The 115,343-nt window shown below is 40.5% G+C and carries 92 protein-coding genes, 3 tRNA genes and 1 other RNA gene (2 of these 96 only partly in view); 55 read left to right on the forward strand and 41 right to left on the reverse strand.

Going from position 1 to position 115,343, the window contains the following annotated elements:
* Both cydB and KJA62_RS01230 read left to right on the forward strand, forming a co-directional pair.
* Positions 1-794 carry the 3' portion of a cytochrome d ubiquinol oxidase subunit II gene (gene cydB / locus KJA62_RS01225; RefSeq protein WP_213318231.1) on the forward strand. It extends 268 nt beyond the left edge of the window, so only the last 794 of its 1,062 coding nucleotides appear in the window; its start codon lies beyond the left edge, outside the window; the stop codon is at positions 792-794.
* A 100-nt stretch (positions 795-894) separates the two neighbouring features.
* A complete protein-coding gene (locus KJA62_RS01230) occupies positions 895-1,986 on the forward strand; it encodes an exo-alpha-sialidase (protein ID WP_213318232.1) in 1,092 nt (363 codons plus the stop codon).
* Between the two features lie 6 nt (positions 1,987-1,992).
* Here KJA62_RS01230 and KJA62_RS01235 read toward each other — a convergent pair whose 3' ends face one another.
* Entirely contained in the window at positions 1,993-3,210 is a 1,218-nt protein-coding gene (locus KJA62_RS01235; RefSeq protein WP_213318233.1) for an SH3 domain-containing protein, read from the reverse strand.
* 169 nt (positions 3,211-3,379) lie between these two features.
* Complete coding sequence (locus tag KJA62_RS01240) at positions 3,380-4,108, reverse strand: hypothetical protein (protein ID WP_213318234.1); 729 nt, start codon at positions 4,106-4,108, stop codon at positions 3,380-3,382.
* Between the two features lie 225 nt (positions 4,109-4,333).
* On the opposite strand from KJA62_RS01240, the gene KJA62_RS01245 reads away from it, so the two are divergent.
* On the forward strand, positions 4,334-5,638 hold the full coding sequence (locus KJA62_RS01245) for a PhoH family protein (protein WP_213318235.1): 1,305 nt from the start codon (positions 4,334-4,336) through the stop codon (positions 5,636-5,638).
* An 18-nt stretch (positions 5,639-5,656) separates the two neighbouring features.
* Here KJA62_RS01245 and KJA62_RS01250 read toward each other — a convergent pair whose 3' ends face one another.
* The 4 genes from KJA62_RS01250 to ssrA form a co-directional block, all read right to left on the reverse strand.
* Positions 5,657-5,914: a hypothetical protein gene (locus KJA62_RS01250; RefSeq protein WP_213318236.1), complete on the reverse strand. Its 258-nt coding sequence runs from the start codon at positions 5,912-5,914 to the stop codon at positions 5,657-5,659.
* A 391-nt stretch (positions 5,915-6,305) separates the two neighbouring features.
* A complete protein-coding gene (locus KJA62_RS01255; protein ID WP_213318237.1) occupies positions 6,306-6,776 on the reverse strand; it encodes a hypothetical protein in 471 nt (156 codons plus the stop codon).
* A gap of 148 nt (positions 6,777-6,924) precedes the next feature.
* Complete coding sequence (locus KJA62_RS01260; RefSeq protein WP_213318238.1) at positions 6,925-7,404, reverse strand: hypothetical protein; 480 nt, start codon at positions 7,402-7,404, stop codon at positions 6,925-6,927.
* 45 nt (positions 7,405-7,449) lie between these two features.
* Positions 7,450-7,875: a transfer-messenger RNA gene (gene ssrA / locus KJA62_RS01265) on the reverse strand.
* Between the two features lie 317 nt (positions 7,876-8,192).
* Here ssrA and ileS point away from each other — a divergent pair.
* Positions 8,193-11,312 carry an isoleucine--tRNA ligase gene (gene ileS / locus KJA62_RS01270; RefSeq protein ID WP_213318239.1) on the forward strand — a complete coding sequence of 1,040 codons (3,120 nt, stop codon included), beginning with the start codon at positions 8,193-8,195 and terminating at the stop codon, positions 11,310-11,312.
* A gap of 14 nt (positions 11,313-11,326) precedes the next feature.
* Here ileS and lepB read toward each other — a convergent pair whose 3' ends face one another.
* Together lepB and KJA62_RS01280 are read right to left on the reverse strand one after the other, a co-directional pair.
* The gene (gene lepB, locus KJA62_RS01275; protein ID WP_213318240.1) at positions 11,327-13,246 is read right to left on the reverse strand and encodes a signal peptidase I; all 1,920 of its coding nucleotides are present in this window, start codon (positions 13,244-13,246) and stop codon (positions 11,327-11,329) included.
* A gap of 133 nt (positions 13,247-13,379) precedes the next feature.
* Positions 13,380-14,072, reverse strand: coding sequence for a hypothetical protein (locus KJA62_RS01280; RefSeq protein ID WP_213318241.1), 693 nt, complete (start codon positions 14,070-14,072; stop codon positions 13,380-13,382).
* Between the two features lie 65 nt (positions 14,073-14,137).
* Here KJA62_RS01280 and KJA62_RS01285 point away from each other — a divergent pair, with 65 nt between their 5' ends.
* From KJA62_RS01285 to KJA62_RS01345, 13 genes are all read left to right on the forward strand, one after another.
* The gene (locus KJA62_RS01285; protein ID WP_213318242.1) at positions 14,138-14,485 is read left to right on the forward strand and encodes a type B 50S ribosomal protein L31; all 348 of its coding nucleotides are present in this window, start codon (positions 14,138-14,140) and stop codon (positions 14,483-14,485) included.
* Between the two features lie 113 nt (positions 14,486-14,598).
* The gene (gene prfA, locus KJA62_RS01290; protein ID WP_213318243.1) at positions 14,599-15,660 is read left to right on the forward strand and encodes a peptide chain release factor 1; all 1,062 of its coding nucleotides are present in this window, start codon (positions 14,599-14,601) and stop codon (positions 15,658-15,660) included.
* Positions 15,657-16,499, forward strand: a complete 843-nt coding sequence (gene prmC, locus KJA62_RS01295) for a peptide chain release factor N(5)-glutamine methyltransferase (RefSeq protein ID WP_213318244.1) — start codon at positions 15,657-15,659, stop codon at positions 16,497-16,499. The genes prfA and prmC overlap by 4 nt, the downstream gene beginning before the upstream one ends.
* Before the next feature lie 65 nt (positions 16,500-16,564).
* The gene (gene ffh, locus KJA62_RS01300; protein ID WP_213318245.1) at positions 16,565-17,908 is read left to right on the forward strand and encodes a signal recognition particle protein; all 1,344 of its coding nucleotides are present in this window, start codon (positions 16,565-16,567) and stop codon (positions 17,906-17,908) included.
* The gene (rpsP, locus tag KJA62_RS01305; RefSeq protein ID WP_213318246.1) at positions 17,899-18,261 is read left to right on the forward strand and encodes a 30S ribosomal protein S16; all 363 of its coding nucleotides are present in this window, start codon (positions 17,899-17,901) and stop codon (positions 18,259-18,261) included. The genes ffh and rpsP overlap by 10 nt, the downstream gene beginning before the upstream one ends.
* A gap of 12 nt (positions 18,262-18,273) precedes the next feature.
* Positions 18,274-19,368 carry a tRNA (guanosine(37)-N1)-methyltransferase TrmD gene (trmD, locus tag KJA62_RS01310; RefSeq protein ID WP_213318247.1) on the forward strand — a complete coding sequence of 365 codons (1,095 nt, stop codon included), beginning with the start codon at positions 18,274-18,276 and terminating at the stop codon, positions 19,366-19,368.
* A 4-nt stretch (positions 19,369-19,372) separates the two neighbouring features.
* Positions 19,373-19,741 (forward strand): 50S ribosomal protein L19, encoded by a 369-nt coding sequence (gene rplS / locus KJA62_RS01315; RefSeq protein WP_213318248.1) that lies wholly within the window; start codon positions 19,373-19,375, stop codon positions 19,739-19,741.
* Positions 19,742-19,765: 24 nt separating this feature from the next.
* Positions 19,766-20,440, forward strand: coding sequence for a ribonuclease HII (locus tag KJA62_RS01320; RefSeq protein ID WP_281412400.1), 675 nt, complete (start codon positions 19,766-19,768; stop codon positions 20,438-20,440).
* On the forward strand, positions 20,437-21,075 hold the full coding sequence (gmk, locus tag KJA62_RS01325) for a guanylate kinase (RefSeq protein ID WP_425513834.1): 639 nt from the start codon (positions 20,437-20,439) through the stop codon (positions 21,073-21,075). The genes KJA62_RS01320 and gmk overlap by 4 nt, the downstream gene beginning before the upstream one ends.
* Positions 21,050-21,340, forward strand: coding sequence for a hypothetical protein (locus KJA62_RS01330; RefSeq protein WP_213318251.1), 291 nt, complete (start codon positions 21,050-21,052; stop codon positions 21,338-21,340). The genes gmk and KJA62_RS01330 overlap by 26 nt, the downstream gene beginning before the upstream one ends.
* Before the next feature lie 8 nt (positions 21,341-21,348).
* Complete coding sequence (gene metG, locus KJA62_RS01335; RefSeq protein ID WP_213318252.1) at positions 21,349-22,971, forward strand: methionine--tRNA ligase; 1,623 nt, start codon at positions 21,349-21,351, stop codon at positions 22,969-22,971.
* A gap of 78 nt (positions 22,972-23,049) precedes the next feature.
* Complete coding sequence (locus KJA62_RS01340) at positions 23,050-23,493, forward strand: hypothetical protein (RefSeq protein ID WP_213318253.1); 444 nt, start codon at positions 23,050-23,052, stop codon at positions 23,491-23,493.
* A gap of 148 nt (positions 23,494-23,641) precedes the next feature.
* A complete protein-coding gene (locus KJA62_RS01345; RefSeq protein WP_213318254.1) occupies positions 23,642-24,202 on the forward strand; it encodes a hypothetical protein in 561 nt (186 codons plus the stop codon).
* On the opposite strand, the gene recD2 is transcribed toward KJA62_RS01345, so the two are convergent.
* Both recD2 and KJA62_RS01355 read right to left on the reverse strand, forming a co-directional pair.
* Positions 24,184-26,382: an SF1B family DNA helicase RecD2 gene (gene recD2, locus KJA62_RS01350; RefSeq protein ID WP_213318931.1), complete on the reverse strand. Its 2,199-nt coding sequence runs from the start codon at positions 26,380-26,382 to the stop codon at positions 24,184-24,186. The two genes, KJA62_RS01345 and recD2, sit on opposite strands and share 19 nt — an antisense overlap.
* 84 nt (positions 26,383-26,466) lie before the next feature.
* Complete coding sequence (locus KJA62_RS01355; protein WP_213318255.1) at positions 26,467-27,504, reverse strand: DMT family transporter; 1,038 nt, start codon at positions 27,502-27,504, stop codon at positions 26,467-26,469.
* Between the two features lie 118 nt (positions 27,505-27,622).
* Between KJA62_RS01355 and KJA62_RS01360 the strand changes: the two genes are divergently transcribed.
* Positions 27,623-28,423: a BPL-N domain-containing protein gene (locus tag KJA62_RS01360; protein ID WP_213318256.1), complete on the forward strand. Its 801-nt coding sequence runs from the start codon at positions 27,623-27,625 to the stop codon at positions 28,421-28,423.
* A 26-nt stretch (positions 28,424-28,449) separates the two neighbouring features.
* Here KJA62_RS01360 and KJA62_RS01365 read toward each other — a convergent pair.
* The 6 genes from KJA62_RS01365 to KJA62_RS01390 all read right to left on the reverse strand — a co-directional run bounded on the left by KJA62_RS01365 (position 28,450) and on the right by KJA62_RS01390 (position 34,360).
* Positions 28,450-28,521, reverse strand: a tRNA-Asn gene (locus KJA62_RS01365).
* Between the two features lie 89 nt (positions 28,522-28,610).
* On the reverse strand, positions 28,611-29,423 hold the full coding sequence (locus tag KJA62_RS01370; RefSeq protein WP_213318257.1) for a hypothetical protein: 813 nt from the start codon (positions 29,421-29,423) through the stop codon (positions 28,611-28,613).
* 123 nt (positions 29,424-29,546) lie between these two features.
* The gene (gene groL / locus KJA62_RS01375) at positions 29,547-31,175 is read right to left on the reverse strand and encodes a chaperonin GroEL (protein ID WP_213318258.1); all 1,629 of its coding nucleotides are present in this window, start codon (positions 31,173-31,175) and stop codon (positions 29,547-29,549) included.
* 40 nt (positions 31,176-31,215) lie between these two features.
* Entirely contained in the window at positions 31,216-31,524 is a 309-nt protein-coding gene (locus KJA62_RS01380) for a co-chaperone GroES (protein ID WP_213318259.1), read from the reverse strand.
* Positions 31,525-31,758: 234 nt separating this feature from the next.
* Complete coding sequence (pepF, locus tag KJA62_RS01385) at positions 31,759-33,585, reverse strand: oligoendopeptidase F (protein ID WP_213318260.1); 1,827 nt, start codon at positions 33,583-33,585, stop codon at positions 31,759-31,761.
* 22 nt (positions 33,586-33,607) lie between these two features.
* Positions 33,608-34,360, reverse strand: a complete 753-nt coding sequence (locus KJA62_RS01390; RefSeq protein ID WP_213318261.1) for a Nif3-like dinuclear metal center hexameric protein — start codon at positions 34,358-34,360, stop codon at positions 33,608-33,610.
* 280 nt (positions 34,361-34,640) lie between these two features.
* On the opposite strand from KJA62_RS01390, the gene rpiA reads away from it, so the two are divergent.
* The 17 genes from rpiA to KJA62_RS01475 all read left to right on the forward strand — a co-directional run bounded on the left by rpiA (position 34,641) and on the right by KJA62_RS01475 (position 57,607).
* On the forward strand, positions 34,641-35,348 hold the full coding sequence (gene rpiA / locus KJA62_RS01395) for a ribose-5-phosphate isomerase RpiA (protein WP_213318262.1): 708 nt from the start codon (positions 34,641-34,643) through the stop codon (positions 35,346-35,348).
* A gap of 3 nt (positions 35,349-35,351) precedes the next feature.
* On the forward strand, positions 35,352-35,789 hold the full coding sequence (locus KJA62_RS01400; RefSeq protein WP_213318263.1) for a bifunctional nuclease family protein: 438 nt from the start codon (positions 35,352-35,354) through the stop codon (positions 35,787-35,789).
* Between the two features lie 25 nt (positions 35,790-35,814).
* On the forward strand, positions 35,815-36,384 hold the full coding sequence (locus tag KJA62_RS01405; RefSeq protein ID WP_213318264.1) for a YqgE/AlgH family protein: 570 nt from the start codon (positions 35,815-35,817) through the stop codon (positions 36,382-36,384).
* Positions 36,385-36,487: 103 nt separating this feature from the next.
* Complete coding sequence (locus tag KJA62_RS01410) at positions 36,488-37,816, forward strand: aspartate aminotransferase family protein (protein WP_213318265.1); 1,329 nt, start codon at positions 36,488-36,490, stop codon at positions 37,814-37,816.
* On the forward strand, positions 37,813-38,604 hold the full coding sequence (locus tag KJA62_RS01415; RefSeq protein WP_213318266.1) for an MlaE family ABC transporter permease: 792 nt from the start codon (positions 37,813-37,815) through the stop codon (positions 38,602-38,604). The genes KJA62_RS01410 and KJA62_RS01415 overlap by 4 nt, the downstream gene beginning before the upstream one ends.
* Before the next feature lie 27 nt (positions 38,605-38,631).
* Positions 38,632-39,438 carry an ABC transporter ATP-binding protein gene (locus KJA62_RS01420; RefSeq protein ID WP_425513835.1) on the forward strand — a complete coding sequence of 269 codons (807 nt, stop codon included), beginning with the start codon at positions 38,632-38,634 and terminating at the stop codon, positions 39,436-39,438.
* Between the two features lie 11 nt (positions 39,439-39,449).
* Positions 39,450-40,262: an MlaD family protein gene (locus KJA62_RS01425; RefSeq protein ID WP_213318267.1), complete on the forward strand. Its 813-nt coding sequence runs from the start codon at positions 39,450-39,452 to the stop codon at positions 40,260-40,262.
* Between the two features lie 76 nt (positions 40,263-40,338).
* Positions 40,339-42,948 carry an ATP-dependent Clp protease ATP-binding subunit gene (locus KJA62_RS01430; protein WP_213318268.1) on the forward strand — a complete coding sequence of 870 codons (2,610 nt, stop codon included), beginning with the start codon at positions 40,339-40,341 and terminating at the stop codon, positions 42,946-42,948.
* A gap of 138 nt (positions 42,949-43,086) precedes the next feature.
* On the forward strand, positions 43,087-44,577 hold the full coding sequence (locus tag KJA62_RS01435; RefSeq protein ID WP_213318269.1) for a transglutaminase family protein: 1,491 nt from the start codon (positions 43,087-43,089) through the stop codon (positions 44,575-44,577).
* A 258-nt stretch (positions 44,578-44,835) separates the two neighbouring features.
* On the forward strand, positions 44,836-45,174 hold the full coding sequence (locus tag KJA62_RS01440) for a hypothetical protein (protein ID WP_213318270.1): 339 nt from the start codon (positions 44,836-44,838) through the stop codon (positions 45,172-45,174).
* A gap of 611 nt (positions 45,175-45,785) precedes the next feature.
* Positions 45,786-46,511, forward strand: a complete 726-nt coding sequence (locus KJA62_RS01445; RefSeq protein WP_213318271.1) for a hypothetical protein — start codon at positions 45,786-45,788, stop codon at positions 46,509-46,511.
* Positions 46,512-46,940: 429 nt separating this feature from the next.
* Positions 46,941-47,336, forward strand: coding sequence for a hypothetical protein (locus tag KJA62_RS01450; RefSeq protein ID WP_213318272.1), 396 nt, complete (start codon positions 46,941-46,943; stop codon positions 47,334-47,336).
* A 245-nt stretch (positions 47,337-47,581) separates the two neighbouring features.
* Complete coding sequence (locus KJA62_RS01455; RefSeq protein ID WP_213318273.1) at positions 47,582-47,896, forward strand: hypothetical protein; 315 nt, start codon at positions 47,582-47,584, stop codon at positions 47,894-47,896.
* A 65-nt stretch (positions 47,897-47,961) separates the two neighbouring features.
* Positions 47,962-48,954: a hypothetical protein gene (locus tag KJA62_RS01460; RefSeq protein WP_213318274.1), complete on the forward strand. Its 993-nt coding sequence runs from the start codon at positions 47,962-47,964 to the stop codon at positions 48,952-48,954.
* 176 nt (positions 48,955-49,130) lie between these two features.
* Positions 49,131-51,017 carry an SUMF1/EgtB/PvdO family nonheme iron enzyme gene (locus KJA62_RS01465; RefSeq protein ID WP_213318275.1) on the forward strand — a complete coding sequence of 629 codons (1,887 nt, stop codon included), beginning with the start codon at positions 49,131-49,133 and terminating at the stop codon, positions 51,015-51,017.
* Between the two features lie 3 nt (positions 51,018-51,020).
* The gene (ligA, locus tag KJA62_RS01470) at positions 51,021-53,036 is read left to right on the forward strand and encodes an NAD-dependent DNA ligase LigA (RefSeq protein WP_213318276.1); all 2,016 of its coding nucleotides are present in this window, start codon (positions 51,021-51,023) and stop codon (positions 53,034-53,036) included.
* Between the two features lie 128 nt (positions 53,037-53,164).
* Complete coding sequence (locus KJA62_RS01475) at positions 53,165-57,607, forward strand: hypothetical protein (protein ID WP_213318277.1); 4,443 nt, start codon at positions 53,165-53,167, stop codon at positions 57,605-57,607.
* A gap of 9 nt (positions 57,608-57,616) precedes the next feature.
* On the opposite strand, the gene KJA62_RS01480 is transcribed toward KJA62_RS01475, so the two are convergent.
* Together KJA62_RS01480 and KJA62_RS01485 are read right to left on the reverse strand one after the other, a co-directional pair.
* The gene (locus tag KJA62_RS01480; RefSeq protein ID WP_213318278.1) at positions 57,617-59,131 is read right to left on the reverse strand and encodes an FAD-dependent monooxygenase; all 1,515 of its coding nucleotides are present in this window, start codon (positions 59,129-59,131) and stop codon (positions 57,617-57,619) included.
* A 155-nt stretch (positions 59,132-59,286) separates the two neighbouring features.
* The gene (locus tag KJA62_RS01485) at positions 59,287-60,264 is read right to left on the reverse strand and encodes an alpha/beta hydrolase family protein (RefSeq protein ID WP_213318279.1); all 978 of its coding nucleotides are present in this window, start codon (positions 60,262-60,264) and stop codon (positions 59,287-59,289) included.
* A gap of 326 nt (positions 60,265-60,590) precedes the next feature.
* Here KJA62_RS01485 and leuS point away from each other — a divergent pair, with 326 nt between their 5' ends.
* The 4 genes from leuS (at position 60,591) to KJA62_RS01505 (ending at position 64,558) form a co-directional block, all read left to right on the forward strand.
* Positions 60,591-63,062 carry a leucine--tRNA ligase gene (gene leuS / locus KJA62_RS01490; protein ID WP_213318280.1) on the forward strand — a complete coding sequence of 824 codons (2,472 nt, stop codon included), beginning with the start codon at positions 60,591-60,593 and terminating at the stop codon, positions 63,060-63,062.
* Entirely contained in the window at positions 63,059-64,372 is a 1,314-nt protein-coding gene (locus tag KJA62_RS01495; protein ID WP_213318281.1) for a 3-deoxy-D-manno-octulosonic acid transferase, read from the forward strand. Before leuS ends, KJA62_RS01495 begins: the two co-directional genes overlap by 4 nt.
* Before the next feature lie 27 nt (positions 64,373-64,399).
* A tRNA-Met gene (locus KJA62_RS01500) sits at positions 64,400-64,472 on the forward strand.
* A 12-nt stretch (positions 64,473-64,484) separates the two neighbouring features.
* Positions 64,485-64,558: transfer RNA gene (locus KJA62_RS01505), tRNA-Met, on the forward strand.
* Here the strand turns inward: KJA62_RS01505 and KJA62_RS01510 are convergent.
* From KJA62_RS01510 to KJA62_RS01520, 3 genes are all read right to left on the reverse strand, one after another.
* Positions 64,556-66,217 carry a diphosphate--fructose-6-phosphate 1-phosphotransferase gene (locus KJA62_RS01510; RefSeq protein ID WP_213318282.1) on the reverse strand — a complete coding sequence of 554 codons (1,662 nt, stop codon included), beginning with the start codon at positions 66,215-66,217 and terminating at the stop codon, positions 64,556-64,558. The genes KJA62_RS01505 and KJA62_RS01510 overlap by 3 nt on opposite strands.
* Before the next feature lie 38 nt (positions 66,218-66,255).
* Positions 66,256-67,104 carry an alpha/beta hydrolase family protein gene (locus KJA62_RS01515; protein ID WP_213318283.1) on the reverse strand — a complete coding sequence of 283 codons (849 nt, stop codon included), beginning with the start codon at positions 67,102-67,104 and terminating at the stop codon, positions 66,256-66,258.
* 83 nt (positions 67,105-67,187) lie between these two features.
* Positions 67,188-68,879 carry a diphosphate--fructose-6-phosphate 1-phosphotransferase gene (locus KJA62_RS01520; RefSeq protein WP_213318284.1) on the reverse strand — a complete coding sequence of 564 codons (1,692 nt, stop codon included), beginning with the start codon at positions 68,877-68,879 and terminating at the stop codon, positions 67,188-67,190.
* Between the two features lie 145 nt (positions 68,880-69,024).
* On the opposite strand from KJA62_RS01520, the gene KJA62_RS01525 reads away from it, so the two are divergent.
* On the forward strand, positions 69,025-69,948 hold the full coding sequence (locus tag KJA62_RS01525; protein WP_213318285.1) for a hypothetical protein: 924 nt from the start codon (positions 69,025-69,027) through the stop codon (positions 69,946-69,948).
* Positions 69,949-69,959: 11 nt separating this feature from the next.
* On the opposite strand, the gene KJA62_RS01530 is transcribed toward KJA62_RS01525, so the two are convergent.
* The 10 genes from KJA62_RS01530 to tsaD form a co-directional block, all read right to left on the reverse strand.
* Positions 69,960-71,372: an anion permease gene (locus KJA62_RS01530; RefSeq protein ID WP_213318286.1), complete on the reverse strand. Its 1,413-nt coding sequence runs from the start codon at positions 71,370-71,372 to the stop codon at positions 69,960-69,962.
* A 49-nt stretch (positions 71,373-71,421) separates the two neighbouring features.
* Complete coding sequence (locus KJA62_RS01535; protein ID WP_213318933.1) at positions 71,422-72,165, reverse strand: DUF1186 domain-containing protein; 744 nt, start codon at positions 72,163-72,165, stop codon at positions 71,422-71,424.
* A 159-nt stretch (positions 72,166-72,324) separates the two neighbouring features.
* Positions 72,325-73,080 carry an ABC transporter ATP-binding protein gene (locus KJA62_RS01540; RefSeq protein ID WP_213318287.1) on the reverse strand — a complete coding sequence of 252 codons (756 nt, stop codon included), beginning with the start codon at positions 73,078-73,080 and terminating at the stop codon, positions 72,325-72,327.
* Between the two features lies 1 nt (position 73,081).
* The gene (locus KJA62_RS01545; protein WP_246481875.1) at positions 73,082-73,999 is read right to left on the reverse strand and encodes an ABC transporter ATP-binding protein; all 918 of its coding nucleotides are present in this window, start codon (positions 73,997-73,999) and stop codon (positions 73,082-73,084) included.
* On the reverse strand, positions 73,992-74,846 hold the full coding sequence (locus KJA62_RS01550) for an ABC transporter permease (protein WP_246481876.1): 855 nt from the start codon (positions 74,844-74,846) through the stop codon (positions 73,992-73,994). The genes KJA62_RS01545 and KJA62_RS01550 overlap by 8 nt, the downstream gene beginning before the upstream one ends.
* Positions 74,846-76,522: a peptide ABC transporter substrate-binding protein gene (locus tag KJA62_RS01555; protein ID WP_213318288.1), complete on the reverse strand. Its 1,677-nt coding sequence runs from the start codon at positions 76,520-76,522 to the stop codon at positions 74,846-74,848. Before KJA62_RS01555 ends, KJA62_RS01550 begins: the two co-directional genes overlap by 1 nt.
* On the reverse strand, positions 76,506-77,441 hold the full coding sequence (locus KJA62_RS01560) for an ABC transporter permease (RefSeq protein WP_213318289.1): 936 nt from the start codon (positions 77,439-77,441) through the stop codon (positions 76,506-76,508). The genes KJA62_RS01555 and KJA62_RS01560 overlap by 17 nt, the downstream gene beginning before the upstream one ends.
* 231 nt (positions 77,442-77,672) lie before the next feature.
* Complete coding sequence (locus KJA62_RS01565; protein ID WP_213318290.1) at positions 77,673-79,208, reverse strand: ABC transporter substrate-binding protein; 1,536 nt, start codon at positions 79,206-79,208, stop codon at positions 77,673-77,675.
* A 60-nt stretch (positions 79,209-79,268) separates the two neighbouring features.
* The gene (locus KJA62_RS01570; RefSeq protein WP_213318291.1) at positions 79,269-80,852 is read right to left on the reverse strand and encodes a peptide ABC transporter substrate-binding protein; all 1,584 of its coding nucleotides are present in this window, start codon (positions 80,850-80,852) and stop codon (positions 79,269-79,271) included.
* Between the two features lie 71 nt (positions 80,853-80,923).
* On the reverse strand, positions 80,924-81,949 hold the full coding sequence (tsaD, locus tag KJA62_RS01575) for a tRNA (adenosine(37)-N6)-threonylcarbamoyltransferase complex transferase subunit TsaD (protein ID WP_213318936.1): 1,026 nt from the start codon (positions 81,947-81,949) through the stop codon (positions 80,924-80,926).
* 422 nt (positions 81,950-82,371) lie between these two features.
* Between tsaD and KJA62_RS01580 the strand changes: the two genes are divergently transcribed.
* Both KJA62_RS01580 and KJA62_RS01585 read left to right on the forward strand, forming a co-directional pair.
* Positions 82,372-83,019, forward strand: coding sequence for an amino acid ABC transporter permease (locus tag KJA62_RS01580; RefSeq protein WP_213318292.1), 648 nt, complete (start codon positions 82,372-82,374; stop codon positions 83,017-83,019).
* Entirely contained in the window at positions 83,009-83,698 is a 690-nt protein-coding gene (locus KJA62_RS01585) for an amino acid ABC transporter ATP-binding protein (protein ID WP_213318293.1), read from the forward strand. Before KJA62_RS01580 ends, KJA62_RS01585 begins: the two co-directional genes overlap by 11 nt.
* 80 nt (positions 83,699-83,778) lie before the next feature.
* Here the strand turns inward: KJA62_RS01585 and KJA62_RS01590 are convergent, their stop codons facing one another.
* From KJA62_RS01590 to KJA62_RS01610, 5 genes are all read right to left on the reverse strand, one after another.
* Positions 83,779-85,167, reverse strand: a complete 1,389-nt coding sequence (locus KJA62_RS01590; RefSeq protein WP_213318294.1) for a hypothetical protein — start codon at positions 85,165-85,167, stop codon at positions 83,779-83,781.
* A gap of 74 nt (positions 85,168-85,241) precedes the next feature.
* On the reverse strand, positions 85,242-88,703 hold the full coding sequence (locus tag KJA62_RS01595; RefSeq protein WP_213318295.1) for a hypothetical protein: 3,462 nt from the start codon (positions 88,701-88,703) through the stop codon (positions 85,242-85,244).
* Between the two features lie 15 nt (positions 88,704-88,718).
* Positions 88,719-90,050: a YihY/virulence factor BrkB family protein gene (locus tag KJA62_RS01600; protein ID WP_213318296.1), complete on the reverse strand. Its 1,332-nt coding sequence runs from the start codon at positions 90,048-90,050 to the stop codon at positions 88,719-88,721.
* Positions 90,051-90,129: 79 nt separating this feature from the next.
* Positions 90,130-91,017, reverse strand: coding sequence for a class I SAM-dependent methyltransferase (locus tag KJA62_RS01605; protein ID WP_246481878.1), 888 nt, complete (start codon positions 91,015-91,017; stop codon positions 90,130-90,132).
* 50 nt (positions 91,018-91,067) lie between these two features.
* A complete protein-coding gene (locus KJA62_RS01610) occupies positions 91,068-92,537 on the reverse strand; it encodes a coiled-coil domain-containing protein (RefSeq protein WP_213318297.1) in 1,470 nt (489 codons plus the stop codon).
* A 338-nt stretch (positions 92,538-92,875) separates the two neighbouring features.
* Between KJA62_RS01610 and rpe the strand changes: the two genes are divergently transcribed.
* From rpe to accC, 4 genes are read left to right on the forward strand one after another with little or no spacing between them, the layout of a single operon-like run.
* Positions 92,876-93,556: a ribulose-phosphate 3-epimerase gene (gene rpe, locus KJA62_RS01615; protein WP_246481879.1), complete on the forward strand. Its 681-nt coding sequence runs from the start codon at positions 92,876-92,878 to the stop codon at positions 93,554-93,556.
* A gap of 7 nt (positions 93,557-93,563) precedes the next feature.
* The gene (locus KJA62_RS01620) at positions 93,564-94,121 is read left to right on the forward strand and encodes an elongation factor P (RefSeq protein ID WP_213318299.1); all 558 of its coding nucleotides are present in this window, start codon (positions 93,564-93,566) and stop codon (positions 94,119-94,121) included.
* 18 nt (positions 94,122-94,139) lie between these two features.
* Positions 94,140-94,634 (forward strand): acetyl-CoA carboxylase biotin carboxyl carrier protein, encoded by a 495-nt coding sequence (gene accB, locus KJA62_RS01625; protein ID WP_213318300.1) that lies wholly within the window; start codon positions 94,140-94,142, stop codon positions 94,632-94,634.
* The gene (gene accC, locus KJA62_RS01630) at positions 94,634-95,989 is read left to right on the forward strand and encodes an acetyl-CoA carboxylase biotin carboxylase subunit (protein WP_213318301.1); all 1,356 of its coding nucleotides are present in this window, start codon (positions 94,634-94,636) and stop codon (positions 95,987-95,989) included. Before accB ends, accC begins: the two co-directional genes overlap by 1 nt.
* Before the next feature lie 54 nt (positions 95,990-96,043).
* On the opposite strand, the gene KJA62_RS01635 is transcribed toward accC, so the two are convergent.
* The 5 genes from KJA62_RS01635 to bioB form a co-directional block, all read right to left on the reverse strand.
* Positions 96,044-96,703, reverse strand: a complete 660-nt coding sequence (locus KJA62_RS01635) for a hypothetical protein (protein WP_213318302.1) — start codon at positions 96,701-96,703, stop codon at positions 96,044-96,046.
* Positions 96,685-97,959 (reverse strand): adenosylmethionine--8-amino-7-oxononanoate transaminase, encoded by a 1,275-nt coding sequence (gene bioA / locus KJA62_RS01640; RefSeq protein WP_213318303.1) that lies wholly within the window; start codon positions 97,957-97,959, stop codon positions 96,685-96,687. Before bioA ends, KJA62_RS01635 begins: the two co-directional genes overlap by 19 nt.
* Positions 97,941-98,546 carry a dethiobiotin synthase gene (gene bioD, locus KJA62_RS01645; RefSeq protein ID WP_213318304.1) on the reverse strand — a complete coding sequence of 202 codons (606 nt, stop codon included), beginning with the start codon at positions 98,544-98,546 and terminating at the stop codon, positions 97,941-97,943. Before bioD ends, bioA begins: the two co-directional genes overlap by 19 nt.
* Before the next feature lie 119 nt (positions 98,547-98,665).
* On the reverse strand, positions 98,666-99,799 hold the full coding sequence (locus KJA62_RS01650) for an aminotransferase class I/II-fold pyridoxal phosphate-dependent enzyme (RefSeq protein WP_213318305.1): 1,134 nt from the start codon (positions 99,797-99,799) through the stop codon (positions 98,666-98,668).
* Positions 99,778-100,782 (reverse strand): biotin synthase BioB, encoded by a 1,005-nt coding sequence (gene bioB, locus KJA62_RS01655; protein ID WP_213318306.1) that lies wholly within the window; start codon positions 100,780-100,782, stop codon positions 99,778-99,780. The genes KJA62_RS01650 and bioB overlap by 22 nt, the downstream gene beginning before the upstream one ends.
* A gap of 176 nt (positions 100,783-100,958) precedes the next feature.
* On the opposite strand from bioB, the gene KJA62_RS01660 reads away from it, so the two are divergent.
* The 9 genes from KJA62_RS01660 to KJA62_RS01700 form a co-directional block, all read left to right on the forward strand.
* Entirely contained in the window at positions 100,959-101,609 is a 651-nt protein-coding gene (locus tag KJA62_RS01660; RefSeq protein ID WP_213318307.1) for a hypothetical protein, read from the forward strand.
* Between the two features lie 82 nt (positions 101,610-101,691).
* A complete protein-coding gene (locus KJA62_RS01665) occupies positions 101,692-102,024 on the forward strand; it encodes a hypothetical protein (RefSeq protein ID WP_213318308.1) in 333 nt (110 codons plus the stop codon).
* Positions 102,025-102,160: 136 nt separating this feature from the next.
* Complete coding sequence (locus KJA62_RS01670) at positions 102,161-102,940, forward strand: hypothetical protein (protein ID WP_213318309.1); 780 nt, start codon at positions 102,161-102,163, stop codon at positions 102,938-102,940.
* A gap of 33 nt (positions 102,941-102,973) precedes the next feature.
* Positions 102,974-103,378, forward strand: coding sequence for a hypothetical protein (locus tag KJA62_RS01675; protein ID WP_213318310.1), 405 nt, complete (start codon positions 102,974-102,976; stop codon positions 103,376-103,378).
* A gap of 123 nt (positions 103,379-103,501) precedes the next feature.
* Positions 103,502-104,932 (forward strand): DUF1389 domain-containing protein, encoded by a 1,431-nt coding sequence (locus tag KJA62_RS01680; protein WP_213318311.1) that lies wholly within the window; start codon positions 103,502-103,504, stop codon positions 104,930-104,932.
* Between the two features lie 205 nt (positions 104,933-105,137).
* A complete protein-coding gene (locus KJA62_RS01685; RefSeq protein ID WP_213318312.1) occupies positions 105,138-105,512 on the forward strand; it encodes a hypothetical protein in 375 nt (124 codons plus the stop codon).
* 968 nt (positions 105,513-106,480) lie between these two features.
* Positions 106,481-108,079, forward strand: a complete 1,599-nt coding sequence (locus KJA62_RS01690) for a DUF1389 domain-containing protein (protein ID WP_213318313.1) — start codon at positions 106,481-106,483, stop codon at positions 108,077-108,079.
* Positions 108,080-108,854: 775 nt separating this feature from the next.
* Entirely contained in the window at positions 108,855-109,055 is a 201-nt protein-coding gene (locus KJA62_RS01695; protein WP_213318314.1) for a hypothetical protein, read from the forward strand.
* A 92-nt stretch (positions 109,056-109,147) separates the two neighbouring features.
* Positions 109,148-115,343 carry the 5' portion of a LifA/Efa1-related large cytotoxin gene (locus KJA62_RS01700; RefSeq protein ID WP_213318315.1) on the forward strand. It continues 3,680 nt past the right edge of the window, so the window shows 6,196 of its 9,876 coding nt (coding positions 1-6,196); the start codon lies at positions 109,148-109,150; its stop codon lies off the right edge, out of view.

Here is a 115,343-nt window from a genome sequence, read left to right on the forward strand (position 1 = left end):
ATGCTCTTTTGCTATCGATATTTTACATGCCTATTTGGAGTTTCGTCACGATGTTAATCCTTAGAGGTGTATCCTTAGAATTTCGTAGCAAAAGTGAGTCAAAAAGATGGAAGTTATTTTGGGACGTATCTTTTTCTATTTCAGGGACCCTAATAGCTTTTTTCTTAGGAGCCTTGTTAGGGAATCTGCTAATGGGACTTCCTATAGCCCTAGATATCTCTTACGCTCAGGTCTCTTGGGCTCTCTTTTTTAGACCTTATGCGGTGTTGTGTGGCTTGCTCGTAGTTTTTGCTTATTCGGTTCATGGAGCTTGTTTCTCGTTGATTAAGGTTGATGGGGATCTAGAGAACCGCATTGCTCAGAGATTTTCCCGGCTTGTCTCTGTATTCTTAGCACTTTTGTTGACAGCGGTTGTAGTTACCACCCTAAAGTTGAGGGATATCCTCTCCGGTTCTGGTTACCCAGTTATGATCGGTTGTGCTTTAATTAGTTGTTTGTCTGTAATATCTTCTGTTAAAAAGGTGAAACAAACTAGGTATTGCAAAGCTTTTCTTTTTTCGACTGTTAATCTCATTAGCTTAGTTATTTCCAGCGGTGTTATGCTTTTTCCTAATTTGTTGCGTTCCACAGTGTCTTCAGATTTTTCTCTCAACATTTATAACAGTGCAGTAGAAGCGAAAACTCTTAAAGTTCTTTTGCTTATTGTACTGTTGGGGCTGCCTTTTGTTATTGCATATGCTGTTTATGTATACCGTGTATTTCGAGGGAAGACAGATTTCAAATCCATATATTAATTATGGATTGTAGACAGAAACTATTTATATAGATTCGTTTGGTGTTCTACTTAAAGCCCCTTGAGTGTAAAATCTTTTGTTGATTTTCATAGAGGGTTTTATGCTTCTTAGGTGCTCTGCGTTTTTCTTTGTATTAGTAACATTCTTTTTTTGTGAAGTTAAAGGGAATGAGTTTTTAAACGAAGATACTAGAGAGTATGAAGAGTGTATTTTATCCTCTCCGTGTTCAAATAGCGATCGAGCTAGCCTTCTAGATTTAGGGGGAAGGTTGTTGGTCGTGTGGGAAGAAGATAGTTCTTTCGGGAAGAAATTGTCTTCAAAAGAGTATTCCGGGGGAGCGTGGAGGGAAGTTAATATTCCTCAGGAAGATGATGGAACTTCATATAGCAATCCTGTATTAGCTAAAATTTCTCCTAAGGAGATTATTTTGTTTTATGAAAAATGTAAGGGAGAGTTGGCATATTCTTGCGCTAAAATGTCATCTACAGGGGGAAGATTATGGAGTGATGAAAAGATCTTACCTCCAGGTATCTTAGGTGTTACTAGAAATGCTCCATTAGTAAAGAGATCCTTAGGAGTTTTGTATTTACCCGTATACAGCTGCTATCCCTACTCTAAAAAGTTAACTAGTTCCTCTGCAATTTGGTTGGAGGTAGTAGATATCAAACTACGAAAATGGAAGTCCAAAAGAGGCATTATCTATTCAACGGCCTTCGATAAACAGCCTAAAGAACCTGCTTTAGTAGCTCTCAGTGACGGCAGCTTGCTATTGATTTGCCGTAATCATGCGGGTTCCTCCTACGATACTGGGGCTAGTATTTTGTTTTCTCGTTCCTTTGATGATGGCAAAAGTTGGTCAGAAATAGAAGCTTATCCATGGCCAAATCCAGACACTGCCGTAACGGCTGTTTATGGAATGGAGACTCTGTTTATTTTTGCCAATGACTCCCTCATCGGTCCCCAGAATCTATCTTGTTTTTCCATTTCTAGTTTAGAAACAGAATGGAACGGCGTGAAGCAAATAGAAAGTGGATACTCAGAACATCCTTGTGCTTGCTTAGACAAAGATGGATACATGCATATAGTGTATACAGTTAGGATCAAAAAGACCAAGCAGATTAAGTACAAAAAAATATCTGCACAAACACTAATCGCTGGCGACGCCGTTTTTTCTAGCGAGCTTTTTGATTAAAAAGGATTAAGGTTTGTCTTCTCTAATCGACATAACGAAGTAAGCTGGGAAGGCAAAATGATTGTTAGGCCTAGAAACGACCTGTACGACCACTTTCTTTCCGACCCATGCCTCCATATTGAACCTTGTTGTATACAAAAAGGCTAAGGTATTTTCTTGGTCTTTTAGCAAATAATCCCCAGGATTATTTCGGACTACGTGGGTATATTGCTCTATGGTTCCTCTTAGAGTCGAAGCCTTAGACAACTCTGACTTATAAAAGTCTTCCAAGGTAACTGTCTTTGAGTCTTGCATATTGGCCCATACAGAAAACAGGGAATTCTCCATAGTTACCCGCCCTTTCGTTTGAGGGGAACACTTTATTGTAGTTTGCTTGCGAATATGCTGGGAGAGAAGGGATTTTCCCATGTAGTTCTCTAGTGGTTTAGGGAGGTAGGAAAGCGGAGCTTTGGATGAAGGAGTCTTGGAGCAGACGACGCTTTCTTCGGAAGAAGTTTTTTCGAGGTAACGATCCTGTATTTTTTCCAAAACTTCTTGAATCTTTTTTTGTAATTCAGGGACATCAGAGAACTCCTCTGTTTGAACAAGATTAACTTTGCTATATATAGCTTCCAAGTCAACAGCTTTTAGAGGTTTCTCTAACTCCCTGAAGGCAAATGAAGAAGCGGATTCCAAAAGATCAAATGCTATTTTTCTGTTATGTTCTAAGGTTTCATAGACTTCTGGAGCACCAATATTGTTAATATAACTCTTGGCTACATAAAATACACAGTGTTCAGGCAAAGCAATTTCCAGCCATTTGCCCTGGGAGGAATTGGCTACAGTATTGATCTCCGTACCTTTCGATAAACGGGTAACGACGGGAGCTGAAGTAGAAGGCTCAAGCCGAACGTTAACTTGTTCTCCTTCTACCACACCGTCGAGAACGAATGTTTTGAAGACGTATCCGGTTACGGAAGCAGGAGACTTTACGACGTAGTACTCAGAATGAGTTCCAATAACTAACAGCTTCTCGCCCTTCGATAACTCTTTGATGACGGTACTATCAGTATTAGGTGCCTGCCGCAGTCTAACCTTCGAGCCTTTAACCTCTCCTGTGAAAGGCGAGAATTCTTTAGATGAAATCTCTTTGACTTCGAGGTTTTTGTTGGACGAAGAGGCGAAAGACTGCTGCAACAGTAGCTGGGATCCCAAGATCAACAGTAGAACGGGTAATTGACGCATGCCTTCTCCTTATTCATTCGTCTCATTTGCCAGTAAATAGGCGTTGCTTAAATTAGACGGGGCAGCAAAAGAAGCAGCAACTCGTCACGAGTGAGGATTATATCGACGATTTTGAAAAAGTCAATGACGATGCGAGTTTAATTAAGAAGAAGAGTATTTTCTTTACACTTCACGTGTACAAAACAGCCTCAATATGTTCACATGCTGTTTGTCCACATGTGCAACCTATGGGCGTCCCCAAATATACGCTAAACTGCTCTTTGGGATTTAAGGGGTTGGTAACTACGTACATATTTTCGCCGTTCTGAACTATATCCCAAGACCGGAAAGAAAGATCTGACTCAGAGACTGTTGAGTCATTCTCTTCCTCTATAAAGCGTCCGACTTGGCAATGTAAACAATTACAATGGGGTTCTGGAGTTGGTAAGGTGCCGGGGATATTACTAGCTAAATTCTTCGTAAGATCAGCCATTTTTTCCAGAACGTCCGTTGGAGCATCAGAGTGATCTTTGTGTTCTGGAATGTGTTGTAGGATCATCTCTAAAGGATAGGTTCCAGGCAGAGGAAGCAGAGACTTCGCAGACAAAATTTGTACATCCGTACTTTTTGTTATTTGCTGAATCAGAGAAAGAAGAGGAAAAACTTTCTCGTCTTCTTTTTTCTCTACTTCCTTCCTGGCTTGAGAGTTTTCTAAAAAGCGCAGGTGCTCATTAAAAACGACGTCAACGACAGACTTGTCTAGATTGGGAATTTCGACAACAGTGCCATCTGTTAAGTGTAAATGCAAAGTTGCCAAGCTCTCATTACTGTCCTTGGCTTCGATAAAAGCAATTTGGTTCCATTTTGCTGAAATATAAGGAGGGATACAGATAATATGCTCGTTAACCTTCACTCTCATGTGTCCTCCCTTGAAAACAAAAGCACCAGAAGTCTATTCGAAAACCAGATTGTATAAAATTACGGTAATTTTTGCAAAACAACTAGCGCTCCAAAGTTGAGAGTGCTAGTTGTTTCCCTCGGAAAAGACTTGGGATATATCAATAATTGCTTGAAATAATAATACAGGAAGAGATACGAAAAAGTTTGAATTTATTTGAGATTGCACCTTGTAAGCTTTTGTTTGATGTCGAAAAATCGATTAAAGAAAGTTTTTGTCTTAGACACCAGTGTTTTAATCTATGATCCAGAAGCTATTTCTTCGTTCGAAGGATGTAAGGTTATACTTCCTTTTACAGTTTTGGAAGAGCTAGAATCTGTAGGAAAATTTCGAGATGAATCGGCAAAGAATGCCTCTAGGGCGTTGTTAAATATTAGACATCTTTTAGAAAATTCTTCCAAAAATTGTTCGGAAGGGGTGTGTCTAGACAATGGAACCTTTCTGAGCGTAGCAGTCCTTCCTCAGCACGAAACAGTCAAAACTTCTAAGCTTTTAGTTCTGGATGTATTGCAAATGTTGGTTGATAAGGGGGAAGAATTTGTTTACGTAACAAAGAGTCTTGGAAGGCGAGTCCGTGCTGAAAGCATGGGCATAGAATCTAGAGACTATGAAAATCAACGTTTTGCTTTTAGGTCTTTATATAGAGGATTTCGGCGTATTGACGTAGACGCAGGAGTTGTCCAAGTTATATACAAGGATGGAGAAGTTGATATTCCTGTTGATTTAGATCCATCTCCTAATGAATATTTTTTACTTCAGGAAGGAGAAAGATCTTCTGTTTTAGCTCGCTATGATGTTTCTGTAAGTAAATTAGTTTCCTTGAAGGCTCTTCCAGATTCTGTTTGGGGGATAAAGCCACTCAACGTAGAACAAAAATGTGCTTTAGATTTATTGCTCAGAGATGAAGTGAAATTAGTAACTCTTATTGGTCAAGCCGGATCAGGAAAAACCTTGCTGGCATTGGCTGCTGCTATGCATAAGGTTTTTGACAAAGGAATATATAACAAGCTTCTTATAAGCCGACCCATTGTCCCCATGGGTAAGGATATCGGTTTCTTACCGGGTATTAAGGAAGATAAATTAGCACACTGGATGCAACCAATATATGACAATATGGAGTTTCTGTGTCATCTTAATGGAATGGAAGATTTTGGAGAGACCTTGCCTTCGTTAATATCCGCTAAGAAAATTGAAATGGAAGCTTTAACATACATCAGAGGGCGGTCTTTGCCTAAGGTGTTCATGATTATCGATGAAGCGCAAAATTTGACTCCTCATGAAATTAAGACCATTGTGTCTCGAGCAGGTCAAGGTACAAAAATCATTCTCACAGGGGATCCCACACAAATAGACAGCCCTTACTTTGACGAAAATTCCAACGGGCTAACTTACTTGGTAGGAAAGTTTCGCAATCTCGCCCTCTATGGCCATATGTTCATGGCTAGAACAGAACGTTCGGAGCTTGCAGCAGCAGCAGCAAAAATGTTGTAGAGCGACTTCGTCCTTCATTTATCTAGGACCGGATTTTAGTAGGCTTTGTCTTTTTGCAATATAACTCCTAACTTTAGCATCTAATTTTTTAGTTGCTAGCACGATGGAGAGTATAACCACGATAACTGGAGCCAGAGCCAGTAGAGAAAGAACGACAGGAAGAGAAATTCCTAAAACGCAAAGAATGCCTAGTTGTTTTAGTTGCGCGGATCCGAAACAGTACGCGCTCATCCATAATTTCGTCTGTCCCAGATTCTCTAAGCACAGCCTCTTCATTCTACAAGCGGCGTAGAAAGCATGGGTTCTCGTTACCATATCCTATGACAAGGATCAGCTGCAACAAGAAGTGGAGTACAGACATTCTGTCCATAAGCCCTTTTTTCCAACACTATGTATTGATGGGTTGCATGATAGCTTCTGACTTCCACGACGTACTTCTTATCACGCGAGTCTTAGGGAAATCAGGTGGTCCGATTCTAACAAGTATCTCTGTTGTCATACCCCCTCGTTTGCTTGAAGTCCTCCTCCAAGAAGTAGGAAACAAAGAGCTTCTCTATTTTATTATAAACAGGGGAGAAGCCAATCGGAAGAGGCTAATGGTAAAGCCTATATGAGCAAGGCGAAATGCATACAGTTACAGAAAGTATGTCATAGCACTTAACGTTCTTTACCCTTCAGTTGGTAGAAAGGTTTTATGACTATTTTTCATTTGAACAATTTTGCTCACTAAAAACGCCGAACCTATTGTCAAAAGAAGTATAGTCGCAATCACAAGGGCTATAGCCAAGACGATAGCAAAAATAGGTAATGATAAACCTAAGATGGAGAAAATTCCCCATGCTTGAGCACAGCGGATTGCGAACAAAGAGTTGGTGTCGAGACCAGGCAAGCCTGTCGCATCCCGTATGGCTCGTTCGTTTCTACAGGCGGCTCGAAAAGTTATTGTTCCTGCTACGATCCCTACCACAGGAATTAATTGTAGTATAAACAGGCTTGTGGGAACAAAAGCGAGAAATCCCCTGGGGTCGAGATCCTTTATAAGCAAACGAACTTTGTTGTCGACAACTTTTGCCCCTGGGGGAACTAAATACATGCTATACCCTGGTTCTACATACCCGATATCAACATACATATCCATAAAATCACCTAAATAACATGGGATTAGTAAGAGCTATTTAATTTGGAAACTGAAAAACTTTCGTCTACACACTACTGCCTGATTCGGGGCACAAGGAACTGTTTATAACCCAAGCTTAAAGAAGTTCTAGAGAGTTTTTTCATTTTTATCACACTTGGATACTATTGCCCGACTCTATATTGAAACTAGATCTTAATGAGGCAGAGATCGTGGTCACTGTCGTTCGCATAGTGAATAGCGCGGCGGAGAAGAGAGTAGATAGGAGGAGGAGTACAAGAGTTAGAAGAGAGATTGGTAAGGCAAGTCCTAGGATAGCAAGTACGCCAAAGACCTGAGTTAACCGGATTTCTGTTCTGGAAGAGCTTTCGAATGTTTTCAGAGAGGTTGAGTTAATAATGAGCTGCTTGTTTTTATTAGCCGCAGCAACGGCTACGATACCCGCCCCGATACCCACTAGAGGAATTAGCTGCAGCAGGAAGAACCATCCCGGCATAAAAGTCCAGTATCCCTTGGGATCAATGCCTTCTACAGACTTGAAATATCTACCGTTACAGCTTGCGACACTCGGATCAATTCCCAGTGCGCCTGGCGGCAGTTCCGACTGGCTAATTTCTACAAGCAAGCTCATAGAGACCTAGAACACACCCTAATCAAGTTTCTACTGTTCCTCTGTTTGGAGGTGGAGAGAATCGAACTCTCGTCCTTAGTAAACTCCCCGGTAACATCTACATGCTTAGTCTAAGAACAAGTAACGCCCGCCCTCTGAGTCTCAGACAGCTAAAAAGAACAGGCGACTCCTTTTTATCTCGGAAAGCGACCAAAGGAGTACCAGTGAAGCTTCCTTGCCAGATGGATGACGGCGTCCCAACGATCTCTGGCGGAATCGTTGGGCGCCGGGTCGCTAGCTTTCGCTACACGACAACAACACTACGTTATCAACTAAGCAGCCATTTGCCCTTGAGCTAAGTCAGCAAAGCTAATAATTTCGCATTCGGCCTTAGGTTCGGCACTTATTGTTTTGTCGGCTTTTTAGGAGGCCAGCCAACGCCCTCCGCATGCAGTTAACGCTTCATTTCCAAGTCGAAACCTTTACACCCCCAGACGGATATTCTATCCGAATGATGTCAAAAACGTAAATAAAAATACGTAAAAAGAAAAAAACTAGACTTTTTCGAATGTTACTCGAGGGTTTTATTAAGATTTATTGATAAGTAATAGAAATTTAATTTTTTATCTAAGTTGTTCTTTATTTCTTTACGTGGTATGTTTCGCCCTTGCAGCAATCTGGGGGCTTCTCGGAATCCGTTTTTGACGGTTTCTCAAGGTTCTTTTGAGTCTAGTCTGGAGGAGATGGCCTGGTTGCTTCGTATAAACTGATCTTGAACGCTTTATACTTGTGTACAGTAAGAAGTCCTGATGTCTGAGAAGTCTGATAGAAGAGAAGTTTCTATTCCTGAAAGAGAATTAGAAATTTTGGTTTTTTGGGAAAAGGAAGAGATATTTTCAAAGAGCTTGCAACAGCGTCAAAATTGTCCTTTATTTTCTTTTTATGACGGGCCACCTTTTGCAACCGGGTTGCCTCATTATGGGCATCTGTTAACAGGGACTATCAAAGATGTCGTAGGTAGATATGCTTCGATGAAAGGTTTTTTTGTCCCCAGAAGGTTTGGATGGGATTGTCATGGGGTCCCTGTTGAGTACGAAGTAGAAAAAAAATTCAGGTTCGATTCTTCGGATTCGATTGAGAAGTTCGGGATAGCAGATTTTAATGAGGAATGTCGAAAGATAGTTTTAAAATATGTTGATGAGTGGAGAAGTTTCACAGAACGCATAGGAAGATGGGTAGATTTTTCCAAAACCTGGAAAACTATGGACAGCTCGTTCATGGAAAGTGTTTGGTGGGTGTTTGGTCAGTTGTACGAAAGAGGTCTTGTTTATGAAGGTACTAAAGTTGTCCCATTTTCCACAAAATTGGGCACACCTTTATCCAACTTTGAAGCTGGGCAAAATTACAAAGACGTAGAAGACCCTTCAGTAGTTGTAAAGTTTCCTTTGAAGGATTGTAGGACTAATCTTTTGGTTTGGACTACGACCCCTTGGACACTGGTTTCAAATATGGGAGTTGCGGTTGGGGAGAATATTACCTATTTGAAGATTCGGCGAAGGGAAAATGGCGAGGAATTTATTCTGGGGCAAGGGTGCCTGGAGCGTTGGTTTAAAGACAGGTCTGACATAGATATTCTAGAAAAGATTCCAGGAAAATCCCTAGAAGGGTTAGCTTATGAGCCGCCTTTTTCGGTTTTTGAACAAAAAAGGTCAGAAGGAGCTTTCCGTATTCTTTTAGGCGACTTTGTTGAAGAAACAGATGGGACCGGAATTGTTCATTTGGCCCCTGCTTTTGGGGAAGCTGACCATTTTCTTTGCAAGGAGAGGGGAGTTCCCTCCGTTTGTCCTATAGATGATTTTGGTTTGTTCACCGATGAAGTGCCTGATTATCACAAACTGGGTTTTAAGGAAGTATCCAAAAGGACCTTAAAAGATCTTCGGGATCAGGACAAGTTGTTCTATAGGGGGACCATTAAGCATAGGTACCCGTTTTGTTGGCGTACTGACGAGCCTTTGATTTACAAGGAAGTAAGATCTTGGTTTATTGCTGTAGAGAAGATTAAGCGCGAGCTGCTCTCTTCTAACGATGAAATACTTTGGGTCCCTGAGCATATCAAGAATGGCCGCTTTGGTAAATGGCTTGAGGGGGCGAGGGATTGGGCTATTAGCCGGAACCGCTATTGGGGGACTCCTATCCCAATTTGGAGGAACTCTGAAGGTGATATTATTGTCGTAGATTCTGTTGACAAATTGCGACGCCTTTCAGGGGTGCTTTTAGAAGATTTGCATAGGCATTTTGTCGATTCTGTAGAAATTATAACCGATGGGAAAGTTTACCGTAGGATTCCAGAGGTTTTTGATTGTTGGTTTGATTCTGGGGCTATGCCCTATGCACAAAACCATTACCCTTTTGAAAATGCTGAGGATACAAAAAGGGCTTTTCCCGCAGACTTTATCGCTGAAGGGTTGGATCAAACAAGAGGCTGGTTTTACACGCTAACTGTCATATCTACGGCTTTGTTTGACACTCCAGCTTTCAAGAATGCTATAGTTAATGGACTGGTTCTTGCTGAGGATGGAAACAAAATGTCTAAAAGACTTAGTAATTATCCAAGTCCTAAGAGTATTTTGAATAAATATGGAGCAGATGCCCTCCGTCTGTACCTGCTTAGCAGTGTTGTCGTAAAAGGAGAAGATTTGAAATTTTCTGAAAAAGGGGTTGAGGGAGTCCTCAAACAAATTCTCATTCCTTTGAGGAGTTCTCTATCATTTTTCCAAACGTATGCAAGGATCTACGATTTTGAATCGATGGATTTTTCTAAAGAAATGTCTTTGCAACAAACGGATTTGTGGCTTAAATCGGCTTTCCAGGGGCTTGTAGATAAAGTTAGGGAAGGATTAGATTCCTACGACCTTAACTCGGCCGTCCATCCACTGGTTGATTTTATAGACTCGTTGACAAATTGGTATATTCGAAGATCGAGAAGGCGGTTTTGGGAATCAGAAGATACCGCAGACCGTAGGGCGGCCTTTCACACGTTGTATAATGTGCTCTTAAATTTTTCTAAGCTTTTAGCTCCTTTCACACCATTTGCTGCAGAAGATATCTATTTGCAGCTTAGAAAAAGTTCTATGCCCGAATCTGTACATCTTTGTGATTACCCTGAAGTGGACTTCTCTGCAGTGGACGCCCGACTGGATATTTTAATGAATGATATTCGAGAGGTAGTTAGCATAGGACATTCTATCAGAAAGCAACACAAACTAAAAGTAAGACAGCCGCTTCCTGTTCTTCATATTGTTGGAGACAAGGCAAAAATGGCGGATCTTCTTGAATGCAGACAACTAATTCTGGAGGAACTTAACCTCAAGGAAGTCGTTTTTTATGACAAACTGCCGGAGTTTGTGCAGGTCTCAGCGAAGCCTAATTATCGGGAGTTGGGTAAAAAGGTGGGATCGGCAATACATTTCGTGAAAGAGTTTTTGAGCGCTGTTTCTTCAGAAGATATAGAGGCTTTGGAAAAAGGTGGAGAGCTTATTTGTCTTTTACCTGATGGAGGGAATATTGCTCTGTCGTCAGAAGATGTCATTATTCAAAGACATGCTCTGCCAGGGTATGTTGCACAAAGTTCTGACAATTTCACTTTAGTTTTGGATACTCGTTTAACCCAAGAGCTGATTTTTGAGGGTACGGCTAGGGAGCTCGTTAACAAAATAAATACTGCTAGAAAAAATTTGGGCCTTGATGTAACAGACAGAATAAAATTATCTATCAAAGCTCCCCCTGAAGTTTCTTCTGCCTTCGAAGCTTTCCGGGACTATATCTGTAACGAAACTCTAACCACGGGTTATGTTTTTGGGTCTTTCGAAAACTCCGAAATTTACGATATCAACGGGTACGACACATGGATAGAGATTCAAAAAGTTTAAGCGGATGCATTTCGCTATTGTTTAAATAGGCGACGATGCTTCCTGTACCTAACGGACACGCTTAGCCAAATAGCAACGATTGCCGCCGTTCCGTTTACAATCAGAAAACTAGGAGATTTGGGAATTGGAGGTTGCGGTAGCTTGCCGAAACTTTCTCCAAAAGGCCAAAACTTCCAGACGGGTGATCCTAACAAATTATCTATGGGGACAAATCCAAATTCTCGGCTATCTGCACTAATGGGGTAATTATCACCTAAAACCATCACGTGATTTTCTGGAACCCTAATGCCGAAATTTGTAATGAATTGAACAAAAGCTTCTTTATCTGTTTTGAAAGAAGGTGGTTGTCCATGATCTATGAAAGGTACATAAGGATGCTCCTCTGAGGATACAGAAGCTTTTTCTTTTTCCTCCTCAACAAATTTTATTAAAGAAGGATCATTTTTGAGAAATACAGGAGCATCCATGAGGTAGAGATTGCCCTTATTGTAGAAAGCGTACCTATATGGTAGTTGGTGTAAGGATCTGTTTTCTGGGGAATAGAAGGAACTGAAAACAATCCCAAAATTAAATAACTGGATAACTTTCTTATGGTTCAAATCCATAAGAGGGTGTGAGCTGGGGAGGCGTTTTCTGATTCCTCCCCAGTTAATTTTGTATGCCTGCCCTTTTTCGTACTCATAGCATCCGTCGGGTATACCAGGAAGATCGATGGCAAAGGTAGGATTAGTAACGCTCTCATAACGACTGCTATACCGAAACGCCTTCTCAGAAGAGACAATAAAGCGAGATGTCGTTAAGTTATTTTTTATTAAATGGAGATGCTCTTTTCTAAGAGGAAGAATAGTGCTGAAGGGGTGGATAGTAGGGAGCAAAGGGAAAGTTGCTGTGGAGTATATCCAGGGGGAGGGGTAGCTAGTATTTGGTGTATGGTATATTTCCAAATATGCCACAGGACGGGGGGATGCTAATTTATACTCCGGATAGTGCTCCAGAACTTGACTTTGCGTAAGAATTCGAACCATTCCATAATTTCCTATGCCAAACAAATCGGCATAACTAACGGGTTGGCTTCTGGGGTAACGAAGTAAGTCTGGCCGATCTTTTTTCCAGCCCTTATCGAAGAAAAAACCTTGGCTCTTGTTATTGGAAAAATCTATCTTTCCCAGCTTTTGGCTCATTTGTTTATAATAGACCACTAGGTCTCTGGGCGAACGTTTCTCTACTTCCGTTGCACCTCCAAAAGAAAGAAATGGGCAGTGGTAAATCGAAGATATGGAATGCTTTTCCAAAAGTTCATCGGAGAATAAGTCGGAGACTGGATTAAGGTTTTTATCCACCACGTATATCCTGCCGCCATAGAAGTACACATAATCGCCAGGTTTTCCAATACAGCGTTTGACATAACGTTTCTTTCCTGGGATAAGCCCGAAATACTTAGTATCGGAATCTGGAACATTCATTCCAGAGACAGTAAATATTACTAAACTGCCTCTTGTTAAAGAAGACTCCCTAAAGGCTAGAGGTTTTTTTACAAATGGAACATGCAATCCAAAGGTAGTTTTAGAAACCAACATTTGGTCCTGTTCTCTTATCGTAGGTCTCATGGATCCTGTAGGAACTTCGTAAAGCTCGAACCAAAATTGACGAATAACTAGAGCGAGGCTAACGGCCAAGAACAGATTCTTAGCAAGGTCAAAAATTCTCATGAAAAGGGAATGAGGGGGGATTTCTGCTGCTATCGAAAGCACTTGTTGTGCGCAATGAGAAGCTTGTTCTGAATCCTTGCGAAAAATAGCATCTTCCAAGCAACGCAAAGTCCCCTCCAGAAGGGTTCTCTTTTCAGGAAGCTTTCGCAATCGTTTTTGCTTCAGAAGCTTGTAACATGAGTGAAGGATCCGTCGACTTTTATTCAAAGAAAAAGTTTTTTTCATGCAAAAAGGTGGGTACGGTGTTGGTTTCTTAATTTTACTAACGCACAACCTGGCGAAGACTACGTCCGGAGGGAGGGTAAAGGTAAATTTTTTTTAATTCAAGTTTCTTAAGAACAGAGCCAAGGGCAGAGAGTTAGTTTCTTTTTCCTAGACTCACACATCTGATGGTTATGCGCCCTCTGGGAGAATCTATGACAATTCTGGTTGGAAATGGAGAGATTTTTGGGTCCGTGAGATAGATTAAAATTTTTTTTCCGCTCAGTAGGGAATGATCTTCCGGCCAAAGAGATTCAAAAATAGTCACAGGTACTTTAGGATCTTGTTCTCCTTCGATGGTCAAGGGTAGGAAAGAATTTTCTTCAGAGGTACTATGGTCAGAAATGGGAGAGAACGTTAATCCAAGTAAAGTATTCAAAAAGCAGATCATATTAATCTCAGCGCCTTCGCCTTCCACTGCGGAAAGGTTGTCTTCAGACAGAGTCAAAAGGGTTCTGGTGTTTGGGAACTGCTTTGTTAACGACTCTTTGTTAGCAGATGTTAACAGTTTTGGATTCAATGTTTTGGGTAGGTGAGGAAAGAATATTTCTTCTACAAAGACTTTTTTTGGAGAAATTTTTTGGAGGGACAAGCAGCTAAAGCTTCTACCTTTTGCTAATACAATATAGTCTCCAGAGGCTCCAGATAGTAGTTGCTCCTTAAGGAGGAAAGGGACGGGGTCCGCGGCAGCCTCAAGGAGGGAAAGAGAAACAAAAAGTAGTGCCAAGAATTTTATTTTTATGCCATTTATCACTTGCAATTTCTCCGACATTTTTTCTTGCTTTTTCACTGAATGATTCAGTAGAATCTTCCTTTGACCTTGTCTTATAAGGTGTCGTTTTGGGAGTTGTCAATATGAAAAAGAACACTCATCCTGAGTATCGTCAAGTGTTGTTTGTAGATTCTTCGACTGGCTATAAGTTTGTTTGTGGTTCTACCTTTTCTTCAGATAAAACGGAAGTTTTTGAGGGGAAGGAGTATCCCGTCTGTTATGTCAGCGTTTCTTCTTCATCGCATCCGTTCTTCACTGGTAGTAAGCAGTTTATTGATAGTGAGGGTCGGGTTGAGAAGTTTATGAAGCGGTATGGGAAAGAGGCTGTAAAGCCCCCGGTAGTGGCTAGTGAGGCAGAAAAACCAGCTGTAGTGGAGAAGAAAAAGACTTCTTCCGCAGCTAAAAAGACGGCTGCAAAAAAGAAGAAGTAATGTTTTTCTATTAGTTTTAGTCTTTGCAGAAACTCGTTCCAGGTATTCTTGGAATGAGTTTTTTTTTGACTTTAGTGATAATTTAAATTTTTTCTAGAAAGGACTGTTTGGTTATGGAAGGAAGGGTCTCTATTTGTATAAATCGATTGCGAGAAGTAGAGAATTTGCTTGCAGATCCAAATGTGTTCGGGGATCCCAAAGAGTACGAAAAATTAACAAAAGAACATGCTTATTTATCTGGAATCAAGAATGTTGTGGATGAAATAGAACGCCTAAAAAAGATAGCTCAAGATGACCGCGATGCGTTGCTATTAGAGAAGGATCAAGAAATAATAGATCTTTTGGAAGGCGGGCTTTTGTCTATAGAGGCTCAATTAGTGACATTGTTTGCAAAATTAGAAAGTCTTCTAGTTCCCCCAGATCCAGACGATGACCTAAATGTAATTATGGAATTAAGGGCCGGTACAGGAGGAGATGAAGCAGCTCTTTTTGTTGGAGATTGCGTGAGAATGTATCTGCTATATGCTTCTGCTAAAGGATGGAAAACGGAGATATTGTCTGTGTCAGAATCTTCGGTAGGGGGATATAAAGAGTATGTAATGGGAGTTTCTGGAGTGGGAGTTAAGCGGTTGCTTCAGTATGAGGCTGGTACTCACAGAGTGCAAAGGGTTCCTGAAACAGAGACTCAGGGGAGAGTTCATACATCAGCTATTACCGTAGCGGTTCTTCCAGAGCCTTTAGAGACGGATATCGTGATCGATGAAAAAGATTTAAAAATCGATACATTTAGGGCTTCCGGAGCTGGAGGCCAGCATGTTAACGTGACAGATTCTGCTGTTCGTATCACACATATACCGACAGGGACGGTGGTTACATGTCAAGACGAGAGGAGTCAGCATAAAAACAAAGATAAGGCTATGAGAATCTTAAATGCAAAGGTACGAGAGGCTGAAGCCAGAAAAAGGATGGAAGCAGAGTCTGCTTTAAGATTATCTCAGGTTGGTAGTGGGGATAGATCTGAAAGAATTAGAACATACAATTTTCCTCAAAATAGAATCACGGATCATAGAATCAATTTAACGCTGTATAACTTGGATAGGGTGATGGAAGGGGATCTAGACTGTGTTACTGAAGCTCTGGTTAGATTCTTTTATCAAAAGAAGATAGAAGCATGAATAGGAAGGTGCAAGAAATTTTGGACCAAGGTTCTGCTATTCTCCGAAATAATGGGGTTTCTTACCCAGAAAAGGAGGCTAGGTGGCTTTTATTACGCCTAAAGAAGTTATCTAAGCTTTCTGATCTGGACGGTATTATTGAGTTGCAGGCAGAAGAAGTAGAGGAATACTTTCTCTGTATCAGGAGTCGTAGCCAAAGGGTGCCTTTGGAATATATTGTGGGGAGCACGTTTTTTGATAATCTGGAGTTGATAGTTTCTCCCAAGGTTCTAATTCCTCGTCAAGAAACAGAGTTGTTGGCTAGCAAAATTTGTGCCTACCTGCGCGATCATAGATCTAGTATCAGAGAGTTTAGGGATGTTTGTTGTGGGAGCGGTTGCTTAGGGTTAACTGTTAAAAAAAAATTTCCAGAGATTCATGTAGTGTTGTCTGATGTTTGTCCTGAAGCTTTGGAGGTGGCAAGGAAAAACGCAAAGCAGAATAACTTGGATGTGGAGGTTCTTAAGGGGGATCTTTTTTCTCCTTTTCGTTCCACCTGCGATGCTTTTGTCTGTAATCCTCCTTATTTGTCTTATGAGGAGGTTGTGAATGCGGAGCCAGAAGTTCGCTGTCAAGAGCCCTGGCTAGCTCTAGTAGCTCCGAAGAATGGGTATGGGTTTTATTATCAAATAGCAGAAGGCTTGAATGAGTTTTTGGCTATAGGTGGTGTGGGATGGCTAGAGATAGGAAGTTCTCAAGGCGAGAAGCTTAGAGAATTATTTTCCACCTCTGGTTGCTCGTCCGTGACCGTAGATAAGGATTTGTTTGGTAGAGATCGTTTTATTCAAATTTTTCGATGATTTTTTCTTGAATAAGAAGTTTTTTTCTAGTATCCTGTGGTGTCTTTTCTTTATTCTCGTAGCCAATGTTTGGGGATCTGTCTCAGAAGTTATCTAAGGTTTTTTCTTCTTTTGCGGGGGCTAAACGTGTCACCGACGAGAGCCTTTCAGAGGCTGTCAGGGAGATCAGGTTGGCGCTTTTGGAAGCTGATGTCGGCTATTCTTCAGTTAAAAATTTGATAGCTACTATAAGAGCTAGGGTTTCTGGGGGAGAGTTGGTCAAGAGCGGGGATCCCGGGGCGGTCTTTCTGTCTCACGTTAGGGAGGAGGTTGTCTCTCTGTTGTCTAGTTCGGATCAAGAGCTTTTCTTAACAGGAAAGCCCGGGGTGATTCTTCTTTGCGGTCTCCAGGGAGTAGGTAAGACTACAACGGCCGCAAAGCTGGCTTTGTTTTTATCTAAAAAAAAGTTGAAGAAAGTTTTTTTGGTGCCTTGCGACCTGAAGAGGCCTGCAGCAGTTGAACAACTTAAAATTTTGGGTTCCCAGGCAGGGGTTAATGTTTTTGACCCTGAGGGAGATAGTAGCCCATTATCTGTGGTAGAAAAGTCCATGGAGGAAGCCAAAAGAGAAGGTTACGACATCGTTATCTTAGATACTGCGGGTAGGCAGAGCATTGATGATGAATTAATGGGAGAGCTAGAATTGCTGCACAAAAAAGTTCCTCAAGGGGAAAGGTTGTTTGTGATGAATCCTGCCATGGGGCAAGATGCTGTTAAAGTTGCTAAAGCTTTCGATGATAAGATTGGTATTACCGGAATTATTTTATCAATGACCGATGGTAATGCCAAGGGAGGGAGTGTTCTTTCCATTAAAGAGTTTCTTGGTAAAGCTATTAAATTTGAGGGTTGTGGGGAGAGAATACAGGATCTTAGAGAGTTTGATGCTGAATCTATGGCCGATCGTATCGTTGGCATAGGAGATATGCGGGGATTCATGAAGGAAATGAGAGAGCTTGTTTCCGAAGAAGAAGATCAAGAGTTTGAGAAAAAGCTTGTTAAAGCGACCTTTACTTACGAAGATTATTATAAGCAAATGAAAGTTTTTCGACGGATGGGTCCCTTGAGAAAAATTGTAAAAATGTTTTCAGGTTTTGGGGGGAATCCGAAAGAAAAAGAGTTAGAGGCTTCGGAAAAAGAGTTTACGAAAACAGAAGCCATGATATTATCGATGACTCCTGAAGAAAGGAAGGAGTTGGTCGCCCTTGATATGAGGCGCATGAAGAGGATAGCTCTTGGTGCTGGCGTTACCCTAGGTGATGTCAATCAGTTTCGAAAGAAGATGGCTCAATCTAAAAAGTTTTTTAAAGGGATGACCAAGGAGAAAATTGAGCAAATGAAAAAGAAAATGAGCGGAGGAAACAAGTGGCGCTAAAAATCCGTTTACGACAACAAGGTCGGAGAAATGGCGTAGTATATAGACTCGTTCTTACGGAGACTAGTTCTCCTAGAGATGGTAAGTATGTCGAAATGTTAGGATGGTATGATCCTAGAGGGCAAGTAAATTATAAGTTGCACGGTGAGCGTATTTTTTACTGGTTGTCTCAAGGGGCAGAACTTACTGAGAAAGCTTCCGTTTTGGTCAAAAGAGGAGCTCCCGGGGTTTATCAAGAGTATCTCGCCAGGAAACTGGAGCGTAGAGCTGTTTTGTGTAAGAAACGAAGAGCCTACCGCAAGCGATTGTCTGAAAAGAGAGAGAGTCGCGTTCAAGAGCCTGCAAGCAAGTAGATTTTTTGGGAAATGAGGATTGATGTTTTATCTTTGTTTCCCGAGTTCTTCGAGAGCCCGCTTCGATTGGGGATTCTTTCCAAGGCTATCTCCAAGGGGGTGCTTTCTTTCTATGCTCATAATATTCGGGACTTTGGTCTTGGGAGATGGAAGCAAGTTGATGATGTCCCTTTTGGTGGAGAAGGAGGGATGCTCCTTATGGCGGAACCTGTGGTTTCTTCGATTCGACGAGTTCGGACTCAGGACAGTAAAGTGATATATCTTTCTCCTCAGGGGGAGGTGTTAACTGCAAAGAAAAGTAGAGAGCTCTCTCAATGCTCTCATCTCGTGGTTCTCTGCGGGCACTATGAGGGAGTCGACCAACGGGCTTTGGATTTAGAAGTGGATGAGGAGATTAGTATTGGGGATTATGTGCTGATGAGTGGCATGGCTCCAGCACTGGTTTTGGTAGAGTCTGTGGTTAGGTTTGTCCCCGGTGTTTTGGGTAATGCGGAAAGCGCAGACAATGACTCTTTGGAAAACAATCTTCTGGAAGGTCCTCAGTACACTAGGCCTCGGGAGTTTTTAGGAGAAAGAGTTCCTGAAGTTCTTCTCAACGGGGATCGTTGTAGGATTGAAAAATGGAGACGAGAGCAACAGGTTGCTGCAACAAAAAGTAAAAGACCCGATTTGTATGCTAGGTATCTCAGATCTACAAATCTTTCCAAGAAGGAGAATGAGACTCCGGTTGGGCTGTTAAGTGAGTCGGAAGATGCTATACTTGCTGGTTCAGTAATAGTTGAGGTTTCGGATATTGTTGTTGCTGGGAAATTTTACTCGAAGGTGTTTGGTAAGGAGAGAGTAGTTTTTAGTTCTGATTTTGAAGTGATAATTTCTTTAAAAAGAGGGTTTAGTGTAATCTTGAAGCTTGCCACTTCCCCTCTGGAAGTTTCAAAATTAAGTTTGATCTTCGGTGACGAAGGTAGTTTTTTGCGCTGTGCGAATAGATGGAGAAGCTATTCGCAAGCTTTTATAGAGTGGGATGCTAGTTGTGGGTGTTTTATGGCTAGAGATCCGGAGGGTAATTGTTGGACGTTGGTTTTGGACCAGGGAAAGCTTAGAGGTTAGTCTTATGAACATATTGGAAGAGTTACAAAAAGAACAATGCAAAAGCGACATTCCAGACTTTTCTGTGGGTGATACGATACGAGTAGCTACAAAGATTTCTGAAGGAGGAAAAGAAAGAGTTCAAGTATTTCAAGGGACTGTCATGGCTAGAAAAGGCGGGGGTGCAGGAGAGTTTGTGTCTTTGCATAGAGTAGCTTATGGTGAAGGTATGGAGAAAAGTTTTTTGCTCCATAGTCCTAAGGTCGTAGGGATTGAAGTTGTAAAGAAAGGAAAGGTTTGTCGCTCTCGTCTCTACTACCTAAGAGGAAAAACTGGTAAAGCTGCTAAGATTCGTGAATACGTCGGCTCTAAGGGAGCGAAAAGCAAAGCTTAGGTTTGCTATTTTAGGAGAAGTTTCTTGGGTCTTCAAAGAACTAGTTTAGAGGTCTTAAGAGAAAAGTTTTTTGCTATGACTTCTCTGGAAAGGGAGGCCTTGCTATCAGGGTTTTCTGTTGTGATGGGGGTCGATGAGGTTGGACGAGGACCTCTGGCTGGTCCTGTGGTCGCTGCGTCGTGTGTCTTGCCTTTAGGGAAGGAATTCCTCGGCTTGGATGATAGTAAAAAGTTGACTCGAGACAAGCGTAGAAGGCTTAGGGATCTTTTGCAAAGTGATCCTGACGTTTGTTTTTCTTTGGGAGTGGTTGATGTCCGAGTTATCGATGAAGTTAATATTTTAGAGGCAACTAAGCTTGCAATGCTTCAGGCTATACGGTCATCTAGAGTTGTTCCTGACTGTATTCTTATCGATGGATTGGCTCTCTCTATTCCAGGGAGGAGCGATGTCTTGGTCCGCAAAATTGTGAAGGGGGATTCCCTCTCGGCTTCTATAGCAGCGGCTTCTATCATAGCTAAAGAATATCGAGATGATCTTATGACGGAGTTGCACGGAAAGTGTCCTGAGTATGGTTTTAAAGATCACAAGGGGTATGGAACAGCTAAACATTTGGAAGCTTTAAAAAAATACGGACCGAGCCCTTTTCATAGACGTAGTTTTTCTCCCGTTAGGAAAGCTTTGGAAGGCGGAGTTGTATAGTGGAGTATATCTTAAAGCATCCTGTTTCTTCGACTGAAGCGCTTTGTGAACCGAGGCTTTTCATCATCAGCGCTCCGGCTGGAGCTGGAAAGACGACTTTGGTTCGAATGCTCGAAACCTCCTATCCCAATTCTTTAGAAAAGGTTGTGACATCAACAAGCAGGTCTCCTAGGGAAAACGAAAAGGAAGGAAGAGATTATTATTTTCTTTCTAAAGGGGGATTTGAAGCTGGAGTTAAGAGCGGAGAGTTTTTAGAATGGGTGTTCCTTTTTGGCAATTACTATGGCATAGGGAAAGGAGAGATTTCTAGGATATTTTCTTCTGGTCGGCATGCTGTAGCTGTTATAGATGTTCAGGGGGCCGTAAAAATTAAGATGGTGATGCCGGCTGTGTCCGTATTTATAGCTCCGCCCTCGGTAGATGAGCTTCGTCGTCGGCTTAGGGAGAGGGGTAGTGAAGAAGAGTGGCAGATTTCCGAACGTCTTCTGAGGAGCTCGGAGGAGCTTAAGGCCGCAAGCCAGTTTGATTATATTATAGTTAATGATAACTTGAGTGAAGCTTATCAAGCTTTAGTAGGTGTTTTTATAGAGGAAGAAAATAGGAGTGGTCATGGGCAAAGGAACTTTAACAAATGAGAAACTAAATAAAAAGTTTGAAAGTCCTTTTGTTTTAGTTAATTGCGCAATCAAACAAGCTAAAATTAGAATGCAGAGAGGAGATGTTAGGACTTCAAATGCTGCAATCGAAATTTTAGAATTGCTAGGCAGAGATGACTTCGTTTTAGGAGGTGAAGAAATTCTCGAAAATAAAAGTAATGAGAATTGTAGTAAAGGAATCTCTACCGGATCTTCCTACAGAAAAAAGGATCCTTCTGCGTACGCTTGGAGTGATGTCAAATAATCGTAATCATGGAAAATTCTGGATCCCGAGTTCTAATTACCGCAGCGCTTCCGTATGCTAACGGGCCGCTTCATTTTGGGCACATTTCAGGAGCATATCTGCCTAGCGATTGTTACGCTAGATTTCGTAGACTGCTTGGGGATGATGTTTTGTTTATTTGTGGATCAGATGAATATGGTATTGCTATCACGCTTAATGCTGAAAAAGAAAAAATTCCCTTTCAGCAATATGTGGATCATTATCACCAATTGCACAGGAACACTTTCCGGCGATTGAATATATCTTTTGATTTTTTTTCTAGGACAACAAATCCCTATCACCAAGAGTTTGTTAGTCAGTTTTATACTGATTTAAAAAACAATGGATTTATTACAAAAAAGAAAACTCAACAGCTTTATAGCGAACAGGAGCAAAGGTTTTTAGCAGACAGATACGTAGAAGGGGAATGTCCTTTTTGTCATTTCAGGGCTGCCCGAGGTGACGAGTGTCAGCAGTGCGGAGCTTCTTATGAAGCTACGGAGCTTATAGCGCCTCGCTCTAAGTTAACTGGGGCTACGTTGTCTTTTAAAGAAACAGAACATTCTTTTTTGCAGTTAGAGAAGTTTAAGGATTCTTTGCTGGAATTCTTGGGTAATTTGCGAACCAAAAATCATATAAAGAATTTTGTTGTTAGTTATGTGAACTCTTTGAGAGAAAGGGCGATTACTAGGGATCTAGAGTGGGGGATTCCTGTTCCGGGAGAAGGTAAGGGTAAAGTTTTTTATGTATGGTTTGACGCTCCTATTGGGTACATAAGCGCCTCCAAAGATTGGGCAGAACGTATAGGTAATGGAGATGCGTGGAAGAAGTATTGGTTAGATCCCAATGTGGAGTATGTTCAATTTGTTGGGAAAGACAATGTTCCTTTCCACGCAGTTATTTTTCCTTCGATGGAGATGGGGCAAAACCAGCCTTACAAAAAAGTTGATGCATTAGTAGCATCTGAATTTTACCTTCTTGAAGGCAAGCAGTTTAGCAAGTCTGATGGTAATTATGTCGATATGGAGGAGTTTCTTAATGAACACCCTGTGGATAAATTAAGGTATGTGTTGGCTGCCACTGCTCCAGAAAGTGCTGACAGCGAATTTTCTTTTGCAGACTTTAAACAACGCTGTAATTCGGATCTTGTTGGCAAGTTTGGCAACTTTTGCAATCGGGTATTATCGTTTGCGTACAAAAATGGGTTTACAGAACTTCACAAAATAAAGAGAGATGTTAGGTTTAGTGTTAACTGTTTAGATGTGGTGAAAAGAACAGAAGAAGCATACAGAGAGTTTTCTCTTAGAAGAGCGACGTCCCTCATTATGGAGTTAGCTTCTCTGGGCAATATTTATTTTAATGATAGGGCTCCTTGGAAATTACTCAAGGAAGGTAATAGAAACGAAGTAGAAGAAGTTTTATTTAATGCTTGCTTTTGTATGAAATTGTTAGCACTGATAGCCTACCCCATTATGCCTGACACTTCCGAACGGATATTGAAAATGCTGGGTATCTCTCATACTTACCATGGGTTGTGGACGCAAGATTTCTTAGGAAACTGTCTGGAGCATTTCAAAATAGGTTGTCCAGAGCACCTGTTCTCTTGTCTCTAGCATGGATTTGGCTGGAAATTTTTTGCTTTTTTATTTTGATAATCCTAGAATCGCGCCTTTTTTCAAAGGAGGATCATCATGGGATTGAAAAATGTTGATGCTGCTACAGGTACTTCTAGTGCTTCTGGTAATGGTTCTGAGGAATCGGCTAGGAAGTCGAGGTGTTGGATAAGGTCTGGCTTAGGAGGAATCGTTAATGGATACAAGTCTTTGTATGCTAATTTGACTCGTTCTCCTGATGAGCAGGGACGAATAACGAAGACACAACGATTAGTTGCTTACCTTATAGCTACGGTTACGTTAGCTCTTCTAAGTGTCGCGTCTATTAGTTTAGTCGGTGTTACCTCTGCAGTTGTGTTGACTGCTTTTTTTGTTCTTGAAATGACTGCTTCGTTGTTCTCCTTGCTGTTGCTGATGACGGCTTTTTCTGGTAGGGACTGTGTATTCTTTTCTGGTAGAGTCGCTTCTGGAGTTGGGAGTTATTCTACCGTACTTTTGGAAAAGTCAGAAGCATCGCATTAGGTGGTTTCTCAAAAAGTTAGTACTCAGTAGTGTAAGCAGAAAAGTCTGAGTTTTCTGGCCTCTGGGTTCTTTCAGGGGTCTTTTCTTTAGAAAAAGGTGGTTAATTCCTGTTAGTCACGAAACTTTCCACGGTTACTTGGAGGTTTTTATGTCTTTAGTTCAGGGTATGGCAGCTCTTTCTGGGGAAGTGCTTTCCTCTTTAAATACGTCTGAAAAAACCCTTTTAGATAGGGTGGAAAAGTTGGAAAAAGGTGGTAGGAAGACTTTAGTTATCGTTGCATTGTTGACCATTAATTTTGCCGTTTTGGTAGCTAATTCCGCAACCTTAGTTCTGTCTGTGCCGACTTTTCTTGGTTTTGCTTTAAATTTGACTCTAGTTGTACTTTGCGCCTATTTTCTCATTAAAATGGTATTGAAGAAAAAGCTTATTGGTTCCAAGCCTGGCCAGTTGGCAGGTGTGTTTACGAAAATCGTAGGGTTTGTGGGACCTTTTTTCAAAGGTTCCAAAGGCGAATCAGTTTCTCAAATTGTCGAGACGATTATAGATCACGTGAAGCCTCTTTGGGAAGAAGAGAAAAATGAGACTTTAGAGGAGAGTAAAGCAGAAGAAGGAGAGCGAAGCCAGAAAGTCTCCGAAGAAGGGGAGACTAAGTCTGTAAATGATGACAAAGCATCTCAGAGCTCTAAGGATCAAGAGGAAGCTACCTGAGTGTTGGTAGCTTCCAGAATTCGTCCTAACCCTGTACAGCGCTGGTTGCCTTTGTTTGTGGATACAGAGATTGCAATGGCCTTAGGTGTCCCGGCGAGTATCACGAGTTTTTTTCCTCTTGTGATGGCCGTGTAGAGGAGGTTTCGGTAAAGCATGACGAAGTGTGATGTGTGTATGGGAACGATGACGCAAGGACTTTCGCTTCCTTGGTATTTGTGAACAGACACGGCATATGCTAAAGTTAGTTCGTCTAGGTCCGAGTAGGAGTAGGAGACGGCCCGGTTGTCATAGTTTACAGACATCTCTTTACTCTGAAAGTCGATATGGGTGATGTATCCTATGTCACCGTTGAAGACTTCCTTGAGGTAATTGTTGCGTATTTGCATTACCTTGTCTCCCACAGAATAATTCTCAAGTTTCTTAGAGATGAATTGTGTGCTTGGGTTTAAGGCTTGTTTAATAGATTTGTTGAGGTTCATAATCCCTAAAACACCTTTTTTCATGGGAGAGAGAACTTGGATATCTCTGGGGTATATGTGATATTTTTCTGGAATAGTTTTTGTGATCAGGTCGACAATGAGGTCAGCTATCTCCTGAGGATCCTTTTTGTAATAGAAGAGAAAATCCTTCTTGGCATTTTTGCTATAGAGTTCTGGGAGTAGGCCCTCGTTCACTCTGTGAGCGTTGGTTACTATTCCAGAGTCTTGCAGTTGCCTAAAGATCTCGTTAAGTGTGGTCACCTGTATAAAAGAAGAATCAATAAGATCTTTTAAGACGTTACCGGGACCTATACTAGGAAGTTGGTAAACATCTCCGATTAAAATGAGAATAACGTGATCGGGCAAGGCCTTAAGAAACTGGCACATGAGCATAGTATCGATCATTCCAGATTCATCGACGATTACAAGATCGCAATCTACGGGGTTATTGCGATTTTTTTTAAAGGATTTTGTTTGGAAGTCATACTGAAGTAGACTATGAATAGTAACCGAGTGTTTTCCTGTAATTTCTGCCATGCGCTTGGCAGCCTTACCTGTTGGAGCTGCTAGGATAATTTTATTGGTAATTCTTTCAAAAATTTGAAGTATAGCCTTAGTGATAGTGCTTTTCCCTGTTCCAGGTCCTCCGGTAATGATGTGCAACTTCTCTTTGAAGGAGAAAGAAATCGCCTCTCGTTGTTTAGTAGCCAGTTTTAGATTTAGTTTATTTTCAACCCATTCCAAAGCTTTTAAGGAATTAATTTCTCTTAGGTTTTTCGGAGAGGATAATATTCTACGAATGTCTTGGGCAATCATTTGTTCTGATTGATATAGGTACTTAGACCACACGGTCTCTGTTTCTCCCGCCCTTTGCACAAAAAGCTTCTTCTGTTCTTCGAGAAGAGCTATATTCCTCAGGACCATTTCTGAAGAAACAATCTTTTCTGGAAAGTTCCCATTGAGTAGAGACAAAGACCTTTCTACCAATACTTCGGATGGGGCGCAAGTATGACCTTCTTCTTGAATTTCTTCCAATGCGTGCAGGATTCCAGAAGCGATGCGCTTATCAGAAGTGGGTGGGTAACCCAGTTTGGTCGCTACCAGATCGGCCGTTTTGAAACCTATTCCGTCAATTTCTCTCGCTAGGATGAAAGGATCGCTACGAATTTTCTCTATAGAAGTTTCCTTATATTTGTTGTAAATTTTTCGCCCATAGTGGATGGGAATATCATAGCGTTGAAGGAAAAGAAGAGTAGACCGAAGAGGTTTTTGTTCGTTAAGTTGTTTGCAGATGGCAGCGTGTTTGGAGATACTTATACCTGGAATTTGTAAGAGTCTCTCTGGCGCTTCATCTAGGATAAAGGCTGCTTTCTCTTGAAACTTTTCAACAATTTTTTCGGCAATTTTTGGTCCAATGCCTTTTACCATTCTAGAGGTGAGATAATTAAAAACGCCTCTGGCTTCAGAAGCGATTGATTTTTCCACAGCATGTACATGGAACTCTACCTTGCTGTCTCCGGAAACTTTCCAGATGCCAGAGAGAATTAGTTCTTTCCCCAGCAAATCTGATGTCAGGGGAGACCCTATAATGGTGACGGGAGAAGATTGGTAGGGAGTATAAAAGAGAGCCGTAGGAGGTCGGTTTGAAATGTCTTCCTCACTGGAAACGAATTGTTTAAGAGAACCAAAAATCTTCTCCATATGCCATATCGATTGTTTGCGAAGATACGGAAGGCAAAAAGACCCCACAACCCAGACTGGGATACGGTAAAGGTTAGTGATTTTTTAATCTACTAATTCTTCTGAGAACTCTTTATTTTCAAGAGCCTCCTTTGGAGGAACAGAGAGTGTTGTGCCATGTTCTGACAGGAGAGTGCCCGCCAGGCTGCCTGTCAACATGAGAAGTATGCCAACGCTTTCCATTAAAGAAGGAAATGTTTTTGATACGAGAAGAAACGACAAAATAAGTCCAAACAGGGGCTCTAAAACAAGCATAGATCCTAAAACAGAAGAGGGTAAAGAAAGGGAAGCTTTGTTCCACAAGTTGATGGCTTGTCCAGAAGAGAAGATGCCTAATATTGTTGTAAGGATCAAAAATAGGTATACATCTTTAGTGCTTGCTGTCGCAAAAGAATGTAGAGTGGAGGCGAATCCCAACCAGTTACAGAGAGCTAAAAGAGGGACACAAACGATTAATGCGCAAATTCCAAACATTCGTCCCCAAATTTCCGGAGTCATATCTTCATGACTTTTGACTAAACTCTCGTTAGAGATAACGTATGCCACCCATATGGCCGTCGAGGTCAGAACGCAAGCAATACCCACAATTTTTTGCAATACGCCTTCAGTAACTTCACCACGGAATTCAGAGACATTGGAGAGGATAACTCCTAAGGTAGTGATCAACACTATCCCAAGCAATAGACTGAGAGGAAGCTCTCTTTTTCGAATATTCGCACAGATAAGAACTCCGACCGGTGTTAACCCTGCTATTATGACCGTAATAGCTGAGCCAGCTAACCGAATAGCGGCAACTATTCCCAAGTAATAGATAGGATTGATGACAGTAGACCAAATAAAAGCTTTAACCCAAACCTTTTTAGGGAAGGAGTAAAAAATTTTTTTAGAGTAAATAATAGAAGTTATGAGGGAAAAAATTCCGTAAGTAAGGTATCTAAACAGAACGATTTCTGTGTCATGAAAGTGACTGAGGAAGGAAGGGATAACAAAAACTATACCCCAGTAGAAACAAGCAGTTACGGCAGAAAAACATCCCCCTAGGGAGAACGCTTTGCCAGAGGATTTAGGTAGGTTTGTGGACATGTCTCTCCTGCGTGGATGCTAATGTTTTTCTTCTAAAGAGATATAAGACATTCTATCATATATGCTGTTTAGAAGAGTAGAAAACTGTGTCACGGACGGTATTGGACAATAGATTAGCATGAAAAATATTCTTGTTTATTCGGGAGAAGGCGTTTCGGCTTATTTTTTAAGGCATGTGGTTAGATATCTAAACCGTAATATTTCCCACTTTTCAGAGGAGATCTCTGTGAATCGAGTGAATGACTCCTATCTCAAAGATAATCCATTTTGGGAGGAGAGTGCGGTGCTTTTAGTTATGCCTGGAGGAGCTGATCGTCCTTATCATCGCAGGTTATCTGGGAGAGGGACTAGTAGGATACGAGGTTTCGTTGAAGGTGGTGGTAGTTATTTGGGTATTTGCGCTGGAGCTTACTTTGCATCGGCTTTTGTATATTTCGAAGAAACAGAACCGAAGAAAAATATTATCGACGAAGCCAGAGACTTGCGGTTTTTCCCTGGAACAGCGGTTGGGCCTGCCTATGGTGGGGGATTTTCTTACCACGATTTTCGAGGGGTAAGGCCGGCGTTCTTAGAGTTACAAACAACTTTGGCTGGGACCAAAACTGTTTTTTCGTCTTTGTTTCACGGAGGGTGTTATTTTGATAAAGCAGATAAATTCCCTGGGATTGTTGTAGAGGGTCGTTATTCGGATATAGAAGGATCCCCAGCTGCTATCATTTCTGCTAAAATTGGGGCTGGATCAGTAGTTCTTTCAGGAGTGCACTTCGAATACCAGCCCGATCTGTGTAGGATACGAGACCCCCACGTTCAGAAAACTAAGGAACAGATTGCGACGCCGGGAAATCAAGGAGTGCTAGAAACCTTTGATAGAGGACTATTCTCGAAACTACTAGAGAGAGAAGGCGCCCCAGCCCTGTAGTCAAACGCAGAGGGATTCAAGAGGAACTCCGGAGGATGGGTTCGAACCAACGACCAATGGATTAACAGTCCACTGCTCTACCGCTGAGCTACTCCGGAACAAGAAGCCCGAATTTTATGAAAATACAAAAAAAAAGTAAACCCTGAAGCACGTATTTTTTTTGATTAACGACTTTTTGTCCAAGAGGTTATCGAGTTAACAATTCTCGTAGAAAGTTGGGAATATCTTTTGGAGTGGAGAGCAAAGATCGAGAATCTCTATTGTTGGCGATAGTTCCTAGCAATGGAGAGTTAGAATTGAAAAATGCAAGAGATTGGTTTAGTAAATTTTGTGAGGGATTGAGCTTTACACCCAGATGGAGGCAACTTTCTTCTATGGATAAACACAGTAATGCCTTCACGGCCTGTTGGGGCGTGGGGATAGAATCTATTTTTCCAAGAAATTCCATGGAAGGGACGGCACTTATAGAGAATTCTTTGTTAGGGTTTACCGTGGAGTAGCAACGAGTATTAAAAAATAAGCAGCGTTTGATAAATACAGGGAGGTATCTTTGGTTAATGAAGCTAAAGTCATGTGCGGGTTCGTAAGTAGAAGAAGGTCGTTTGCTTTGGGCAGTATGTCCGCCTTCCAAATTCATTAAAAATAAGGATAAGTTATTTGCCCTTGGGTCTTGAGAATATGAGAACAAAGAAATAGTAGAACCTTTAACAGTAATTTCGGCTATTTCGATTTTTTTAGAAAGTAACATAGTGGGAAGGGAGAACTTCACGATTATTTGTTCGCTTTCCAGCATATATGGAAACCTTTCGTCTGATACTGAATTATGAATGCGAAGGTTCCGAATTTTTAAGGTAGACATTCCTAAAGAGACTCTGCCGACGGTGACTGTAGTCTTAAGATTTGAAGACAGCCATTGTTCCGTCATCTTTTCTTTTTTCATCCAAAAGTAGAAGAAAACACACAGAAAAATAAAGAGAAGATTTTTTAAAAACCTAAACATAGTTACGGAACTAGAAACTTTTCTATAAGATAGATTAAGAGAAGAAATTAGGAAATAAAAAAAGCTCCCGTCTTTTTAAAGAAGGGAGCCCTTTCGCCGTAGATTTTGCTACTAATTATTAGATTAGTAGTCCATACCTGCTGGCATTGCTGGAGTTGCTGATTTCTCTTCAGGGAGATTCGCAATCAAGGCTTCTGTTGTTAATAGCATTCCAGCAATAGATGCTGCACTTTCCAAAGCAGAACGAGTTACCTTGGTTGGATCTAAAATTCCAGCTTGGAACATGTCTACATACTGATCATTGAGGGCATCGTACCCTTCATTCATTGACAGAGAAAGAACATGTTGGCATATCACTGCTCCTTCTTTTCCTGCATTGGCAGAAATTTGCTTTAGGGGAGCTGACAAACATTTCAGCACAATTGAGGCGCCGATCTTCTCGTCTTCGTTATTGATGGTCTGAATAAACTTCTCCAAAGCTGGGTAGCAGCGCAGAAGAGCTGTTCCACCACCGGGAAGGACTCCTTCCTCAACGGCAGCTACCGTTGCTTGTTGAGCATCTTCCACTCTGTCTTTTTTCTCTTTCATTTCAATCTCTGTCGCAGCGCCCACTCTGATAACAGCGACACCCCCAGCCAACTTAGCTAGACGCTCTTGTAATTTTTCTTTGTCATAGTCGGAAGTGCTATCTTCGATTTGTTTTTTAATGGTCTCGCATCTAGCGTTAAGATCATCTTTAGATCCCAATCCTTCGACAATGGTAGTATCTTCTTTCTTAATGATAACCTTTTTCGCTTTGCCAAGAGTTTGGATGTTAGTGTTTTCCAGTTTCATGCCCAACTCTTCGCTAACGACTTGACCACCAGTTAGTATAGCGATATCCTCTAGCATCGCCTTTCTTCTGTCTCCAAAGCCGGGGGCTTTAACTGCACAGACTTTGAACCCAGCTCGTAATCTGTTGACAACTAGAGTAGCTAAAGCTTCACCCTCGATATCCTCGGCGATAATGAGAAGAGGACGGCCACTTTCGGCAACAGCTTGCAGTACTGGTAAGAACTCTTTAATTCCAGAAATTTTCTTTTCGTAGAGAAGTATAAAAGCATCCTCTAAGATACATTCCTGCGTCTCTGGATTCGTCACAAAGTAACTAGAAAGGTACCCTCTGTTGAAGCTCATACCTTCTACAACGTCCAAAACTGTCTCGAAACCTTTAGCTTCTTCAACTGTGATAGACCCGTTTTTCCCAACCTTCTCCATGGCTTCAGCTATCATTTTTCCAACTTCTGGATCATTGTTAGCTGAGATGGTAGCTACCTGGGCTATCTCTGTATGATTTTGGACAGGGCGACTGATGGATTTTAGCTCTGAAACGACAGTTTTGACTGCTTTTTCTATCCCTCTTTTGATGTCCATAGGATTGGCGCCAGCTGTTACGTTTCTGAGTCCTTCAGAATAAATAGCCTCGGCCAAGACGGTTGCTGTGGTTGTACCATCGCCCGCATTATCTGCTGTTTTGCTGGCGACTTCCTTAACCATTTGCGCGCCCATATTTTCATGTTTGTCTTCCAGCTCAATTTCTTTTGCTACGGTGACACCATCCTTAGTAACTTGAGGGGATCCAAAAGACTTGTCAATAACGACATGTCGCCCTTTAGGCCCCATAGTAACCTTAACAGCATCAGCGAGGGTTTTAACCCCTTTTAACATTTTTGATCTGGCTTCTTCATGGTATTTAATATTTTTTGCTGCCATCGCACGTGCTCCTTAAAAGATAATCTTATCCAATTTTTAATTAATTGATTATGGCCATAATTTCGCTGGCTTGCAAAATAACGAATTCTTCGCCTTCAACAGAAACTTCTTGTCCTGCGTACTTGTCCATAAGGACTACGTCTCCGACTTGAACTTCGAAAGGAACAGTTTCTCCGTTATCATTACGTTTGCCTGTTCCCAAAGCCACTACGACAGCTTTATCTTGCTTTTTCTTTGCTGTATCAGGGAGTATAATACCACCTCTAACAGTATCCTCTTCTCCTTCTCGTTTTACTAAAACTCTATCTCCAAGAGGCTTTAATTTGAGAGTTGTCAATTGATCGGACATACTTACCTCTCCTTCGTAAACAGTGTTTTTGTCCTTCTTTTTTAGGGAGTCACGATAGCAAAAGTAGAAATTTTTAGGCAACACTATTAGCACTAAAACTTGACAATTGCTAAAAATCAAAAAAACACTTGAAAATTCAAGAAAGAAGAATTTTCTTTTGAAAAAAACTCACCCAAATAAAGGCGTGGAATTTTGAAAAAGGTGTCGACTCTTGGCCGACACTTCAAGAGAATGTTAAGCTAAAAGCTGTTCTAGTTCATTCAATAATTTAGTAATAAATGAAAAGGCCTTTTCCGAAGGTTTTATACTAGACATGTCTAAACCTGAATTTTTTAGAATATCTAGAGGAAAATTAGAACCACCGCTTTTTAGGAAAGTTAGGTAATCATCTAAAGACCCTTCTTCACCAGATAAAATTCTTTCTGCAAAAGAAAGGGAGGCTATGATGCCTGTAGCGTATTGATATACATAGAAATTATAATAAAAGTGGGGGATTCTAGCCCATTCAATAGCAATGTCTTCTGGCCAGCAAATGCTATCTCCATAGTATCCTTTAAGCAAGTTTCCGTAGGTGAGACTTAAGAAGTCCGGAGTTAAAGGAATACCTTTCTCCACGGCAGAATGTATTTGATACTCGAAATCCGCAAACATTGTTTGACGAACTAGCGTAGCAAAAATGGTATCCAATGTTCTTGTTATTAGAGAAATTTTCTCGTCTTTACTTTCAGCCATCTTAATTAGATGCTGCATCAAAAGCATTTCGTTCAAAGTAGAGGCTATTTCTGCAAGAAATATCGGGTATTGAGCATTTTGGTATGATTGGTTAAGCACGCTGTATAGGGTATGCATACTGTGACCAGCCTCATGAGCTAAGACAGAGACATCATAAACGGTTCCTGTGTAGTTCAGAAGAATGTAAGGCATACTGTCATAGCATCCGGAGGAGTAAGCGCCGGACCTCTTGTTGAGGTTTTCGTATCTGTCTACCCAACGATCTGTCGTGATCCCTTGATGAAGTTTATTTAAGTAATCTTTGCCTAAAGGTTGCAATGCTTCTAAGGTCAAGGCCACGGCTTCTTCGTAACTATACTTTTTTTGGGTGGACTCGGAGATAGGCGCGTAGATGTCATAAGCAAAGAAAGTATCCAAGCCCAGGGCTTTTTTCTTGATCCTATAGTATCTGCTAGTAGTGTTGATGTTTGATTTTACTGATTCTATTAGGTTCGTGTAGACATCAACAGGGATGTTGTTTGTAAAGAGCGCTGCTTCTATGCAGGAAGAAAATTTAGATGCTTTAGCCAAAAACCAGTGTGCGTTAACACGCCCGAACAACAGATTGGAGAAGGTGTGTTTGTAATTTAAATAACGTTCTCTCTGAGAGAAGTAAGTTGATTTTCTTAATTCCCTATCTGTAGATTGCATGTATAAAGAAGCGAGGGCATGAGAAACTGGATGAGATTCCCCTTTGGAATCCGTTGCTTGACCAAAAGGAATTTCAGAGTCATTGAGGGAAGAGAACGCTTTCATTGTGGCATCTAAAGCAGACATTGAAGAAGCTATGATCGCTTCCTCCCTCTCCGTTCCTGTGTGTTCTGCTGCTCGGAAAATTTTTTCTAAGTAGAACTTGTAGTTTGATAACTGAGGAGCCGACCGTAGTACTTCAATTGTTTCCAAGGGAAGGTGTACAAGGGCCGGGCGTATCCAAGAAATTTCTTCACTGAATTGTGTATAGAACAGTGTTATAGCTTTATAATTTTCCCCAGATTCCTTGTTCGTAATGTCTTGGTCATAAGCTAGGTGTGCATACACGTAGAGCTTCTCTACGGCTCGTTGTCTTGTAAACAGGTTTTCTAGAAGTTGCTTGACTGAGTTAGGGTCAGAAAGGGTGTATTTTTTTTGTGAAATGGTAGAGGATTGGTCCTGAGATAAGGAAGAGAAGGCTTCTCTCCATGCCTCAACATTGGGGAACATTTGAGTGATGTCCCACGTGTCTTTTTCTTCTATGGAAGATCTGGGCAACACCTTTTCTTTTTTGCCTTTTAGGTTTGTGGTTGCTGTCATGTGTCTGTCCTCGCCTGGTGGGTTAGAATGGGTTGTCTGTATCGAGAAATACTGCTGGTAGGGAAAACTCTTTTTGAATGTAGGTTGCCAATAGCTTCACCCCTATCCGTTCTGTATTTGTATGTCCGAAAGCAAAGAAGTTGATACGTTCTTCGTGAGCAAGGGACCACGCAGGTTCATCGAAATTCCCTGTAATGAAACAGTCGAAGCCTTCTTTTGCTGCCAAAGAAATTTCTTTATAAGCCCCTCCCGAAATGAGGGCTGCAGAAGAAACAACAGATTTTCCAGCCTGGACACAGGCTAAAGCTTTACTTCCGTAATAATCGGAGAGGAGGTTTTGAAATTTCTCTACGGGCATTGGGGGGAACTGACCTGAAACACCGATATTTAAAGAGGGAGGGCCAAAAGGGGATATTTGACTCCATCCCAAAGCTTTAGCAGCCCCGGCATTATTGCCCAAAATAGGGTGTGCGTCCAGGGGTAAGTGATACGCTATCAGGTTGATATTTCGAGATATCAACGCTTGTGCTCTGACAAACAGATGTCCCGTAAGAGTGCGCAGTCCAGGCCAGAAAATTCCGTGATGCACTATTAGAGTTTGAATTCCAGTTTTTGCGGCAAGCTCTATGGTTCTTAGATCGGCTGTCACGGCTGTAGCGACTTGACCTACCGGGGCCTGCTCTTTGCCTACCTGCAATCCATTGGGGCAACAGTCTTTGAACAGGTGAGGGGTAAGCAACGAGTCCAAAGCGTCAAGGAGTTCTTTAACCAGCATATGTACAGGAATCTTTTGAAAAACCAAGAGCTGCTGATTAAACGACATTTTCAGTTTTTTTGAAATAAAAAACACTTTCTTAATTCCTTGTCTAGAAAGACCTTATTTTGCTTGAAATTCTTAGAATTTAGTAAAAGATTTTTCTTTCTTTTGGTTGTTGATTTTGCGAAACATTTTTCTTGTTTTAGTGTTGCTAGAAGAAAGTTTTTTTTCATTGAGATTCTCTACTTCTTCTCCTATGCTTTCGTTATGCCTTCAATTTTAATGAATATTTTTGTCTATGGTTCTTGATTCTAATAAACAGTCAGAGCTAAAAAGGGTTTTAGCTAAAAAGGCTGCACAGGAAGTTGCTTCTGGGATGTTTATCGGTCTGGGGACTGGCTCTACGGCTTCGTTGTTTATCAATGAGTTAGCGGTAAGGGTAAGGGAGGAAAAGCTTGTCGTAGAGGCTGTGGCTTCTTCACTTTCCTCGGAGCGTCTAGCAACTCAGCTGGGGATTAGGCTGTTGTCAAACTTTGATTATCCACAGCTGGATTTGACGATTGATGGTGCAGATGAGGTGGATCCTTTTTGTCGATTGATCAAAGGTGGAGGAGGAGCCATGACTCGAGAGAAGATAGTTATGTCTTCCTCTTCTCGGACGATTATTTTGGTTGATGAAACTAAAGAGGTAGATGTTTTAGGAGCTTTTGGGGTTCCCGTGGAAATTTTACGTTTTGGAGCCAATGCAACCATTCGCCAGTTGAGCGAAATAGGATACTCTGGGGATTTTCGTAGAAAAAATAACGAGATTGTTTTTAGCGATAATGGAAATCCTATATTTGACATTAGTTTCCCAAGGCAATTTGTTAATCCACAAGAAGATATAAACAAGATGTTAGCGGTTCCCGGTGTCATCGAAGTGGGTTTGGTTATTGGTGAATACGAGGTTTGGGTTGGTGCTATGGATGGAAGTATTCGGAAAAAGATTTCGCAAAAAAAAGGGTAAGGAATGAATCTGAGTAAGGCTACGCCTTTTGTACCTTTGACTTTTCAAAAGCTTGTAAGTTTTCGTAACTACGCAGGAATTATTTTGGGGAACAGTGAGAAAAAATTTGCTATATACGGCCATCCCTCTATGGCGGAATCTTTTTGTTTTCGGTCTAGTGTAGAAAGAGAAGAAGATCCTTCCAGACCTCTTTCTCATGATTTGCTAAATTTTATACTTTCTGGATTAGACGTTAGAGTGCTTTACGTTTTGATTAATGACTACAGAGATAATGTTTTTTATAGTCGGATCTTTCTTGAGCCTTGTTTTACGGAAGGGATATCGAGGATTGTAGAGATCGATGCTCGTCCTAGTGATAGCATCCCTTTAGCACTAGCGAATAAAGCTCCGGTGTTTTGTTTGCAAAGTGTTTTTGAAAATGTCGTACGCTATGAAGAATAGATTCTATTGATAGATGGAAAAGAATATGCTTAAAAAATCTTATGTATCTCTGAAAAAAGGTGTTTTTCTTGTAGCCTCTCCAGATATGGATAAAAGCGTTTTTTCTCGTAGTGTAATTTTGCTTTGCGAGCATAGTGTTGCTGGATCTTTCGGACTGATGTTGAACAGAACGTTAGCGTTGGATTTATCTGATGAAATTTTTTCTCTGGAAAATGTAACTAATGAGAATGCGCGCTTTTGTATGGGTGGCCCTATTCAAGCTAACCAGATGATGTTGTTGCATACCCGTGGGCATATACCAGACCAGACACTAGAAATCTGCCCTTCCGTCTATTTGGGTGGAGATGTTAATTTTTTGCAAGAAATAGCCTCTGATCCGACAAGTCCTTCTCTATGTCTTTGCTTCGGTTATTCAGGATGGCAGGGAGGGCAATTAGAAAAAGAGTTTTTGGAAGGATTATGGTTTACTTGTCCCGCATCTTCTCAAAAGATTTTTGAATCCAATCCGGGGTCTTTGTGGGAAGATCTTTTGAGGGAAATGGGTGCTAGATATGCATCTTTGGCGACTGTTCCGGAAAATCTATCGTTAAACTAAATTTTTATTGCTTAAAACAGCTCTTGTTTAAGGCTATTGCTTGCATTATTCTTTTTTCACTTCTAAAATTTGTTTTTCTTTTCATAAAAAGTGGTTAGAGAAAATGCCTAGTCTTTGTCTCCCCCAAGAAAAAGAAATTTGTCAATACTCCTTTTCTCGAGCTCAAAGGGTTTTCCCTGGAGGAGTGAACTCTCCTGTACGAGCCTGTAAAGCTGTTGGGATTACGCCTCCAGTCGTCGCCAGTGCTCAGGGGTACACCATTGTTTCGGCTGATGGAAGAGAGTTTGTAGATTTTTGCTGCTCCTGGGGATCTTTAATTCATGGCCATGCGCATCCTAATACGGTCTCTGCTGTTTCAGCAGCTTTGGGGCTAGGGACTTCGTACGGATTAACTTCTTGCCAGGAAATTCGTTTTGCGGAGCTCTTGTTGTCCATTCCAGAGTGCTCTGACTGCCAGGTGCGGTTTGTTTCTTCTGGGACAGAGGCTGCCATGACGGCAGTCAGACTAGCCAGAGGTATTACTAGAAGGCAGATAATAGTGAAATTTGTCGGTGGGTATCATGGTCATGCGGATGTGTTGATGAAGGACTCTTTCATAGAGGACATCGTTGAAGGTCGAGTGGATAAGTCTTTCTTATGGGGGGATTTTCCTTTGTTATCGGTACACTACAACGACGTGAATGGGTTGCGAACTTGCATGGAGCTTTTTAAAGATCAAATAGCAGCCATCATTGTGGAACCCATAGCTGCCAATATGGGGCTTATTGCTCCGACTGAAGAGTTTGTTAAGGAGATAAATACTAGTTGCCGTAAATATGGGTGCCTCTTAGTCACTGATGAGGTCGTCACTGGGTATCGATTGAAGGCAGGAGGGATTGCCGAAATTTTAGGTTGGAGCCCTGATATTCGTGTTTTTGGAAAAATTATCGGGGGAGGCTTCCCTGTTGCAGCCATCATGGCAAGAAAAGAGCTTATGGAATATTTATCTCCCCAGGGGCAAGTTTTTCAAGCGGGGACATTGTCGGGAAATCCTATAGCCATGGTGGCAGGATATGTTTCTGTACAAGCTTGTTTAGGACCTTCTTTTTACTCTAATCTTTCGGTTGCGTCAGAGACTCTTCTTGAGCCGATACGTTCCTTAATTCTCCGTCGTTCTTTACCGGTTCAACTTGTCAGTGAAGGATCTATGTTTGGGTTTTTCTTTTTGGACTCTCCTGTGACTAATCTTGAAATGGCTAGTTCTTGTGACATTAATAAATTTTCTCTTTTCTACAGGAATGTATTCGATTTAGGAATTTATCTTTCCCCATCGCCTTTTGAAGTGAATTTTATTTCAGCTGCGCATGATCTTCCCGCGTTGGAAATGGCTTCAGAAAAGATTTGTCGTGCCCTTTTACAGACTTTTGATACGAATAGTATGGACATTGCATGAAAGAAAGATCAAAAGGGGTTTTTTTGAAGTGTTTAGCTTTTCTTTGTTATCTACCTGAAGGTATTGGGAGATGGGTGTATTTCGTTTATTCTGTAGCGAAAGCTTTCTCTTTGAGGAGACACACGGTAAGTGCCTTTCTTCATCAGTGTTATGAAATTGGGGTCTCTTCCCTCCCTGTTGCGATGCTAACGGGAGGATTTACTGGAGTAGTTCTGTCGTTTCAGTCGTATTATCAGTTAGGAGTTCATGGGTTGTCCTGCGCCATAGGTTTTTTTGTTGTCAAAAGTATGCTTGTAGAAGTAGGACCTGTTCTCACTGCGTTGATATTAGCTGGTCGTGTTGGGGGGGCGATAGCTGCTTTTATCGGCACCATACAAATGACGGAGCAAGCATGTGCTATGAGGACAATGGGAGTCAATCCCCTTGAATACTTCGCTCTTCCGAGGATTTTGGCTGGTATACTGGTGACTCCTATAGTATCCATTGTTTCTTCTTGGGCGGGGATTTTGTCTGGGTGGCTTCTTTGTGTGGCGGGATTTCACATGGGAAGTTCTGAGTACTGGAGTATGGTCTTAGGAAATATTGGGCATGATGATGTAGTTATAATATTAGTAAAATCCTTGATTTTTGGTTTTGTAATCACTTCAACAGGTTGTTATAGGGGGTTTCAAGTCAACAAAGCTGCCAATGAGGTTTGCGCAGTGACGACTTCTGCTGTGGTGTCTTCATATATGGCTTTAATTTTTCTAAATAGCTTGGTCACAGTCATCTTTAACATGATAGTTTAGGGCGGGGGTATGTTTCGCATTATTAAAATGCCACATCAGAAATCGTCATCAGTATTTCCTGGGGTATTTCATAATCGATTGATTATTATGGATAGTATCAGCAAAAGGTATCCAGATGCTCGAAAAGGTCACAAGCTTATATTGGATAAAGTCAGTTTGGAGTTATCTTCAGGGGAACTTTTGGTGATTTTAGGGAAGTCGGGGACAGGTAAAAGTGTCCTTTTAAGGCACATAGTAGGGCTGGAAAAGCCTGATTCAGGGAAAGTGTACTATGCTCCTGATCTAAGGAATGATAAGGGAGGGCTAAAAAAAAACGCCATAGGCCTGGTCTTCCAAGGAGGGGCGCTGTTTGATTTTCTCTCTGTTAAGGAAAATATTGCTTTCCCCTTGCGTTTTCACAAAGACTCTTTACCTAAAGAAAAAGATTTGCGAGAAGAAGTTATTAGAAATAAGGTGTCTCAGGCATTATCTGAGGTGGGATTGGAAGGAATAGAAGATTGTATGCCTTCGGAGCTTTCCGGAGGGATGAGAAAAAGAGTTTCTCTGGCTCGATCGATGGTGTATTCTCCTAAAGTTCTCCTTTATGACGAACCCACCTCTGGATTGGATCCAATTACGAGCAGGGAAATAGCTCAGTTGATCATAAGATTGCGTAATGAAAAAGGGGTTTGTGGAATAGTGGTGACTCATGACATGACCTTAGCGAGGGATGTTGCGGATCGGATAGCTATACACCATGAGGGGCGTTTGGAGTACGTAAGTCGCGATATATCGAATAATTATGGCAGTCATCCCCTGTTGAGTCAGTTTTTTCAACGTAATGTTTATTTGTAACGGATTTTAGTATGGAGTCTTTGGAAAGAAAAACTATGTTTTCCCTTGGAATCTTTGTTTTACTAGGGATCTTAGGATTTTCGTCGATAATTTGGTTTTTCTCTAAGAGAAGTATTTCTGGAAACCAAGAATTTCGTGTTGCTTTCACAGATATTGGAGGTGTTTCTAAGGGAGCGGAAGTTTTATTTGCGGGTAAACATATAGGCAGTGTTGTTGGCATTCGCAGCATAGTAGATAGTGGTTTGTCTGATTCTTTGGGGCACTTGTATGCCTATGAGCTGATACTTCGTCTAGACGATTCCGTAAAAGTTTACAAGGAAGACGCTTTCACTATTACTTCTCCGAGAATTATAGGGGAGCGGGTAATACATATAATTCCAAAGACCAAGGAGAGAATTCCTGAGAATTTGTTGTTACCTCAATCATTATCTTTCGGTGTTAACAAGGATCCTGTTAAACAAATAGGAGACTTCACTAAGCTTGTTCAGGATTTAGTGGATATAGCCTCAGAAGAAATTGTTAACGTGTCACATTCCATAATTTCCGTCTCAGAAATTATTAAGAAATCTTTAGTAAATAATGATAATGAGTTTTTGACTAGCAAGCTTGTAGCTACAGCCAATTCTGTGAAAAAAAGTGCAGACAGAATGGCTGATTGTTTAGAAAATGTGCATTCAAACAGTGTGAAAGACGTTTTGGAAAACATAGAAGAAATTTCGAGTGATATTCGTTCTTATGGGATTTTTTATCGGTACAACAGAGATTGGAAACGATTTGATAAACAGAGAAAATTGAAAAGGCAAGAAGTGGTTTCTAAGGAATAAGGATGGGGTTTTTTCTCTTTTCTTTTATTTCCTTTAAAGATTATGAACGACTTCTGGTTTAACGATTAGGGAGTACATGGACAAGTTTTCGGAAGCAGTACAGGAAGCATTAGAGAAATCTGTTAAAGGGGCCAAAAAAGCTCAAGCACCCACTGTTAGTGAGAATCGATTTATCTTGGCTCTTTTAGATAACAAAGAATCGTTGTTTTATCTGACGTTGAAAAGCATTAACGACAACATCTCGTTGCTGGAAACGGCTCTCAATGAAGCTTTGTCTAGGGAACCTATTTTGGAGAGCGATTCCTCAGATGCTTTGCCAAAGTTTGCTCAGGGCCTGCATGCTATCATGTTGGATGCAAATTTAGAAGCAGAAGAAATGGGAGATGAATACGTTTCTGGGGATCATTTAGTATTGGCATTTTGGAAATCTTCTAAGGAGCCGTTTGCTTCTTGGAAAAAAGTTACTAAGGTTTCTATTGACGAGGTTAGAGAGTTAATTAAAAGAAATAGGAAAGGAAGTCGCATGGATTCCCCTGGGGCAGAGTCTAATATGCAAGGGTTGGAAAAGTATTGCAAAAACCTTACAGCTTTAGCTAGAGACGGGAAATTAGATCCAGTCATAGGTAGGGACGAAGAAATTCGCAGGACTATACAAGTCTTATCTCGAAGAACAAAAAATAACCCTATGTTAATTGGAGAACCTGGGGTGGGAAAAACTGCCATAGCGGAAGGATTGGCCTTACGCATAGTGCAAGGAGATGTTCCTGAAAGTCTTAAGGATAAGAACTTATTTGTGTTGGATATGGGGGGATTGATAGCCGGGGCAAAGTATAGAGGAGAGTTTGAAGAGCGGTTAAAAAGCGTATTGCAGGAGGTAGAAGCTTCCGAGGGAGTGCACATTTTATTTATTGATGAAGTCCATACGCTTGTAGGAGCGGGTGCTACGGAAGGAGCTATGGATGCGGCGAACTTGCTAAAACCAGCTTTGGCCAGAGGCACACTGCATTGTATCGGAGCAACCACTTTGAACGAGTACCAAAAATATATTGAGAAAGACGCAGCTTTAGAGCGCCGTTTTCAACCGGTATTTATTGCTGAGCCTTCTTTGGAGGATGCTGTCTTTATTTTGCGTGGGCTCAGGGAGAAGTATGAAATTTTTCATGGAGTGAGGATCACTGAGGGAGCCTTAAACGCTGCAGTTCATCTGTCTTATAGGTACGTCACGGATAGGTTTTTACCTGATAAAGCCATTGATTTGATTGATGAAGCCGCAAGCTTGATTCGTATGCAGATAGGAAGTCTTCCTTTGCCTATAGATGAGAAAGAAAGAGAGTTATCGGCTTTAATTATTAAGCAGGAGGCTGTGAAGAGAGAAAAAAGTCATTCTTACCAAGATGAGGCAGAAATTTTACAAAAAGCTATAGATGGAGTTAAAGAGGAGTTAGCTTCTTTGAGACTACGTTGGGAGGAAGAACGAAATCTTATTACGGGATTAAAAGAGAAGAAGAACTCTTTAGAGAGTATGAAGTTTGCCGAGGAAGAGGCTGAACGTGTTGCAGATTATAATAGGGTAGCAGAGCTGCGGTATAGCTTAATTCCAGCATTAGAAGAAGAAATCCGAAAAGATGAAACAGCTCTCAGCAATCGGGATAATCGATTGCTTCAGGAGGAGGTTGATGAAAGGTTAATTGCTCAGGTTGTTGCTAATTGGACGGGCATTCCTGTTCAAAAAATGCTCGAAGGAGAAGCGAATAAACTCCTCGTTTTGGAAGAATCTATAGAAGAGAGGGTTGTTGGGCAGCCTTTGGCTGTTGCTGCCGTTAGTGATTCTATTAGGGCTGCTCGTGTTGGGCTAAGTGATCCACAAAGACCTCTAGGAGTGTTTTTATTTCTTGGTCCCACAGGTGTTGGTAAGACAGAACTGGCGAAGGCTTTAGCATATCTTTTATTTAACAAAGAGGATGCTATGGTTAGGTTTAATATGTCGGAGTATATGGAGAAGCACTCTGTCTCCAAATTTATAGGAGCAGCCCCAGGTTATGTAGGCTATGAGGAGGGGGGGAGTTTGTCTGAGGCCTTGCGTCGAAGGCCTTATTCCGTCGTGTTGTTTGACGAAATAGAGAAAGCAGACAAAGAGGTATTTAATATATTGCTCCAAGTGTTTGACGACGGGGAACTAACAGACAATAAAAAACGGAAAGTTAATTGCCGCAATGCGCTGTTTATCATGACTTCTAACATAGGTTCTCAAGAGTTAGCGGACTATTGCAACAAAAAAGGACACGAAATAAGTAAAGAGAAGATTCTTTCTATAGTTTCTCCTATTCTTAGGAAGTATTTTAATCCAGAGTTTATTAACAGAATTGACGAAATTCTTCCCTTCATGCCATTGAGCAAGGAAGATTTAGTAAAAATAGTGTCTATTCAAATGAAGAGAGTTGCTCAACGAATGGCTGAAAGACATGTCAAACTAATTTGGGATGATTCTCTTATTTTGTATCTTAGTGAGCAAGGGTATGATTACTCTTTCGGAGCTCGACCGCTAAAACGGTTAATCCAACAGAGAGTTGTTACAATGCTTTCCAAAGCTTTTCTAAAGGGGGATATCAAACCTAATACAACGATCAAACTGTTTGTTTCCAGTGATATTGTGCTTTTTAAGCAATGCGTAGACGAGGAGGCTTGATGCTGGTTAAAAAAGTTTTATTTAGATGTAGCCTAATTTTGTTTGAATAAGGATGTAAAACCATTTGCAAGTTCTTTAAAAGACCATTATAGGTAGTACTACCTCTAGATTAATTCTAGCTACTAAATAAGAAGGTTTATGAATAGAAGAGTGGTTTCCTTTGTTCTGCTTTGTGGTTTTATATTATCTAATCAAGGAGTTTTAGCCAGAGATTCTTCTTTGGTTGGGTGGTTGTCGCCGAAGGTTGGGCAAAGAATCTGGGGATTGAATCCGAGTTCCTTGGAGTCATATTGTGTTTATCAAACTCTTTGTCGAGACAGAGACAGCGCTGCGTGGATACAACAACTAACAGGTTGCCCCGCTCATCTGGTTCTGTTATTGGCAAATTTAGTCGCTCGAGCTGGCCTGGAATCTGGAGATGATGTTTTTTTAGGTTCACATGAGAATCATGAAGCAGTTTGTTGGCTCCATGATCAGTTTTCCAGTGGTATCAAGGACGAGATAGATTTAGGTAGAGAGTTAATTTCTAGTGAATTCAACGAAAACTCTGATGTTGAACAGAAGATTGCTTGGTACTCATTATTTTTAGATGTATTGGCTTTGCGTGCTCGTGCAATCTATTTCTTAAAAACCCAAAGGGGTGATCAGTGTAGAGATAAAGAGGAGCAACATATTTCGTTGATCTCAGCTATTAATACACTGCTATTTGAGGAAATGGGTATCCGTTATCCTTCAAAGAAAGAAATGTTTGAAGAGAAATTTTCTCTTTTGTCTTCGGTGGTTAGTGGTAAATTTGGAGTATGTCTAGGGGTTTCTTCTTTGTACTTATGTATAGCCCAAAGACTTGGAGTTCCACTAGAAATTATTACTCCCCCTGGGCACATATATTTGAGGTATCTGAAATCTTCAGGTGAGTATCTCAATATTGAGACCACAGCTGGAGGGTGTCACTATGAAACAGAGCGATACGAGAGTATTGATATTGAGGGGCTGACGCAACGCTCTATGAAGGAAGTTGTAGGATTAACTTTCATGAACCAGGGGTCTTTTTTTCTGTATGCCAAAAATTATAGGCAGGCAGCGCATTTCTATGAAAAAGCCGCATCCATTTTGCAGGATTCTTTACTAAAAGAATTGCTGGCTATATCTCTTATATTGTCTGGGAAAGAAACCGAAGGAGAAAAGTTATTGAAAAGTGTGTTAGACAAAAGTTCGAATAAGAATTCTATAGCAAGTCAATACTTAAGTGGTAAAATTGGGAAGGGTGCTTTGGAAATCGTTTTTTCTGAACCAAGAGATTCTTACGAAGATTTGTTGAGCTATGGTAAGCAGCTCCAATGGGTTAGTGATCAATATCCTGATTTTCTAGATGCTCGCCGCAAATTGGCCTCTATTTTCCTTCAGTTAGGGAAGACTAGAGAAGCTCTAAATACTTTGGAATATTGTTATTCCAGGGATTCGGACAACTTATCGTTAGTTCTTTCTTTGTGCCAGTTGTATTTGGAAAGAATGGATTATCTAAAGGCCAAGATAATGCTGACGAAAGGCGAGGAGCTTTCTTTGAAAAAACACTCGGGTTGGTATGCTGTGCGTAAAATGCGGACCCGGGTCGCTAGGGTTGCTCCGTAATCATTTGTTTTGAAAATATTTTCATGTAAAAATTTTTCCACTAAAATGTTCCGCGAGTTTTTTTAGGATCGTTTGTCTTCCTTATTCTGTAATCGTGTTACTTCTGCAATTTTTGCTTACATGGGAACTAGTTAAGCTTTCAGAAATGTTACTAATAGATTTTTGGGAAAATAAAGCTTGGATGCATTTTGGCCTTTGTTGTTTAAAAATGTGAATTGATGGTGTCTTTCGGGAAGAGAAATAGAAGGAGAGGTTGTGATGTCCAGTAAAGTAGAGAGTTTTTGTTTTAACGTTTTAAATGATACTTCAGATTTTTTCGGAGAGACTTCGGGATCGACTATTACTACCAAAATCAAGGTGATGACAGTGGTTATTGCCTCCGTCATAGGGGTTATCGTAGCGCATGTGGGTTTGAGTTTGCTTTCAGGAAATGTAGTAATTTGTGCGGTTGCTGGTCTCAGTTTGGCTGCGGCCGGGGTCATGCTATCAGCCGTGTCTTTGATACTTTTAATTAAATTTTCTCGATTTTACGTTCAGAGAGGGATTGGCAAGGGTATGTTACGTAATGAAGAAATGGTGAAAGACCCTGCGAACTAGAAAATGAGACCTTACATGACAGCGATTGATTAGTCTTGAATGTAAAAGTTAGTGATATGAACGAAGAAACACATCGTAGTACTTTTTCTGGAGGATAATTTTTTTGTATTTAGGAGTTGATCCTAACAAATTGGTAGTTATTCTCTTGAGCTCCTCATTGGAGTTTTTTTTTTTGCAAAAGGTTTTTATAGAACTGAGAGCATATCATAAGTTGTTTTCATATAAACGCTGTTTCACTAGAATGCATTGTCAAAAATTTTTTTGAAAAGAGAGTTTTGATTGATATGGTTTTTCTGTGGGAAAACTAAGGGGTGTTTCCGCGCTCAGGGAAAGAAGTTTCATCTGGTAAGGGAGATCCTCCCTAGGTTTTTCGTAGTCAAGGCCATCCTCTTTTTCCTTAAGGGTTTTCTTTTGGGTCGAGAGGGTTCTTTTCAAAATTGTAGTCCTTTGATTGTTCGGTTAGTGGGTTAGTGGGTCGGCTTGAAAAGCTTCCAGTGGGCTTTGGGCTAGCGTTTTGGTGTATAGCCCTATAGCTAGTTTCATCTTACCTACAGGCTATAAATCTTGGATGCAAACTATAGTTTAGAGTCTTTATTGAAAGGGAGAGAGCCATGGCAGGTGACGGAATAAAATTATTATGTTCTGGATCGTGGGGTAATTTTTCAATTTCTTTGGGTGGACAACCTTCTAAAAGATCTTCTGAAGGATCCTATGAATGCAAAAATTCTTCAGGAGTGTCTAAAACAACAACGATTGCAGCATCAATCTTGGCTGCTATGGGTGGGTTATTAACTCATTTTGGTGCGGAGTTACTATTTGGGTTGATAGCTTCGTCACCTGTGACGGTCATTTCTTTATCGGTTATAGGATTAATTATAGCTTTAGCAATTGCCGTCATAGTGATTAGGAGTTATTGGATCCGGCATAAACTCGATTTGTCCGAATCTAAGGATCCAAATATTAGAAAATCTCTTGGAATAAGAGAGACAGATCGTCCTATGAAAGCAGACAGTTGTGCTAAAAAACGAAAGAAAAGAAGACGAATCATATTTCGTACCCGAAGTAGTAGTGTTCGTGGGGGAGGGAAAAAAGGTTCTACTGAGCAAATTAGTCTACGTCCTCGAAGTAGCAGTTATTATGGGTATTATGGCGTGGAAACAAGTGGATCATCGAGTGACGATGATTCTGGAGAAGAAAGTGCAGTAGTAGGGGTCACAGAGAGCTATGACAGAAAAGAACCAGAGAGTGTGTATGAAAAGGAAAAGGCAGTAGGGTTGGACTTAGAGAAAAAATATATTCGATTGAAAGAGCTTTTCTTGCAGAATTTCCCTGACTGAGAAAGAGTCTATCTTCAAGGAATTTGTGATTATAGGTTGATAGCCGGACGCCTTGCTTTTAACCTTGTCAGTCAGAATGTTATAGAAATTATTTTCATATAAACCTTTTTTTAATAAAATGCCCCGCTAAGCTTTTCCGGATGGGTTGTTTTAGGGCTTTTCGTGGATCCTTTCTTCTGCGCTGTTGGAAGGTTTCTTATCAGTGTGGTGGGGGCGTCCGCGGCGATCGTTTCTTCGGTTGCTTCATGACTTCTGACTCATTTCTAGAGAGCTTAGTGCACGAAACTTTTCTGCAATGTTTTCTATTGCATAGGTCTTTCTGAGGAGCTTTTTGTGAAGTGACTAGGGCCATTTTCGCTTTAGAGGACAGGTTTTTTGTGGTAAAAGCAGTGCTTTGTTGATTTTGCAAGATAAGAAAAAGAGGATTTTATGTCAGTTGAAGGTAGTACATCGGTACAAAGTCAAAGTTTATGTTCTTTTGAGAAGCTCATGTCTCCTGTAAAGGGTATTTATGGTGGATTATTTGGTGCAGTGGATAGTGCATCGAAAGCTAAATATGCAGTTGTGGCTGTTGTAGCTGCTGTAGCAGCCTTTTTTGCTCTGGCAGCGTCTACTACAGCTGCTAGTGCTTTGGGGCTTTTTGTCTCTGCAAATGTTGGTGCGGCACTAATTGTAACAGGGGCTGCCTTGGCTGTGGTCTCCGTTCTGATGCTTATTAAGCTTTGCAGGGCTTTTAAGGTGGACGGTCAAGCGGAAGGGAAAGATGCTTCATCGACTCCTCAAGCATCTGGTGGTGGAGATAAAGTAAAATCTAAGAAGAAGTAGTTTTAGGCTTCTCTAGCGGTGGAGGACCTCTGTTGTCTTATTTATAGAGATGACAGGGGTTCTTTGGTTTTTAAAATCTTTTTCTCACTGTTTATTTTTGAGCTTTTAGATTCAATATTTTGAATAATGGTTTTTTTTGAGTGTTTAGAAGTTAGGTTTTTGGTTTACAGTGTTATATAAATTATTTTCATATAAATCAGTTTGTATTAGAATGTCCCGCTAAGCTTTTTCTTGGAGTAACTCTTATGAAGCTTTTCTGCAAAAATGTCATGACCCGATTGGGGTGTAAAGATGTCGGTCTTGGTCACGTGTCTAGAATGCGGCCTGGAGTTTGTGTGGACAGAGTTCGGGCTGCGATCGTTGGAATCGTATTTTTTCTGGGAGTGACGTCTCTCCTCTCTGGTGGGGCTTGTTTTCGAGGAGCTGTCTCCGGTGGGGCTTTAGTTGTGTCTGGGGCTATTTGCATAGCACTTGGCATAGTTCTGTTGGCTCTTTCGATTGCATGGATTGTGAAGATGTCGGGGATAAGTATTTGCAGTTGTTTAGGCGGTAAAAAGTAGATGTTTTTTGTTTCTCTAGGGGAAACGGTTTAAGAATTTATTTAACAAATAAAAAAGAGGATTTTATGTCAGTTGAAGCTAATAGTACTGGTGTTTCTTGTGCAGATAGATGGGCGAACTACTCTTCTAAGGTTAAGGAAGCTTGCTCTGGTTTTGTCAACACGATTAAAGATTCGGATCAGCTAACCAAAGCTAAGGGGGTTGCTATCCTCGTTGCGGCCATTGTTGGTGCTCTCTTGACGGGAGTTGGAGCGACTCTTCTTACAGGTGCTTTTTCTATGGCAGCATTGGGCTCTGCTGTTTTGGGGTTGGCTTTGGTAGCTGTATCTGCTGTTGCTTTCATTAAGCTTTTTGGCTCCGTTTTAGCTTCTAAAGCTGCTGTTGAAGCAGAAAAGACAGAATTGGAAGAAGTTGCTAAGAAAGCTAGAGATGATAAGGAAGCTGCTGAAGCAGAAAAATCTGCTTTAGAGTCTAGAGTTCAAAAAGCTGAGTCGGATAGAGCAGATCTGCAACTTGAAGCTTCACTTCTTAAGGAGAAGATTGCCAAATTAGAGTCTGAAGTGAAAGAGCTTGAAGCAGAGAAAGCTCAATTGGGCGTTGAAAAGATGAAGTTGGAAGCTGGTTTGCAAACCTCCGAAGAGGAAAAAGTCCAAGCAAGTATAGCAAAACTTGAGCTGGAGTGTAAAGTGCAGGAGCTGGAAGAGAAGAGAGAGTCTTTAGAATCTAAAATTCAGGATCTTGAGGAGCAAAAGGTTGCTTTAGAAGCCAGATTGCAGGAAAAAGTATCTTCGTCTGTTGAATCTAAGGGAGGGACAGGTATTGCTCTAACTAGGCCTGTCGTAACGTCTGGAGGAATTGCGACAAGCTACTCTAGCGGAACAGGGAGTTTGACTGGAATATCTTTAGGACAAACTAGTGTTACAGGCTTTAGTGAGACAAGCTTCTCCGGTTCAGCAGGATCTGTGGCGACTCCTTCTTCGGGTACAGAAACAGAAAGCGAGTTCGGAAAAGAAGGAGAATCAGGCGGTGGAGATGGCGACTTCGAGGGTGTGGAGTAGTAACTACAGTCATCACTAATGCGTATAAAGGCTTTTTGAAAACCTCTTGGGTTCTTCGAAAGGCCTTTTCTTTTTGGCCATACTTTAGCATAGAAAGCTTGCAATCTTCCAGGATGCTTAATATATTAGCGTGGACGTCTGTCTGATATTTTTTGAGGGATTGAGGAGCTTGTCTAATGGTAGAAGTTAGTAGTTTTCAAGGGGAGTTTCTTGGAGATTATAGGATTATCAAGCGTCTTGGCAAGGATTTGTGGAGCGAAAGTTTTTTAGCTGAACACAGGTTTATCAAAAAAAAGTACTACCTAAGAGTGTTATCCTCAGAGTTTTTAGAGCAAGAGTCTTTCTTTGGAAGGTTTCAGGAATTGATTGTTCGCCTGACAGCCTTGGACCACCCGGGAATTATTAAAATAGAGAATGTTTCTTCGTTTGAAGATAGGTATTTTTTAGTTAATGCTTACGAAGAAGATTTTGGCGCGTTTGTTACCCTTACTCAATATGTTTTTGGAAACCGGACTCCAATTGGAGAATCAGAAGTTGTCGCCATCTTGGAAGGTATAGCGGAAATTTTAGATTACGCCCATAATATGGGTGTTAATCATGGGGAGTTGCACCCAGATAAAATTTTTCTAAAGAAATCTGACGGAAAACTCCAAATTTTTATCCAGGAGTTTGGTTTTGGAGAGTTGTTAAGAGAGCATTTCCCTAGAGCTTTGTTCACATGTAACTTTCAAGAAACGACTGCCAGGGAGTTATATCTTGCTATAGCAAAGGATATCGCTTTCCGTTCTTCTAGTTATGGTTCGAAGGATGAAAGGAAAGAAGATGTGCATGCTTTTGGAGCATTAGCCTATTTTTTGTTATCGCGGAAACTTCCTATCAACAGGTCAATGGACTTTTTAGAGGAGCGGGATTATTCATACGATTGGAAGAGACTTTTTCAAGTTTCCTTCTCAGAGCATAGCAAAGAGATAGTTTCTCTGTCCTCATTGATCCTTAAGAAGGCACCTGTTTCCTCAGCTTTAAATATTGCTTCTGGAGTTGTTGATCAAGTTGAGATTAAGAATGTTGCAGATGAAGAATCCATTAAGGTTTCTAGTTTAGTAAAAGAAGAAGTCTCTGAGGGTGTTTCTTTGCCTGATGAGGTTTTTAATGAAGTAGTTAAACCAGAATTTGTTTTGGTGGAGGCGCAGTCTATTGATGAAGCCATGGATACTTCGTATGGGCAAGAAAGCGCGGAAGAAGATCTTTCGGAAGGTTATACAGGCATATTACAAGCAATATTATCTAGGGAGCCGGTTGTTAGCCAATACAAGGAGAAAGGAAGATTGCCTGTTGAAGTAGAACCCCTGCTCACAGATATGGTGCTCGTCGAGGGAGGAGAATTTTCTAGAGGGTCTATGAGTGGTAGTAGAGATGAACAGCCTGTTCACAAAGTGGTTTTAGATGCTTTTTTTATGGATATTCATCCAGTTACAAATGAGCAGTTTATCTTGTTTTTAGAGCATTGTGGTAACGATAAAGACAAAAATTGTAATGATTTTATTCGTTTTAAGGAGTCTAGGATTCGTAGGACTGCAGGTAAATTTGTCGTTGAACCTGGATATTTTGCGCATCCTGTTGTGGGAGTGACTTGGTATGGGGCTTATTACTATGCAGAGTGGGTTGGTAAGCGACTTCCGACAGAAGCTGAGTGGGAGATTGCAGCTTCGGCTGGTTTATGTGTAAGTTACCCTAACGGTAACGATTTAGATAAAACTCAGGCAAATTTCTTTAGCTCTGATACCACTGCGGTGATGAGTTATCCGGCAAATCCCGTAGGTTTATACGACATGGCCGGTAATGTTTACGAATGGTGCTTTGATTGGTATGGTTATGATTATTACGAGCATTCCTCTCAAGAGCCTTATGCTCCTAAAGGGCCTGTACAAGGGGTGTATAGGGTACTTCGGGGTGGATGCTGGAAGAGTTTAAAGGAGGATTTGAGAGTCTCTCACCGACATCGAAATAATCCTGGAACAGTTAACGGCACTTACGGGTTCCGTTGCGCTAAAGATGTTCGGTAGATAATGACGGGTGTTCTTGTGGATAAACAGGCCTATCTAGATCTGTGTAAGTTAGTGGAGGAGCATGATTATAGGTATTATGTTTTGCATGCTCCAAGCATCTCAGATTATGAGTATGACTGTTTAGTAAGACAATTAGAGAGTATAGAAAAAAAACATCCGGATTGGAAAGTACCTTCATCTCCTACCGAAAAACTGGGGGACAACATCAGTAAAGGTGCCACGGTAGCGTCACACCAAGTATCGATGTTGTCTATTGCTAACGCGTACTCTATGGAGGAATTGTGCGAGTTTTTTGATCGAATAGAAAAAATACTAGGTTTTTCTCCTGAATACACAGCAGAATTGAAGATAGATGGCATCGCTGTTTCTTTGCATTATGAGAAAGGTTTTTTTAAACAAGCTCTTAGCAGAGGGGATGGTAGGGTTGGAGAGGACATTACAGCAAATATTCGAACGATAAGAAATCTTCCTAAACGGTTGGCAGATGAGTATGCGGCACGCTTTCCGGTTTTTGATGTCCGAGGAGAAGTGTACCTTCCTAAGGTGGCTTTTGAAGAGATTAATAAGTTGCAAGCGAGGGAGGGAAGGCCTTTGTTCGCGAACCCGAGGAATACTGCTGGGGGCACTTTGAAATTATTGTCTCCAGAAGAAGTTGGTAGACGGAATTTGCATATTTCTATGTATGGGATGTTTCTAGGAGATTTTTGTGAGAAGCTATCTTCACATTACGACGCACTCCTTCTGTGTTCTGAAATGGGGTTTCCTGTCGATAGTCGTCCCTCTAGATGCACATCTTTCGAAGATGCTAAAGAATATATTCAAAACATAGAGCAAATACGGGACGATTTACCTATGGAAATTGATGGCGTGGTCATCAAGGTCAATGATGTTGACGCTAGGGATCTTTTAGGAGCCACAGGAAAGCATTACCGTTGGGCTATAGCTTACAAATTTGCCCCGGAGCAAGCGGAGACCCTTGTAAAGGACATCGTGATTCAGGTCGGGCGAACGGGAGTGTTGACTCCCGTTGCTTTATTGGAACCTGTATCTCTTTCTGGCAGTATAGTATCTCGGGCAACTCTTCACAATGAGGAAGAGGTGAAAAGAAAAGATATTCGTGTAGGGGATAGTGTACTCATAGAGAAGGGGGGGGATATTATTCCCAAGGTTGTGAAAGTTTGCTTAGCCAAAAGACCAGACGGTAGTAAACCTTGGAGTATGCCGGATATTTGTCCTGTTTGTTTCTCAAAGGTTGAGAGGAAAGCTGGTGAGGTTCTCGTCCGCTGTGGGAATCCTCTTTGCTCGGCTAGCGAGATAGGCAGGTTACATTTTTTTGTCAGCAAACCTGCTTTTGATGTGGATCATGTAGGGCCTAAGATTATTTCCAAATTATTTGAGATAGGCTTAGTGACTCGTCGATCTGATATTTTTCGGCTTAGACGAGAAGATCTTGAGAAGATTCCTGGATTTAAGGAGAAGTCTGTAAGGAATATCCTAAACTCCATAGAGAGGTCTAAAAATATCTCTTTAGGGAGGTTTATTTTTTCTTTGGGAATACCTCTGGTTGGGGCCAGTACTGCAGAAATTCTAGCAAGGCGTTATGGAACTTTAGAGGCATTTTGGTCGGCAACCAAGGAAGAATTAGTATCTATCGGGGGGGTAGGAGAAAAAGTAGCGGAATCTATAGTCCGGTTTACTTCTTGTATAGAGAATTCTAGAGAGGTCAAGGAGCTGCTATCTTTAGGGGTTTCTATAGAGCCTACCAAGATTTCTTTAGAGAATCATGAATCTTCTACCTTCCATAATAAGACTGTCGTTATCACGGGGACTTTAGAAGGATTTACAAGGAAAGAGGCTGAGAGAGCCGTTTTATCCAGAGGGGGTAAGGTATCTTCTTCTGTTTCTTCTTCCACGGATTATTTAGTTGTGGGAGATTCTCCTGGGTCAAAGTACAGGAAAGCCTTAGAATTAGGAATAACCATTCTTGATGAAGAAGGTTTTCGTGCATCGCTTTAGTTTTTAAATTTTTGTTTACAAAGATTTCTTTTTATTAAGAATTTTTAATATTCATAGAATAGTTTTTAATATCTTATTTATGTATAATACTCTCTTTAAAGTTCTTATGTTTTTATTTTTTAAGGTATATGAAAAGTATCTCTTCCATAACTTCATCTCTGACCTCTACAAGGAGTGTTGAAAACTCCACAACTGCTGGGTTTCGCTCGGAAATGGAGGTTCGTTTCATAGCTCTAGAGGCTATAGAATCAGAGTTGGAAACCATGGAGAAAACAGACCTTAAGAAGCTGAAATTACTTAGGGTGGCATGGATTATTTCTATGATCGTTGGAACAGCAATATTTTTTGCTATTCCCGTGAGTATGATTTTTGGAGTACCATTGTGGCTTCCTATTGTGATTTCCTTGGGGCTTTCCTTGGTTATTGGATATGCAGGAGGAAAGATCGCTAACAAAAGACAAGAGATACTTCACCGCTACGAATTCTTAAGAGCCTATCGTCATCAGCTCTTGAAGGGAAACATTGCTAAGAAACCTCTCATTAAGAAGTTTGATATCAAAAAAGAAGAATTATTCTCTGGGTTGAAGTCAGGTTTTCAGAAGCGGCTAGAGAAACTTAGAAATGAGCTGCTTTTTGGAAAGAAATCTGCGGACGTGCAAGATAGTTGCTCGACTATAAATGCTCTCGATCTTCAAGGTGAAACTTTTGCTTTACGCTATCGAATGCAAGACTTGTTGTTGGAGGAAGAAGATAACAGGGTAGCTTCTTGGCAAGAGTTTTCGAAAGTGGTTGCAGATGTCAATAACAAGCTGGTTAAGGGGGAATGCGAATCAGAAACATTGGAATCAGTCTCTTTAAGTGCTCTTATGGCTGGAGGTGTTCAGCACCTGATGATGCCTCCCAAAGATTTCTCTGAAAAATCCGATAAGGTACAACGTCTTTTCAAGTATGGGGCTCAGGTTATTTCTTCTTTGCAAGAAGATTTTTCGCGTTACGACAAGATTTTCTTTAATCAGGATCTCTTAAAAGAATTTTCTCCTCTTCCCGATGCAGTTAGGTTGTTTAGAGAAAGTTCTAACTTATTATTATTGGACATTTTGGGTCGATTGCATTCCTTGGAAAGTCTTAATGAAGTGGTTCTTAATCAAGAAGTTGTTATAGAGAATCTCCAGAAAGACATTGAAGCAGGTAGTTCGGTTGAAAAGCTATATTCTCAGATCTACCAAAAAACGAACGAAATTCAAAAGTTATTATCTGATGGATTATCTGCACAGAGGTATCGAACTATCTTTGGTAGCATTCTGTCTGAATTGGAGCTGCTTTACAGACAATTAAGATTTTTTGAAATAGGATCTTCGATAGAAGCAACCCCTACAAAAGGTTGTGCTGATGAAGAGACGCAGATGTTATTATCTCCAACAGAGACGACTTCTACAGAGACTGTAATGCTAGATTTTTCGAAGAAGTTGAAAGATCTCACGCATTCGTTTAAGGCCAATCTCAACACAACAAAAGATCAGCAAAGTGTCCAACATCTCCTTGAGCTATTATCTCGAATTCAAAATGGCATAATTGACATTCCCTTAGGGAAATCTACTATCGAGAAAGTGAAGAAGCTGGAAAAAAATCAGAAAATTCTTCGAAAGGCTCAATGTAATTTTGTCTCAAAGCTTACCGAACTTGGGGATGAGTCCTTCCTGAATAAAGTGCGTATGGGGACCCGGGGATGTTCTGCTATCTCAGCTGAGATCAATAAGGCAATAGCTTCGACTCCAGAAAGAAAAATGTTTTCTTGTCGTTTATTGTTGTCTTCAGCTAAGAAGCGGCTAGAGGATAGTTATTGGGGGGTTTCTGGGGCGGATTCTTCTGAGAGTCTTTTAGGAGAGAAATCGTCTCTTCTTGCACGCATCCAGGTCTTGGAAAATGAGTTAGAACTTTTAGAAAAAGACTTTACTTCATTTAAAGATTATCAGCTATCTAAGCTATTCTTCAAGGGAGCTCAGGAAGAACTACAGAAGATGACGAGCGTGATAACTGCTTCCCGAAGTTCTTCACAACAAAATATGGACGAACTAAAAAGAATTGCGGATAAATTAGGTCAGATAGGAAGAGAAAAGGGACCTTTAAGTGAGTCAGTTTTTGTTTCTCCTCAGGAGCTTCGGGGCATAGTTTTAAAATATGGGGAATTCCACCAAACTATTCACACTCTCCTTTCAAAAGTTTCGGGATGCGTAGAGGAAGTTGGTAGAGGTTGTGAATCTAACGCTATTTCCTTTAAAAAATTGCTTTTAGAAAAGGACTCTACTTTATCGAAGAGAAGCACTCGTATAGCTGAAGAGATACAGAAGAGGAAAGATGCAGAAAAAGCTTCTCTTGCTAACGAGAATCAACAACCTGTAAAAGATATTTTATCGGGGTATTTAGACAAGTTGGAAGCTCTCCGGAAATGCATGGAGGATTTTGAGGAAGTATTTTCTGCGGAAGAAATTATCGCAGAGAAGGCGTTTTCTAGTGCTGACAGTTTCCTAAAAACTTTGGGTGAGGCGAAGGGTGATGCTTCCCTAGTGCAGTCTGTTCTGACGGCATTATCTTCTTCTACTCAAGAGCTTAGTTTAAACCAACTTTGTTCAGATATCAACCGGTCAAAGGGGTTAACAAAGTCTGATGAAAAGGTTATCTCAGACTCTGCTGAAGAAATTAAAAAAATTCGCAACAAATTAGCAAGCGGATTAGAAAATCTTGCATTGCAAGCGAAACAATCTCTCAGGGCATGGAACTTATCAAAGTCTGTTGCGACCACAATATTGTCTTTGTGTATGTTTATAGCCGCTATATTTTTACTCAACGTCCAATTATGGTGGCTACCTATTCTTTTCGTGGGTGTAGGGTCTGTCTTTATTGGCATTAACCATATCTTTGACAAAGTAATAGAAAATAAAACGAAAGCCATGGTTACGGAACAAGTGGCTTTGAAACTTTCTGTTGAAGATTGCATCACAGATTCCGATTTTGGAGATAAAAATGTTGTTAGACTTGCTGAGTTGCAAAAGAATCTGGGATTGGACGGCTGCCACAGAACCTGGGCTCAAGAGGTTGTTAAGGAACTAGAAAATACGACGACCGGTGAAGAGTTTAAAGACTTCCTTGCCACCAAAGAGAGTGCTGTTAAACAGTTAACATCTTGGAAGCGGGAACTGGACAGAAAAGTGAACAAACGTTTTGGTTTTAAGTCAGACTCTCCTGCTGCAGAAATTTTTCCTCAGGATTCCCAATGGCAAAAGCGTCTTGCTCTTCTTGATAAGGAGAAAGAACTTTTATCTAATGAGGATGCTGTGGCAGGTAGGTTGAATAGAGTGCGAACTCTCTTGCAAAAGCTATCTAATGAGCAAGCATTTTCAGAATCTTTAGATAATCGTGTAGCCAAAGGTAAAGATTTACACAATCGAAATATTCGAGAGAGTGCCTTCTACGATCTTTTGATGAAGCATCTTACATCTAGTATAGAGCTAGCTATGTCGAAAAAAAATGAGACGTCAGAGCAAGTTTTGGTCGAGAGATATTCAAGATCAATTATCGATTTAGCTAAACAGACTTGTTCTTCTGATAAAAGGGTTAAGGAAGAAGCTATAGAAGCTTTTGATAGAGAAGTATTTCTAGCGATGGAAAATAATTCCATTAGCGATGTTTTAAATTCGTTATCAGTTCTTTGTGGTTCAAAGGCATTTACTCCACTAAAAGGTGCTTCAATTACTCGAGGGGGAGAATTGGCGACTTCCTTGAGTAAGATTAGACGAGCGGGTTGTGATCAGCTATCACCTGTGGTTAAAGCAGTATTTAGTAACGGAAAAGCGAAGTTGAATGATGTCATCCGGTCTATAGCATCTTTGTTATCTTCTCAAGGTATTGCCCAAGGCAAAACTTTAACAGACCTGCTCGCGGAAGATGAGAACTCTTTAGTGAAAGCTTCTGTTGCAAAACCTGCTTCAGGGGCACTATCAATAATAAATACTTTTGAGAAAAAGTTTTCTTCAGTAGTGGGATTGAGATTTTCCACTACTGGGGATAATGTTGTAGAAAAAATCAGAGAAGTTTCTGAAGATCTTAGCGCTCTTCGTGAAGATGTTATATCTGAAAACAAATCAAGTATGAGCTTTTTTGCAAAGGTTGCTGGAGAAAAAATAGAACGGTTAGTGTACGGTGAGCACGTGAAATTTCGTAAGGAATGTGGATCTCTCAGAGAATTGTGTGCCTACGTTGAGAAATCATTGCAGGACCCTTCTTTCAATCACGAAGGACTTTTGAAGAGCATTATTAAAAAATTGTCAGATTCCCCGATCTATCTTTTGAAGGAGGAACTATCTTTCAACAAAGCTAGATCTCTTTTAGTAAAACAGAAAATACAGGAATACAATTTGCTTGAGGAGAGGAGCTGCTTTGTGAAAGCCATCGTATCCGAGAAGTCCAAAGAATATCAAGCACTGGAGCTTGAGCGAGTAGAATGCGAAAAACTTCTAGACGGGATAAAAGCGGCGGTGAAGAAGACTCAAGACCAGTTAAGCTTGCTCCAATAGGTTTGTTTTCTAGACAGCGGGCTTCACAAAGATGCGTAGAAGGTAGGATATCAATTCTTGCAATTTGAAAGAATGTGTGCAGTACCCTATGTAACGATCTGGCCTGATAACAAACAAGGTTTCCGATGTAGCGTTGTAGGAAGAAAAGATTTTCGGATCTTTAGCTACGATGACTTCAATCCAGTCACCGTACTCCTCTTTGATAGCATTTATGAGCTCTGGTCTATCCTTAAAGAAGATAAGCAAATGTTTAAAACCTTCAAGAGAGTCCAAAAGAAAGGAACCATCATCTAATTTTATGTCAATGGCCCTGCTCCCAGGGCGTAATTCAGAAGAATTCTTTTCTTTGCTTGAATTTTTGATGATCGCACTGTTCGTGTAACGAAGGGCTTGGTGTGGGCGATAATACTCTTTCTTTCCGGGAAAGACTCGGCAGTAGCTTTTTAAAAACCAGTAAACAAAGGCTGATGAAAGAGAGCCATAGAAAGGTAAATGATGAGGCTTTTTCTGCATGTGTTTGCCGACGTAAGGGAGCATGCGACTTTCTTTGACTTCTTTGGAAGTTAACAACGTTTTGGGAGATTCTTTTTTGAGTACCAGCAAGAGCTTCCAGGCCAAGTTACAAGCAGCGTGTATGTTACTGTTGACTCCAGAAAGGTAAGACAAAGAGAAGGTGTTAGCAGAGTTTCCTACAAACAAAATATTATGGTGGCTTTCAGGCAAAGAGAAGTGTGTTGTTCTGATGGAAGAGCCTTCAGGCTGAAGAACTAAGTTGTTAGTATATAAGATTTTTTTGCACAACTTGGGAGAGGGATGAGAAACCCCTGACAACCAGAGAACACGGCTCTCCAAATGCGGGTTATAAAAAGCAAAATTCAAGAAGCTTCCATTGGCGGGCAGAATGTGAATGTAATCATCACTTAAATGGTCGCTCTCTCTACAAAAGACCGTGCAACTTTCTTTTGTGAGCTTTTTGAATTTACCACCAGCTTTTATAAGCTCTCTAACGTTTCGATTATCATCAGATTCGCACGCTAGGATCCATTTGGGAGACAAAATCTCTCTGTTTTCAAAGTTATTAGCTTCAGAAATCTTTTCAATGAAGATATTATTGTCGACAAGGGTCACAGGACGCATGTTCCAATCGATGACACCACCGAGGTTGCAAAATTTATCGATTAAAAATTTTTCTAAAGTTTTATAAGTAGTTGATAAGGAGTAGGGCGTGGCAGAGTGTGAGGGTGGGTTGAATTTGAAAGCTATAGTCTTTTTATGCCAATTATACTGAGCGCCCAAAAGTTTATGTCCCCGGTTAGGAAAATCATCTAAAAGGTTCATTCCAGCTAAAAGCTCTAGAGAGGAACAGGAAAGAATAGCGGGAACATCTTGAGCATCAGAACTGCCCACAGGTCCGTCAGGACCCTCTCGGTGATCAATAAGTTTTACAGAAAAACCTCTAGCAATGAGGTGAGATGCTAGGATTAACCCTGTTGGGTTGGCTCCGATAACCAAAACTTCGGCCATGACGTAAAGAACTCATCTTGAAGCATTCTACAGGGTGAAGTATAGAGTAATTTGAACAGAAGAAGCAAGCTTCTTTTATTGCGTGAGAATTTTTTTCAGTACATCGTATTTGGTGTGAATGAGTTGACAATTAGGATGCCTGTAGAAAGGACGGTTCATAAAGCTTCTTCAAAATGAGAAGCTATTGTCTCCGTTATAGCCTTTTCGTGAGGAGATCCTCCAAAGCCATGCCCCGTCTCAGGGAAACGGATAAAAGAAACATTTTTTGGAGAGCCGTAAAGGAAGATCTTCCTTTGTTGATCAGATATAATTAGGTCTTTTTCCCCTTGAAGATGAAGAATTTTTGTGGAAGGTCTTAAATGATTGATCAGGATGTAATCATGGATAGAACACAAAATATTGATATCGCCTTCCATGAGGACTAGAGGAAAGGATAAGAACCCAAATTCCTTACACAGAGACACCAACTCGCCAATGTTATTATTTTCCTGCCCCGGAGAGTCTACACGTACCTTGTCGAGCAGTTCTTTGAACAGTAAGGTACCATCAGCTATGGGAGCCCATATAGAAATCGCCTTCACATTTATCAACTTTTGATCGTACTTTTTCGCGATAGTCAAGGCCAGATGACACCCGTAGGAAAACCCCGCCAGGCCGATCCGGTTAATATCAATATCTGGATGCTCAGCTATTCTCCCCACGATATCTTCACAGTTGCTCATATATTCTGTTAGAGGAACAGCTTCGGGAAGACCTTCGCTGTCTCCGCATCCTGCCAAGTCTACGCGAAACACTGCAATACCGCGCTTAGATAGGCTGGTAGCTACCCGAATGTAAGAACTTCCGTGGCCTATTTTTGACCCTCGAAACCCGTGAAATAAGATAACAGCTGGAAATCCTGCAGGAGGAGGAGTTGTCAAAGGTTTGTGATAGACCCCTATGAGAGTTTTTTCTCCGCTTTCCACCGAAAAAGGATACCGCTTCTCATGATAAAAGCTCTCCTCGGGGAGGGGGTTTATCGTTATAAGGTCCTCTGGGACGCCAGGCAGGCTAGCTTTATATTCCCCGAACAAGGCGCTTGGCATAACTATCGAAGCTGAGATTAGAAGAGGTAGCCAGCCAGAAAACATCATAGTCGACTCAATTTAAGTTGCTAATTATTTGTGGGTTGGAGGAATCATACCACTGTTGGAAGCTTTTGTGAAGTTTTTTGGAAATGAGATCTTCAAAATCAAAAATTTAGTACCGAGATTCTATTTCTATTAGATTTTTTTGTTAAATGTTTTCGTTTCTGCCTAAGGGGCAATTCATTGTGAAAGGAATTTTTATGAAATCTACCAAGGAGTGCGGAGCAATAGATCAATGAACAACACGTTACTTTCTTGTTTTTTCTATACGTTCGAGGTAGAATTTCCTGGCTAATCTCTTAACGACTAAATACTAAGGTGTACGGTTTATCATGCATTATGATCCCTCTATGATTGAATCGAAGTGGCAAACATTTTGGAAAGATTCAAAAGCGTTTAAAGCGTTTGAAGATGCTTCCAAAAAAAAATATTATATCTTGGACATGTTTCCCTATCCTTCGGGGGCGGGACTGCACGTAGGTCATTTAATCGGATATACAGCCACGGATATCGTAGCGCGTTATAAGAGAGCTCGAGGATTTTCTGTAATGCATCCCATGGGGTGGGATAGCTTTGGCTTACCTGCAGAACAATACGCAATCCGCACAGGCACACATCCGGGAGAAATAACTAAGAAGAACATAGCTAACTTTAGGAAACAGCTCAGTGCTATGGGATTTTCTTACGATGAGGATAGAGAGTTTGCTACAAGCGACCCGAAATATTTCAAATGGACGCAAAAGTTATTTTCAATTCTCCATAGTCAAGGATTAGCCTACATGGCCGACATGGCAGTCAATTATTGTCCAGAGTTGGGAACGGTGTTGTCCAATGAGGAAGTAGAAGATGGATTTTCCGTGGAGGGTGGATACCCCGTAGAGAGACGTATGCTCAGGCAATGGGTGCTCAAAATAACTGCTTATGCTGATAAGTTACTAGAAGGTTTAGACGAACTTGATTGGCCAGAAAGTGTTAAGCAGCTACAGAGAAGTTGGATAGGCAGATCCGAGGGAGCTGAGGTTCAGTTTGCCATTGAAGGAAAGAACAAAACTCTGACAGTGTTTACAACAAGACCAGAGACTTTAGCGGGTGTTACTTTTCTAGTTATATCCCCAGAACATCCTTTGGTGGCAGATTTAATTAGTGCAAATACTCGTGAATCTGTAGAAGCATATTTGAGCGAGGCTTCGAGAAAGAGCGAGAGAGATAGGGTTTCCGAGGGGAAGATCAAAACAGGAGTGTTTAGTGGCAGTATGGTGATTCATCCAATTACCGGGCAGTCCATTCCTGTGTGGATTTCTGATTATGTTGTGGTTGGTTATGGTTTCGGAGCTGTGATGGGGGTCCCCGCTCATGATGAAAGGGATAAGGAGTTTGCTGAGGTGTTTAACTTGGACATTAAGGGAGTCATTTGTCCAGATTCTCAGTGTTGTATCAATAGCAATTTTGGAGATTTTTGTTTGAACGGTCTCTCTATTGATAGAGCTTCTGACTACGTAGTAAGGTATCTTGAGAAAAAGAAGATAGGGAAAGCAAAAGTATCCTACAAGTTGAGAGACTGGTTATTTTCTCGCCAACGTTACTGGGGAGAACCTTTCCCAATACTCCATTTTGAGGACGGAACATACAGAGTATTGGAAGATGATGAGCTTCCAATTGTTCCTCCTAACGTCAGTGACTACAAGCCTGATGGTCTCGGAAAGGGGCCTTTAGCAAGAGTTTCTGAGTGGGTAAACATTCAAGATCCGAAGACGGGAAAACGTGCCATGAGGGAGACACACACCATGCCCCAGTGGGCGGGTTCTTGTTGGTATTATTTGCGTTTTTGTGATGCTACCAATGATGAAGCCCCTTGGAGTGAATCTAAGGAGCGTTATTGGATGCCTGTTGATTTGTATATAGGCGGAGCTGAACATGCTGTTTTGCACTTATTGTATGCTAGATTTTGGCATAGAGTGTTTTACGACTGTGGATTGGTTTCTACTCCAGAACCTTTCAAAAAATTAGTTAATCAGGGGTTAGTGTTGTCTACGTCGTATCGTATTCCTGGCAAAGGATATGTGTCTCCAGAGGATGTTGTAGAGAGAAATGGGCAGTATTTTTCCAAATCAGGAGATGCATTATTAGTTCGCCAAGAAAAGATGTCTAAGTCAAAGCTCAATGGAATAGATCCTCAGGAAATAATTACAGAATTTGGCGCCGACGCTTTGAGGATGTATGCAATGTTTTCTGGGCCTTTGGATAAGAATAAGCTTTGGTGTAATCAAAGTATCGCTGGCTGCAGGAGATTTTTGAACCGTTTATATGAGTTATCTACTTCGGAAAAGGTTTGTAGTCAACCTGCTGATTTTGATGCAAATGTCTTAGTTCACAAGTTAATCAAGAAGATTACTGAGGATATAGAAACTCTGTCGCTGAATACCATACCATCAGCTTTTATGGAGTTTTTAAATGCGTTTTCTAAGTTGCCTGTTTATCCAAAAGAGTCTTTGGAAGTAGTATTCAAATTATTAGCTCCTATAGCACCACATGTAGCAGAAGAATTATGGGTTCTTTTTGGTAATCAACCGGGGATAGATCATGCTGGATGGCCTACCTATGACGATAAATACCTAGTATCAGCGATTGTCGTGTACGTTGTTCAAGTTAATGGAAAAGTGAGAAGTCGTATAGAAGTTTCCGTAGAAGAGTCCAGGGAGGAAATTTTGTCTAAAGCTAAAGAATCTGTTTTCAAGTACTTGGAAGGTGAAAGAATAAAGAAAGAAATAGTAGTTCCAGGAAAGCTTGTGAGTTTTGCTGTATGAGAAAACGATTATTCCGCATAGCCTACGATACAGGTCTTGTTATAGCCTTTTTGATAGCTCTTCCCAAAATCTTTTATAAGATGATTGTTTATGGAAAGTATAAAAAAGACATAGGTGTTCGGTTTGGTTTTAAGATTCCCGAAGTGCGCACAACTTCAGAGGATACCTCCTTGGTTTGGTTTCATGGCGCTTCTGTTGGGGAAATTCGTTTGTTGCTTCCGCTGGTTCGTCGGATGTTTGAGGAGTATCCGGATACGAAAGCTGTTGTCACAGCTTGCACTGAGGCTGGAGTTTCTGAGGCAGAAAAACTTTTTACTCCTTTGGGGGTATCGACTTTTGTTATGCCGTTGGATTTAGGGTGTGTGATCCGTCCCGTGGTTAGATTTTTGAAACCTTCTTTGGTAATTCTCTCTGAAGGGGATTGTTGGTATAACTTTTTACATGCGGCAAAGGAGTTTGGAGCCAAGGCCGTAGTAGTTAATGGTCGTATGTCTGAGTCGTCGAGAAAGAGATTTCACGCGATCAAGTACTTAGCTAGAAATTGTTTTTCTCCGGTAGATTTGTTTTGTTTGCAAGATGAAGTACAGCAGGAACGTTTCATCAGTGCCGGAGTTCCAGAGGAGAAGATACGCATAACAGGTAACATCAAAACAGCTTTTTCTTTAGATGTGGATAATGGGGCGCTTAGGGGGTTCTGGAGAGAACGTTTGAGACTCTCTAGGAGGGAGAAACTTTTGGTGTTAGGTTCAACGCATCGTGTGGAAGAACACCTATGGATTAAAACTTTTATGGAATTGAAGCTGGCTCATCCGCATCTCAAGGTTCTTTTTGCTCCAAGGCATATAGAGCGAAGTAGGGAGTTGGAGGAAGATTTGCGACGTAGTGGAGTAGTATATGGTGTATGGAGTTGTCAGGATGCATTTGATATTAAAGATGTAATCATTTTCGATGAAATAGGTTCATTAGCTGATTTATACGCCGCTGCGGACTATGCTTTTGTAGGGGGGACTTTTGATGCTAAAATCGGTGGACATAACCTTTTAGAACCCCTATTTAGGGCTGTTCCATTGCTTTTTGGCCCCCATATTTTTTCTCAATCCGAAATAGGTAAAAAAATTCTTTCCTATGGCTGCGGAATTCTTCTAGGGAATGAGAAGAGTCTAGTTGCTGACATGATGCACATATTATCTGATCCTGAAGAAGCAAAAGCGTGTGTGTCTGCAGGTAAGAGATTCCTGGAGAACGAGTGCCAGGCGTTAGAATACACTTGGAAAGAAGTAAAAAGCTATATTCCTATTGATAAAAAATAAAGGGTTAACATAGAATTCTCCCCTTATCGCGGGATAGAGTAGAGGTCATCTCGTTGGGCTCATAACCCAAAGGTCGGAGGTTCGAATCCTCCTCCCGCTAATTTTCGATTTTGGCGGTATAGCTCAGGTGGTTAGAGCAGCAGAATCATAATCTGCGTGTCGTTGGTTCAAGTCCGACTACCGCTATACTGTCTCTCCGGTCTCCCGGACATGTCTTTGATTCCACTCGGTGAGCAAAGTTAGAGGGCGTTGATCGCAAAGATCTTCGCTTCCAAAGAACTGTAGGGGGCCAGGGAATGAGTAGTTATCTCTGTAGGCCCTATCTTCTTCCGTCTGTGACAGTTTTTTGAAAGCTGTGCTGGAAGTGTCTACGTCATCCGTTTTAATCACAGCCACATGATTGCTGCCACGTTTTTCCATATGCATCATATTAAAAAGAGGAACGCCTCCTCCTTCCCATTGAGAATATTCTTTAGCTAGGCCTTTAACTGTAACCATATACCCTGTGTGCCCTCTAACAAGGAAAAGAGCAGAAAAGATTCCTAGCGTAATGGCATAGTTTGCATCAAAATTTGAGGGGAAACCGGCTCTGGACTCGTACCCAAAAAAATGGGTGACTGGTTGGAAAGGGACAGTGTCAGGGAAGCTTTTTAGTGCTTCTTTAACCATTGTCGATAGTAATTCTTCCATAGCAATTTTTGATACTCTAACGTTTCCGTAAGAATCTCGAGCAAGCAGAAGCTGAGATTGAATTTCTTCTGGTAAGTTGAAGAAAGCTTGTTTGGAGTAAGAAGAAAGTTGATTTACTATGGATTCTGGAGTTAATTCACCTTGAGCGATGAGAGCATTCAGTTCAATGAGCAGATTTTTGGTGTCTTTTACGTGCTGAATAAGTCCCTCGGGAATGAGAATAATAGAATAATTTTTATTTTCTTGAGACCTCCGCCATAAGATCTCGGCTATTCTGAAACTAATTTCCTTCAGAGTTTTTCCTTCCGATGCGAGAGACTCACTAATTAAAGCTATATTAGGATGAGTCCTCAAGGAGCATTCCAAGGTAGTGTAGGACGCAGATTGCCCCATCAGGCGGATAAAATGGTGATACTTTCTTATCGACAAAGTATCCTTGGCTAGATTTCCGATCATTTCGGAGTATGTTGAGCAAGAGGTATGAAAACCAAGAGGGGTTTCTATCCAACGGTTTTTGAGGTCTCCATCGATAGTCTTAGGGACGCCGATAACGACAGTCTTGCAATTATGGGAGAGGAAATACTCAGCGAGCATGGCCGTGTCTGTGTTGGAGTTATCTCCGCCTATGATTAAAAGCCCATCAAGTTTTAATTTTTTCACCGTTTTAAGTACGGATGATTTCTGGTTTTCAGTGTGGATTTTCTCTCTACTGGAGGAGAGCATATCAAAACCTCCAGTGTTGTAATAGTTGTATATGGTGGCAACGTCTAACTCTTTATATACCCCTTGGATCAGTCCTAAAGGACCTTTAATGAATCCGAAGATTTTAGTTTTTTTATTAAAAACTTTGAGAGCTTCGAATAAACCAATGACAACATTATGTCCTCCAGGAGCCTGTCCCCCGGAGAGAAGAACACCAATCCGTAATGGTGACGAAGGGGAATCGTCTCCTTTGACCAAGGTGACAGTGGGGACGGAACTGAGGAAAGGGAGAGTTTTTTTTAATTCTTCTTCACATTCTGGAGATGCGTGGGGGGTGTGAAGGGTCGGTAAGATATGTAAGAAGCGAATAGTTTCAAGGAAAGATAAAGCTTCTGGCCGATAACGCAGTCTCTGCAGCTCGAAATAGCTCTTGTTTAAGGAAAGTAATTCCATGATGTGAAGTAGTTTAGTGGTTTCAGATGTAAGGCTTTTTACTTTTCTTTAGAAGGATTTAATTTATACTCTAACCAGTCCGTTATGTCGGAAAGAATAGTCTCGTAGTGCGGACTTTCAGTAAAATGATGCTCTGAGCCTGGATAGATGATACGTTTAGTTTCATGGCCTTTGTTCGTGAAAAAGTTCACAAAGAGGTCTCCGTGTTTCGAGGAAACTAAGGGATCATTTTCCGACTGTAAGTACAAGAGAGGAATATTCTCTGACAGACCAGCTGCGTCGGAAAGAACATCCAAAAGAAGAAACTCTTTCTGGAACTCTCGGGAAAGAGGGTAGCCTTCATACACAAAAGTATTTTGAGCCGTTTTTGAGTGTGTTTTTTGGAAAATGGGCAGATGTAAGGAATCTTTTAGCCACACAGACCCTCTCATTACTGATGCCCACAGGACGATACCTTTTAGGAAAGAGAACTCTTTGGCTATCGACGTGACCAATGATCCCCCTAGAGATGACCCATAGACGGCTACACGAGAAGTATCTACGCCATTTATAGACGAAGCAAAAGCCAATACGTCTCGACAAGCATTTTGGAAATCTTGTAGAGAAAAGTCTGAAAGAGAACCTTCGCTATCGCCAGAGCCCGGCAGGTCCATACGCAAGCAAGCACAGCCCTTACACGCAAGCATCGAACTTAGATGCACAAGATATCTCCTTCGCCCATATTTGTGAGATGCCAACCCATGAAAAATTAGAACGAGAGGAGGGGTCCTCACATGCAACGGCTTATGAAGCATTCCAAACAACTTTGTGTCTCTAACGGAGACCACGGAAACCGAAGTCCTTGTTTCATATTTTGTTGTTACATGCTCTGCTATGGAAAGATTCATAAAGTATATTTTCTGCCTGCCCTCAGACTCTCTTTAAACTCGACCCGTAATGTAGTTTTTAACAAATAATTAGTCGAGACTTTTTAATCGGGAATTTCTATGCAGCGATGGTTAAGGGCAGGCTTTTTTGTCGTGTAATTATCGTCTAACTTATTGATTAATAGGGTAAATGGGCAAAATGTGTCTGAAGATGTTTCTGGGGGGTATTGAATTTGAAGGGGACCAGGGAATCTGTAAGAATCTTCAAGGCTCCATATCTTTCGATAGAGTTCGAGTTTTTGAAAAGCAGGTGAAGAAATATCTACCAAATGTTTTTTAATCATAGGAATTGTCTCACCACTAGCGTTTTTTAATAGCGTAAGCATACCTGAGATAGGGACACCACGGAAATTTCTGTTCTCGGGAGTCAACATGAGATTATCAATGCAGGATAAATAACCGTTGTTTTTATTTTTGACTAGAACTGCAGCTCCCACTCCTAGAGCGTATCCGTAGTCATTGTCAAAAGCTGAAGGTAGACAACACCGTCCCTCATAACCTAGGAAGTGAGAAACAGCATTAAAGGGAACGTTTTTAAAATTTTCCCTTAGTTCTTTTTCCACCAAGTAAATAAGGAAGGAATCAACGCTAATTTTGGACACATAAACATTGCCATGAGCATCTCTATCGCTGAGGAGCTGATGTTGCACTTTTTTAGGAAAGCTTTGTAGTAGGCGTTGCGATTTTTCTGAAAGTAAGTTTTCTATGTTTTCAGACGTAGGGAGACTATTGATTTCTTCTATAAGGAGCTTAATTTCAGGGATAAACTCTATAATACCCTCAGGTATTAAAACAACACCATAATATTTTCCAATAGAAGCTCTCTCAGCTATTACGGTGCAAATTTCAGATACAATAGCTTTTAAAGAGAGATTCTTAGCAGCAATTTCTTCACCTATTAACACCATGTTGGGGTGTGTCTGGAAGGCGCACTCTAGAGCGATATGAGAGGCGGATCTGCCCATGAGCTTGATAAAATGGTAATGTGCCTGACAGGAGAGCGCGTCTCTGGAGATATTCCCTATAAGATTGGAATAGAATTTGGTTGCAGAATCGAATCCAAAAGGAAGTTCTAAGTATTTGCTATGTATGTCCCCATCGATAGTTTTGGGTACTCCAACGACTGTAGTTTTAGAATTGTTTTCTGCAAAGTAATTGGCTAATATTGCTGTAGCAGTATTGGAGCCATCTCCTCCGACAATGACCAATCCGTCAAGATCTAGATTCTGGGCAGCCGTCAAGCATTTTTTTTTATTATCTTTTGTTACTATAGATTGTCTTCCAGTGCTTATAATGTTAAACCCTCCAGAATTACGGTAGGAATGCAGAAACTCCGACGAAATGGCTACATATTCCTGATTAATAATTCCTTGGCCGCCTTCTATAAAGCCCAGGAGGATAGAGTCTGGATGAATCTTTTTTAACCCATCGAACAAGCCTGATAGTACATTATGTCCCCCAGGAGCAGGCCCTCCAGAAAGCATGATACCCACTCGCAAAGGGCAATTATGTTCTGGCGACCCTTGTTTAACTGCCTTGACGTAACCTCCTTTAGAGATATGTGGGAAGGCAAGGAGAATTTTTTGTGTGATCTCATCTGTTTGGTCGCCGGTTTTTGAGGAACACGCTTTACAAGTTGGAGCAGGAATGGTAACTAAAAGCTCAGGATTTCGTAATTCCTTAGGAAGTGTTGGAGAAAAACTGGACAAACATTCTTCAGGAGTTATATAGGGCATGCGTACTCTTGTGTGTTTTTTATATAAAGCTAAGCAAATTTTTTGTTTCGTTACAATGGGAATTGCCGGACTTTTTTGCTAAAATCGTTTATCTGTACAAGAGGGGCTACTATTTTGATTATTGGTAAACTTCAGGTAATGGAAAATGACGCAAATCTTTTCTTACGGACCCTTTCTTTCTTCTTTGGAAGATTGTGTAGTTATCACTGAGGGAGGAAAAAGGATCTCCGTTAACCTGTCGTTAGAATCTAAGCTTTCCAACGCAGAGAGAGAACAGTTTATACAACATGTGCGTCGTATAGGTGGTGCCTTGCAAGCTTCGTCTGCGGGGATGGCGGTGTTGATTTTAGGAGGGAATGTAAACCTGTCTTTAGTCCTGGAGGAAAGTTTTTGCGAATTTTCTTTAGACAGAGAAAAACGTCCACTTTGCTTTCAGTTGCCCAGACTTAAGCTTTTTCGTTTAAAAAAAGATATTTCTTTTGTTTTAAGTGTCTTACAAGGGTTTTTCCCAGAAGAAAGAATTATTAGGGTTGTTTTTCTTTTAGCGCCCAGCCTCAAAGAAGCGACGATGTTGAATTATTTTGATTTTTTGCAAAAGAGTTGCGCACTTTCTTTCCAGGTTTCTGCTTCTTATTATTTGGAAGAGCCATGTTGTTGGAAGGAGTTTCCTGGAAGTATTGTGGCAAACATGGATGGAGAGATTTTTGGGAAAGTCTTAGTCGGTATTAGCACAGCGATTTTTAAAAGACCTTTACATACTCTTTTTATAAGACTAAAAGAGGGTGCAGCATGGGTGTCTTTTCGGGAAGGAAATGGCAATGTTCGTTGTGTAAACTTATTAAATCAAGCCTCCTCAGCTAAATGGAGCAGAGACGAGGTTTTTATTCTTAAACAACTTCTGGACCAAATTTTCTACTTTATGCTTCGATACTCGGGAGCTCTTGAAATAGTATTAAAGAAAAACCAACGAAATCCTCTTGTATCTCTTCTCAAGAATTTTTATGCGAAGATAACAGGAAAGGTCGTTGGTAAAAAAGTAGTTATTACTTTCCTACCAACGGTTTTATGAAGATTTTAGCATTAGATTATTCCTAAAACTCGCCACCAAAGAGAGCCAATACCTATCCAAACCAAAATGTTCACAATACTCAGCATAAACCCTGACAGCCACCATTCTTTGATAGAGACGAGTCCTGACCCATAAAATAGAGGCGCAGGTCCTGATCCATAATGAGTCAAACCCCCAAATAGGTTGCTAGAGAAGCTAAAAGCAAGAACAGAAAATATAGGATCCACACCCATAGACACAGCTACAGCCAGAAACACTGGATACATAGCGCCGATATGGGCTGTATTGCTAGCGAAGAGATAGTGAGAGTAAAAGTAGGCAATGAATAGGATTGGAAACCCTATGTGCCAGGACAGTCCCGATGTAGCTTTTACTATGGAGTCGCCCAGAGTAGGGATAAATCCCAGTTGATTTAGGTAAGAGGCCATCATAATCAAAGCCCCAAACCATATAAATGTTTCCCATGCTGTAGTATTTCCTATTACATCTTTTTGCCAATCAAGGATATTGAAGATGATCAACAGTGATAGCCCTATAAGAGCAGCAGTAGTTGCTGATATTCCCAAGAAATCGCCTAGTGTCCACAGGGTTACGAGAAGGAAGAATATGGATAAAATAATTTTTTCTCCTTTGCGTAAGGGGCCCATTTCTTTGAGTTTTAGTTGGGAAGTTCGTATAGCTTCTTCACAGGAGGTTATTGTTGGTGGATACAATTTCAGGAGTACTAAAGGCATCGCTATTAGACTCAATATTCCTGGTAAGAATGCAGCTTTAGCCCACAATGACCAAGATAAAGAGATGCCAACGTTTTGAGATAGAGCAGCCAAAAGAGGATTGCCTGCCATAGCTGTTAGGAACATAGCGCTGGTAATTACTGAACTTTGGTAAGCTACCTTGACTAAGTAAGAGCCTATAAGGTTTTCCGTTCCCTTTTCTGCTGTACTGCCGAAGGAATTGGTGAGTCCCATGACTACGGGGTAAATAATTCCTCCCGAACGAGCCGTGACGCTGGGAATAGCTGGAGCAAGAAGAAAATCAGTAATGGTGAGTCCGTAGGCTAATCCCAAAGGACTTTTCCCCAAAATGCTAACGAAAAAGTATGCTACTCGCTCGCCCAGTCCTGTTTTAATAATACCCTTGGCTATAGAGAAAGATAAAAACACTAGCCAAGCAACTTGGTTATGAAACCCTGATAGTCCTTGCTCAACGGAAAGGGTTTTTGTAAGCAAAAGCAGTGATATGCTGATAATGGCAACAGCTCCCATAGGAACAGGCTGAAGAATAATTCCTGTGATAGTTGTTGCAAAGACAGCGAAGAGCTGCCAGGCGTTTTGTTCTATAGAAACTGGTTTTGGAGAGAACCACAGAGCAGTAAATAACCCTGCGAGGAATAGTAGGGAAAAGAACTTGCGTTGTTTATTCATTGTGTAAACTCATTACAAATTAAAAGAAGAAGTGTAGAGAAAAATTAGGCTATAAGGAGAAATCCTCTAACCATTTTTCCATTTCTTCCAATGTATCATTAATTAATTCTGTTGCTGAATGAAGTTCGTAAAGACAAGATTCTAAGGATTCTTCATCCAATATATTGCGCACATCTTCCAAGCTGATAAAAGCTGTGTCGACAAGGTTGTCTTCGAAAGCTTGACGAATGGCAGGATAAATTTCTTCTGGGTATAGCGAGCAGGATGCTGCTATGAGATTATCCCAGGCAAAGGAATGAGAGCGTTCTAACTTATTGTTGAGCAATTCTCCAAAATATTCAATAAGGGAATCTCGGTCCATTTTTCCGACGCCAACGAGTATAGTGAGACTTGTCAATGCTGCAGCCTTTACATATTCATTAATTCCTGGAGTCTCTATTAGCTGCTTAATGTAACTATCGTCGTTGCAAACGCTAGCCATGATTCTGGCGAGATCTTCCGTAAGCACATCTCCGGCTATGGCATGTGGCGTGTCATCGCAGAAAGAAAAAAGTTCTACAATCAGAGGGAGAGCCCGTGTTTCTCGGAATTGTGCTAGGAGGTACATAGCATAGAGATGCCCTTGGTAGTTGCGATCTTCGATAATCTCTGGGACCTGCCTAGTAGCTTCTGTTAGAATATTTAGGAGATAAGGAGTGATTTGCTTTTGTTTGACAATTGCCGCTTCGATAGCCTCTCTTGGAAGGATGCCCTCATCGTAAGCCAAGTCTTCCAAAATGTGAGAGATATCCATGTTTCTACTAGTCTCCATCATTAGAGCCTAGCCTTGGATTTACATGGTCAGACTCTTCATGTCAATCTTTTGTCTACAACTGAGGAACAATCAGGGATCAGCAGGATATCATATTTCTTCTTTCCGTGCATTCCCAACTATCTTTTGCTGGTATTTAAATTACGAGGATACATGGGATTGTAGACAGAAATGTGGGATAGAAGATAAGAGTTCTTTAGTGTGAGGGTGCTTAGGTGATTGGAAAAGATCTTCTTTGACATTTCTTTCAACAACAGAGCCTTTATGCATGACAGCAATCTCATCAGCTAGGGAGTAGGCAGCAGGCATGTCATGAGTTATGAACAATATAGTGTGATTTCTTTGTTCTTTAATATTTTTGAAAAGTTCTAAAGCTATTATTTGGTTTGGGGTGTCTAGAGAGGAAAGAGGTTCGTCGCAGATAAGAAGTCGTGGGTTGGTAATGATAGCTCTTGCTATAGCGACTCGTTGCTTTTGTCCCCCACTAAGCTTACTTGGAATGGAGTAGACAATATCTCTTGGGAGGTTAACCAGTTCCAGGGCTTCAAATAATCGGGATTCAATTTCTTTCTTAGATTTTTTTTTCAGAATCTTTAATGGTTCACAGATAATTTTCTCTACAGTCATAGAGGGATTGAGAGAGGCATGGATATCCTGAAAGATAATTTGGACAGATTCAACCTTGTGCAGCGAGTGAATGTTGACAAAGTTAATATTTCCAGAAGAGGGTTTGATGATGCCCATGATGGCCATAGCCAATGAGGATTTTCCTGATCCGCTTTCACCTACCAAGGCAAGGCAAGACCCTTCAAACATTGTCAGACATACATTGCTCAAAATAGTGTGTCCTCTGGAGGAATAATTGAGATTGGAAATGTGAAGAAGAGGAGATTTCATACTAGTAGTTGGTTGTTGTAACAGGTTCTTCTAAAAGTGTGACGTTGTGAAGAAGTGTAGTATTTTCGGATTCTGAGCACTTGTTAGAGGTCGTCAAAATACGTTTATGATGATGAATTGCCCAAGGGATTTTAGTAAAAGAGTCTAAGAGTTTTTGTGTATAAGGGTGCGCAGGCGAGGAGAACACCTTTTTGACAGGACCTATTTCTATAATATTACCTGATTGCATAACAGCTACATACTCACATAGTTCTGGGACAATTGATAAGTTGTGGGTGATAAGGAACAATGAAGATTGGTATCTTTTGGATAGATTGTTGAGGATAGAGAGAACTTTCCATTGAGAAACAGAATCTAAAGCAGTTGTAGGCTCGTCAGCTATAATGAGATCAGGCTTACAAGATAGAGCAATGGCTATGACTATGCGTTGTCTCATACCTCCACTGAGTTCGAAGGGGTAAAGGGATAAACATCGTCTAGGGTTGGCTATTTTCACATTTTCTAGAAGGTTTAGGGCTTTCTCAAAGGCTTCTTCCTTGCTCAAGCCTAGATGATGTATTAGGGGCTCTGTAAGTTGAGTTCCAACTTTCATTGATGGCGTCAGAGCCCCCATAGCATTCTGCGGAATGTAGGAGATTCTTTTTCCTCTTAATTTATGGATATCTTTAGGAGATAGTGTTGAAAGATCTGTATCATCAAATAAAATTTTCCCCGAAACTGTGCATTTCTTTGGCAGGAAAGAGGTTATAGCTTTAGAAATCATGGTCTTGCCAGAACCGCTCTCACCGACCAATGCAAATCGATCTCCTTTGCGGATAGAGAATGAAATATCCTTCACAATTGGGACAAAATTACCAGACATTGTTTCATGATAGATAGATAGCTCATGAACTTTTAAAAGGGTAGAAGGATTATCCAAAATACTCTTCCTTTTGTAGCATAAGTTTTGTCCCTTCTCCTATTAAGTTAAAAGTTATAGAAAGAGCAACGAGAAAAGCTGCGGGGATGAAAAATAACCATGGATAGTAGTCTAAGGCATTTAGACCATCTTTGACAAGTGTTCCTAGACTAGCTTTTGGTGGTTGAATTCCTAATCCGAGGAAGCTAATAAAAGCTTCAGTATAAATGGCTGATGGAATAGTAAAAATCATTGTGGATAGAATGGGAGAAATAGTGTTGGGAATGAGGTGATGGAAAAGAATATGAAAGATGCTTGCATTCATTGCTTTAGAGGCTAGAACATAGCCCTGGTTATTGAGAAGAAAAAATTGATTTCGAATAATTCTTGCCATAGGTATCCATCCCGTGGCAGCCATTGCTAAAATCACAGGGAAAAAACCCTTATTGAAGACCAAGAGGAATAAGATTACTACTAGAGTCTTAGGGATGGAGTGGAGAATCTCCGTCAAGCGCATGAGGAAAAAGTCTATGCGCTTGCCGCCAGCTAAAGACAATGTAGCCCATAACAATCCAATCACTAGGTCTATAAATGTAGCAGATAGAGCTACCGTCATGGATATTTTTACGCCCTGGGTAGTCCTTGATAACATGCAGCGGCCTAATCCATCTGTTCCAAAGGGAAATTCTTTACATGGCTGGCTAAGAGCTTTTTCTAAGCATGTTTTTTCGTAACTAGGAAAAATTTTGGAAAAAACAAATGCGTAAACTGTTAGCAAAAAAAGCAAGCCTATTCCAGCCAAAAACATTTTTTTTCCAGGTGCCGCTTTTTTCCAAAAGATGTAAGAGGCTGTTCGAATGAAAGTCATTAGGATCTCGCGCTTGTTAGGGTGGGTTCACGATCTATAGTTGCATACTTTAGATCCAAGGTTCCCAGAGGGGAAGCGTAAATATTTTTCATAGGTAAGTTGACAGCATACATGTAACCATAGTGGTATAGAGGAATGATTGGATAATCGGAAAGGATAATTTCCTCTGCTTGGGTGATAAGGGTCTTAATGTCTTCTTCTTGAGAGGAGTATAGTTGCCCGAGGACTGCGTCAAAAGCACGATTTTTCCACTTGGAAGCATGCCTTGGGGCTGTATTTTTATCTGGATCCCCTAGGACGGAGAGAAAGGCTAGAGGATGAGAATATTCTGCGATCCACCCTCCAGATGCTATCGTATAAGATCCTTGTTTTCGTTTTTCAATAAAATTATGGTACTCTGTTCCGACAATGGGCACAGAGAAGTTCAGAACTTCTTTCCACTGTTGTTGAATTTCTTGGATGACATAAGCAAAGATTTTAGATTCCATGGGATAAATGATAGATAATTCTTCTAACTCTTTTTCAGAAAGTTCCTCTTTTGCTTTTTCGAAATAACTTCGAGCCATAGATTCTCTTTCCTCCCGGGAGAGATAACTTTTTGGGTGAGATTTTATTTGAGAAAGAGCTGGAGGCAAGAAGCTATAGGCAACAGAATTATATCTGCCGGCGAGGGATAACAAGGCTTCTCTATCAATGGCATAGGTTAAGGCTTTTCTGAGATTTATGGAATTACTAGGGGTTTTTTTTGTATTGCAGATCAGAACAGCTGTACCCATTACAGGAAACGAGTGTAAAGCATGAGGCGCTGATTCTTCCAATTGTTTCATAGGTTCGTTAGGAATAGGGATGCTCCATGGGCTACCTTCCCAGTGCACTTCGCCTTGTTTGAAAAGGTTATGCGTAGTGTAGGCGTCCGGAAAAACTTTGAAACTGACTTTATCTAATTTTACTTGGCTAGCGTCCCAGTAAAGGGGGTTTTTAGATATTTCTATGATATCTTGCATTTTGTACTTTGAGATAATAAACGGACCATTAGAGATGAATGCAGCATCGTTTTCTACGTGTTTTTTTGTATATGTATCTCTTTTAGATTTATGGACGGGGAAAAATATTGGATGGGCTAGGATGTGGCAAAAATGGGAAAGAGGTCTTTCCAAAGTAATTTGCAATATATCGGGAGCCAAAGCTTTTACTCCCAAGGATTCTTTAGGTAGAAAGCCTGCGCGGATGGCTTTGCTATTTTTGATACTAAACAACAGAGAGGGGTTTGATGGCATTAAGTCGGAACTATGAAGTTGAACAAGAGATTCTTCAAAATCTTGGGCTGTAACAGGATCTCCATTGCTCCAGAGAGTCTTTTTTAAGAAAAAGGTATAGATGGTGCCGTCCTCAGATAGGTGGTAGCTTTCCACTGTTGCAGGCTGTAACCCAGAGGCGTGTTCACGAAACAATCCCTCGTAAATATTCTTCATGAGGGAAAGATCTCTAGACAATGTTACCTGGCGAGGATCTAAGGATAGCGGATCATTGTTTATAGAAACTATAAGGTTATTTTGTGTTTTTGGTGCACAAGTCCTATGGCAGCACGGGAGAATAAGGGAAAACGAAAAGAGAGCTGTAAATCCTCCACACCTGTAAGCGAATTTATAAAAAGATGATTTAGTTGTTGTTTTCATAGTTTCGACGTAGTTGAGGATCTATCCATGCTTGTATGAGGTCTGTTAATAACGAAGCTGTCATGAAGAAGAAGGCATAAAAGACAGCTAATCCAAGGATAACGGGATAATCTCTTTGTTTGATGCTGTAAATGAACCATTTGCCGAGTCCTGGAATGCCGAAAATATTTTCTATAGCAAAAGTTCCTGTCATGACGGCTGTAACTAAAAAAGAAGCATAGGAGATTGTAGGAAAGATAGCGTAAGGAATAATGTGCCTGAGGATAATAGAGCTCTTTTTGATCCCTTTTGAGAAAGCAAGTAAGACATAGTCCGTAGACAAAGCTTCTTTCACAGAAGTTGTTGTTAGTTTAGTGATAAAGGCCATGGGAGTCAGAGAAAGGGAAAGCGAAGGAAGAATAGTATGAGCAAATGTTCCCCAGCAAGCTATGGGGAATAAGGAAAATTTAACAGCAAACAGGTACTGTAGAAGTGTTGCTAAAACAAACCCAGGTAGAGATATTTGCAGTATTGAGGTATATAAAATCCAATTCCCAATGAATCGTTCTTTGATAGCAGAAAGGGTTCCTAGAGCAATTCCCCCAAAGATAGCCAAAGCACAGCCTTCTAGGCCTAGAATTGCGGATACAGGAAACCCCATTTTGATGATATCAAAAACAGTTCTATCTTTGTAGACCAGGGAGTGGCCGAAGTCAAAGTGGAGTACAGAATTTATATATTTGAAGTACTGAACAATTAACGGTCTATCAAGTCCGTAATGAGCTTTGAGCATGGCTAGGGTTTCTGGAGAAAGAGCGTTAGCTTCTTCATTGCTGAAAGGGTCTCCTGGGATGGTGCGCATGATCAAGAAAGTCAGGGAGATGACTATCCACAAGGAAAGGAAGTTATACAAGAAGCGTTTTTTAAGATACCTTTTCATAGGGAATCTCTAATTTCATCCAGGAGAAGGGTAAGCTTTCGTTCAACAGAGCCTTCGAACAACCAGAATTCCAGGAAAAAGCCCTTTTAAAAGTTTACATACAACTAAAACGCCATTCCTCAGATTTTCTGAAAAACAGATTATATCTTTTAGTCTGAGTATTAGAAAAGTGAAAACTAAAGGGATTATGAAGGGATAAAAATATTTGTTAACAAACTTAGTTATAGTGCTTCATCTTTTAGAGCAGAGCTCTACATACTTAAGATCGACACTACCATCGGAACAGAAAATAATATTTTTTATAGGGATAGATAAAAAGAATTCTTGAGACAAATGATACAACGGGATCACAATGTGATTCTCGAGAAGGAAATCTTCTTGACGTTGCACCGGAGTCGTCTTTAGCAAATCTGCGTTGGTCTCGGAATAAATATCGGAAAATTGTTTCAGTATGATGGGATAGAACCCTTCCTTTCCGGGATATAGGGCAGTCCCGGTCTGTGTGACGATATCGTAGCATTTTTTACTTCGTTCTTCAATGAGTCTTCGATACTCTACCCCTTTCAAGCATACGTGCAGCCCAAGTCGCGTCTTCCACTCTTGTTGTAAAAATTCAGCAATACGGACGCACTGCAGAATGTCTGAAGGGTAGGAGAGGGAAAGTTTGCCTCCGGAAGAGGTGATGTCGTTTGAGGAGAAGGTGATTGGTTTGGAAGAAGGTGAGAAAGTCGTGGGCGTAAGAGTAGTAGCGATGGCTTGATTTCCCTGCAAAATATAGTCTACCAAATGAGCTTTATTAATGTTTTCTGAGAGAGCTCGGCGAAGGGAAGGGTCTTTTAGGTATTCTCTTTCAGGATTTATCGTTAACCAAAATGATCCCTTTATAGGGTGAGAAACTTGCTGGATTTTTTTCTGTTTTAAACGTTTTTTTATTTCATTAGGGAGGGACTGGTTCCAAGGTTGCCCCAACCAGTGGATACCTTGTTTTTCAAGAAGTCGGGAAGCTGTTTGTATATTGAAAACAACAGATAAATTGATGTAAGGGACCGTATTTGCTTGGATATCGTGGTAGAAAGGATTCTTTTCTAGAAGTATGGAGTGATTGGAGGATTGTGTATGCAGCCGATAGGCGCCATTAGATACTAACTGTTTAGTTCGCAACCGGTAGATAGGAAAGAAAGTAGGGCAAGAAACTTTTTTTAGAAAATCTACTTGAGGGTGTTTCAGGTAGACGATGAAAGTTTCTGGGTCCGGGGCGTACAGTCGTAGTGAGCTATTGCTTGTTGTATCAAGTTCACTATAAGTTGTTTCAATGTCTTCGAAAAGGGAGGAAAAGATAGATAGTTTAGCAGCTCGTTGCCACGAACGGAGAAAGTCGCAAGAGGTTACAGGCTCCCCGTTGCTCCAAAAAGTTTTCTTTAACTTAAAGGTGTAACACTTTCCGTCCTCGGAGAGGTATACGTTTTGTGCCGCAGCAAGCTCTATACCCTCGGGGTTCTGGGAATTTTCTCGCACAAGTCCTTCGAAAAGCTGTCGGATCAACGAAAGATCTAAGGCTCTCCGAGCATCGTGAGGGTGCATTGTTGTTGGTGTATCACTGAGGGCTATGACTAATGTCGAAGACGTCGGTTTAGCATTGATAGCTGCTTGGAAGCTTTCTTTCTCCTGCCAAGGGAGGGAAACATCAAAGATGTAGATGACCGCAACTAGACCGGCGAAAAAAAACAATCCCCACAGGGATAAGAAAGAAGGGCTTCTTTTACTCATGAGAGACTTTAGTTTCAGGGAAAAGATATTGTTTAACAGATAAAAACAATTGCTTCCAGATCACTCCTTATTTGCTTGCAGCTCCGAGTACTTAAAGTCCACCGTGCCCAGGGGAGAGAGTTTAAGGTTTGCCAATCTTTTATTCAAAGTAAATTCAAAGGAATGATGATATAGGGGCATAACACACGATTCATTTTCCAAAAGGCTTGACGCCCTTTCGATGAGTTGAGCACGTGCAAGCTCGTCTTCCTCCTTTTGAATACTTGTTACCAAAGCAGCAAATGTAGGATTGTCTAGTACGTAAGGCTGAACGCCGAAAGGAGATGAAAATATGGAAAGAAAAGCCATGGGATCATGAAAATCTGCCATCCAGTCTCCTATGGTTAGGGAAAAGGATCCGGAATGTTTCTTGTCCTGGAGAACACTAAACTCTAGCCCTTGTAAAGGGACATGAATTCCTAAAACTTCCTTCCACTGCTGGCTGATGGCTTGAACAATAAGAGGAGTCACGGAGCCTGATGCGGGGAAAAGTAGAGGAAACTTTTTGAATTCTTCCGGAGAAAGCCCCAATTCTTCCAAGGCTTCGTGAAAAAGCTTTCTGGCCGATTGTTGTTGGTCATCGCTTGTTTCAGATGTAGTTGGAGCTTCCTTGTAAAAGCTTGAGAAGCCTCCTTTGGGATTTAAGCATGGAGGTAAAATTTCAAAGGTTGTAGACCCTCTTCCGTTGAGAACAGTATTCACCAAAAGCTGTCTATCTATAGCCAAGGAAAGAGCTTTCCTTAACTTTTTATTGTTAAAGGGATACCTTTTTGTGTTAAAAATAAGCCATGAAGTCCCGGCTATATCAAATCTTTGCAGCTTCCCTTGTTTTGTTAAACATTTGCTAGTTTCTAAGGGTAACGAATCGCTCCAAGGTGGACCTTGCCAGTCAATTTTCCCATTTTCAAATAGTAGGGTAGCTGTGTGAACATCAGGGATAATTTGGATATCTATGCCCGAGAGCTTTACTTGATCAGCTTCATGGTAACAGGGATTTTTTGCCAGCTGGAGGTACTGCTTAGCACGTCTTTTTTTAAGAACAAATGGGCCATTGCCAATGAGCATGTTTTTTGAAGACGAAGGCAAAGAAAGGTCTGTTTGCTCTCGCCAAAGTTTATGCACGGGAGAGAAGGCTGGCAAGCATAGAAGCTTAGGAAAGTAGGGGACAGGCTTATCAAGCTGAACAACAAGAGTTGTTTTGTTGGGACAGTAGATGCCAATTTCTTTCCTAGAAACCTCTCCGGAAAGAGCTTTTTTAGCGTTTTTTATATCCATGAATGCATAATGAAATACAGAGGGCACAAGGCCCAAAATGACTTGCTCCCAGGATTCCTTGAAATCTTCTGCGGTCAGAGGGTCTCCGTTGCTCCACGTGGTTGGCTTTAGTTGGAAGGTATAGCAAGTGTTATCTGCAGAAACAGAATAGGATTCGGCCAGAGCCAATTCTACGCCTTCTGCAGTGCAAGTTTCTCTCAAAAGGCCTTCAAAAAGATGTTTAGACAAAGTGATGTTAGAGAGGAGGCGAACGGATCTAGGATCCAGGGAATAAGGATCGTCGTGCATAAGCACAGAAAGAACATTAGCTTTGGCATCTCCATCAGTCATTTTGCCTTGGTTAGAGCACGAAGCAACTAGAAAGAGTAAGAATAAAGGCAGATGAAATACAAGTAACTTTCTTAAGCAGTCAGTTGGGGCCAGGAAGATCTTGTGCATGGTCTAAGAAGCATGTGTCGTTGGTTTTCAGAATTCGAGTAAAGAGCTTCTCCTAAGGAAGCTATCATAGCGGCATTATCGGAACACAGGTCCTTTAAGGGGAAAAATACAGGAATACTCATTAAGGAGTTAAGAAGATTTTGAAAATATTTATTATTACATACTCCCCCGCCCAGAAGAATCGACTTGCAATGCCATCTGTGAGCAGCTAGAGGAATTTTTTTGATCAGGGAAGAAAACACTGTTCGCTGAAATGAAGCAGCAAGGTCTTTAAGTTGTTGCTCAGACATAGGTTTATTGGGAGTTTTTTTATTAGCATTATTGCCCTTTGCCGCGTACATAACGGCAGTCTTAAGGCCGCTGAAAGAAAATTCAAATCCGGGGACTTTGCCTTCGGAAAAAGTGTAAGCTAAGGGGTCTCCTTCCGTGGATAGTTTTTCTATGGCAGGTCCCCCGGGGTAGGGTAATCCCAAGATGCAGGCAACTTTATCAAAAGTTTCTCCTATAGCATCGTCTCTTGTTTTTCCTATTAACTTAAAGGAGGTTGGTGATTCAACGAGAAAAAGTGCTGTATGTGCTCCTGATATTACAACTCCAAGAGCAGGAAATGTCACTTTGTCTGGGTGACTCATAAATGCTGAATAAATATGTGCTTCAACATGATTGACTCCTATGAGAGGCTTCTTTAAAGCATCAGCAAATCCTTGAGCAAAATGAATGCCGACGGAAAGGGAACCTATGAGACCTGGTTCTGAAGAAACAGCAACTAGGTCTAGTTGTTTTGGAGAAACATTGGCTTTTTCTAGGCTTTTCGCAAGAACGGAAGGAAAAGTTTTAATATGGGCCCTGGAAGCTAGTTCTGGAACGACACCTCCAAAGGAAGAATGAATTTCTTGTGAAGCAATAATATTGGAACGTATGAAAAATTTGTCTTTAACAACAGCGACGGATGTTTCATCGCAGGAGCTTTCAATCCCTAGAGTTAGCATGCTGAAGAAAACCTTTAGTGGTTGCTGATAATTTCTTAAACTTTTCAATCCTAATTCTATAGTCAAGAGAAAAATTATTCTACAGGTTTAGAATAAAAAGGTTGAATGGGGATTTTAGTGAAGAGATTTTAAAATAAAACTTTAAAATGGAAGCTTGTTTTGGATTTTCTATTGCGCATCGCTGTTCTATATTATTGGCTTTCTGTATATTGAGTTAGAGTGAATCACTGTTTGGAATTTACCTCTTAACTAAATCAAGATTTTTGTTAACTTTTGCCCGCTAAGTGTCTCAAGGGTGTTTTGGAATATGACCCTATCCAGCCGTTTAAAGTGCAGGTGGTTTTTCTTGATTTTATTCGTGGGGTAACGCATTTTTGTTCCTGATTTTCGGATGAAGTGTAACTTTTAACTACAAGAGTTTCGTGTCTAATATATTTTTACTCCTGAAGGGGTGTTTTTATACGCTTGGTATAGTTGCTGCTTCCATAGCGATAGGGTCGATCTTGGGGCTTGTCGTAGGAGGAGTGACTTGCCGGTACTCTCGTTGCAAGTGGTTGTCTCGTTTAGGAGGGGCGTATGTAGTTGTGGTGAGGGGAACTCCACTGTTCATCCAGATATTGATGCTATATTTTGGACTTCCTGTCTTTCTAGGGAGTTGGTTTGCGTTTTCTCCTCTTGTGACCGGGATTATTGCTTTAGGATTAAATTCGGCAGCTTATCTAGCCGAAAATATTCGTGGGGGAATCAATTCTATCTCTTCGGGGCAATGGGAGGTGGCCAAAGTTTTGGGATATTCCCCTGGGCAGATCTTCTTTTATATTTTGTTGCCTCAAGTGGTTCGCTCCGTTTTTCCTTCCGTAGCTAACGAATATATAGCTTTAATCAAAGAGAGCAGTATTTTAATGGTGGTTGGCGTTCCGGAATTGACAAAGGTAAGCAGGGACATTGTCGCTAGAGAATTGAATCCAGTAGAAATATATGGGCTTTCTGCGTTGCTGTATCTCGTTATGACCTCCGCGTGTGCTTATCTTTCTCGTCGAGTGGAAAAAGGAAGAGAGTATGAGTGTTAGTGTAAAAGGACTTTCGGTCACCTTGGGGGGCAGAAAAGTTGTTAGGGATGCTTCGTTTACTCTTGAAGAAGGGCGCATAACGCTGTTGTTAGGGAGGAGTGGTTCAGGTAAGACTACCTTGCTCAGAGCTTTAGCTGGTCTTGTAGAGGCGTCCTCTGGATTGATAGTCTTTTCTTCTAGAGAACATAGTCATCCAGGGTTTGTCTTCCAAAATCCCGAGCTTTTCCCTCACATGACAGTTTTAGAGAACTGTTCGCATCCGCAAATAATAGTCAAAAAACAGTCACCGGATATTGCTGAGGAAGTTTCTTACAACTTTCTAAAAAAATTGGGAATAGAAGATCTAGCTTGTTATTATCCCAAAATGTTGTCTGGAGGTCAGAAACAACGTGTAGCTATAGCTAGATCTTTGTGTATGGAGTCGAAAATTCTTTTGTTTGATGAGCCGACTTCTGCTCTAGATCCTTACGCTTCGGATGTTTTTGCTGCTATAATTCAGGATTTGAAAGAGCAGGGATTAACTATAGGGGTTTCCACTCACGATACCCGTTTTGCTGAAAAGTGTAGAGACAGAGCCTACTTGGTAGATTCTGGAAGAATTTTAGCTTTTTATGACGTTGCGAAAGATACTCCCTCGGATGATAGGGCGTTATTTCAAGACTTTTTTTCTTCGTGGTAAATAAATTAATTGGTGCTAAAACCCTTTTCTTAGGGATGATTATTTCTCCCTAAGAAATTCTTTTGGAGTTTCTGTCCAATCTATATTCCTCTCCAGCTTAGGGAATAGAATGCCTGAATGACATATAGATCGGTAGATTCTTCGTGGTCAGTGGTATTGTTTCTTAGTTTAATGGAAAATCCTGAATAATGAGGGGGGACCATAATTGTCCGATGACTGTTAGCATTGCTGGCCGATAATTCAACAAGGTTGTAGGAATTTCCTGAGACATATGTTTTTGCTTTCAAGGAAAGAGTTATGGGTAAGGTGCTTGTTTTAGAGAATTGAGAGTTAGCTAGGGCCCATGGACCATGATTTAGTGTAATTTCTAGTTTAATTGTGGGGTGAGATACTTGCTGGGAAGTAGGGACTAATGCTTGTAAAGTAAAATTCCAATCGTAGATTCCTGGTCTTGTGCCTGAAAGTTCGTAGCCGTTTTTGGCTTCAGGGATAATGAAGCAGTTGTCTTCTTCATCTTTCATTTTTGAATATCTTAGTGATTCCCAAGGAAAGGCTCCTTCAGAATCACTATCACCTTTTTTCCATGTAAATCCGTTAAACCCTCCTCCTATTAGTTGTAGAGGCAATGGAGATGGGTTTTTGTCAACGACTCTTCCAGAATATAATGTATTTGAAGGCGAGGAAATAACGTAGGGTGAGTTTGTTGTTGCGGTCGTTTTTTTCTCTTTATCATCTTTTTTTCCTGGATTCATTTTTGCTTCTGCAAATTTTTGAAGAAACTCTAAGGAGACTGCTTCAGATCCTTTCTTAGGGTAAGGGAGTCCTGTGAGCCTGTTTCCATCCATGTTAACATTTCCTTTGAATGATCCCCCTGAAACAGACATTTTTTGCAGTTGTACAGAGGATAGTGTTAAATCATGATTGTTACACTTGACTTCTATGCTATCGAATTTATTGGTGATGGGTAGGAGATAGGTCTTCAGGAATCCAAAATTGACAGCATGAGAATCTTCAGGAGAAAGAGGAGTTTTAAGTCCCTTAATAGGGTAATTATTCATGAATAAATCCCCTTTCATAGATCCACCCGATAGAGGTAAAAATTTGTACATAAGATCCATCATCACTGCTTGGACAACATCTTCGTGAGCAATAGCATCTTTATCCATGGCTTCTTCTAGCAATTCTCTAATTTCTTGAAGTTCCGCTATAATGGCTCTGATACTCAGTTTCACAACATTCATTTCCGATAGCACTTCTTTTTCTTTGTCCTTATTGGAGGATGATGTTGAATCAGGCTTTAAGGATTTTCTTAATTTTTTTTTGAGCTCTTCTATTTTTTTTAGGGACTCTAGGCTGAGTATTGTATTTATTGATTTTGAATTAGAAGTTTTTGAGTATTTTTTTAGTGTTTCTATTGCTTGTTTAATTTTTGATACAATGGGATCTTTTGAATAATCTTTTTTATCCATGAATTAAATACCTTTTGTTTAGATAAAATCACTTTTTAAAAAAGATTTGTTTTATTTTCGAATAAAAAATTAATTTATTTTCTTTTATTTGTTTTCTCTTTTAGTCGAGATTTTCTGGAGGAGGAATTTCTTTCTTGTTCCCAAGGAAGAGGATGAGTGGTTTGTGGAGGAGTAGAATCTCCCAAAGAGGAAAATATTTTATCTGCTAAATTACTGATAATGGGATTTCCTATTGAGTTATTCTTTAATAACCCAATGCGAGCATAGGCAGAGGACCAGTCAGCTTTAGGAGAGGAAATAGATCCTCGGATTTTAATTAAGAAGAAATTTTTTGTTTTCAGATGAGTGTTACGAAAGTATTTCTTGATGACCTCAGGATCAATTCCTAGAGTCATATAGATCTTATTGTTAACAAGATCTGTTTTTCCCCAAAGAGCTGATCGAATTTTTTTGTCTATTAGAGAATCAAAACGCTTACAATGTATACTTCCCTTGTCTACTGAAAAAAATATAGGAGTGAACCACGCCTCTACGGAATCCTTTTTTTCAGCAATTCCCAGGAATTTAAATAGTTCTCTAATATCCCCTCTATTTTCAACGTAGACTTTTTTTAAGTCTAACTCTGCATTTTCTATTTTAAACTCTGAAAAGGAATAGGGCCTGATGGGAAGAAAGAATCCATTTTTCTCCACGGTCAGAGATATAGGTTCTTCGGAGTAAGCACCTCCTTGAGAGAGCAGGGGATTAAATTCTTGTAAGAAAGCTTTATTTACTTCGTCATTGAGGTGTAATTCAGCTTTCAACTGGTTGCCTAGCAATAAGGCTTTGTCTGTTACTATTAACGGTATTTCAGTTTTGAGATTAGAAGAGTCTATGGAAATGATGATAGGACCTTCATTTTGTATTAGATTGTGTACGATGGACACGTTGATAAAGGCCCCTGCTAAAGAAGAGATTTGAGCTTTCACTGATGGCGAAATAGGAAAGATCCCTGTAATAAACGTGGATGGAATATTGATCCACTTGGCCACTTGAGAAAAATGTTGGTTGGTTCCAGAGAGGACAGAACTCAAAGAGCCTTTGATGAAGAACTTAGAAGGGTTTTTAGCATCTTGTTTTGAAGACATACAGCTGCCAGAGATTTCGTAAGCAACTGTGTCAGAATCTTTTGACGAACGAATATTCCCCGTGATTGGATTAATGATAAAAGAATCTTTAGATGACTTATCATAAAAAATCATAGAAGAAGTAGATAGTTCTCCCTCGACATCGCCTTGTAGGAAAGAAAAACACGTTAATCCTGAAGATGTGGCCGGACAAGAAATTTTAGATATATTAATCTGGACAGAAGCATTTCTATGTAACGAACATAGAGGTTTACAGGAAGAATTATCGAAAAAACTGGAATATCTTTCTGGGGATACTTCCCAATTAATTTTACCCTTCGTTCTTTCAGAAAATTTAAGATCTTGGTCAGTGGCTAGAACAATATTTGCTGACAGAGATTCTGTTTTGATAATAGATGAGATTGTCCACAGGTCTTCAGATTTCGGCGAATAGTTGCCATTGATTGTTACTGATCCTTCATTGCCAAGATATTTAGACAGGTCAGGAAACTTGGTTATTTTACATAAGGAGGGGATGGGAATAGAGAGAATATCTCCAGAAAAAGCCCAAGAGGAATCTTTTGTTAATAACCCATGGTGTTCTTTAGTAGGATCCTTGTTGGTCATGATTGTGATTTCTGGGAAAAGGATCCTGATAGGTTGGCTATCGGGGAGACTCTCGTCCAGGATAGAAGCTTTGAGATTGCCTTTGGCGGATAGTTTGGAATCCTCTGAGTGAAAGGAGAAAGAAGATTCTTGGATGCGTAAATCCTTTAAGGATGGTTGGAAAAATTCCATGGGCAAGTCTATTAGGGAGCCATGAACCAGTATAGCACTGTTTTCCATTGAGATAGGTGAGTCGTCTTTGCCCAATTTTGCATGTATGTTGATTTCATTATTTCCTGCAGAAATTTTAGAATAAAATTTGGGGAAAAATATGTGATGACCCGTGAGTTGTATTTTACCTGAAAAAGAAACATTCACAGCCTCGAAGGAGGCTTTATCTAAAAATTGTTTTGGTAGGTGGTAATGTCCTTGTCCTTCAAAGTTTAGCGAGTCTAAGGTGCCCGATGAATCTAAAAGTACGTTGACAAGAGTGTTCTCAAGGGTGGTTTTAGCATGTATTTTTCCTAGATCGTATTCGCCATGAACATTCAATACATAGCTGGAATTTTCTATCGGTATATCTATGGATTTTGGGGCAAGGAAGAGTTCTCTTAAATAAGCATGAGGGATTCCTAAATGTTGGAAAGAAAACAGATGCTTACCTAGTTTTTGAGAAAAGTTTGATACAAAATTTACCTTGGCTGTTTGAGACTTCATAACGCTATTGGCTGAAGCTCTTATGGAGGAGGAATTCTCGCTTTTTTCTATAAGCACACCAATATTTTCTAAAGAAAATTCTAAAGAAGGATTTCTAGGAGATATGGATAAGCTCTCTATGAATAGTTCGGCTTTTCCGGTAAAGTTACGTATCTCTGACGTTTTTAGGGGTATCTGTAAGGTTAGTGTTTTTAATGCCAAGTGAGAGGCTTTTATTTTGTTAGAGAAGGGAAAGAAGGGTTGAAGAAGGTGGGTAGTTAGTTGCTCGTTAATTTCTATTGTAGAAGAAGATATTTCCTCTAATGTTAGCACAGAATTAGAGATGTTACCCTCAAGTAGGACTTTAGAATTAGACCCAGATAATGTCAATGTAAGGGATTTGCTGTCGTTCTTCGAGTGAGTGATGCTGGAGGAAATATTTATGAGATCTTCTGATTTTAGAGTGTGAGATGCTATTTCGGAGGAGGTTACTAGTGTCAAAAAGGCTACGGGAAAGGATTCTATTTCAGCATTTAGTTGCACAGCAGGAGCTAGAGAGGTGCTTACAGAAATTTTTCCTGGGATGTTGTTCATTTTTGTTGTAGCTTTGAGGACAAAGGATTCCTGATCCTTTTTTAGGTAAACTCTAGAAGCTGAAAGTGTTTTTTCTGGGTGGATCTTATACGTGATATTCCCATTTTCCGATAAAATGTTCATGTTGGAAAAAGGGAACAGCTTTTTGGGTGGAATGTGCGATAATGTATCTGTACTACTTCTCGATGAATTATCAACAATCAAAGACCAATTTTTAATCAGAATCCCTTTAGGAGGAATTTTCATAATTAAACGAACGAGAGAAGAATCAATCTCTATAGAGTCTGCAGACAATTCCTTTTTGCCGTCGGGGAAAAAAACTTTGATGCGGGAGAGTTTTTGTTTTCCAATCCATTTAAAATCAATAGAATGGGCATCTATTATGAGACCCGTGTCTCTACGGATAACTGAGTACAGTACGGATTTTCCAAAGTGGGACAAGAAGTTCGGCAAAAAAATCATTGCAGCAAGGACACATGTTGCTGGGATAGCAAAGTACAACAGAACTTTTCTCAAAGTTCGAGAGAGAAACATGATGAAAATCCAAAGTTAGAAGTTCTGAGTAAGCTCCAATACGGTTACGTTATTTTCGTCGTGTTGCAAGCTGTCCATAATCTTTTTCAAAGATTCTTCTGCTGCGCTACCAGCGATGCTCGTTTTGTGCTTCATATTCTCATTAGCACCGATAATTTTTTTTAGGACTTCTAAAACAGTAATCTCATTAAAGTTGAAAGCTGGAAGATACTTCTGTTGATTCCTTTTTTCTCCAAAGCCTGTTATCAGTTCTCTTTCCACTAGGATGTCTAAGCATTGTGTAATTTCTCCCAAAGGGATTCGAGTAGATTTAGAAATGTCGTTAGCAGTTAGGGCGCAAGTCCCTCTATTGAATCTATTCATAATCATAATAAGAATTTCTAGGCACACAATAGTTTTTTCATACCCTTCTAGTAATGGGTTATGCCTTGAAAAGAACTTATATCCGAGGTTTTGTATGGAGAAAGTTAACGCTCCCCCGACCAAAAATAGAAACGAGCAGAAGTATAACAGCAAGAGGAAAGAGGGCAGGGCCACCAAAGCACCGTAGGTGAAACTATAGTTGAATAATTTAATCTGCATAATCAGGAACCAATGTTGGCAAGAGACATAAATGATTCCTATTACGGCTGAAGAGATCCAAGCTGCTGAAGATAAAACTTTCGTTCTTGGAAGAAAATAGTAACAAAGAAACAGGGTGGGGCAAATTACGAAGTACGGAAGAGTAGAATAGAAAAGTTTTAGAACATATTGAGAGGTAGTTAGTGGAAGAAAGCTTGGATTTAGTAGGGGGAGTATTTTAGTTGCGTATATGAAAGACCCGTAAGAAAGGATAAATATCATGGGGGAGACCAATATGATTCCTAGGTAAGCTAACAATCTATTGCCCGATACTTTAAGAATACCATTTCCAGATATCTTATTTAATCCATCCTCTAAAGACGATAGCATCAGTAGTCCTGCCCAGCAGAACACAAAGAAACTAGAAATTAATACAATTCCCGTACCAGAATCAGAAGCTTCTAGGGCTGTTATCCCTATTTCTTTAATTTGAGAGGCGTAGTTAGGGAACTTTTCTATTAGGAATTTTTGCAAGTCTGCATTGGCAAAGAGTTTTTCTGAGAGCCTGAAAAAGAAGACTAGGATGGGAATGATTGTAAGGACCCCGTAGTAACTAAGAATAGCGGCCTCTCTGGGAAGTTCACAGTAGAATACTGTTGATATTGTCGCTTTTATGACTCGTATAAAACGAGACTCTTTGATGCTCTCTATGGGGGAAACTTTATTTTTAAATGATCGTATGTTTTTGGTTGAAGAACTGAATAGAGAGCGGATTTTTTTTAGCATTTTATTAGAACTTGTTCACTTTTATTACAAATTTAATAAAAAAATTATTTTAATTCTAATTAATTGCTAGGGATTGTATTTATCTTCTCAAAACAACTTTCTCTGCTTTTAAAGCCAAAAATAATGGAAATTCTTCTCTAGCAAGGTTTTCTGCTCGACCTCGTTTTCCATAGGACTGTTTAGGAGAAATCCACTCCTCTAGATCGGTTAAATGAAATTTATTTTTTCTTAGAGCTGATATCCAAAAGCTTAGTGGAAAGTGGAAAGACCAGGTAAGTGCAGAATTCCTCCTACTTGGATTATTTTGTATGGGTATTTTTTGCTTAGAAAGATATCGGTCTAATCTTCGATACATGAGTTTTTGATCTTCATCATACCCCCATGAGGACAACCTAGGAATCCGGAAGCAGGGATGATTTAACACGATCACAAATAAACCACCGTTTCTTAGTAGGTTGCTCGCATGTGTTATAGCGATTTCTGGATTGGTCATATTCTGTAGAGATAATATAGCAACAGCTTTTGAAGCTTTTCCTAAATAGGGATGGGCTTTTGAAGGTAATTCTGGTTTAGTGAGATCTGCTACAACGAAAGAGTGGTTCGGGGTTGTTCTACTATTTTCAGCTATTTTTATAAGTTCTTTTGAGATATCTAGTCCCAAATATTTAGAGTCTTTTGAGATGTTTTTTTCAAAAACTCCTTGGCCGCACCCAAGATCTACAAAAATATCTTCAGAAGAGTTTTCCAAGAATGTTTGTAAATTGGGTAAGATTACTTCTTTGTGGTAGAAATGCCCCTCGAATCCAACAATAGAGTGATACTCTTTGGCTACTTTGCTCCAAGATGTATAGGGATGATGTTTTTTTTCGATGTTTTTTTGAAAAGTATGTCTATTGATTCCGGTATGTTGTTTTTTTTGATTTTTCATAGTTGCTTGGATATGCATTACAGTAAGAAAAAAGGGCACTTTGAAGTGCCCTCTTTTCAGTTTTTACTAATCGGATAAACAACTAGAGACTAGTCGACCTCGTCGTCGTCACCTTCACCAGTGGTTCCGGTTGTTACTGTGGAGCTGCCTTCGTCTTTAGTCTCTTCAGCTTCAACAGATTTTTCCTTGGAAGAGTCTTTTGAAGAGACTTCCTCAGTACCTGAACCTTCTGTGCCTGCAGCTAATTTTTCTTCAGAAGCTTTTGCCCCTGTCGGAGATCCTGCGCGAGGAGTCGACGTCCCTTCGGTTCTTTGTGTATCGTGGTCATCCATAGCAGCAGATCCGGAAGAAAGGTCCACAGCCTCATCTATAGCCTTTTGTAGCATGGCAACTAGGGAGGCAATCTCCAATTTCGTCCGGATAAGATCTCTCAAAGCTTCATCCTGGAGAGTAGTCCTCTGTATATCTGCCAAATCTTTATCAGAAAGGTAGCGCTCCAGCCTACTCTGGAATTCGTTTAGTTGCGCAACTAATTTTAGCTGATCATTAGCAGCTAAAGACATCTGTCTAGTTAACTCAACCTGTTCTTGCGTTGCTTCAGCTTGCTCCTTAGCTACTGCAGCCTGCTTTTCAGCAGCTTCAGACTGTTTTCTAGTTGCCTCAGCTTGCTTCTGTATGGACCTTAGGAGCTCTCCTTTTGTGAACTTTAGTTGGTCAACTGTTTGCGACAGCTCTTGGTTTAAAGCTGCTTGGATTGCTGACTCTTTTTTAAGTCCCTCTAAAGCTTCTTTTTGTTGGCTACAGCAATCTTTCAATTCTTTGAGTTCATCCGATCGTTGACGCATTTCTTCAAGCATTTCCTCAATGCCCTGTTTTGAAATAGTAGACTCAAGAAGGCTTACAGTGGCTTGCAGGGAAAGGACTAACTGCTGTATGGCTTCATTTCCTTCATCCATGACCTTGGAAGCAGAGGCGATACCTGCCAATCCTTCTCTAGATTGAGCTAACACGGTTGAAAGAGCTTCTGTTGTGGCTTTTAGGTCTACGGAAGTATCCGTTAGCTGGAGGGAGGCTTTTTCCAAGTCCTCCCCGACGATTGCGAGCTGCTTAGCGGAAAACTTCATGGATTCACTGGTTTTTTTAAGATTTGCATTAGTCGCCGACAGAGATTCATTAGTTTCTGTCAGAGACTCATTAACGCTCTTCAGGCCTGATACTTGGCTAGTTAATTGCGCGTTTTCTGCAGAGAATTTATCTACCTCAAATTCGAGTTGGCGTACTGTTGACAAGAAACCACCTCTGTTAAGGGCTAAGAGAGTCACGGCAAAAGCTACAGCACCGAGAACAGTCGCCGCTAACCCGAGAAGTAATTGCCCAGAAGCGACCATGCTAACGATCCCTAAGCCAGCAATTACCGCTAGGACAACTAGAGCGACTACTGAAGCGGCCTGGACTACCCTGTCAAGTAGGGGTACTTGCGAAGGAGTGACTGGTTTCTGGTTGTTAACGGAGGAAGTTCCCGACTCTAAGGTGACAGGAGAAGCTACTGGCATACTCATAATCTTTTCATTCTTTTTTGGGTTAAGAGGGGGAGTATTCTAAGAAAAGTTTTTATTTAATGTAAACAAAAACATCTTATTAACCAGATGACTTCACTCTTTCTTTAATATTTTGAAAGTGAATGACGTAAACTTTAATTTTATTTTATCTGGTTTTATTAAGGGGTCTTTTTTGCTCCAAAATTTTGGATAGGGACCCATTATTTGTAGATAGAAGCAAGAGATTTTTTGGAAAAGCTCTTAGGTAAATATCAATTTCTTATTATTGCTCTCGAATTATAATGACTTTCCGTTGTATAAACATCCCAGTTAACACAGGATCGTTCCTTGGAGTTGTTTTGAAGCGAGATCGAGTTTTAGTGGCCCCGTCTGTCATGGGAGCGGATCTATCAAGGTTGGGAGAGGAAGTGGCTTTGGTAGAGTCCTCAGGGGCTGATTTTCTACATATTGATGTCATGGATGGCCACTTTGTGCCCAACTTAACTTTTGGCCCAGATACTATTGCTGCCATAAACAGAACTTCAGATATTTTTCTGGAGGTCCATGCTATGATTTATAATCCTTTTGATTTTATCGAAAAATTTGTAGCGTCGGGTGCAGATAGGATAGTTGTTCACTTTGAGGCTTCGGAGGATGTAGAGGAATTATTGGCCTACATCAGAAGGTGTGGAGTTCAGTCTGGGGTGGCTTTTTCTCCAGAAACTTCTGTGGAATTTATTCCGAAGTTTTTTGGAAAAACAGATCTTATTTTGTTGATGTCCGTTCATCCTGGATTTTCCGGTCAAGAGTTTATTTCTGAAACTGTGGATCGGGTCAAATTTGTCAGACAGGAACTTGACAAAGCTGTAGAAGATGGGATTTCCCCCTGCCTCATCGAAGTGGATGGTGGTATTGATGACCATTCGGCCTATAGTTGTGTTGAAGCAGGGGCTAACGCTCTGGTGGCGGCGTCATATTTGTTTAAAGGAGATAACAGTGTCGAGGCCATGCAGCAAAGAATAGCTTTACTAAGGGGATAAAATTGCTATGGTGCTAAGTAATCAACTCTCAGCGGGGATGTTTGTTTCTCTAAAGGATGGTTTGTTTAAAATTGTGTCCGTGGAGAAGATAACAGGTCCCAAAGGGGATGTGTTCTTTAAGGTTTCTCTGAGGTCTCCTGACTCAGACGTTGTCATGGAGAGGAATTTTAAATCTGGTCAGGAAGTTAAAGAAGCTCAGTTTGAGAGCAGAACGCTAGAGTATTTATACGTGGAAGGGTCTTCATATCTCTTTTTAGATCTTGGCGATTACGAGAAGATTTTGATATCAAGAGAAATTATGAAGGATAAGAATCTTTTATTGAAGGCAGGCACTACCGTTACAGCTTTGGTGCATGGAGATACGGTCTTCTCTGTTGAGCTTCCTAACTTTTTGGAGCTTATGGTGTCAAAGACGGATTTTCCTGGTGAGGACATGCCTATTTCTGGGGGAGCAAAAAAGGCGCTCTTAGAAACAGGTATAGAGATCTTGGTGCCTCCGTTCATTGAAATTGGTGACGTTATCAAAATCGATACTCGAACCTGCGAGTATATTCAAAGGGTATGATAAACATATAAGAGCGTTATGGACTTAAAACAAATAGAAAAGCTAATGATCGCCATGGGGCGTAATGGGATGAAGCGTTTCGTTATCAAAAGGGAAGGGCTTGAATTGGAGTTAGAGAAAGAGTCTGGCCAATTCAGTGAGGTGCCAGGTTTTTACGATGGTAGGTTGTTTTCTGGTTTTTCTAGAGAGAAGCCTATTCCTTCAGATCCTATTAGCAAAGAAACACCTGAAGATAGGTCTGCTGACAAAGGTTCTTCAGAGCCTGATGTTGGGTCTTTCATCAGTTCTCCCTTGGTTGGGACATTTTATAGCGCTCCATCGCCGGATTCTCCTCCTTTTGTGAAGCCTGGAGATACTGTTTCAGAAGATACTATTGTCTGTATTGTAGAAGCTATGAAGGTAATGAATGAAGTTAAGGCAGGAGTTAGTGGTAAAGTTGTGGAAGTCTTGCTAACTAATGGAGATCCGGTTCAGTTTGGATCAAAGCTTTTTCGGGTGATGAAGGTTGATTAATGAAGAAAGTTCTTATAGCTAATAGGGGGGAAATTGCCGTTAGGATTATTCGAGCCTGCCACGATTTAGGATTATCCACGGTAGCGGTTTATTCTCAAGCTGATGAGGAGGCTCTCCACGTGCTACTTGCTGATGAGGCTGTGTGTATCGGTGAGTCCCAGGCTTCAAAATCATATCTCAAGATAGCCAACATTCTAGCTGCTTGCGAGATTACGGGTGCTGATGCTGTGCATCCTGGGTACGGATTTCTCAGCGAAAATGCTAATTTTGCTTCTATTTCTGAGAGCTGTGGCCTAACCTTTATAGGCCCTAGCTCAGAATCAATAGCTACTATGGGAGATAAAGTTGCTGCTAAAAATCTAGCCAGAAAGGTGAAATGCCCCATTATCCCTGGTTCTCCGGGTGTTGTAGCGGATGAGGCAGAGGGATTGAAAATTGCAGAAAAGATTGGTTTCCCTGTCGTAATCAAAGCAGTTGCCGGTGGAGGAGGCAGGGGTATACGAATAGTCCGTTCCAGAGATGAGTTCTATAGAGCTTTTTCTGCTGCTAGAGCGGAGGCGGAAGCGGGATTTAATAATCCTGATGTCTATATAGAAAAGTTTATCGAAAATCCAAGGCATTTGGAAGTTCAGGTGTTGGGAGATAAGCATGGTAATTATGTTCATATAGGAGAGAGGGACTGTACCTTGCAACGCCGAAGACAAAAACTTATAGAGGAGACCCCCAGTCCTATTTTGACTCCGGAGATACGTCGTAAAGTGGGAGCAATGGCTGTTGAATTAGCTAGAAATGCAGGATATTATTCAGCAGGTACTGTGGAGTTTCTCCTCGACAAGGACAAAAAGTTCTATTTCATGGAGATGAATACTCGCATTCAAGTGGAGCATACTATTACAGAAGAAATTTCCGGAATAGATTTGGTTAAGGAGCAAATACGTATTGCTCAAGGCGAGAAACTTTCTTGGAAACAGAAAAACATTAAGTTTTCTGGTCACGTCATTCAGTGTAGGATCAATGCAGAAGATCCAGGTAATAATTTTGCGCCTTCGCCAGGAAGGTTAGATTATTATTTACCTCCGGCAGGGCCTTCGGTGCGTGTTGATGGAGCATGTTACAGTGGATATGTTATTCCTCCTTACTACGATTCCATGATCGCAAAGGTAATTGTGAGAGGTAAGGACAGGGAGGAGGCTATAGCTATAATGAAAAGGGCTTTAAAAGAATTTCACATAGGTGGAGTTCATTCTACAATACCCTTTCATCAGTTCATGTTGAATAATGAAGATTTTGTCAATTCGAATTATGACATCAATTATATAGACAATCTTCTGGCTCAAGGGGAGCCTATAATATAAATTTCTTTAATTCTGTTGTTGACACGAATTAACAAGAGAAAAGAAGAGGCTCCTTTAACACGGAGCGGGAGTCTCTTCTAAGAAGGAAGCAAGGGCTGTCATTAGGTTATAGCAAAGAACGCTTTCTATTGAGCATGCCTTTTCTAGTAGTTTTTTTCCATCGCTTATTAAAGCAAGTTCAGAATCCATTTCGCTAAGGTGGCCCATCTCCTCTACGAGAATAGATTTTATGGTTATAGGATTTTGAGTATCTTTCAGTAGATCGTTGTAGATGGTATATAGCTCCAAGGCTCTCAGTTCTATGGCGTATGTGACCAAGATGTATGCCGTAGATCTGAGTTCAAATCCTGTTAGGTTGTATTCGTTGCGTAAGAACTTGGTTGTTTGTAGATCTAAAGAATGAAGGTAGTATCTTGAAGACAATCCGCCTAAGGTAGAGTCATAGCTATAGGAGGGTAAAAAGTTGTTAGTGATCCTGTGGATTTGTGTTTTCAAGTAGTAAGCATGTCGAAATTCTTCAAAGGCATGTTTCAAGATTTCCTCTTTTACTAAGATGGGGTGTTCGCTGGCAGCTATCTTTCTTGCTCCGCTGTTCTCCATATAGGATAAGGTGTTCACCCACCTAGCGTGAATATTGGGATCGTTGATAATTTTTGAAAGCAAGCTTTTCATTTGTAGTGAGTAGGAGACAAAAGTTATTGGGGGATTTGGCATAGCACCTCTATAAGATGTGAATAAATAAAATCTAGGTCATTCAGAGACACACAATAAGGTGGAAGGACATAGACAGTATTTCCTAGAGGTCTTAGAAGTATCCCTCTCTTTAAAAAAGCTTTAGATAAGTAATTTCTAAGCTCGGAGAAGTAAGATTTTAGAGAATCTGGATAATCCAAAATTAATATTGTTCCTAGTACCTCGCATCGCGGCCACCTGTGCCCATGCTCCTCCTGGAACTGTTTGTGGTAATTTTCTATAAGAATTCTTTGCACTGTGCATCTTTCTGATTTTGTAATTTTTAGTGAGGCTAAAGCTGCCGCGCAACCTAGGGGATTTGCTGTATAAGTATGTCCATGTAAGAAAGCTTTTTTCCTGTCTTCAGATAAAAATCCCTCATAGATTTCTTGCGTTGTGACAGTGAGAGCTAGGGGAAGAAATCCTCCAGTAAGCCCTTTAGAAAGGCAAATGATATCGGGTTGTTCCTCCATATGGGAGGAGGCAAACATAGGGCCTGTACGGCCAAAACCTGTTAGCACTTCATCGGCAATACAGATAACGCCGGTTTTCTTTGCCAGAGATAAGATTTGATTGAAAGCTTCAGCATTGAAAACTTTCATCCCTCCAGCGCCTTGTAAGACTGGTTCATAAATGAAGGCAGCAATATCCGCATTATTATTGAAGAGTTCTTCTGCTGCCTCTATGGACTGATTTTCTTTACCAGGATAGGGTGGGGTAAGTGTTAAAGTTTCGAAAAGAAAAGAATCAAAGGTTGTAGTAAAGCTACCGCTGCTCAGCGACATTGCTCCGAAAGTATCTCCATGATAGCTATTTTCTAGTTTGACGATTCGATTTTTGGGAATTCCTTGATTTTTAAAGTATTGGATTGCCATTTTAGTGGCTATCTCTACAGAGGTGGATCCGTTATCAGAAAAGAAGCCTTTGCACAACCCTTTAGGAAGCAATGGCACTAATTGCTCCATTAAAGAAATTGCTGGGGAGTGGGTCATTTCAGCAAAGATCACTTGTTCTAAAGTTCTAGCTTGCTTGTAGATGCTCTTAGCTATCAATGGGTGTGCATGCCCGTGCAAGTTGCACCACCAAGATGAAATTGCGTCTAAATATCGGTTTTTTTCAGAATACAGATAGCATCCTTTAGCTTTTGTAACAACAATAGGAGAGGCATCTGTAGCATGTTGTGTAAATGGATGCCATACATATTCCAAATCTTTTTTAGTTAGAATATCATTTTGCATAACGACCAATCATAAGCGTAGTTGTTAACAATTTCTGGGGAGAAATTAGTTTCTCGATTTATATTTCCTATAATGGGGAGATTGAGCTTGCGTTCCAACCAAAGGGAGTCTTCGTGGTCATACTCATTGAGGATGACTCCTAAAAGGGTCAGATTTCGTCTTTGCATGGCTTCCACCGTTAGCAATGTATGATTGATACTCCCTAGGTAGTTGCGACATACAATTACCCAACGGCTATTGGTCTCGGATAGAATATCTCCCTGAGAGCGATGATGGAACGGAGACAAAAATCCTCCGGACATTTCTACGACCAAAGGATTATCAGTTTTAGGGAATCGAAGAGAAGACTCATCGAGGGATATGCCTTCAACTTCCGACGCCTTATGTGGCGATAGTTCATGCTTTAATAAGTAGGCTTCAGGATGGCAAACGCATTGCGTCAGATACCGAACCTGATCACTGTCCCTATTGTCCAAGGATCCAGCCTGAATAGGTTTCCAGTAGTCCGCGCTAAGCATTCTAACCAAGATAGCCGAAGCCAGAGTCTTACCGACCCCTGTATTAATTCCAGATACTATTACGTTCATTTGAGTGTTGATCGCTGGCGTTTTGATAGCTCCTTTTTAGTGGAGCACAGCGATTACGGGGAGATTATAGAAGAAAAAATCTTTTTTCCCTAGAAAGCTCTCAGTTTTCTTTTGCATAACTAGGTAATTTTATTGGCTGAATTTAAAAGTTCTAGGAGAAGAGAGACCTCTTGAAGGGTATTAAAAGAGTGTAAACAAATTCTAAGAATTTCACAGTTTTTTTGCACAGTTGGACTAACTATAGATCTGACGTCGAATCCAGCGTTTTGGCATAGAGAAGAAGCTCTTTTAGCGTTGTCTGCTCCGGGGAAGAGCATGGGTTGTATACATGTTTGAGAAGGGAAAGCTCTTCGGAGCATATGTTTTTCCGTTAACTCTTGAAAATAAGAGATCAAAGAATTTAAATACTCCCTATCCTTTGAAGCTTTTTCGACGCATCGATAAGAGTGACGGATTTCTTCTACAATTAGAGGAGGAAGTGCAGTGCTATACACCAGAGGCCTACAGTAATTTACCAGATACTCTTTGAGTAAAGAACTTCCCGTTATGGCTGCTCCGAAGATCCCAAAGGCTTTACCAAAGGTGTATACCGTAGCAAAGACTGACTTTTGTAATCCTAGGTAGGGAACTAATCCTTCTCCATATTCTCCGTAGAGGCCTCCAGAATGCGCTTCATCAACGATAAGAAGAGCCTCGTTTTCGGAGCAAAGTTTAGCTATTTGTTTTAAAGGGGAGAGAGAGCCATTCATAGAGAAGAGTGATTCTGTGCAGACGAATGTATTCCCCGGGTGTTTGGTTTCGAGACGTCTTTTTAGGTGATTTAGATCATTATGTTTGAATGGAAAAGCTTTGGCTCTAGAAAGCCTTATGCCATCAAGGATAGAGGAATGGACATGGGTATCGTATAAAATTCGATCCTCAGGAAATGCTACACTGGAAATTAAGCCCATGTTTGCCGCATAACCAGAGTTGCAGACTAAAGCACTTTCTACTTTATGAAATTTAGCGATCTCCTCTTCTAATTTTTCGTAGGTTGAGGAGTGACCTGTAAGCAGACGGGACCCCGTAGACCCTTTGGCATTTCGGGATGAAAAACCAGCTTTCAGAGAGCAACACCCCATCCTAGAGATTCCCAGATAATCGTTAGAAGCAAAATCAACCTTAGCTGAGTTATGGTTCAAAGAAAGGGATCGTAAAATGCCTTTTGATTGCCGTTGCTCTAGAGCTTTCTTTAGGAATCGTTCTTTGAACATGGGTTCCCTCTACTCTTCATAAAGGAGGGGCGGGGTTTCATTCCTAACAATTCCAACATAGCTTTGTCATCCTCCATGGAGTTATTTTCCACTGTTAACAGTTTTTCTCCAAAAAAGATAGAATTTGCTCCAGCTATAAAACACAATGTTTGTTGTTCCATGCTAAGGAACGCTCGTCCTGCAGACATCCTGACCATGGAGTAAGGGAATACTATGCGAGCAGTTGCTAGAGTCCGTAAGATATCCCAAAAAGGTATTGGAGGAGAATCTTCCAAAGGAGTGCCCTTTACTGGCCACAGAATATTCACAGGAACGGATTCTGGAGGGTGTTCTCTTGAAGCAAGCACGTGAAACATCTTGGCTCTGTCAAGCATTGTTTCTCCCATTCCTATGATTCCCCCGCAGCAAACGCTGATACCTGCTTCTTGGACAACATCTAAGGTGTTAAGACGGTCTTCATATTTTCTTGTGGAGATGATGGTCTCATAAAATTCCGGGGAGGAGTCCACGTTATGGTTATATGCAAACAAACCAGCTTCAGCAAGTTTTTTAGCTTGGTCAGGTGCCAGCATTCCTAAGGCACAACAAACCTCTGCACCCATATCTGTGATGGATTTAACCATTTCTAGAACACGATCGAACTGATGATTATTTTTCACATTTCTCCAAGCAGCTCCCAAACATATTCGAGTGGCGCCATTTTTGATGGCTAACCTTGCGTTTTCTACAACATCCACTATCTTCATCATTGCTTCTGGAGAGACATGTGTGTTGTATCTGGAGGACTGTGCACAATAAGCGCAGTCCTCGACACAACCGCCAGTTTTTACTGACATAAGATAGCAAGTTTGAAGTTCTGAAGGAGGGAAATTGGAGCGGAGAACACCATTCGCTCTATGGATGAGTTCGAATAATGGCGAGTTAAGTATTTCTAAAATCTCCTCCAAAGAGAAAGAAGGATTGGTCCGTAAAGTGTCTGTCATGCAAGATTAAAGTCCTGGAAAGTTAATTTTCCTAAGAGAGTTTACTTGTTGATAGTAGAAAGTCAACAATCTTTTCTACAAGTTAGTTATTTTCAAAAAGTTTTAACAAAATTATCCTGTTTATTCTTTGTATGGGGAATCCCTAATCTTTTTGTTTTTATTTTTTCGGAGACAACATGTCTATTCCTAATAATTTTTCTTCCTTTTCTTCATCGGGCCCTGTTCTTGTTCCTTACGTGTCCAGATTTAGAAGCCCAGAAAGTTTTTCTAAAGAAGTTAGAATTTTTGTCGAAAATTGGCGAGTATCAGGACTTACTATTTCAGCAGAAGATGAAGATATGATAAGCGAATTATTTCAGTGCCTGGAGGGGCTTTCCGATGTACTTTCTCGACGAGATCTCATCACTTTAGACAGAGGCGACTATGCTAGAGTTCTTAGTTGCTACAGTCATTGTTTACATCTCTATGCGTCTCTCAAGGGTAAATTCTTCTTTCTTTGTAGGGATAAGAGAAGCATTCAGGAAAAATGTGTGCAAAAGGACCAAGATCTTTCTTTTGAAAAATCTTTTTTTCAGGATTCTAGTTCTGAGCGTTTTTCCACGCATTCTGTTTGTCCCAGTGGTGCAAATGCTTTTTTATTAGTTGTTGGTGTTTTTTTATCAGTAGCTATTTTCTTTATAATATTTGCTCCTCTGTTTTTCATTTCTTCATTGGGAATGTTTACTATGATGGCACTTGGATTAGGTGTAGCAGCGGCTGTGTGCGTGTCTTCTGTGGCTGTTATTTATCTTGTGACGAAGTGTTGCTTTTTGGGTAAGAGTGTCTAGCAGGGTTTCAAAAGATTGTTTATTGTTTTGAAAAGATGATTCTAATTACAATCAGCTGTTTTGTTTCAGCTTTGGTTTGGTGATGGCTAACTTTTTTGGCTTAGGAATTCGGGATAATGAAGGGCGGCCTCCCTCACTGGAGGATGAGTTTATTCCTTTTAGTGTTAAGGTTCCTTTACCAGAGAGAGACAAGGCTAAGAGGCTTTCCTATTTGGTCCGGGATCTAGTTCTATTTTCTTCGTTTTTGATGATTCTATTAACCTTTTCCGTTGTTGTCTCAGGAGTTTTTCTTTTAGGGATGTGGACGAGTCTAGGGATTTCTTTTGTTTTGACCACAGTTTTAATAGGAATGGTAGTTTGGTCCGTCCATAAGTGTTTTAGATCCTTTACAAGAGGCTTGGACGAAAAATCGTGAGAAGGATTGATCTGTAGTTTTCTATTTGGATTGATAAAACTTTTATATGATTGAATATCAATTGTTTGTTTATTTGCTCTAAAAGTATTTTTTTTGTTAGAATACTTTTCTTTATTGCTTTTTCTAGGTGTTTATTATGGCAATAAGTAGAACAATCGGTATTTTAGGTGCAGCTTCATCAATGGCTACCTTAGCGTACCTGTTGAATGAGGATGATAAAAAGTCTTCGGAAAAAAGAAGTCAGCTAGAGCGGTTGCCCGGGTACACTGTTTATACTAATGGGGATGCTGTCTATCTGAAGAACGACTTGGATCTATTAAAACAATCAATACAAAATTTATCTTTTCAGCTGCCTCCGTGGTTGATGGAAGAGATAGAAAATTTATCTAAAGAAGCTACTCGGTTGTGTGCTCTTTCACAAGTTTCTAGAGGAGATCCTCTGGGAGGTCTGGGAAGAGTTCAGGCAGCCTTTGATAGGTATTACTGTGTTAGAAAGCTTCTAAGAAGCGAATTTCACCTGGGGGATGAAGCTTGCTTTGGGGACATTAGGTATACAGGACCAGCATCCGGACCTATCTTCGTTAGATGTGTGAAAGAGAAGGTTACTGTTGACCCAGAAATAAAGTCTCATAGAGGTCTAGCTATAACAGGCCTAGTTTTGTCCATACTTGTTGGGATTGCCGGTATCATTGCTCTAGGTGTTTTGGCAGGTACAGGTATTATTGCGGTTCTCTTAGGTGTTGGAATATCTGTTGCTATTGTTTTGTCTTTAGTGGTACTGTCTTGTTCTGTCATTCGGAAATTGCTTCCTTCGGAGGATGTGCAGCTTAGGAGAATCAGGGTCAAGCCTCAAGATGTGGCAGAGCCTATAGAATGGAGAAGAATTTTCTCCATTGCTAACAACAAGTGGCATTAGATTTTTGAAGACAGCTAGAAGAGAGGGATTATTATGAGCACTGTCAATACAAACCCCGGGTCAACTCAGGAAGCTTCTGTGGCCATGACGGGGGGGGCAACGTCTAATTACGATCTTCAAACAGTAAGAGACTTGCAGCTAAGTCATTTGGTTATGATCAGCCGGAAAATGCTGTTCTTAACGGCGGGAATTATGGCCGTGTCTGCTGCTTGCCTTATAGCGGGGCTTTGTTTGGGATGGTTGAATATTGCTCTCGTAACAGCAATGGCCGTAACGCTTGTTCTAGGAGCTTTGGTTCTCTTGGGATCTCAGAGACTGGTGTACCAAGTTAAAAAAGAGAGTAGTTCTAGTCCTATAGAAAATCCTACCGGAGAGAGTTCTGTAGCACAGAATTCTGTGGCAGGGAGTTCTAGCATAGAAAATTCTTCCGTTTCTTAAATGTTTTGCGATCTTTTTCATTCGAGGGAGAGGTCCTTGAGGCCTTTTTCTCGGTGAGGGTTAAAGATGGGTGCTTTTGAATAATGAAAATAGCTGTTGCTATGGAAAAGGAGAAGTTTGTCTATGAGCAGCGCCAACACTCTTTCTGCCGGTGGATCCACCAGGTTGCCTCAAAAAACCACTAATGGGGAGCAGAGTGCTTCCTCTTCGTTACCAGAGTGGTTAAAAGTAAGTCGATCGTCCATAGTGAGTCGGTCTATAATAGCTCTGGTTACTAACATCATGGTGGTTTCTGGAGTTCTATTAATGGTTGGGGCCTGTTTGGGATGGTTAAATGTTGCTTCGGTGGCTTTCTTTGCTGTGATGCTTGTTGCAGGAGCTATTACTCTTTTTAAAGCTCAAGATGAAGTTTACGACGTCTTTTTGGAAGAAAAACCTGAAGAAAAGAAAGAAGAGAGATTAGTTCATAGGCAGTTGGAGTGCTTTCGAGAGTTCTCTCGTGGTTTTAAAAATGTTTTGGCGGCCCATTATTCTGAGAATTTGAATAAATTCCTTACTGAAGAAAATCTTTCTTTATTGGAAATCAGGGAGTTTTTATCAAAAATCAGTAGTTCCGGTGTGAAAGAATTCTTTCTCTCCGAAGAAGACTTTTCTCAATCTTCGGTAGAGGAAGGGCTCGCTCGTTTTTCTAGTAATGTGAAAAAGACGTTTTCTCCTCAACTTAGTGAAAAAATCCTTAGCTTTTGGCCATTGCTGTCTAGGCCATGGCTTTCCAAAGATGAGAATCTTGCTGCTTACTCAGATACATTGGAAAATCTTCTTAAAGAAAGATGCCCGCTGGTTTGGTTGTCTGAGTTTTTGAGTAAATGCCATAAGGGTCATTGGTTAAGCGGTTACAGGGCTGTTTTCCAAAAGAGGGTTCCCATGTCTCTGAAGAGCTCTTCCGCATACTGTGTGTCTAGGCTTGGACTTTTAGAATCGAGTTCCACTATTTTCTCTTTAAAGTGGTGGGTGCTTTCGAAAGTTGTTACAAAGGAAGAGTATGAGAAAATGGTAGAAGACTATGGTTGCGGCTTCAAGGAAGAATTCTTATCAAAAGTCCAACAGTGTCAGGAAGTATTCCAGAAGTTCATTGAAGAAAACAAAGATCTTCAGATTGATGTTCCAACATTCAAAGAATTTCAGGTACTTTGTGAACATAAGATTTCTCCAGAAGCCTTTCTCAGCTTGTCCGAATTAAGTAAAGAAAGGTTGGACTTCTTCTCTCGACTTACTGACCATAACGGCAGCAACTTATTAGCGAAATGGTTAAGGTCGTTTGGAGATTGCTTGCATGACGTAAATTCTGAAAGTTTCTCCTGTTTTTATCCCTACACTGTATACAAGTATTTTGCCTCCTCTGTCATGTGTTTAACGGAGGAAGAGATCTTAGAAAATCTGGATGATGATAAAGCCTTTTCTAGAATGTTAAGTGAGCTTAGTGGTTTGTTGATCGAGATCGAAGAAATTTCGGATAGTTGGTATGTAACTAATAGGGTTTTGGACGCAAGTTAAGTGGCAAGAGTTAAGGCGGGTGCGTGGAGTTGCTAGAGCTTTGGATGCTTGTCGGATGTGTCCGCCTGGTAGAGCTGGTTGTTTCAAGTTAGAGCTGCTTCGCGTAATAGCAGAAGCATAAAGTTAGGGTCCCTACTTTTTGGATTTTTTTAAGGTTCTCCTTTAGTTAGGTTGATGGTGAACATCTTTAATCAAGGTTAACTATATGGTGATAGGGTGGCTAGCTTTTCCCTGCAGGGGGTCCTCCGCAGTTCCGAAAGAACTAAGAGATACCGGGATATCAGAAACTTCCTACAGGGTTATGAAAATGGGGAAACATATCAAGTATGTATCCCTGGCGGTTCTTTCGACTGTATTAGTTCTATCCGCATGTTGTGCAGTATTCATGGATTTTTCTCTTTCTAATGTGATTTTCTTGGGGATTATGGGTTTTATTACAGCAGTAATTTTGATTTGCTCTCAATCTCGTGCTTTTTTGAAATCTAGGCGGATGGAGAAGGAATTGTTGGGAGTTGGAGTTATATCTCTGAAACTTCAGGAACTAGGGGATTTACTGGAACCAGGCTCTTTCTGGGAATAAAGAGTTGTTTGAAGCGAGTATGAAGAACTTCATGGAGATGTTTTTCTCTTGCACAATGGATCTTAGGTGGGGTTTTTATTCAGGAGATTTGTCTTTAGTTTTTATTGTGTTGTGCGAAGGAGTGAGTAGGTGGTGAGAAGATGGAAGTTTTTCCTAAGCTAAATACATACCGCTTGAACGCCACGAGCAATTAACCAATTTTCGAAAAGAGAGCGTCTGAAGATGTTGTCTTTTAGTAACAAACAGTTTCCATCTTCCGAGGCAATGGGAATTTTGAATCGCAGCCGGTTTTCGGTGTTTTCCAAAGAAGAATTATTTCCAAAATCTTGTTCCTAGTTTGTTGGAGGAAATTGCTTGGGAAGAGCGCCTGCTTTATCTTGATAGGTAAAATAAGAAGGGATTGGAAGTTTCTACTTGATCAACTGGGTGAAGGGTTAAACATGAAAGTCAGTCTTTGTATGCTCGAAATTAATCATACGACAATATTTTATTTCGGAAGCCTTATTCTATTTTGAAAAAGAACATCTAGAAGGCATGCCAGCGTTCTTCCTTTGGTAGCCAGGAAAACAGGTCCATGGATAGGCAGGAAAGAACTAACAAAGCCTGCTTAAGTACCATAAGAATCTATTTATTGAGACGATTGAGTTGGGGAGTGATCTGGAAAAAGAAGTGACTCCGGGGTCAGTTTCGTTTTTTTTTCGGAGGATAACTTTTCTACATTTTTTATCCGTATACATTTTTTATCCGTAGAAGGAGGTCTTATACCTGTGTTTTGCTCGTTTATCTCCAACGAAGGAGATTGGGATATTTTGGAAAATCTCTTCCACTGTGTCACTATTCTATTTTTTTTAGCGAAAAGATAGTTCCCAGAGTCGACTCTGGGGCTTAGTCTTTGCACCCACAGTTGAATTTTCTTTTGAGTCTTTGCCAAGTTTCTACATTATTCGGGGGTTGGTATGCGAGGGATAATGAAGTTTTGCAGTTTTTATTCGGTGTTTGGGGGTGATAAATTAGGGGGATGTTCTAATGTATTGAAGATTAGCAACATTGTGTTGTTTGTGTTGGAAGTTTTAGCAGCAGCATTTGTTTTGTCCGTCTCTTGTGTTTTATGTTTTGGAGTGCCGTCTTCTAGTATCGTTGGCTTTTTTGCTAGCGTAGCAATCTCTGCGATCTTTCTTATTTTGTCTTATTTAATATTCAGAGATCTCAAGGTTAGCAGGGAGCATTCTCTCCTTTTGGACACTCCAATTCGGAAAGGACTATCTTCTGAAGAAGGGGTTGAGAGGCAAGAGGACAGTCGTCTTCGAGAGGAATCTGTATCAAAAATTCAACTTTTTGATCATTTGATGCTTGAGGATATGGGCCCAGTGGAAAGGTCTATGAAAGAGATGAACAACTTTCAGACTGTTTCTCCAGGATTTTTAGAAGAAATCGTTGAGAACAGAATATCTTCAGAAACTGTTAAACATTTTGTCAGAAAAGAGAACCTAACATTTGAGGAAACTCTAGAACTTCTTAATGCACTACCTGTCTTGCACCTTGATGAAGAGGAATTAAAGGAAAGATTATCCCCAAACTTATTTAAAAAAGTTACTTCATACGGAATAAAGTGGTTAAGGAGTTTTGCAAGATTGAAAGTAGATTTTGGGAACTTAAGCTTTTTATTTCGGGCTTTTTGTCTTCAAAATTGTCCGCTGTTTTTATTTTCAAACTTTGTAGAAGAAAGCTTTTCTGATTTTTCTTTATGGAGAATTAAAAAATTTTTCAAGTTTAAAAAAGATTTTTCTTTATCTGCAGTTGCTGCCTACAGTGTTTCTAGATTAGGGCTTGCCTTTCGAAGAGACACTTTTTTCTCGAAGAAGTATTGGCTTTTTTCTCTGGCAGCTGCTCGTTATAGGGGTATCTACGAATCCATGATGGTGCATTACCATTTCATGAACAAAGAGATGTTTGAAGAAATGGTAGGATTTTTTATGCGGGTATTTGATGAATACGTGGGAAGGAAAGGAGGTCGATGGGGAATCTCTCCTGGAAGTATAGAGCTGTCTAGAGAGGATGTTTGCCTTCTTTGTGAGCACGGAATAGGATTTTCTGGACTGTATTTTCTATCGATGTTGAAGTTCGATCAACTACAATTACTAGAAAGGGCTTCTAACGTTTGTGGAAAGAATCTTTTAGCAGATTTAATGTTGTCTATCGGAGACAGTTTATTTCACCCTAGGTTTTCTTCAATGTTTTCTGAAGAAGAATTGTCGTTTCGACGACCTTCTCGCTCTATTAGAGGGATCACTTGGTCAGAGCTCAATGTTTTGCTAAAATGGCTTGAGGATGGGAAGGAAGAAAGCGTAGAGACTTTCCTCAGTCAATTAGAAGGGCGAGAGATCAAGATTCAAAGTTGCAACGATCAATCTTGGTATACTAGTCTTCGTTTGTATGACAGTGCCTCCCTTTGCTCTAATTGTTCTGTTTTAAAAAGGACTTCTAGAGAGCAAGCTAGGGTCCTTCCTTGGATAAATTGGAATCGGTCTGTATACAAAAGGGAAAGGATAAGAAAGAATGATGTCTAATATTGGTGATTAATTCTTTATGTCTCTTGCGATAAATTTCTTTTTAAGTCTTAGGATGTTATTCAGATAATGCTTCATTCAAAAAGGTACTGGATTCTTAGTCGTAATATAGGTGTTGGAGTATTTCTTTTATCCAGAATTTGTAGAAGTTGTACCCTGAAAATGAGATGGTTTTCAAGGTTGCGTCAAGGAGATGCAAAAAGGGATCAGTGCTTTCTTATTTGAAGTAGGAATAAGAAAAGACTTAATGTCTAGAATTCTAAGAGGGTTTTGCAACCTTGTAAGTATAGAGGAGTTTTAGGAACGATGCTAGAAAGGTGTGTGAGCTTCGAGGTCAGCAACTCCGATTAGAATATGTGGAAAACTGATACCGAAGGTTTCTCATAATCTCTAAAACTTCTCAAGAAGCAACGTGGGAGCCCTTTTTAGACAGATTGGCAGATCTGTGTGGAGGGAGCGCAACTTCCTAGCGTCCTCAAGACGCAATCTAGACAAAACCCGGACTACGTTGTGAATGAAAGAGTTGCATATTATTAAGGTGGCCTATGCCGAGGACGCCCTACAACAGCAAATTAAAAACAACGTCTCCAAATCACTTGTGAGAAATTCAGTTTTCGATGCTTTTCTCAACGCATTTTCAAAACGGATTAGAGAGAAAATGGATTTTGTATCCACCTTTGTTATCTATTTGTAGAGCCTCCAATGATTTGACGCTGCAACATGCCCTATGCAAGTTCTACTATCCTTCAAGCAAGAAGATGATCGCTAGGGGGCTTTGTCCAAAATCGCTTCCCCAGAGCGGCCAGAGCTATACGCCTCCGTCTGCAACTGCGCAGAACAACCCCTCAAAGCTTTGGACACACTTCAAGTAGCAGCTAACCATGACACCTATACTTCTGTAAACCACACACGCAATCCAGACAGAAACCGATCTGAAAACTATCCTGAGAACACTTTTTTAATCTTAGAAGACTAGAGATTTTATGAACACAAAACCCCAACACCTTAAGAATCCATTGAATTCTTAAAAAGAGAACACTATAATCGGAAAAACAATTTATTTACTGCATGAGCTTTCCTGACAAAATCAATCCATCACGCCCTCCTCGACATCATAATGAAACCCTGCTACACTCTCAAAACTTCTCTACATCCCCCACTAACATTGACAATGACATAACCCTTTACAACACTTTAGTCAACCAAGACAATACTACTGAAGACGTTGTTAAAATTGGAGAATTAATTCAAGAAAGTATTAACAAAACTTTGGAACAACGAAATCCAGAACAAGTTGTAACCGAAGTAACTCCAGCTCGTCATACAGGGAACTGGAAAACATCTCTCTTGTTCAATACATCCCGGCTTTTAGCACATCTATTTTCTGCGACGGTACAACCTGTTCGTCCTACCCGTCCTACTCAATTTACTTTCCGACCACATGCGGAAAAAACGAAAGCTTCGTCTGTGACTAAATATGCAAATTCGACACGGGACAATGTAGCTTTTCCGACAACCTCAACTTTATTGGCTTCCACTTCAAAACACAGCAGGTCAAGTGTTAGTAAAGCAAAAAAAACGCCAAAAAAACAGTTTTCTAGAAAAAAGCGTACAGTAGACGCCGAAAACAAAGTAGAGGTGATTAAATATGATCTCACCGATGAAAACATTATTGTAAAATTAGGTTTAACCCCGACACAAATCGATAGTTGTCCAAAAGCCATTAACAATTTGAAGAAAGCAATAAATCGCTATAACTCTCTCAGAAACAATAAAAATTCCAGAACTGGGCAAAGTTTATTGGTTAAGCAATCGGAGTTTTTAGAACAAATTCAAACGAAACTTAAATTGTCAGATACTCATAAGTCTTTTGAAGTCATGTCAATGATCAAGGCTGAATACAAATCCCACCGGGTGCCCGTGGAAAAGCTAGTTCATGGAATTTGGGTTGCTGGCTCTCCACCAGAAGGAACGGAAGCCTATATCAAAACATTCTTACAGGCTTACGATGATTTCAAGTTTTATCTTTGGGTGGATGATTCTGCATATGGAGCTGCAAAATTCTCTTCTATCATGAAAAAAAATGCCTTCGATGTAGCTATCTCAAAACTTAAGGAGAGTATACCTGAATCGCATCAACAATTTATCAAGCAGTACAATGATTTGCGAAAGGAGTACGATAATACGCAAAACCCAAAACTTCAGAAGCAGTATCTAAAAGATATCCAAGCAATGAGAGAATCTTATGAAGCTTTAAACAAAAGTATCAAAAATACCTTCAATGCTCTCTTACTAAAGGAGACAGTTGTACAACAAGACCATTTTTTTAATTTTTGTCTTCTTAAAGGATTAAATTCTATCTCTGATGAAACACGTATAGAGTTTCTTACTAAAGAGATGAGTCTTCCTAAAGAGGAGATATCAGAGTACAGAAAGCTTATAGAAAACAATAAGAGAAAAATTCAAAAGTTAGTTGATACAGTGAATGCGGATTTAAAAAAGACGAGGGTTTTCATCAAGGATATCAAAGAACTAGATGCTATGAGCAATAGGATTAATCAATACAACTATAACATGGAGATGTTGCTACGCTGGAATTACGCTGCAGCAACAGATCAGACTAGAATGTATATGTTGCTTGAACATGGTGGAATCTACACGGATCTGGATATGATGCCAGCATATTCTTCAGCTATTAACAAGCAAATTTACGATGTTGGTGGGGATAGTTTTTTTGAAGATCTCTCAATACGGAGAGCTATATCCGGCATCACGCTCAAGCTCGTTAATGAAAACTCGCAGTCTCTTTCTTTACAAGATATTGCTCAAGAAGTGGATTTATCTAAAATTTCAGAAGAAAATCAACAAAAACTTTCTACACTCATTGATAACTTAAAGTCGTTTGCCCAAGCTCATGACGGGAAGTCTTTTTTTGAAAGAATGGACTCAAGTATTATTCGTGACACTATGCCAATTTTACAACGTTATCATAAGTGGTCGACGGGGTGGAATGTTCGAGGATTAAATGGATTGATGATGTCTCACAAAGGGAGTTCCACTGTTGAAGCAGTTATTCGGGCGCAACAACAAGCCTATGAACATCAGAAAACTTTAAGACAAAATGTTGTTAGTCGAGAATTTTTTGATAGTTTGCAAGAGCTTTCAGAATTTGATGCAATGGCAGTAATAGGAGGTGAGTTGGTTAAAGATTATCTTGGAGGATCGCTGTTTTACAATTTTCGTCAAGATTCAATTACTCCAGGAGCTGTTAGTACTCTAGGTATTTCGGGTCCTGATTTAATTATGCGAACAATGAAAAAATTTTTCCGAGAACAAGGGCCTATAGGAAAGGATTTTTTAGAAAATGGAGGTAGAAAACTTGGGAAAAACGTTTTCCTGGGAGCATATAGGGAAAAGCCGAAAGAAGGAGCTAAGCAGGAACGGGGAGTAGAATCTATTACTTTTGATTGGCTTAATCCCTTAACGGTAGGAGCAAATGATGTAACCCCAGCGGATGAGAGCACTTGGTGTGGAATCAAAAGTCGTGATGCTGGGGATTTGTTATTTTCAGATCCTGTCAAAATTAATACCAAACCTCTGAAATTCGTATCTAAAACTAAGGTAAACATAAAAGAGTTTACGGAATCGTGGTCTGATAGCGCAAAATCTGTGTGTCCTGAAGATTTGTTACAACGTTTTAACAAGATTATCGCAGGTCCATCGTTTGATATTGGAGAGATTTCGGAGCTAGACGTAGCATTAACACTTGCTAAACGACAAATGTCTGATGATAAAATAGCCCAAGAGGCCGTGTTTTCTTTGCAATTACAACTGGCAGAGTTAGTAAGATCTACGCAATTTCCGGTATCTAATAGCGTCAGTTTTGTACTTGATGCGCGTAGTAATTTCGAAAGCGATTTAAGCAAAGCAGTTAAATTATACCTAAAAGCCGATCTGCAAACCACAATCAATTTATGGACTAGCTCTCTAGGAAACAAGGTGCTGTTCTTAAAAGATATGCTCTCTGTATCTGAAAGAATACTAGCAATATCTAATTTTATTGATTCTGTGGATGAAACAGTTCCTTCCCTCAAGGAGATAGATCTTCTAACGGCGTATAGCGAACTTAAAGCTAAAGAAAGCTTTGATTTATTATCTTCCCAAGAAGTCGATAAATTTTTGGAAATTTCAACTCAGATCGCAGAAAACCCGAGATTACAAAACAAAATCAATGAAATTGAATATAATATCGACTCTGGGTACCTATACAAGTACCATGAAAAATTACTAACGTCATACTTGAGTTTATCAGATAGTGATTTCAAAAAGAAAGTTTTGATTTTTGCGAAAAACTTGTCGAAAGACAACAGCCTAACTAAACAAGATCAAAAAAAGCAGAATTCTTGGTACGAAGAAATTTGTAATAAAATATACGAACGACGCGTAGCAAACCCTGTATCTAAGATGCAGGATTTTATGAAGAATTTTGAAGGTAATAATCGTGTCGTTGTTCGCGATTTGGATGTTTATCTGGCTGGGCATCCTCTATTCGAAAAAATCCAAAAAAACGGATATGCTTTTCAGGATTTTCAAACACTTGGCCAATTAATTCTGGCAAACTCTGGAGTTTCCGGCATTTTGTCGACGCATCCTGTGTTCCCAGCTCCCTCTAGATTGCTAGTAGATGTAGTGAAATCAAAACTTGAAGATGACTATGACAAGATGAATGAGGCTATGTCGCTTGTGTACGATTTATTGGCTTCAGAAAAGAATGGAAAAGAAAGAAAGCAAATTTATGAGAGTTTGGAAGCCGCCGGTCTGGAGATGTTAGGGGAAATGCTTTCACCATACACTCCTCAGCAATTACTCGTTCCTCCTTCTGATAATAGCGTCACCGCTCTTGGTAGACGATATGGAATAGAACATGGGAGAGAAACAGAACAAGTAGTGGTAAACTTAGCGCCCGGAATATTTAATCCCGCAGGATATACTATGGAGCGTTATCTAGAAGCGCTTTACGAAATTCATAGAGAAATTCATGAAGGAAGCTTAACCGAGGAAACCGCTCAGACTATTCTTCGAGATAAGGATTCAGCTTGCTTTATTAATAGGGAAGGCATTCAAGCTCTTCTACAGTACGCTGCTAGCAGATATTACTGTTCTTTGACAGAGGTCCACAGGATACTAACAAATCAATTCTTTCTAGCAGAAGCAACAGGTTCCTTGCTTTCCGGCGCATTTCCTGGAATCGATCAAATTACTAGTGTGGATCAAAGTTTAAATCGTCCCCGAGTAACGGCTATCACAGAATCTCCAGCAGTTAACCCCTACGATTATCGTGGAGTTGGATTAAATGAAAATGTATTCTTTACTCCTCGTGAAATTCCCTCGGTAACGTCCGTTGTGGAAGGAGCGAAATACACGGCATCATCATGGAGAGAGTTTTTTGATACGCACGTAGAACACTGGTCAGATTTGGCTGTGCGTCTAGGGAGCAAATTAATAGAAACTCATCCACAAACTTTTCTATTCGAAGCACAGGGTCGTTGCATGGGATTATCTATGATGTACATGTTAGCTGAAGATATAGAATCTTATAAATTGATACAAAATAACTTAATGACTGTTTCAGCTCTGTACCAAGAAAATAAGAGAGACGGTTTATTGTTATCAGGATCTGATCAAGATTTGGTAGATAGAAGTACTACACTAATTGATTGGTTACAACTTCGAGGAAATAAGTTTCTATCGCATAAGGAAGTCTTTTCTACTGAATCTTGGGGTCTTTTTACATTAAAAAAACAATTTGAGGAAAAGTTAGTAAAAAGTGTCCTTATTACCACACCAAGTCACTCTGTGGTTTTGCAAAAGTTAGGCGACAATATTTACAGACTTACAGATCCAAATTTTGGTCATATTGACTTCACGTCCGTTGAACAAGTTTTCTATTTTGTGGTTGGAATAGTAGAAGAATCCTATGAAATAAAAAGACGTTATGGATTTTCTGATTATATATCCGTCAGAGAACAAATAAAAATACATACCCCAAATGGCCATAAATTTGAAAATACGTTGTTTGCTGGGACTGATTTGGGGTTAACTTCTCAACATCAATCTACTACGCTAGAGAGAATAACAGAAAAAGGCAGTGTTACGATCAACCAAATTAAAACATCGTGGCGTGTCCTTTACCAAATTGGAGGAATCGTTGATCATAAGAGAGTATCGGAAACTACTACGAAAGAGGATCTGTCTCGCTTAAAAATTCATGGGGATGTGTTAAATGACTATCTTTCTAAAAACGTGTTGGACTCAGATACATCAAGTTTAATTCGCACTATCTTAAAAACTTACGGTCTTGAGTCTGGAACAAAACCAGTTGAGGGAAGAGCTATCGTAGATACTCCAAATGAAGTTGTATCTCTCGTACAAACGTCAAAACGCAGAATGGCTAAAATGAAATCTTCATTACAGGCCATGCTAAAGCTTATATCAAATAAACTGAGATCAATATCTGTATCTGATAAAGACCAGGCAAAGATTAAAAGTGCAAGTATTAGTGATGATGACTTGCTAACGATGGAAATAGAAATTTCTGATAAACAAACAAAGACAATCACGTTTGATGGAGAAGGTCTAGCTGTTTCATTTAAGCGTGTTGGCAGAATGCTCAACGAATTGTCTAGCACTGGGGTCTTGGATTTAGACTTGGGAATGTCTGTGGTCTCTCTGGTCCAATATGCTCGTATGGTAGAACAAGGGCAATCTACCGATGCTCTGGCACAATTCAACTTAGCTTTGGATGTTAAAGCTATGTCTGAGTTGACGCTGGGGTCTGCCATTCAGGTGATGGGGAAAAAATTTCTGACAGATTCTGGAGTAAATACTTTAAGTTTAGAAAGTGTCTTAGCGTCTAGGTTGCACACAGCAGCACGTAAAATAGGAGGGAGTACGGGGAGGGCCTTATTAGGAGCAGCAAAAGTTTTAGAACTTCCCATTCTTGAAGCAGTGGCCGGTGTTTGGAACCTTTACAGCAGTATAGAAGTTCTTACACGAGAGACATCTCATAGTGAGCAGATGGCAGCAAGGGTGCAAGTTGCTTTTGATGCTATATCTCTCGCTCTCACGTTGTCGGCTACGGTTGCACCGTCCCTTATGCTGGCAGCAGGTCCTGTTGCAGCAATTGGGATGGGGGCAGCAGCAATTGCACAAAATGTGGCATATCATGAATCACGTCATGAAGCTTGGCTAAGGTATAAAGATT

It is taken from the genome of Chlamydiifrater volucris (genome assembly GCF_902806995.1).
Taxonomy (GTDB): Bacteria; Chlamydiota; Chlamydiia; order Chlamydiales; family Chlamydiaceae; genus Chlamydiifrater; species Chlamydiifrater volucris.

Bases quoted from the DNA above. Each gene is read 5' to 3' on its own strand.
- KJA62_RS01550 (WP_246481876.1), bottom strand. From the start codon at position 74,846: ATGACTTTCATTCGAACAGCCTCTTACATCTTTTGGAAAAAAGCGGCA.
- leuS (WP_213318280.1), top strand. From the start codon at position 60,591: ATGCATTATGATCCCTCTATGATTGAATCGAAGTGGCAAACATTTTGG.
- KJA62_RS01590 (WP_213318294.1), bottom strand. From the start codon at position 85,167: ATGGATAAAAAAGATTATTCAAAAGATCCCATTGTATCAAAAATTAAA.
- KJA62_RS01480 (WP_213318278.1), bottom strand. From the start codon at position 59,131: ATGGCCGAAGTTTTGGTTATCGGAGCCAACCCAACAGGGTTAATCCTA.
- KJA62_RS01405 (WP_213318264.1), top strand. From the start codon at position 35,815: ATGCTTAAAAAATCTTATGTATCTCTGAAAAAAGGTGTTTTTCTTGTA.
- bioD (WP_213318304.1), bottom strand. From the start codon at position 98,546: ATGAACGTAATAGTATCTGGAATTAATACAGGGGTCGGTAAGACTCTG.
- KJA62_RS01660 (WP_213318307.1), top strand. From the start codon at position 100,959: ATGTCTATTCCTAATAATTTTTCTTCCTTTTCTTCATCGGGCCCTGTT.
- KJA62_RS01410 (WP_213318265.1), top strand. From the start codon at position 36,488: ATGCCTAGTCTTTGTCTCCCCCAAGAAAAAGAAATTTGTCAATACTCC.
- KJA62_RS01420 (WP_425513835.1), top strand. From the start codon at position 38,632: ATGCCACATCAGAAATCGTCATCAGTATTTCCTGGGGTATTTCATAAT.
- KJA62_RS01355 (WP_213318255.1), bottom strand. From the start codon at position 27,504: ATGTCCACAAACCTACCTAAATCCTCTGGCAAAGCGTTCTCCCTAGGG.
- recD2 (WP_213318931.1), bottom strand. From the start codon at position 26,382: ATGGAGAAGATTTTTGGTTCTCTTAAACAATTCGTTTCCAGTGAGGAA.
- groL (WP_213318258.1), bottom strand. From the start codon at position 31,175: ATGGCAGCAAAAAATATTAAATACCATGAAGAAGCCAGATCAAAAATG.
- KJA62_RS01515 (WP_213318283.1), bottom strand. From the start codon at position 67,104: ATGAATCTTTCCATAGCAGAGCATGTAACAACAAAATATGAAACAAGG.
- lepB (WP_213318240.1), bottom strand. From the start codon at position 13,246: ATGAAAAAAACTTTTTCTTTGAATAAAAGTCGACGGATCCTTCACTCA.
- KJA62_RS01445 (WP_213318271.1), top strand. From the start codon at position 45,786: ATGGCAGGTGACGGAATAAAATTATTATGTTCTGGATCGTGGGGTAAT.
- KJA62_RS01600 (WP_213318296.1), bottom strand. From the start codon at position 90,050: ATGCTAAAAAAAATCCGCTCTCTATTCAGTTCTTCAACCAAAAACATA.
- bioB (WP_213318306.1), bottom strand. From the start codon at position 100,782: ATGACAGACACTTTACGGACCAATCCTTCTTTCTCTTTGGAGGAGATT.
- accB (WP_213318300.1), top strand. From the start codon at position 94,140: ATGGACTTAAAACAAATAGAAAAGCTAATGATCGCCATGGGGCGTAAT.
- KJA62_RS01255 (WP_213318237.1), bottom strand. From the start codon at position 6,776: ATGGATATGTATGTTGATATCGGGTATGTAGAACCAGGGTATAGCATG.
- KJA62_RS01330 (WP_213318251.1), top strand. From the start codon at position 21,050: ATGGGCAAAGGAACTTTAACAAATGAGAAACTAAATAAAAAGTTTGAA.
- KJA62_RS01555 (WP_213318288.1), bottom strand. From the start codon at position 76,522: ATGAAAACAACAACTAAATCATCTTTTTATAAATTCGCTTACAGGTGT.
- KJA62_RS01690 (WP_213318313.1), top strand. From the start codon at position 106,481: ATGAAGTTTTGCAGTTTTTATTCGGTGTTTGGGGGTGATAAATTAGGG.
- KJA62_RS01240 (WP_213318234.1), bottom strand. From the start codon at position 4,108: ATGAGAGTGAAGGTTAACGAGCATATTATCTGTATCCCTCCTTATATT.
- KJA62_RS01440 (WP_213318270.1), top strand. From the start codon at position 44,836: ATGTCCAGTAAAGTAGAGAGTTTTTGTTTTAACGTTTTAAATGATACT.
- KJA62_RS01610 (WP_213318297.1), bottom strand. From the start codon at position 92,537: ATGAGTATGCCAGTAGCTTCTCCTGTCACCTTAGAGTCGGGAACTTCC.
- metG (WP_213318252.1), top strand. From the start codon at position 21,349: ATGGAAAATTCTGGATCCCGAGTTCTAATTACCGCAGCGCTTCCGTAT.
- KJA62_RS01530 (WP_213318286.1), bottom strand. From the start codon at position 71,372: ATGAATAAACAACGCAAGTTCTTTTCCCTACTATTCCTCGCAGGGTTA.
- KJA62_RS01540 (WP_213318287.1), bottom strand. From the start codon at position 73,080: ATGAAATCTCCTCTTCTTCACATTTCCAATCTCAATTATTCCTCCAGA.
- KJA62_RS01680 (WP_213318311.1), top strand. From the start codon at position 103,502: ATGAGCAGCGCCAACACTCTTTCTGCCGGTGGATCCACCAGGTTGCCT.
- KJA62_RS01285 (WP_213318242.1), top strand. From the start codon at position 14,138: ATGAAAAAGAACACTCATCCTGAGTATCGTCAAGTGTTGTTTGTAGAT.
- KJA62_RS01475 (WP_213318277.1), top strand. From the start codon at position 53,165: ATGAAAAGTATCTCTTCCATAACTTCATCTCTGACCTCTACAAGGAGT.
- bioA (WP_213318303.1), bottom strand. From the start codon at position 97,959: ATGCAAAATGATATTCTAACTAAAAAAGATTTGGAATATGTATGGCAT.
- KJA62_RS01650 (WP_213318305.1), bottom strand. From the start codon at position 99,799: ATGTTCAAAGAACGATTCCTAAAGAAAGCTCTAGAGCAACGGCAATCA.
- KJA62_RS01510 (WP_213318282.1), bottom strand. From the start codon at position 66,217: ATGGAATTACTTTCCTTAAACAAGAGCTATTTCGAGCTGCAGAGACTG.
- KJA62_RS01245 (WP_213318235.1), top strand. From the start codon at position 4,334: ATGTCGAAAAATCGATTAAAGAAAGTTTTTGTCTTAGACACCAGTGTT.
- KJA62_RS01390 (WP_213318261.1), bottom strand. From the start codon at position 34,360: ATGCTGGTTAAAGAACTCCTTGACGCTTTGGACTCGTTGCTTACCCCT.
- prfA (WP_213318243.1), top strand. From the start codon at position 14,599: ATGGAAGGAAGGGTCTCTATTTGTATAAATCGATTGCGAGAAGTAGAG.
- KJA62_RS01570 (WP_213318291.1), bottom strand. From the start codon at position 80,852: ATGACTGATGGAGATGCCAAAGCTAATGTTCTTTCTGTGCTTATGCAC.
- ffh (WP_213318245.1), top strand. From the start codon at position 16,565: ATGTTTGGGGATCTGTCTCAGAAGTTATCTAAGGTTTTTTCTTCTTTT.
- KJA62_RS01250 (WP_213318236.1), bottom strand. From the start codon at position 5,914: ATGAAGAGGCTGTGCTTAGAGAATCTGGGACAGACGAAATTATGGATG.
- prmC (WP_213318244.1), top strand. From the start codon at position 15,657: ATGAATAGGAAGGTGCAAGAAATTTTGGACCAAGGTTCTGCTATTCTC.
- KJA62_RS01450 (WP_213318272.1), top strand. From the start codon at position 46,941: ATGTCAGTTGAAGGTAGTACATCGGTACAAAGTCAAAGTTTATGTTCT.
- KJA62_RS01465 (WP_213318275.1), top strand. From the start codon at position 49,131: ATGGTAGAAGTTAGTAGTTTTCAAGGGGAGTTTCTTGGAGATTATAGG.
- ligA (WP_213318276.1), top strand. From the start codon at position 51,021: ATGACGGGTGTTCTTGTGGATAAACAGGCCTATCTAGATCTGTGTAAG.
- KJA62_RS01455 (WP_213318273.1), top strand. From the start codon at position 47,582: ATGAAGCTTTTCTGCAAAAATGTCATGACCCGATTGGGGTGTAAAGAT.
- KJA62_RS01675 (WP_213318310.1), top strand. From the start codon at position 102,974: ATGAGCACTGTCAATACAAACCCCGGGTCAACTCAGGAAGCTTCTGTG.
- KJA62_RS01235 (WP_213318233.1), bottom strand. From the start codon at position 3,210: ATGCGTCAATTACCCGTTCTACTGTTGATCTTGGGATCCCAGCTACTG.
- KJA62_RS01495 (WP_213318281.1), top strand. From the start codon at position 63,059: ATGAGAAAACGATTATTCCGCATAGCCTACGATACAGGTCTTGTTATA.
- KJA62_RS01400 (WP_213318263.1), top strand. From the start codon at position 35,352: ATGAATCTGAGTAAGGCTACGCCTTTTGTACCTTTGACTTTTCAAAAG.
- accC (WP_213318301.1), top strand. From the start codon at position 94,634: ATGAAGAAAGTTCTTATAGCTAATAGGGGGGAAATTGCCGTTAGGATT.
- trmD (WP_213318247.1), top strand. From the start codon at position 18,274: ATGAGGATTGATGTTTTATCTTTGTTTCCCGAGTTCTTCGAGAGCCCG.
- KJA62_RS01620 (WP_213318299.1), top strand. From the start codon at position 93,564: ATGGTGCTAAGTAATCAACTCTCAGCGGGGATGTTTGTTTCTCTAAAG.
- KJA62_RS01565 (WP_213318290.1), bottom strand. From the start codon at position 79,208: ATGAGTAAAAGAAGCCCTTCTTTCTTATCCCTGTGGGGATTGTTTTTT.
- rplS (WP_213318248.1), top strand. From the start codon at position 19,373: ATGAACATATTGGAAGAGTTACAAAAAGAACAATGCAAAAGCGACATT.
- KJA62_RS01585 (WP_213318293.1), top strand. From the start codon at position 83,009: ATGAGTGTTAGTGTAAAAGGACTTTCGGTCACCTTGGGGGGCAGAAAA.
- KJA62_RS01425 (WP_213318267.1), top strand. From the start codon at position 39,450: ATGGAGTCTTTGGAAAGAAAAACTATGTTTTCCCTTGGAATCTTTGTT.
- KJA62_RS01415 (WP_213318266.1), top strand. From the start codon at position 37,813: ATGAAAGAAAGATCAAAAGGGGTTTTTTTGAAGTGTTTAGCTTTTCTT.
- KJA62_RS01520 (WP_213318284.1), bottom strand. From the start codon at position 68,879: ATGCCCTATATAACTCCTGAAGAATGTTTGTCCAGTTTTTCTCCAACA.
- KJA62_RS01560 (WP_213318289.1), bottom strand. From the start codon at position 77,441: ATGAAAAGGTATCTTAAAAAACGCTTCTTGTATAACTTCCTTTCCTTG.
- KJA62_RS01260 (WP_213318238.1), bottom strand. From the start codon at position 7,404: ATGAGCTTGCTTGTAGAAATTAGCCAGTCGGAACTGCCGCCAGGCGCA.
- KJA62_RS01430 (WP_213318268.1), top strand. From the start codon at position 40,339: ATGGACAAGTTTTCGGAAGCAGTACAGGAAGCATTAGAGAAATCTGTT.
- KJA62_RS01665 (WP_213318308.1), top strand. From the start codon at position 101,692: ATGGCTAACTTTTTTGGCTTAGGAATTCGGGATAATGAAGGGCGGCCT.
- KJA62_RS01685 (WP_213318312.1), top strand. From the start codon at position 105,138: ATGGTGATAGGGTGGCTAGCTTTTCCCTGCAGGGGGTCCTCCGCAGTT.
- ileS (WP_213318239.1), top strand. From the start codon at position 8,193: ATGTCTGAGAAGTCTGATAGAAGAGAAGTTTCTATTCCTGAAAGAGAA.
- KJA62_RS01370 (WP_213318257.1), bottom strand. From the start codon at position 29,423: ATGTTTAGGTTTTTAAAAAATCTTCTCTTTATTTTTCTGTGTGTTTTC.
- KJA62_RS01230 (WP_213318232.1), top strand. From the start codon at position 895: ATGCTTCTTAGGTGCTCTGCGTTTTTCTTTGTATTAGTAACATTCTTT.
- pepF (WP_213318260.1), bottom strand. From the start codon at position 33,585: ATGACAGCAACCACAAACCTAAAAGGCAAAAAAGAAAAGGTGTTGCCC.
- rpiA (WP_213318262.1), top strand. From the start codon at position 34,641: ATGGTTCTTGATTCTAATAAACAGTCAGAGCTAAAAAGGGTTTTAGCT.
- tsaD (WP_213318936.1), bottom strand. From the start codon at position 81,949: ATGCTAACTCTAGGGATTGAAAGCTCCTGCGATGAAACATCCGTCGCT.
- KJA62_RS01635 (WP_213318302.1), bottom strand. From the start codon at position 96,703: ATGCCAAATCCCCCAATAACTTTTGTCTCCTACTCACTACAAATGAAA.
- KJA62_RS01595 (WP_213318295.1), bottom strand. From the start codon at position 88,703: ATGTTTCTCTCTCGAACTTTGAGAAAAGTTCTGTTGTACTTTGCTATC.
- KJA62_RS01340 (WP_213318253.1), top strand. From the start codon at position 23,050: ATGGGATTGAAAAATGTTGATGCTGCTACAGGTACTTCTAGTGCTTCT.
- KJA62_RS01525 (WP_213318285.1), top strand. From the start codon at position 69,025: ATGACGCAAATCTTTTCTTACGGACCCTTTCTTTCTTCTTTGGAAGAT.
- KJA62_RS01535 (WP_213318933.1), bottom strand. From the start codon at position 72,165: ATGGATATCTCTCACATTTTGGAAGACTTGGCTTACGATGAGGGCATC.
- KJA62_RS01460 (WP_213318274.1), top strand. From the start codon at position 47,962: ATGTCAGTTGAAGCTAATAGTACTGGTGTTTCTTGTGCAGATAGATGG.
- KJA62_RS01435 (WP_213318269.1), top strand. From the start codon at position 43,087: ATGAATAGAAGAGTGGTTTCCTTTGTTCTGCTTTGTGGTTTTATATTA.
- KJA62_RS01670 (WP_213318309.1), top strand. From the start codon at position 102,161: ATGGCAATAAGTAGAACAATCGGTATTTTAGGTGCAGCTTCATCAATG.
- KJA62_RS01485 (WP_213318279.1), bottom strand. From the start codon at position 60,264: ATGATGTTTTCTGGCTGGCTACCTCTTCTAATCTCAGCTTCGATAGTT.
- KJA62_RS01345 (WP_213318254.1), top strand. From the start codon at position 23,642: ATGTCTTTAGTTCAGGGTATGGCAGCTCTTTCTGGGGAAGTGCTTTCC.
- KJA62_RS01360 (WP_213318256.1), top strand. From the start codon at position 27,623: ATGAAAAATATTCTTGTTTATTCGGGAGAAGGCGTTTCGGCTTATTTT.
- KJA62_RS01380 (WP_213318259.1), bottom strand. From the start codon at position 31,524: ATGTCCGATCAATTGACAACTCTCAAATTAAAGCCTCTTGGAGATAGA.